General features: G+C 48.5%; 122 protein-coding genes, 1 tRNA gene and 4 pseudogenes (1 of these 127 cut by a window edge). 49 read left to right on the forward strand and 78 right to left on the reverse strand.

The window, feature by feature from the left end; translation table 11 throughout:
- Positions 1-91: 91 nt before the first annotated feature.
- The gene (locus ACTHTG_RS08775) at positions 92-904 is read right to left on the reverse strand and encodes a cytochrome C assembly family protein (protein WP_049336876.1); all 813 of its coding nucleotides are present in this window, start codon (positions 902-904) and stop codon (positions 92-94) included.
- A gap of 182 nt (positions 905-1086) precedes the next feature.
- Here ACTHTG_RS08775 and ffh point away from each other — a divergent pair, with 182 nt between their 5' ends.
- Positions 1087-2457 carry a signal recognition particle protein gene (gene ffh, locus ACTHTG_RS08780; protein ID WP_049336875.1) on the forward strand — a complete coding sequence of 457 codons (1371 nt, stop codon included), beginning with the start codon at positions 1087-1089 and terminating at the stop codon, positions 2455-2457.
- Between the two features lie 102 nt (positions 2458-2559).
- Here ffh and ACTHTG_RS08785 read toward each other — a convergent pair whose 3' ends face one another.
- The 7 genes from ACTHTG_RS08785 to ACTHTG_RS08815 all read right to left on the reverse strand — a co-directional run bounded on the left by ACTHTG_RS08785 (position 2560) and on the right by ACTHTG_RS08815 (position 8225).
- The gene (locus ACTHTG_RS08785) at positions 2560-2859 is read right to left on the reverse strand and encodes a hypothetical protein (RefSeq protein WP_079453711.1); all 300 of its coding nucleotides are present in this window, start codon (positions 2857-2859) and stop codon (positions 2560-2562) included.
- 139 nt (positions 2860-2998) lie between these two features.
- The gene (locus ACTHTG_RS08790) at positions 2999-3694 is read right to left on the reverse strand and encodes a thiol:disulfide interchange protein DsbA/DsbL (RefSeq protein ID WP_003749428.1); all 696 of its coding nucleotides are present in this window, start codon (positions 3692-3694) and stop codon (positions 2999-3001) included.
- 170 nt (positions 3695-3864) lie between these two features.
- A complete protein-coding gene (locus tag ACTHTG_RS08795) occupies positions 3865-5976 on the reverse strand; it encodes a TonB-dependent receptor (RefSeq protein ID WP_070624722.1) in 2112 nt (703 codons plus the stop codon).
- 159 nt (positions 5977-6135) lie between these two features.
- Positions 6136-6669, reverse strand: coding sequence for an alpha/beta hydrolase (locus ACTHTG_RS08800; protein WP_070624720.1), 534 nt, complete (start codon positions 6667-6669; stop codon positions 6136-6138).
- 10 nt (positions 6670-6679) lie between these two features.
- Positions 6680-7024: a hypothetical protein gene (locus ACTHTG_RS08805; RefSeq protein WP_049330844.1), complete on the reverse strand. Its 345-nt coding sequence runs from the start codon at positions 7022-7024 to the stop codon at positions 6680-6682.
- The gene (locus ACTHTG_RS08810) at positions 7011-7790 is read right to left on the reverse strand and encodes an exodeoxyribonuclease III (protein WP_003684015.1); all 780 of its coding nucleotides are present in this window, start codon (positions 7788-7790) and stop codon (positions 7011-7013) included. Before ACTHTG_RS08810 ends, ACTHTG_RS08805 begins: the two co-directional genes overlap by 14 nt.
- A 45-nt stretch (positions 7791-7835) precedes the next feature.
- Positions 7836-8225 carry a helix-turn-helix domain-containing protein gene (locus ACTHTG_RS08815; RefSeq protein WP_049343779.1) on the reverse strand — a complete coding sequence of 130 codons (390 nt, stop codon included), beginning with the start codon at positions 8223-8225 and terminating at the stop codon, positions 7836-7838.
- Between the two features lie 437 nt (positions 8226-8662).
- Here ACTHTG_RS08815 and ACTHTG_RS08820 point away from each other — a divergent pair, with 437 nt between their 5' ends.
- From ACTHTG_RS08820 to ACTHTG_RS08865, 10 genes are read left to right on the forward strand one after another with little or no spacing between them, the layout of a single operon-like run.
- The gene (locus tag ACTHTG_RS08820) at positions 8663-8878 is read left to right on the forward strand and encodes a hypothetical protein (protein ID WP_368664818.1); all 216 of its coding nucleotides are present in this window, start codon (positions 8663-8665) and stop codon (positions 8876-8878) included.
- A gap of 31 nt (positions 8879-8909) precedes the next feature.
- Positions 8910-9941 carry a TerC/Alx family metal homeostasis membrane protein gene (locus ACTHTG_RS08825; RefSeq protein ID WP_440362643.1) on the forward strand — a complete coding sequence of 344 codons (1032 nt, stop codon included), beginning with the start codon at positions 8910-8912 and terminating at the stop codon, positions 9939-9941.
- A 3-nt stretch (positions 9942-9944) separates the two neighbouring features.
- Complete coding sequence (locus ACTHTG_RS08830) at positions 9945-10313, forward strand: hypothetical protein (RefSeq protein ID WP_070649296.1); 369 nt, start codon at positions 9945-9947, stop codon at positions 10311-10313.
- Between the two features lie 10 nt (positions 10314-10323).
- Positions 10324-10962: a vWA domain-containing protein gene (locus ACTHTG_RS08835; protein WP_049343775.1), complete on the forward strand. Its 639-nt coding sequence runs from the start codon at positions 10324-10326 to the stop codon at positions 10960-10962.
- Between the two features lie 18 nt (positions 10963-10980).
- A complete protein-coding gene (locus tag ACTHTG_RS08840) occupies positions 10981-11619 on the forward strand; it encodes a vWA domain-containing protein (RefSeq protein WP_079453969.1) in 639 nt (212 codons plus the stop codon).
- An 8-nt stretch (positions 11620-11627) separates the two neighbouring features.
- Positions 11628-12659: a TerY-C metal binding domain-containing protein gene (locus tag ACTHTG_RS08845; protein ID WP_049343772.1), complete on the forward strand. Its 1032-nt coding sequence runs from the start codon at positions 11628-11630 to the stop codon at positions 12657-12659.
- A gap of 2 nt (positions 12660-12661) precedes the next feature.
- Complete coding sequence (locus ACTHTG_RS08850; protein WP_049343770.1) at positions 12662-14209, forward strand: PP2C family serine/threonine-protein phosphatase; 1548 nt, start codon at positions 12662-12664, stop codon at positions 14207-14209.
- Positions 14209-15708 (forward strand): helix-hairpin-helix domain-containing protein, encoded by a 1500-nt coding sequence (locus ACTHTG_RS08855; RefSeq protein ID WP_070624716.1) that lies wholly within the window; start codon positions 14209-14211, stop codon positions 15706-15708. The genes ACTHTG_RS08850 and ACTHTG_RS08855 overlap by 1 nt, the downstream gene beginning before the upstream one ends.
- Positions 15709-15743: 35 nt before the next feature.
- Positions 15744-16322 carry a TerD family protein gene (locus tag ACTHTG_RS08860; protein ID WP_070624714.1) on the forward strand — a complete coding sequence of 193 codons (579 nt, stop codon included), beginning with the start codon at positions 15744-15746 and terminating at the stop codon, positions 16320-16322.
- 15 nt (positions 16323-16337) lie between these two features.
- A complete protein-coding gene (locus tag ACTHTG_RS08865) occupies positions 16338-16985 on the forward strand; it encodes a TerD family protein (RefSeq protein ID WP_070624712.1) in 648 nt (215 codons plus the stop codon).
- A 92-nt stretch (positions 16986-17077) separates the two neighbouring features.
- On the opposite strand, the gene argA is transcribed toward ACTHTG_RS08865, so the two are convergent.
- From argA to ACTHTG_RS08905, 8 genes are all read right to left on the reverse strand, one after another.
- Positions 17078-18391, reverse strand: a complete 1314-nt coding sequence (gene argA / locus ACTHTG_RS08870) for an amino-acid N-acetyltransferase (RefSeq protein ID WP_070624710.1) — start codon at positions 18389-18391, stop codon at positions 17078-17080.
- Positions 18388-18783, reverse strand: coding sequence for an MJ0042-type zinc finger domain-containing protein (locus ACTHTG_RS08875; protein WP_039862294.1), 396 nt, complete (start codon positions 18781-18783; stop codon positions 18388-18390). The genes argA and ACTHTG_RS08875 overlap by 4 nt, the downstream gene beginning before the upstream one ends.
- A 101-nt stretch (positions 18784-18884) precedes the next feature.
- On the reverse strand, positions 18885-19526 hold the full coding sequence (gene pyrE / locus ACTHTG_RS08880; RefSeq protein WP_003682682.1) for an orotate phosphoribosyltransferase: 642 nt from the start codon (positions 19524-19526) through the stop codon (positions 18885-18887).
- Between the two features lie 145 nt (positions 19527-19671).
- Entirely contained in the window at positions 19672-20142 is a 471-nt protein-coding gene (rlmH, locus tag ACTHTG_RS08885; RefSeq protein WP_036493712.1) for a 23S rRNA (pseudouridine(1915)-N(3))-methyltransferase RlmH, read from the reverse strand.
- Between the two features lie 161 nt (positions 20143-20303).
- On the reverse strand, positions 20304-21023 hold the full coding sequence (gene pyrH / locus ACTHTG_RS08890) for a UMP kinase (RefSeq protein WP_003708812.1): 720 nt from the start codon (positions 21021-21023) through the stop codon (positions 20304-20306).
- A gap of 218 nt (positions 21024-21241) precedes the next feature.
- Positions 21242-22096, reverse strand: coding sequence for a translation elongation factor Ts (gene tsf / locus ACTHTG_RS08895; protein WP_002223203.1), 855 nt, complete (start codon positions 22094-22096; stop codon positions 21242-21244).
- 123 nt (positions 22097-22219) lie between these two features.
- Positions 22220-22948, reverse strand: coding sequence for a 30S ribosomal protein S2 (gene rpsB / locus ACTHTG_RS08900; RefSeq protein WP_002230071.1), 729 nt, complete (start codon positions 22946-22948; stop codon positions 22220-22222).
- Positions 22949-23125: 177 nt separating this feature from the next.
- Positions 23126-23368: a hypothetical protein gene (locus ACTHTG_RS08905; protein ID WP_004520263.1), complete on the reverse strand. Its 243-nt coding sequence runs from the start codon at positions 23366-23368 to the stop codon at positions 23126-23128.
- A gap of 78 nt (positions 23369-23446) precedes the next feature.
- Here ACTHTG_RS08905 and ACTHTG_RS08910 point away from each other — a divergent pair, with 78 nt between their 5' ends.
- Both ACTHTG_RS08910 and ACTHTG_RS08915 read left to right on the forward strand, forming a co-directional pair.
- Positions 23447-24037: a 5-formyltetrahydrofolate cyclo-ligase gene (locus ACTHTG_RS08910; protein ID WP_070588228.1), complete on the forward strand. Its 591-nt coding sequence runs from the start codon at positions 23447-23449 to the stop codon at positions 24035-24037.
- A gap of 95 nt (positions 24038-24132) precedes the next feature.
- Positions 24133-24720: a GNAT family N-acetyltransferase gene (locus ACTHTG_RS08915; RefSeq protein WP_049336865.1), complete on the forward strand. Its 588-nt coding sequence runs from the start codon at positions 24133-24135 to the stop codon at positions 24718-24720.
- 173 nt (positions 24721-24893) lie between these two features.
- Here the strand turns inward: ACTHTG_RS08915 and ACTHTG_RS08920 are convergent, their stop codons facing one another.
- The 5 genes from ACTHTG_RS08920 to amgK all read right to left on the reverse strand — a co-directional run bounded on the left by ACTHTG_RS08920 (position 24894) and on the right by amgK (position 30419).
- Positions 24894-26483: a tannase/feruloyl esterase family alpha/beta hydrolase gene (locus ACTHTG_RS08920; protein ID WP_053088472.1), complete on the reverse strand. Its 1590-nt coding sequence runs from the start codon at positions 26481-26483 to the stop codon at positions 24894-24896.
- A 103-nt stretch (positions 26484-26586) separates the two neighbouring features.
- On the reverse strand, positions 26587-26736 hold the full coding sequence (locus tag ACTHTG_RS08925) for a phenolic acid decarboxylase (RefSeq protein WP_199900443.1): 150 nt from the start codon (positions 26734-26736) through the stop codon (positions 26587-26589).
- 61 nt (positions 26737-26797) lie between these two features.
- Positions 26798-27256 carry a hypothetical protein gene (locus ACTHTG_RS08930; RefSeq protein ID WP_049336864.1) on the reverse strand — a complete coding sequence of 153 codons (459 nt, stop codon included), beginning with the start codon at positions 27254-27256 and terminating at the stop codon, positions 26798-26800.
- A gap of 178 nt (positions 27257-27434) precedes the next feature.
- The gene (gene mnmG, locus ACTHTG_RS08935; protein WP_440360656.1) at positions 27435-29330 is read right to left on the reverse strand and encodes a tRNA uridine-5-carboxymethylaminomethyl(34) synthesis enzyme MnmG; all 1896 of its coding nucleotides are present in this window, start codon (positions 29328-29330) and stop codon (positions 27435-27437) included.
- A gap of 84 nt (positions 29331-29414) precedes the next feature.
- Positions 29415-30419, reverse strand: a complete 1005-nt coding sequence (gene amgK, locus ACTHTG_RS08940) for an N-acetylmuramate/N-acetylglucosamine kinase AmgK (protein ID WP_004520257.1) — start codon at positions 30417-30419, stop codon at positions 29415-29417.
- A 69-nt stretch (positions 30420-30488) separates the two neighbouring features.
- On the opposite strand from amgK, the gene ACTHTG_RS08945 reads away from it, so the two are divergent.
- The 3 genes from ACTHTG_RS08945 to ACTHTG_RS08955 all read left to right on the forward strand — a co-directional run bounded on the left by ACTHTG_RS08945 (position 30489) and on the right by ACTHTG_RS08955 (position 34798).
- Positions 30489-32888 carry an LPS-assembly protein LptD gene (locus ACTHTG_RS08945; protein WP_440360655.1) on the forward strand — a complete coding sequence of 800 codons (2400 nt, stop codon included), beginning with the start codon at positions 30489-30491 and terminating at the stop codon, positions 32886-32888.
- Positions 32885-33874: a peptidylprolyl isomerase gene (locus ACTHTG_RS08950; protein ID WP_440360654.1), complete on the forward strand. Its 990-nt coding sequence runs from the start codon at positions 32885-32887 to the stop codon at positions 33872-33874. Before ACTHTG_RS08945 ends, ACTHTG_RS08950 begins: the two co-directional genes overlap by 4 nt.
- Positions 33875-33988: 114 nt before the next feature.
- The gene (locus ACTHTG_RS08955; RefSeq protein WP_440362644.1) at positions 33989-34798 is read left to right on the forward strand and encodes an alpha/beta hydrolase; all 810 of its coding nucleotides are present in this window, start codon (positions 33989-33991) and stop codon (positions 34796-34798) included.
- A gap of 257 nt (positions 34799-35055) precedes the next feature.
- Here the strand turns inward: ACTHTG_RS08955 and ACTHTG_RS08960 are convergent, their stop codons facing one another.
- Both ACTHTG_RS08960 and rsmI read right to left on the reverse strand, forming a co-directional pair.
- Positions 35056-35676 (reverse strand): DUF1269 domain-containing protein, encoded by a 621-nt coding sequence (locus ACTHTG_RS08960; RefSeq protein WP_440360652.1) that lies wholly within the window; start codon positions 35674-35676, stop codon positions 35056-35058.
- Positions 35677-35895: 219 nt separating this feature from the next.
- Positions 35896-36783 carry a 16S rRNA (cytidine(1402)-2'-O)-methyltransferase gene (gene rsmI / locus ACTHTG_RS08965; RefSeq protein ID WP_070829718.1) on the reverse strand — a complete coding sequence of 296 codons (888 nt, stop codon included), beginning with the start codon at positions 36781-36783 and terminating at the stop codon, positions 35896-35898.
- Positions 36784-36848: 65 nt separating this feature from the next.
- Between rsmI and ACTHTG_RS08970 the strand changes: the two genes are divergently transcribed.
- The 6 genes from ACTHTG_RS08970 to ACTHTG_RS08995 all read left to right on the forward strand — a co-directional run bounded on the left by ACTHTG_RS08970 (position 36849) and on the right by ACTHTG_RS08995 (position 40696).
- Positions 36849-37196: a YraN family protein gene (locus ACTHTG_RS08970; protein WP_440360651.1), complete on the forward strand. Its 348-nt coding sequence runs from the start codon at positions 36849-36851 to the stop codon at positions 37194-37196.
- Positions 37197-37200: 4 nt separating this feature from the next.
- Complete coding sequence (locus ACTHTG_RS08975; RefSeq protein ID WP_003749391.1) at positions 37201-37794, forward strand: phosphoheptose isomerase; 594 nt, start codon at positions 37201-37203, stop codon at positions 37792-37794.
- A 73-nt stretch (positions 37795-37867) separates the two neighbouring features.
- The gene (locus ACTHTG_RS08980; protein WP_150538015.1) at positions 37868-38479 is read left to right on the forward strand and encodes a BON domain-containing protein; all 612 of its coding nucleotides are present in this window, start codon (positions 37868-37870) and stop codon (positions 38477-38479) included.
- A gap of 67 nt (positions 38480-38546) precedes the next feature.
- Complete coding sequence (locus tag ACTHTG_RS08985) at positions 38547-39152, forward strand: hypothetical protein (protein WP_440360650.1); 606 nt, start codon at positions 38547-38549, stop codon at positions 39150-39152.
- Between the two features lie 42 nt (positions 39153-39194).
- A complete protein-coding gene (gene map / locus ACTHTG_RS08990) occupies positions 39195-39995 on the forward strand; it encodes a type I methionyl aminopeptidase (protein ID WP_223168906.1) in 801 nt (266 codons plus the stop codon).
- Positions 39996-40399: 404 nt separating this feature from the next.
- A complete protein-coding gene (locus tag ACTHTG_RS08995) occupies positions 40400-40696 on the forward strand; it encodes a helix-turn-helix domain-containing protein (protein ID WP_003680641.1) in 297 nt (98 codons plus the stop codon).
- Positions 40697-40788: 92 nt separating this feature from the next.
- Here ACTHTG_RS08995 and ACTHTG_RS09000 read toward each other — a convergent pair whose 3' ends face one another.
- Genes ACTHTG_RS09000 through ACTHTG_RS09010 form a run of 3 tightly spaced genes read right to left on the reverse strand, consistent with a single transcriptional unit; the run spans position 40789 to position 43178 of the window.
- A complete protein-coding gene (locus ACTHTG_RS09000; protein ID WP_440360649.1) occupies positions 40789-41739 on the reverse strand; it encodes a YheT family hydrolase in 951 nt (316 codons plus the stop codon).
- 12 nt (positions 41740-41751) lie between these two features.
- Complete coding sequence (locus ACTHTG_RS09005) at positions 41752-42378, reverse strand: phosphatase PAP2 family protein (protein ID WP_107792377.1); 627 nt, start codon at positions 42376-42378, stop codon at positions 41752-41754.
- A complete protein-coding gene (locus ACTHTG_RS09010) occupies positions 42378-43178 on the reverse strand; it encodes a competence/damage-inducible protein A (RefSeq protein ID WP_107792378.1) in 801 nt (266 codons plus the stop codon). Before ACTHTG_RS09010 ends, ACTHTG_RS09005 begins: the two co-directional genes overlap by 1 nt.
- 110 nt (positions 43179-43288) lie before the next feature.
- On the opposite strand from ACTHTG_RS09010, the gene argG reads away from it, so the two are divergent.
- From argG to ACTHTG_RS09035, 5 genes are all read left to right on the forward strand, one after another.
- Positions 43289-44632, forward strand: coding sequence for an argininosuccinate synthase (gene argG, locus ACTHTG_RS09015; protein WP_049322465.1), 1344 nt, complete (start codon positions 43289-43291; stop codon positions 44630-44632).
- Positions 44633-44674: 42 nt separating this feature from the next.
- A complete protein-coding gene (locus tag ACTHTG_RS09020) occupies positions 44675-44890 on the forward strand; it encodes a DUF4177 domain-containing protein (protein ID WP_070825810.1) in 216 nt (71 codons plus the stop codon).
- Positions 44883-45098: a hypothetical protein gene (locus ACTHTG_RS09025; RefSeq protein ID WP_070825809.1), complete on the forward strand. Its 216-nt coding sequence runs from the start codon at positions 44883-44885 to the stop codon at positions 45096-45098. Before ACTHTG_RS09020 ends, ACTHTG_RS09025 begins: the two co-directional genes overlap by 8 nt.
- Positions 45099-45227: 129 nt before the next feature.
- Entirely contained in the window at positions 45228-45677 is a 450-nt protein-coding gene (locus ACTHTG_RS09030) for a DUF3290 domain-containing protein (protein WP_049330865.1), read from the forward strand.
- Between the two features lie 14 nt (positions 45678-45691).
- Positions 45692-46324 carry a DUF421 domain-containing protein gene (locus ACTHTG_RS09035; RefSeq protein ID WP_049336846.1) on the forward strand — a complete coding sequence of 211 codons (633 nt, stop codon included), beginning with the start codon at positions 45692-45694 and terminating at the stop codon, positions 46322-46324.
- Positions 46325-46396: 72 nt separating this feature from the next.
- On the opposite strand, the gene ACTHTG_RS09040 is transcribed toward ACTHTG_RS09035, so the two are convergent.
- The 3 genes from ACTHTG_RS09040 to ACTHTG_RS09050 all read right to left on the reverse strand — a co-directional run bounded on the left by ACTHTG_RS09040 (position 46397) and on the right by ACTHTG_RS09050 (position 49230).
- Entirely contained in the window at positions 46397-46768 is a 372-nt protein-coding gene (locus tag ACTHTG_RS09040) for a DUF488 domain-containing protein (RefSeq protein WP_308538260.1), read from the reverse strand.
- Between the two features lie 63 nt (positions 46769-46831).
- Positions 46832-47614, reverse strand: coding sequence for an indole-3-glycerol phosphate synthase TrpC (gene trpC, locus ACTHTG_RS09045; protein ID WP_308538261.1), 783 nt, complete (start codon positions 47612-47614; stop codon positions 46832-46834).
- Positions 47615-47757: 143 nt separating this feature from the next.
- A complete protein-coding gene (locus ACTHTG_RS09050) occupies positions 47758-49230 on the reverse strand; it encodes a malate:quinone oxidoreductase (RefSeq protein WP_308538262.1) in 1473 nt (490 codons plus the stop codon).
- 434 nt (positions 49231-49664) lie between these two features.
- Here ACTHTG_RS09050 and ACTHTG_RS09055 point away from each other — a divergent pair, with 434 nt between their 5' ends.
- The 6 genes from ACTHTG_RS09055 (at position 49665) to ACTHTG_RS09080 (ending at position 55358) form a co-directional block, all read left to right on the forward strand.
- On the forward strand, positions 49665-50159 hold the full coding sequence (locus tag ACTHTG_RS09055) for a hypothetical protein (RefSeq protein WP_049336842.1): 495 nt from the start codon (positions 49665-49667) through the stop codon (positions 50157-50159).
- Positions 50160-50241: 82 nt separating this feature from the next.
- Positions 50242-50871 carry a 16S rRNA (guanine(527)-N(7))-methyltransferase RsmG gene (rsmG, locus tag ACTHTG_RS09060; protein ID WP_036493627.1) on the forward strand — a complete coding sequence of 210 codons (630 nt, stop codon included), beginning with the start codon at positions 50242-50244 and terminating at the stop codon, positions 50869-50871.
- 67 nt (positions 50872-50938) lie between these two features.
- The gene (locus ACTHTG_RS09065; RefSeq protein WP_308538263.1) at positions 50939-51712 is read left to right on the forward strand and encodes a ParA family protein; all 774 of its coding nucleotides are present in this window, start codon (positions 50939-50941) and stop codon (positions 51710-51712) included.
- 238 nt (positions 51713-51950) lie between these two features.
- Positions 51951-53033: a DNA cytosine methyltransferase gene (locus tag ACTHTG_RS09070; protein WP_308538264.1), complete on the forward strand. Its 1083-nt coding sequence runs from the start codon at positions 51951-51953 to the stop codon at positions 53031-53033.
- A complete protein-coding gene (locus ACTHTG_RS09075) occupies positions 53026-54930 on the forward strand; it encodes an ATP-binding protein (RefSeq protein WP_070631757.1) in 1905 nt (634 codons plus the stop codon). The genes ACTHTG_RS09070 and ACTHTG_RS09075 overlap by 8 nt, the downstream gene beginning before the upstream one ends.
- 5 nt (positions 54931-54935) lie before the next feature.
- Positions 54936-55358, forward strand: coding sequence for a very short patch repair endonuclease (locus tag ACTHTG_RS09080; protein WP_070631759.1), 423 nt, complete (start codon positions 54936-54938; stop codon positions 55356-55358).
- Positions 55359-55380: 22 nt separating this feature from the next.
- On the opposite strand, the gene ACTHTG_RS09085 is transcribed toward ACTHTG_RS09080, so the two are convergent.
- The 6 genes from ACTHTG_RS09085 to ACTHTG_RS09110 all read right to left on the reverse strand — a co-directional run bounded on the left by ACTHTG_RS09085 (position 55381) and on the right by ACTHTG_RS09110 (position 63262).
- Entirely contained in the window at positions 55381-58332 is a 2952-nt protein-coding gene (locus tag ACTHTG_RS09085) for a DUF3418 domain-containing protein (RefSeq protein ID WP_308538265.1), read from the reverse strand.
- Positions 58333-58398: 66 nt separating this feature from the next.
- A complete protein-coding gene (lpt3, locus tag ACTHTG_RS09090) occupies positions 58399-59976 on the reverse strand; it encodes a lipooligosaccharide phosphoethanolamine transferase (protein ID WP_004520229.1) in 1578 nt (525 codons plus the stop codon).
- A 129-nt stretch (positions 59977-60105) separates the two neighbouring features.
- Entirely contained in the window at positions 60106-61500 is a 1395-nt protein-coding gene (gene hrpA, locus ACTHTG_RS09095) for an ATP-dependent RNA helicase HrpA (RefSeq protein ID WP_004520228.1), read from the reverse strand.
- Positions 61501-61608: 108 nt separating this feature from the next.
- Positions 61609-61995, reverse strand: a complete 387-nt coding sequence (gene rsfS / locus ACTHTG_RS09100; protein ID WP_002246503.1) for a ribosome silencing factor — start codon at positions 61993-61995, stop codon at positions 61609-61611.
- 58 nt (positions 61996-62053) lie between these two features.
- A complete protein-coding gene (nadD, locus tag ACTHTG_RS09105; protein ID WP_004520227.1) occupies positions 62054-62659 on the reverse strand; it encodes a nicotinate-nucleotide adenylyltransferase in 606 nt (201 codons plus the stop codon).
- An 18-nt stretch (positions 62660-62677) separates the two neighbouring features.
- Positions 62678-63262, reverse strand: a complete 585-nt coding sequence (locus ACTHTG_RS09110; RefSeq protein WP_049322449.1) for a beta-class carbonic anhydrase — start codon at positions 63260-63262, stop codon at positions 62678-62680.
- A gap of 120 nt (positions 63263-63382) precedes the next feature.
- On the opposite strand from ACTHTG_RS09110, the gene ACTHTG_RS09115 reads away from it, so the two are divergent.
- On the forward strand, positions 63383-64273 hold the full coding sequence (locus ACTHTG_RS09115; RefSeq protein WP_440360648.1) for an NUDIX domain-containing protein: 891 nt from the start codon (positions 63383-63385) through the stop codon (positions 64271-64273).
- Positions 64274-64288: 15 nt separating this feature from the next.
- Entirely contained in the window at positions 64289-65230 is a 942-nt protein-coding gene (locus tag ACTHTG_RS09120) for an ABC transporter ATP-binding protein (RefSeq protein WP_070695185.1), read from the forward strand.
- 107 nt (positions 65231-65337) lie between these two features.
- Here ACTHTG_RS09120 and ACTHTG_RS09125 read toward each other — a convergent pair whose 3' ends face one another.
- The 6 genes from ACTHTG_RS09125 to ACTHTG_RS09150 form a co-directional block, all read right to left on the reverse strand.
- Entirely contained in the window at positions 65338-65802 is a 465-nt protein-coding gene (locus ACTHTG_RS09125; RefSeq protein WP_049336837.1) for a hypothetical protein, read from the reverse strand.
- 69 nt (positions 65803-65871) lie between these two features.
- Positions 65872-68703: a valine--tRNA ligase gene (locus ACTHTG_RS09130; RefSeq protein ID WP_440360647.1), complete on the reverse strand. Its 2832-nt coding sequence runs from the start codon at positions 68701-68703 to the stop codon at positions 65872-65874.
- 96 nt (positions 68704-68799) lie between these two features.
- Positions 68800-69609 (reverse strand): zinc transporter ZupT, encoded by an 810-nt coding sequence (gene zupT, locus ACTHTG_RS09135; protein ID WP_004520220.1) that lies wholly within the window; start codon positions 69607-69609, stop codon positions 68800-68802.
- A gap of 180 nt (positions 69610-69789) precedes the next feature.
- Positions 69790-71046, reverse strand: coding sequence for a D-amino acid dehydrogenase (locus ACTHTG_RS09140; RefSeq protein ID WP_004520219.1), 1257 nt, complete (start codon positions 71044-71046; stop codon positions 69790-69792).
- Positions 71047-71129: 83 nt separating this feature from the next.
- Complete coding sequence (locus ACTHTG_RS09145; protein ID WP_004520217.1) at positions 71130-72521, reverse strand: alanine/glycine:cation symporter family protein; 1392 nt, start codon at positions 72519-72521, stop codon at positions 71130-71132.
- Between the two features lie 369 nt (positions 72522-72890).
- Positions 72891-73748: an ATP-grasp domain-containing protein gene (locus ACTHTG_RS09150; protein ID WP_004520216.1), complete on the reverse strand. Its 858-nt coding sequence runs from the start codon at positions 73746-73748 to the stop codon at positions 72891-72893.
- A 125-nt stretch (positions 73749-73873) separates the two neighbouring features.
- Here ACTHTG_RS09150 and ACTHTG_RS09155 point away from each other — a divergent pair, with 125 nt between their 5' ends.
- The 5 genes from ACTHTG_RS09155 to ACTHTG_RS09175 all read left to right on the forward strand — a co-directional run bounded on the left by ACTHTG_RS09155 (position 73874) and on the right by ACTHTG_RS09175 (position 78009).
- Positions 73874-75109, forward strand: a complete 1236-nt coding sequence (locus tag ACTHTG_RS09155; RefSeq protein WP_308538274.1) for an FAD-binding domain-containing protein — start codon at positions 73874-73876, stop codon at positions 75107-75109.
- A 147-nt stretch (positions 75110-75256) separates the two neighbouring features.
- Positions 75257-75976, forward strand: coding sequence for a septum site-determining protein MinC (gene minC / locus ACTHTG_RS09160; RefSeq protein ID WP_004520214.1), 720 nt, complete (start codon positions 75257-75259; stop codon positions 75974-75976).
- A 26-nt stretch (positions 75977-76002) separates the two neighbouring features.
- Positions 76003-76818 (forward strand): septum site-determining protein MinD, encoded by an 816-nt coding sequence (gene minD, locus ACTHTG_RS09165; RefSeq protein WP_004520213.1) that lies wholly within the window; start codon positions 76003-76005, stop codon positions 76816-76818.
- Positions 76819-76821: 3 nt separating this feature from the next.
- Entirely contained in the window at positions 76822-77085 is a 264-nt protein-coding gene (minE, locus tag ACTHTG_RS09170) for a cell division topological specificity factor MinE (protein WP_003680625.1), read from the forward strand.
- A 3-nt stretch (positions 77086-77088) separates the two neighbouring features.
- Positions 77089-78009: a hydrogen peroxide-inducible genes activator gene (locus tag ACTHTG_RS09175; RefSeq protein WP_049330768.1), complete on the forward strand. Its 921-nt coding sequence runs from the start codon at positions 77089-77091 to the stop codon at positions 78007-78009.
- Positions 78010-78073: 64 nt separating this feature from the next.
- On the opposite strand, the gene ACTHTG_RS09180 is transcribed toward ACTHTG_RS09175, so the two are convergent.
- Positions 78074-78286: a glycine zipper 2TM domain-containing protein gene (locus tag ACTHTG_RS09180; protein WP_003684747.1), complete on the reverse strand. Its 213-nt coding sequence runs from the start codon at positions 78284-78286 to the stop codon at positions 78074-78076.
- Positions 78287-78540: 254 nt separating this feature from the next.
- Between ACTHTG_RS09180 and ACTHTG_RS09185 the strand changes: the two genes are divergently transcribed.
- On the forward strand, positions 78541-78990 hold the full coding sequence (locus tag ACTHTG_RS09185) for a CopD family copper resistance protein (RefSeq protein ID WP_070624655.1): 450 nt from the start codon (positions 78541-78543) through the stop codon (positions 78988-78990).
- 33 nt (positions 78991-79023) lie between these two features.
- Positions 79024-80005: pseudogene (locus tag ACTHTG_RS09190) on the forward strand (TerC family protein).
- A 63-nt stretch (positions 80006-80068) separates the two neighbouring features.
- On the opposite strand, the gene ACTHTG_RS09195 reads toward ACTHTG_RS09190, so the two are convergent.
- Positions 80069-80500 (reverse strand): Ag473 family lipoprotein, encoded by a 432-nt coding sequence (locus tag ACTHTG_RS09195; RefSeq protein ID WP_003749309.1) that lies wholly within the window; start codon positions 80498-80500, stop codon positions 80069-80071.
- Positions 80501-80682: 182 nt separating this feature from the next.
- On the opposite strand from ACTHTG_RS09195, the gene ACTHTG_RS09200 reads away from it, so the two are divergent.
- The 7 genes and pseudogenes from ACTHTG_RS09200 (at position 80683) to cas2 (ending at position 89539) form a co-directional block, all read left to right on the forward strand.
- Positions 80683-80758 (forward strand) — tRNA-Lys (locus ACTHTG_RS09200).
- Positions 80759-81069: 311 nt separating this feature from the next.
- A complete protein-coding gene (aldA, locus tag ACTHTG_RS09205) occupies positions 81070-82512 on the forward strand; it encodes an aldehyde dehydrogenase (protein ID WP_070624653.1) in 1443 nt (480 codons plus the stop codon).
- Positions 82513-82691: 179 nt separating this feature from the next.
- The gene (gene lysS, locus ACTHTG_RS09210; protein ID WP_049336982.1) at positions 82692-84203 is read left to right on the forward strand and encodes a lysine--tRNA ligase; all 1512 of its coding nucleotides are present in this window, start codon (positions 82692-82694) and stop codon (positions 84201-84203) included.
- A gap of 263 nt (positions 84204-84466) precedes the next feature.
- Positions 84467-85891 (forward strand): alanine/glycine:cation symporter family protein, encoded by a 1425-nt coding sequence (locus ACTHTG_RS09215; RefSeq protein ID WP_004520201.1) that lies wholly within the window; start codon positions 84467-84469, stop codon positions 85889-85891.
- A 269-nt stretch (positions 85892-86160) separates the two neighbouring features.
- Positions 86161-88143, forward strand: a pseudogene (gene cas9, locus ACTHTG_RS09220) (type II CRISPR RNA-guided endonuclease Cas9); the annotation flags it as partial.
- A gap of 176 nt (positions 88144-88319) precedes the next feature.
- Positions 88320-89221, forward strand: a pseudogene (cas1, locus tag ACTHTG_RS09225) (type II CRISPR-associated endonuclease Cas1).
- Positions 89214-89539, forward strand: a pseudogene (cas2, locus tag ACTHTG_RS09230) (CRISPR-associated endonuclease Cas2). Before cas1 ends, cas2 begins: the two co-directional pseudogenes overlap by 8 nt.
- Positions 89540-89684: 145 nt before the next feature.
- On the opposite strand, the gene rplQ reads toward cas2, so the two are convergent.
- The 35 genes from rplQ to rpoB all read right to left on the reverse strand — a co-directional run.
- Positions 89685-90059, reverse strand: coding sequence for a 50S ribosomal protein L17 (gene rplQ / locus ACTHTG_RS09235; protein WP_039862272.1), 375 nt, complete (start codon positions 90057-90059; stop codon positions 89685-89687).
- Positions 90060-90083: 24 nt separating this feature from the next.
- Complete coding sequence (locus tag ACTHTG_RS09240; protein ID WP_003684706.1) at positions 90084-91070, reverse strand: DNA-directed RNA polymerase subunit alpha; 987 nt, start codon at positions 91068-91070, stop codon at positions 90084-90086.
- Positions 91071-91095: 25 nt separating this feature from the next.
- A complete protein-coding gene (gene rpsD, locus ACTHTG_RS09245; RefSeq protein ID WP_003749296.1) occupies positions 91096-91716 on the reverse strand; it encodes a 30S ribosomal protein S4 in 621 nt (206 codons plus the stop codon).
- A gap of 19 nt (positions 91717-91735) precedes the next feature.
- Positions 91736-92131: a 30S ribosomal protein S11 gene (gene rpsK / locus ACTHTG_RS09250; protein ID WP_002216249.1), complete on the reverse strand. Its 396-nt coding sequence runs from the start codon at positions 92129-92131 to the stop codon at positions 91736-91738.
- A gap of 19 nt (positions 92132-92150) precedes the next feature.
- On the reverse strand, positions 92151-92513 hold the full coding sequence (gene rpsM, locus ACTHTG_RS09255; protein ID WP_003749295.1) for a 30S ribosomal protein S13: 363 nt from the start codon (positions 92511-92513) through the stop codon (positions 92151-92153).
- A gap of 67 nt (positions 92514-92580) precedes the next feature.
- Positions 92581-92694 (reverse strand): 50S ribosomal protein L36, encoded by a 114-nt coding sequence (gene rpmJ / locus ACTHTG_RS09260; RefSeq protein ID WP_003697674.1) that lies wholly within the window; start codon positions 92692-92694, stop codon positions 92581-92583.
- A gap of 18 nt (positions 92695-92712) precedes the next feature.
- Positions 92713-92931 (reverse strand): translation initiation factor IF-1, encoded by a 219-nt coding sequence (gene infA / locus ACTHTG_RS09265; protein ID WP_003684714.1) that lies wholly within the window; start codon positions 92929-92931, stop codon positions 92713-92715.
- Between the two features lie 4 nt (positions 92932-92935).
- Positions 92936-94249: a preprotein translocase subunit SecY gene (secY, locus tag ACTHTG_RS09270; protein ID WP_440360646.1), complete on the reverse strand. Its 1314-nt coding sequence runs from the start codon at positions 94247-94249 to the stop codon at positions 92936-92938.
- Between the two features lie 13 nt (positions 94250-94262).
- Positions 94263-94697, reverse strand: a complete 435-nt coding sequence (gene rplO / locus ACTHTG_RS09275) for a 50S ribosomal protein L15 (RefSeq protein ID WP_004520192.1) — start codon at positions 94695-94697, stop codon at positions 94263-94265.
- Between the two features lies 1 nt (position 94698).
- Positions 94699-94884, reverse strand: coding sequence for a 50S ribosomal protein L30 (gene rpmD, locus ACTHTG_RS09280; protein ID WP_003684808.1), 186 nt, complete (start codon positions 94882-94884; stop codon positions 94699-94701).
- Positions 94877-95395 (reverse strand): 30S ribosomal protein S5, encoded by a 519-nt coding sequence (gene rpsE, locus ACTHTG_RS09285; RefSeq protein WP_003684704.1) that lies wholly within the window; start codon positions 95393-95395, stop codon positions 94877-94879. The genes rpmD and rpsE overlap by 8 nt, the downstream gene beginning before the upstream one ends.
- Before the next feature lie 17 nt (positions 95396-95412).
- On the reverse strand, positions 95413-95766 hold the full coding sequence (gene rplR, locus ACTHTG_RS09290) for a 50S ribosomal protein L18 (RefSeq protein ID WP_003749287.1): 354 nt from the start codon (positions 95764-95766) through the stop codon (positions 95413-95415).
- 13 nt (positions 95767-95779) lie between these two features.
- Positions 95780-96313, reverse strand: coding sequence for a 50S ribosomal protein L6 (gene rplF / locus ACTHTG_RS09295; protein ID WP_004464590.1), 534 nt, complete (start codon positions 96311-96313; stop codon positions 95780-95782).
- Positions 96314-96326: 13 nt separating this feature from the next.
- Complete coding sequence (rpsH, locus tag ACTHTG_RS09300) at positions 96327-96719, reverse strand: 30S ribosomal protein S8 (RefSeq protein WP_003684738.1); 393 nt, start codon at positions 96717-96719, stop codon at positions 96327-96329.
- 14 nt (positions 96720-96733) lie between these two features.
- Positions 96734-97039, reverse strand: a complete 306-nt coding sequence (rpsN, locus tag ACTHTG_RS09305) for a 30S ribosomal protein S14 (RefSeq protein ID WP_003684736.1) — start codon at positions 97037-97039, stop codon at positions 96734-96736.
- Between the two features lie 2 nt (positions 97040-97041).
- Complete coding sequence (rplE, locus tag ACTHTG_RS09310; RefSeq protein ID WP_003684750.1) at positions 97042-97581, reverse strand: 50S ribosomal protein L5; 540 nt, start codon at positions 97579-97581, stop codon at positions 97042-97044.
- A gap of 9 nt (positions 97582-97590) precedes the next feature.
- Positions 97591-97914, reverse strand: coding sequence for a 50S ribosomal protein L24 (gene rplX, locus ACTHTG_RS09315; protein WP_004520190.1), 324 nt, complete (start codon positions 97912-97914; stop codon positions 97591-97593).
- Between the two features lie 11 nt (positions 97915-97925).
- Entirely contained in the window at positions 97926-98294 is a 369-nt protein-coding gene (gene rplN, locus ACTHTG_RS09320; RefSeq protein WP_002215434.1) for a 50S ribosomal protein L14, read from the reverse strand.
- A gap of 227 nt (positions 98295-98521) precedes the next feature.
- Positions 98522-98785 (reverse strand): 30S ribosomal protein S17, encoded by a 264-nt coding sequence (gene rpsQ / locus ACTHTG_RS09325; RefSeq protein ID WP_003684766.1) that lies wholly within the window; start codon positions 98783-98785, stop codon positions 98522-98524.
- Complete coding sequence (gene rpmC, locus ACTHTG_RS09330; RefSeq protein WP_003684705.1) at positions 98785-98976, reverse strand: 50S ribosomal protein L29; 192 nt, start codon at positions 98974-98976, stop codon at positions 98785-98787. The genes rpsQ and rpmC overlap by 1 nt, the downstream gene beginning before the upstream one ends.
- Positions 98976-99392, reverse strand: a complete 417-nt coding sequence (gene rplP, locus ACTHTG_RS09335) for a 50S ribosomal protein L16 (protein WP_003684741.1) — start codon at positions 99390-99392, stop codon at positions 98976-98978. The genes rpmC and rplP overlap by 1 nt, the downstream gene beginning before the upstream one ends.
- A complete protein-coding gene (gene rpsC / locus ACTHTG_RS09340; RefSeq protein ID WP_004520189.1) occupies positions 99376-100068 on the reverse strand; it encodes a 30S ribosomal protein S3 in 693 nt (230 codons plus the stop codon). Before rpsC ends, rplP begins: the two co-directional genes overlap by 17 nt.
- A gap of 9 nt (positions 100069-100077) precedes the next feature.
- Positions 100078-100407, reverse strand: coding sequence for a 50S ribosomal protein L22 (rplV, locus tag ACTHTG_RS09345; protein ID WP_003749277.1), 330 nt, complete (start codon positions 100405-100407; stop codon positions 100078-100080).
- An 8-nt stretch (positions 100408-100415) separates the two neighbouring features.
- On the reverse strand, positions 100416-100694 hold the full coding sequence (gene rpsS / locus ACTHTG_RS09350) for a 30S ribosomal protein S19 (protein ID WP_002215422.1): 279 nt from the start codon (positions 100692-100694) through the stop codon (positions 100416-100418).
- A gap of 5 nt (positions 100695-100699) precedes the next feature.
- Positions 100700-101533 (reverse strand): 50S ribosomal protein L2, encoded by an 834-nt coding sequence (gene rplB, locus ACTHTG_RS09355; protein WP_003684813.1) that lies wholly within the window; start codon positions 101531-101533, stop codon positions 100700-100702.
- Positions 101534-101538: 5 nt separating this feature from the next.
- On the reverse strand, positions 101539-101853 hold the full coding sequence (gene rplW / locus ACTHTG_RS09360) for a 50S ribosomal protein L23 (protein WP_002243944.1): 315 nt from the start codon (positions 101851-101853) through the stop codon (positions 101539-101541).
- Positions 101850-102470 (reverse strand): 50S ribosomal protein L4, encoded by a 621-nt coding sequence (rplD, locus tag ACTHTG_RS09365; protein WP_003684798.1) that lies wholly within the window; start codon positions 102468-102470, stop codon positions 101850-101852. Before rplD ends, rplW begins: the two co-directional genes overlap by 4 nt.
- Positions 102470-103114, reverse strand: a complete 645-nt coding sequence (gene rplC / locus ACTHTG_RS09370) for a 50S ribosomal protein L3 (RefSeq protein WP_004520188.1) — start codon at positions 103112-103114, stop codon at positions 102470-102472. Before rplC ends, rplD begins: the two co-directional genes overlap by 1 nt.
- A 252-nt stretch (positions 103115-103366) precedes the next feature.
- On the reverse strand, positions 103367-103678 hold the full coding sequence (gene rpsJ / locus ACTHTG_RS09375; RefSeq protein WP_002642322.1) for a 30S ribosomal protein S10: 312 nt from the start codon (positions 103676-103678) through the stop codon (positions 103367-103369).
- A 17-nt stretch (positions 103679-103695) separates the two neighbouring features.
- A complete protein-coding gene (gene tuf, locus ACTHTG_RS09380) occupies positions 103696-104880 on the reverse strand; it encodes an elongation factor Tu (RefSeq protein ID WP_004520187.1) in 1185 nt (394 codons plus the stop codon).
- 88 nt (positions 104881-104968) lie between these two features.
- A complete protein-coding gene (gene fusA / locus ACTHTG_RS09385; RefSeq protein ID WP_003749269.1) occupies positions 104969-107074 on the reverse strand; it encodes an elongation factor G in 2106 nt (701 codons plus the stop codon).
- 18 nt (positions 107075-107092) lie between these two features.
- Positions 107093-107563, reverse strand: a complete 471-nt coding sequence (gene rpsG, locus ACTHTG_RS09390) for a 30S ribosomal protein S7 (RefSeq protein WP_002240962.1) — start codon at positions 107561-107563, stop codon at positions 107093-107095.
- A gap of 117 nt (positions 107564-107680) precedes the next feature.
- Positions 107681-108052: a 30S ribosomal protein S12 gene (gene rpsL / locus ACTHTG_RS09395; protein WP_002218431.1), complete on the reverse strand. Its 372-nt coding sequence runs from the start codon at positions 108050-108052 to the stop codon at positions 107681-107683.
- Between the two features lie 329 nt (positions 108053-108381).
- On the reverse strand, positions 108382-112557 hold the full coding sequence (gene rpoC / locus ACTHTG_RS09400) for a DNA-directed RNA polymerase subunit beta' (protein ID WP_004521093.1): 4176 nt from the start codon (positions 112555-112557) through the stop codon (positions 108382-108384).
- A gap of 156 nt (positions 112558-112713) precedes the next feature.
- On the reverse strand, positions 112714-113011 hold the final stretch of the coding sequence (rpoB, locus tag ACTHTG_RS09405; RefSeq protein ID WP_004521091.1) for a DNA-directed RNA polymerase subunit beta. Its footprint extends 3881 nt past the window's final position; only the last 298 of its 4179 coding nucleotides appear in the window; its start codon lies off the right edge, out of view; the stop codon is at positions 112714-112716.

Genomic DNA, 113011 nt, shown 5'->3' on the forward strand with positions numbered 1-113011 from the left:
CAAACTCCCACACTATCCATACATACAAAAAAATACAAACTAAAGGCCGTCTGAAATGCTCTTTCAGACGGCCTTTTTTTATGGTTTCTATTTATCCAATACGTTGAAGGACAATTTCTAGGACAAATTTACTGCCCACATAGGCAAAAATCAGACTGACAAATCCGACAATAGTCCAAACGGCGGCTTTCTTGCCGCGCCATGCGGTCATGCTGTGTTTCAACAATAATGCGCCATAAATCAGCCACGACATAATACTGAAGATGGTTTTATGCGTGAAGGTCATGGGTTTGCCGAAAATGGCTTCGGCAAAAAACGTCCCGCTGATAACTGAATAGGTCAATAAAACGAATCCTGCCCACATACCTTGGAACATAAGTTTTTCCAAACTCAATAATGGCGGCAAGAAACTAACTAATGCGGAAAAACGGCGTTTGTGCAGATTGCGGTCGAGCAAAAGGATCAGGATGGCAAATAAGGTAACGATGCCAAACAATCCGTATGCGAGCAATGATGATGCAATGTGCGATAGCGGCAATAAGTCTACAATTTGACGACCTGTGAAATCTCCCGGGAAAAGGAAACCCAGCAATAAGGTCAATGCAGCACAGGGATACAATAAGAGTTGCACACCGCGCAGACAATAAAAGAAGCTACCCAAGCAGTACATCATCAGCATCAGCCAGACTATCAGGCTGAGCGAATAGCCAAAACCGGTAATCAATACCCTATCCTGCAATACTGGGAACATCAATGCTGCGCCATGTACCAATAATGCGCCACTCAAAATCAGCAGCTCGGTTTTCAGCGGGTAAGATTTATTATTGTGCTTTTTATGTTGCAACCAGGAAAATGCACCCAATCCGGCATACACCAGCATAAGGCAGATTAAGACAATCGGCATAAATATCTTTCTCAATAGAGGTGTGAACACTAGACGGACAGCCGGCAGGGTTTCAGACGGCCTTGGTGTGCGTATTTGTGTTCTTGAAGCATAACTTCGGACTATCGTGTAAAATAATCCGAATTTTATTTTAACAAAGAATGCCCTATATTGGGCAGCTATTCTCATTATCAAGGATAAGTATGTTAGACAACCTAACCAACCGCTTCAGCAAGGTACTTAAAAATATTCGCGGCCAATCAACGCTGACCGAAGACAATATTAAAGAAGCCTTGCGCGAGGTTCGTCTTGCCCTGCTGGAAGCCGACGTTGCATTGCCCGTCGTTAAAGAATTCGTCAACACAGTCAAAGAACAGGCCCTTGGCCAAGAAGTCGTCGGCAGCCTGACGCCTGACCAAGCCTTTATCGGCGTGGTCAACCAAGCCTTAGTCGAATTGATGGGCAAGGAAAACAAAACGCTGGATTTATCGGTTTCACCGCCTGCCATCGTTTTGATGGCCGGTTTGCAGGGTGTCGGTAAAACAACAACCGTCGGCAAACTCGCCCGCCTGCTGAAAAACGATCAGAAGAAAAAAGTCTTGGTGGTATCCGCCGACGTTTACCGCCCTGCCGCGATTGAACAGCTGCGCCTGTTGGCCGAACAGGTCGGCGTGGACTTTTTCCCATCCAACACCAACCAAAAACCGGTTGAGATTGCAACTACCGCCGTTGATTACGCTAAAAAACATTTTTACGATGTATTGATGGTCGATACCGCTGGCCGTTTGGCAATCGATGAAGAGATGATGAACGAAATCAAAGCGCTTCATGCGGCAGTCAACCCGATTGAAACTTTGTTCGTTATTGATGCCATGTTGGGTCAGGATGCAGTAAACACTGCTCAGGCATTTAATGAAGCCCTACCGCTGACAGGTGTCGTATTGACCAAGATGGACGGCGACTCGCGCGGCGGTGCGGCATTGTCCGTACGCCATGTGACCGGCAAACCAATTAAATTTATTGGTGTCGGCGAGAAAATCAACGGCCTCGAACCTTTCCATCCCGACCGTCTTGCCAGCCGTATCCTCGGCATGGGCGACGTATTGACCCTGATTGAAGACGTTCAAAAAGGTATTGATGAAGAAGCCGCCGCCAAAATGGCGAAAAAGCTGCAAAAAGGCAAAGGCTTCGACCTCAACGACTTTAAAGAGCAAATCCAACAGATGCGCAATATGGGCGGCTTGGAAAACCTAATGTCAAAAATGCCTGGCGAACTGGGTCAAATATCGAAACAAATCCCCGAAGGCACGGCTGAAAAAGCGATGGGCAAAGTAGAAGCCATCATCAACTCGATGACTCCAAAAGAACGCGCTAACCCTGCCCTGCTCAAAGCCAGCCGCAAACGCCGTATTGCAATGGGCGCGGGTACGACCGTGCAGGAAGTGAATAAATTGCTCAAACAGTTTGAACAAATGCAACAAATGATGAAGATGTTCAGTGGCAACGGTTTGGGCAAACTGATGCGTTTGGCCAAAGGCATGAAGGGAATGAAAGGCATGTTCCCAGGTTTGTAAGCAAATTTGACAGAAAACGCCGTCTGAAAAGTTTCAGACGGCGTTTTTATTTTTACTCTAGCAAGAATTACTATTCACATATAACTATGAAATCTATTCCTTTTAAGGATTTTCATAGCGTACTGATGCCTCTTCCAACATTTCCCATTGGCCACCACTACCATGGTAGGTTTCGGCACCAAGCCTGAAAACGGCATTGCAGTGCGTACATTGAAAATAATGTACCACAGAATCGTTCCAACCATATATGTCACGATTACCCTGAGAATCAGTATGGGTAATGTAACCGCTATTAGCGATGGTTTTGGCAACATCAAGGCTGGGACCATAAACTTTGTCGTAGGCTGGAGTAATATCGATAAGCGTGCCGTCTGCTAAACGATCAGAGGCTCGCAGTAACATTTGCGATAATTCTTTCGGAACCCTGATACGAACGGTAGGTCGCAGGTCAGAACAGTAATCACACATGGTTTGGATCTTTCAGCACAGTGAAGGAAAAAGAGATAAGGGACGCGAAACCTTTGCTCATTCAATCCTCAACTTATTGCGGCTTTTTCTGCTCTTCGCGTACTTTGTCCACTAACTGGTCAATCGTGGTCATGCCGGACTGCCAGTCTTTAAATTCGACTTGGTATTTGCCACCAACGATCACAGTCGGTGTGCCGCTGATTTGGAATTTATTGGTCAATTCTTCCATTTGAGCCGCACGTGCTTGGCTTTCGGGCGCTTCAAATGCAGCCAATACTTTTTTGCCGTCAAATGCAGTTTGCTCGGACAACCATTTTTTCAGGGTATCGGTATCGGCCAGATTGATTTTTTGATTAACCATCGCATCGAAAATATGGCTGTTGGCTTTATCTGATTCACCGGCCATTTCCACTGCGGCCGCCAAACGTGCCAAAGGTTTCATTTCATCACCCCACACGACATGCTCCCGGCGCATATAGGTATCGTCTTTAAACGTTTTGATGTGCTCGCTCAAAACCGGTTCAAGATGGGCGCAATGCGGGCAGAAGTAGCCGAAGAATTCCAATACTTCGATTTTGCCGGCCTGCTGTTGCGGAATCGGATTGGACAATACGGTGTAATTGACACCTTCGGTCAATGCGGCAGGGGCTGCCGGAGCGGATGTGTTGCTTTGGGCGCTGTCTGCTGGAACGCTGGTTTCCGCCTGTTTGCCGCAAGCGGCCAATGCCAACAAGGTTAATGAGGTCAAGGCTAAGGTTTTCAGTTTCATAGGTATCTCTTTACATTCAAATCAATGGGCGGATTTTATGGCATTTTGTTGGAGGTGTGTTCAATTTGAGTGAAAAAATGTGTTTAGTTTTATTTCAACCTTTATAAAAGGCCGTCTGAAATATGGCTTAGATCATAGCCTTATTTTCAGACGGCCTTTGCCTGATTTCATCAGAAACGGTAATTTACCCGGGCAGTATAGCCGCGCGGATTACCCGGCATGGCATCCGAACGCCAATATTTTTGATTGAGCAGATTGGCCGCGGCAAAGGTAACGTTGACGTTTTTATGGTTCCAGCCGAGCATGGCATCAACTCGGGCAAAGCCGGGAAGCGTAGTCACTTCTTTATTTCTTGAGTCGTAACCGTAGCGTTTGCCTGTACCGGTTACGCCGATTTCGCCGTAGAGGTTTTCAGTCGGGGTATAACGGAAAAACAGGTTGCCGGTAACGTTACTGGTGTTGTCCAAATGGATGCCCACGCGGTTCGGATTTTCCTTGTCCTCAACCACTTTCGCCTGCATCACGCCCAACGAACCGCGCAGATAGAGTTTTTTGGGGATGATTTGCCCGATGGCGGACAATTCCACGCCGCGCGAACGGTGTTTGCCGCCGACTGCCCAAGTGTAGGGATCATTTTGCGCGTCGGGGCGGTAGCGGATATTGAAGCGTTCGATTTGGTAGGCAGACAACATAGTGCTGAGGCGGTCGTCCAGCCAGCTGCTTTTGACGCCGGTTTCGTATTGGCGGGTGTACTCGGGGTCGGCGTTGAACACGGCGGCAGACGAAGTGTCGATACTCAAATAGCCGCCGCGTCCGCCATAAGGCGCGAAACCTTTGTTATAAGAGGCGTAAAGTGTGTGGACGGGGTTGATGTTCCACACTGCGCCGATGTTGGGGCTGAACGAGTGGCCGCTGTACTGGCGGCGGCTGCCGGTCAGTTTGTTTTCGGAATTAAAGGTGTATTTGTCGTAACGGCCGCCGAGGACGAATTTCAAATCGGGCGTAGCGGAGAAGATATTTTGCACAAAGATGCCGTAGGAGTCGGCTTTGTGGCGGTTTTGGGTCAGAATAGGCTGCAATCTGCCCGAAGACGGCCAGCTTGCTCGGTCGTATGGATCGATGGAGGCTGTAAAGGTGCGGCTGAAACCCAAGGTCGGGTTGCGGTGTTCACGGCTGTAATCCATGCCTACGGTCAGGTGGTTTTCAAAACGGCCAATGTTGTAGTCGCCGTTGAGCGTGAAGTTGGATGACAGGGTTTTGTTGTCGGTCTGTTGCCAAGCGTAGTTGCGTTTGATTCGGCTGCCGTTTTCGCTGCCTGCATAGAAATGGTCGAAATCCTGCTCCGCCGTGCGGTGGGCAAGCTGCCATTGGGCGCGCCATTTGTCGTTGAAGGCATATTCAAGGTCGGAACGCCAAACTTGCAGCTTGTCTTTGACAAAATCGTTCGGGTGGGCAAAACCCATGCTGTAAGGCAGTCCGAAGCGGTCATACACGAACTTGGTCGGGCTGCGGTCGGGCGTGCGCTCCACATTGTCGTAGGTATATTGCCCCGTCCATTTCAAGCCGTTGTCGAGTTTGACGGTAATGCTGGGTGAAACCATGACGTTTTTGCTGTCTATGCCGCTGCGGAACGAATTGGCACGCCCGACTTCGCCGGTGAGGCGGATGGCGACGTTTTTGTTCAGCACTTCGTTGATGTCCATATTCAGGCTGCGGTTTGCCCACGAGCCGTAAACCGCACCGATGTTGCGGCTTTGTTTGAAGTTGGCGTATTTGCTGACCATGTTGATGACGCCGCCGCCGTTGGTGCGGCCGTAAAGCACGGAAGACGGGCCTTTCAGGATTTCCACGCGCTCGATGTTGGCGGTGCTGCGGCGCACTTGTCCGCTTTCGCGCACGCCGTCGCGGTAAATATCGGATGCGTCGGCTTGAAAGCCACGCAGGAAAATGCTTTCGCCGCGCATATCGTAGGCAGCATCAATGCCAGCATTGCCTTCGAGGATGGAACTCAAATCGTTCGTACCGTAATTTTTGTTTTTCTGGATATTGAGCGTATCGACGGTTTGCGGCGTTTCTTTGATGAGCTGTCCGTTGCGGGTAACGGCGGCTTCGTCGTAATTGATGTAGCCTTTGAGTACGCTGGTGTCGGACTGTCCGACCACGGTAACGGTGGGCAGGGTGGCGGTGTAATGTTCACCATTATCCTGCGTATCGGCGGCAGCAACAGGGAAGGAAGCGATAATCAGCGTGGGTAATAAAGCTAAATGAAATGGTATTTGCATTTTTATACTCAATTTAACGGAACAACCGAATTATATTGCTTCACAAAAGAAATGAGAATAGTTTCTTTTAATTATATTTAACATGATATTTGCAAACAAAGGCCGTCTGAAACTCATATCAGCTTCAGACGGCCTCTCTTCTTGATAGACACTTCTAAACTATTTACTTAACAACATTTCCTGCATCAGCTTCATGCCCCATTGCCAGCCGCCGAGTGCGCTGTTTAACTGGCCGGAATGCGGCGATTGAAGCAGACGAGCGTTCCACCGGTTTGCCTGCTCTTGCGCCCAATCGCGTGGCGTGCCGTTTGTTTCGGCGATAACCAACGCTGTACGGCAAGGGCAGCGGACACGTTGAAACGTATGGATTTCGTCCTCGGGAAAAGCTTCTGGACGCGGCGAGACCAAAATAATATTGGTCAGGCGTTTTTGCGTCAGGATGTCGGCTTGGTACAGCCATGCTAAAAATGCGGACACGCCTGCACCATGAGCCACGACGGCAATATTTTTGCTGACGATATGGTCAAAGGCCGTCTGAATGGCGTGTTGCCATTCGGAAATGGTTTGCCGACTATCGGCTTCGGCAGTTTGAACAATCGGATAGCTGACCGCCCAGCGGTCTATCCACATTTCCGCTTCATCTGCATCGCGTATCAGAAACAGTGCCATTTCTTCGAGTTCGAAGCTCTGCATTTCAGACGGCCTATTTGAGCAAGTCGTTGAGTGTAAACGCAATCAGCAATGCGGCAGGCACGCTGAGGATGGCACAAGTCGCCAGGCAAAGTACGATGTTGGCAATCAGCCGCCAGCCCTTCCAAGCAAAGCACTTGGCCGCAATCAGCAGGCAAGGCAGTGAAAACAGCAGCCACACCAACGCCCATGTCGGATTGGCCTTGGTCGGCGCAACCCAGCCGGACATCCGCGCCAGCATAAACACCGCCCACACCAGCATAGGCAGCACAAATGCCGCTACGACCCACGCTGCGCCTACGCCGGTTTTGCCGTTTATATTCCAATCATATTTACCAAAAACCTTATTCGGCAACATAGTCATACTCCACAACTAAAGGGGCGTGATCCGAGAATTTCTCGTCTTTATAAACATGTGCGGAAACGGCTTTGGCGGCCAACTCCGGCGTAACCATCTGATAATCGATGCGCCACCCGACATCTTTCGCATACGCTTGTCCGCGGTTGCTCCACCAGGTATAGCCCGGCACATCGGGATAAAGTGTGCGCCACATATCCGTCCAACCGAGCTTGTGGATGACTTTGCCTATCCATTCGCGCTCTTCAGGCAAGAAGCCCGAATTTTTCTGATTGCCCTTCCAGTTTTTCAAGTCGATGTTTTGGTGGGCAATGTTCCAGTCACCGCAGACGACGATGTCGCGCCCTTCGTTTTTCATGGCTTCGAGCATGGGATAGAACGCGTCCAAAAAGCGGTATTTCACTTGTTGGCGCTCTTCCGCACTGCTGCCGCTGGGCAGATACAGCGAAATTACCGACAACTTGCCGAAATCGCAACGGACAAAACGGCCTTCCCTGTCAAATTCTTCAATGCCCATGCCGATTTGCACATTGTCGGGCTTGCGTTTGCTGTACACCGCCACGCCGCTGTAACCGCGCTTTTCGGCGCAATGCCAGTAGCCGTGCATACCGTGCGGATTTTTCATATCGTCTGACAGATCGGCCTCTTGAGCTTTCAGTTCCTGCACGCAGACGATGTCGGCACCGGAAGCGGCGATATATTCATAAAAACCTTTTTTATAGGCGGAGCGGATGCCGTTGACGTTGGCAGAGATGATTTTCAACATAGATTTTTCTTAATTATTTGAACTATAACAGTTACTTCAGAACCCTTATCTTACTTTCTCCAGTAATCTAAGCATCTTTCTAAGAGATTCCAATTCTTTTTCTTTCTGCTCTAATAACTCATTCTTATGAAGAAGTTGTAATTTTAATTTTTCAATTTCAAAAAGAGTAGTACGGCGATCGCTATGCTCACTTCCTAACGTATTATCCCTATTCTCATTCATAAAAAACATAACACCTTTGTCATCATCGACTAAGTCTGACAAATTCATATTAAAAATCTGAGCAATTCTCACTAACTTATCGTATTGTAAACGAGTTTGACCTCGTTCAATTTTAGCGTAACCACTAGGTGACATATTCATTCTCCCTGCCATATCTTCTTGAGATAATTGAAAAAGTTCTCTCATTACACGAATTTTATCATGCATCCCCATCTAATTTATTCCTTTCAAATTGAATAGTTTTTATCGAAAATAGGTATTACTTTGTCCTATTTGTTACTAGCCCTAACAATTAAATTTGCATAAAATCTAACCTAATTTAATTATTTAGCTGGTAATTTTCACATATTTAAAAATCAATAATTTATGGAACTTATTAGGATAATAAATAATATTAATTGAATAGATCCTTTAAGTTTTAAGCTGCTTGCACTTCGTTTTTAGACTCAAATGATTTGAAGTAGACATAACAATTCTCGGTAGCCCAACAATCGATTACCTGGCAGATTTAGTTGTATGCCCCTTAACTTAGCTTTCTATCTGAGTGCTACCTTAATAATATCTTACAAGAAAGAGTAAGATTTACTCAGAACGCAACAGCGAAAGTCATCGCTGAAGGTAAACCAGCTAACAACGAAGAAGCTCTTGCTTTGACAATGCCTTCAGGTGAAACTCTTGAAGCAGCATACGTATCTGCAACAGCTACAATCGGAGAAAAAATCTCATTCCGTCGTTTTGCTTTGCTTGAAAAAACAGATGTACAACACTTCGGTGCATACCAACACAACGGTGGACGTATTGGTGTTATCTCTGTTGTCGTAAGTATCTTCCTTATCCATTGTTTATTTCAATTATACTTTATTTGAATATTTAAAATCTTCATAAGAACTTCTCTCAATGAAGTTTCATAAACTCAAAGGATTAATTATGCACCATTTTGGTTTCCCACTAGAAGTCATCATCGTATTCTTTTCCGTTATTTTATTTTCGGTTTATATCGATTTAATTTCTCATCGCCATAGCAAAGAAATTACAGTAAAAAATGCTGCACTTTGGTCAATATTTTGGATTTCACTTGCTTTAGCATTTTATATTTACTTGTATATTCGCTTCGAATCTGAGTGGGCTGATCTTTATCTTGCAGGATATGTACTTGAAAAAAGTTTATCTATAGATAATTTAATGGTATTTGTTGCTATCTTTGCTTCTTTTGGAATTAAAGATCATCTCCAACATCGCATTCTCTATTGGGGCATTTTAGGCGCATTAATATTCCGAGCAATCTTCGTTGTTATTGGTACTGGGTTATTTGCTGCCAGTCCTTGGGTAGGGTTTATTTTTGCTGCATTTGTACTTTGGAGTGGTTGGAAAATGCTTCAAAGTGGAAATGATAGCGAAGAAGAAATTGAAGATTATACCCATCACTGGAGCGTTCGATTAATTGGAAAAATGATACCCATTTTTCCTAAATTAGTTCAAGAAAAATTCTTTATTAAACACAGTGAATTAAATACGGAACAAATTACCTTTGTTACTCGCCAAGGTTTCCGATATGCAACCCCCGCATTCTTATGTTTAATGGCAATTGAAACGTCCGATATTGCTTTTGCATTTGACTCTGTCCCTGCAGTTATAGCAGTAACTCAAGAACCGCTGTTAGTTTACGCTGCAATGATTTTTGCGATTCTTGGGTTACGTAGTCTCTATTTTATCCTTGCAGCCCTAACAAAATACCTTGTTCATTTAGAAAAGGCGGTTATTGCATTATTATTTTTTATTGGTGCCAAAATGGGACTTCAATCTTGGAACCACGCTGTATTTGATACAGGAGTCCATATTTCTGCAAATGTAAGCTTATATATTGTGTTAAGTGTATTGCTTTTGGGTGTCATTGCATCATTTGTTTTCCCTAAACAAGGAGAAAATTGATCTATGATCACAAAAAGGCTTATCTTACTAATTGCCTATTTTATTGCAAACAGTGTTGACGCTAATCATTACTATAGTACTCCTCCAGCATCTTCTACTCATGGCTATGTTCCTGTAATTAGTGATGCACTTATGGAAAAATGTGTTAAGACCTACAATCAAGCAAAATGGCTAGGCAATTCACTTCAAAATGCTTATGTTAATCAAAACTCAGTTAAATCTGTAAATGATTATAACCAAAAAGTTACTAAACATTCTCAAATGATAAATTGGTTTAATCAAAATTGTGCAGGAAAACAATCGCGTTCAGCTTGTGAAGCTGCAATGAAATTAAACCGTAAAAATGGTATATCAGCACAAAGTTGCTATTAAGGAAAAAATTATGCGTCGTTTACCCGTTTATTTATTAGTTGATACTTCAGGCTCCATGATGGGAGAAGCTATTGAATCGGTTCGCAATGGTTTACAAATGCTTGTTTCTGCATTACGTCAAGATCCTTATGCGTTAGAAACTGCTTATTTATCCATTATTACCTTCCATAGTAAAGCAGAACAAATTATTCCACTAACGGAACTCATTAGTTTCCAACTTCCAACTATTGAAGCATCAGGTTTAACTTCTATGGGAGAAGCATTAACGTTATTAACAGATTGTATTAATCGTGAGGTTCAAAAAGGATCCATGGAAGTAAAAGGCGACTGGAAGCCTGTTATTTTTCTACTCTCAGATGGTGTACCAACAGATGATTTACAAAAAGGAATTGACACTTTAAAAACCATAAAAACAGGTACGTTTGTTGCTTGTGCTGCAGGAGCTGGAGCAGATACTAATGTATTAAAACAAATTACAGAGAATGTTGTTTCTTTAGATACTGCTGATGCCAATTCGATTAAAGCTTTCTTTAAATGGGTATCCGCATCTATTTCTGTATCAAGTCAAAAAGTTGATCTAAACAAAAAAGATGTGGGCGGGCTGGGCGATTTACCTCCCCCTCCACCAGAATTAAATATTGTTTTATAAGTTATGTGGTGATCTATTATGTCTAGAAGATTACTCACTTATATTTGCATTGACACATCAGGCTCTATGAAAGGAGAGCCAATCGAAGCAGTCAACGTGGGCTTACAATCATTACTTTCAGCTTTAAGGCAAAACCCTTATGCACTGGAAAGCGTATACCTCTCAATTTCGACATTTGATACTCAAATAAAAAATGTACTCCCACTTACCGCCCTTGAAGATGTGGTTTTGCCAACAATTACTTGCCCAGACAGTGGAGCTACCTTTCTAGGGAAAATGCTTGAGGAAATAGTGCTAGAAGTTAAAAAAAATCGTATTCTTGCAACACCTAATCAAAAAGGTGACTGGCGCCCTATTCTAATTCTACTAACAGACGGTAAGCCATCAGATACATTCGCTTATGAACAAGCTATTCCACAACTCAAATCCTTAAACTTTGGCAACATTGTTGCTTGTGCAGCAGGACCCAAGGCAGATCCAAATATACTGAAAAAACTAACAGATACTGTTGTGTCATTAGATACTATGGATGCGAATAGCTTTGCTCAGTTCTTCCAATGGGTTTCAGCATCTGTTGCTCAAACCAGTGTGAGCGTCGGTGCAGTAAGTAATAATGATCTACCTCCACCACCAGATGAAATTAATATCGTATTGTAGGAAAAATTATGCGCCGCTTACCTGTTTATCTTGTCGTTGATATTTCTGAAAGTATGATTGGAGAAAATATTCGTCAAATGCAAGAAGGCATTAGTCGTCTTATTAATCAACTCCGTAGAGATCCCTATGCTTTAGAATCAGTTCATCTTTCTGTTATAGCCTTTGCGGGAGCTGCAGGGACACTTTCCCCATTGACAGAATTAATGAATTTTTATCCTCCTCGCTTACCAATTGGTTCTGGAACATCTATTGGAGCTGCGCTTAACCACCTTATGGATTGTTTAGAAAAAAATATTATTTATAGTACACCGGAGAAAAAAGGTGATTGGAAACCTCTAGTTTATATAATGTCTGATGGTTCACCAACAGATGATCCGACTCAAGCAATTTCTCGCTGGCAACAGCATTTTCGCAATAAAGCAAAGCTTATCAATATTGGTATTGGTAAATTTGCCAATCTTGATACGTTAAATAAGATTAGTGACCTAACTTATCGACTTGATGATGATGATATTGAAAAAGTCTATCGTACCTTATGTGAATCTATTGCTGATTCAATTTTAAGTCAAAGCCGTTCATTAGGTATGGAATCTCCTATTTCCCTTAATAGAGAAATTTTGGAAGATGGTACAATTTCTTTAATTAAAAACAAAGAGCAAGCTGTTGCTTTAGATGAGAACTATGCCATTATCGTTGGTAAATGTAGTAAAGTAAAGTTACCTTATTTAATAAAATATGAGCGAATTGAACATAGCCCATTTGATAACGCAATGTTCCAATATGTTGGTGTTTATCCTGTAGAAAAAGACTATGAAGATTGGTCTGATCATCGCCCAAATTATAGCAAAATTTCGACATCTCAACTTTGGGGATGTGGAGGTTGCCCACATTGTGGTGCTGCCTTTGGATTATGTATGTGTAACTGTGGTCAAATTTTCTGTGCTAATGGGGAAAAAGAAGTCATTTGCCCAGGTTGCAATGAAACGTTGTATTTTGAAACTACAAGCACTGATTTTGATATTACTCGAGCAAGGGGTTAACGATGAATTCAACCGAACAATTAGAAAAATTTAAATCTTGGTTGAATCAAGCAGATGAAAAATATCTTGATGCCTTTGCCAGCCAAAATCAAACGCTTATTTCTCACATTTATGAAATGTGGCAACGCTTTCAAGATTCAAAGAACATAATATTATTGGAAAATAAAATGTTGATAGTACAACCAACAACCGCTACGCCAATACATCAAAAAAGTCTCATAATATCACTTCCAAATGCGAAGCAAGACGAGCTTTATTTTTATCAGAAAGCTGATGAGTTACCACTAATTCAATCTATCAAGCTAGAAGATGAAATTGGATTAGTATGGAATCCGGAAAAACAAATTTTAGAAGGAATACCAACAAAGAGTGGTGAGTTTTTGCTGACTTTTCAACTTGATGATGGAAATACTGTGTACTCAAGTATTTTTATTAACCCAAATCCTAAATATTTATGGAAGAACATCCCCTCAGATAAAAACTGTCGATTTTGGAAACCTGATAGTACCAGTGACAAAATCACGACTGAAAGTGGACAATTAATTGCTGCCCGTATGCGCGGTCGTACTCACGCAATGAAAGGGACTTGTTGCGATGATGATTTTACAATCGCATATCATGAAAAATCAAAAGTACATTTCCTTGCTGTCTCAGATGGTGCTGGAAGTGCCGAATTTTCCCGACAAGGCTCAAAACTAGCAGTTAATGCTGCACAACATAAAGTTTTGGAACTACTGAATATTGAAGGTAAAGACTATCAGAAACTTTCTCAGAAAAATGAACAAGAACTCGCTTATATTACTAAAGCAATGTTTAAAGAAGCTGTTCAAGCCGCTTATTTTGCACAAGAAAAGGAAGCTATAGACGCAGCTATTGAACTTAAATCACTTTCTTGCACATTATTAATTGCATTCACATTGCCTTTAATTGATGGAAAATGGTTTACCGCTTGTTATTGGATTGGAGATGGAGCTGCCGCAATTTTTGACCCAGCTACTAAAAATGTTCGCTTACTCGGTGAAGTCGACTCAGGGTTGTATTCAGGAGAAACCCAATTTTTAACAAGAATAGAAGCCAATGCCGATAATATCCTTGCCAGAATTTATACGGATGTTCGTGATTCTCCTCCTATCTTAATATTAATGACTGATGGTGTTTCTGACCCCAAATTTCATACAGATATTCAGCTAAACTCTTTTGAAACTTGGCAAAAATTTTGGCTAGAATTACATATACCATTGCAATCTGAAAAACCAGAGAAATCCCTTGAAGAATGGCTTGATTTCTTCTCAAAAGGTGAACACGATGACCGAACTTTAGCAATGTTTATTCCTCAGTTAGTATGGCAACGCATTACTCATTCTGCATCAGAAAAAGAAAATTTAGTCAACATTTCATCTGTAATTGATGAGATGAATCTGCAATTGGATGAAAAAGAACAAGGAGAAAATGAAGATATAAAAACAAGCAACATTACACAGAATAATGAAACAAAACCTATCACACTCCATAAAAAAAGTGATGTGCAAGTTCAAGAAGGAGCAAAATAATGAGTAAAATTATTACGCTCACTGCAACAAATGGGGAAACTATTCAATTTATTGATGAAATAAAAGCTCAAGGTGGTATGAAAGATGTAATGTTTTCCCCTAATAAAGATTATGTTGTTGCTTTCTTCCGTGAACCTGCTGATCTATCAACAAAAGAACGTCTTGAAATGATTACAGGGACTTATCGTGAAAAAATATTTAATCAAGAAGGTGGAGAATATCTAAAAAAATTATTCTGCTGGCCAACCGCAGTTGTAGAACATCAAGGTAAGTTAGGTGTTGTTAGCCCTTTTTATCGTGATTGTTTTTTCTTTCAATATGGTAGCCGCAATGATGATATGTTAGGTATCAAAGGCAAAGACAAAGATGGTAAATGGTTCGCCAGTGCGTCTAATCGTAATAAATTTCTTGATCCTAGAGAATTGGGCGACTGGATGCTACACCTTAAAGTCTGCTTGATGCTTGCTCGTGCTGTTCGCCGAATGCATATGGCAGGGTTAAGTCATAGTGATTTAGGTTATAAGAACTGTTTAATTGATCCCACAACAGGACAGGCAAGCTTAATTGATATTGATGGTTTAGTTGTACCAGGCAAACACCCACCAACTGTTGTAGGAACTCCTGATTTCATTGCTCCTGAAGTAGTTGCCACTCAATATTTAGATAAAAACGATCCTAAACGTAAACTACCTAGTCGAACAACGGATCTACACGCCTTAGCTGTTTTAATTTATATGTATTTACTCTATCGCCATCCTTTACGTGGAGATAAAGTATTTGATATGAATGATAGTCAACATGATGAAGAATTGGGAATGGGAGAAAAAGCTTTATTTATTGAGCATCCAACTGATCATAGTAATCGTATAAAAATCAATAGTGTTAAATCCAGTGAACTACCTTGGAAAGACACACAAAAAATACCCTACACTATTACAGGACCTTATTTGAGTGAATTATTTAAACGAGCATTTGTAGATGGCTTACATAATCCATCATCCCGTCCTGCTGCAGATGAATGGGAACAAGCATTAGTCAAAACCGTTGATCTATTACAGCCATGTAGTAATTCAAATTGTGAGCAAAAATGGTATGCTTTCGATAATTCTAAATTACCTAAATGTCCATTTTGTGGTACTGCACATCAAGGTAAATTACCTGTATTAAATTTATATTCTGCTGCTCCTAATGGAAGTTATCGTCCAGATAATCACCGGATTATGGTTTATAGCGGACAATCTCTTTTTAAATGGCATTCAGATAACCGAATATTTCCAAATGAAAAATTAAAAGCAGATGATGCAAAACGTACTGGCTATTTCCTCTTGCATCAAGAGCATTGGTGGCTAATTAATGAAAATCTTCCTGATATGGTAGATGTTAATACTAAGCAATCCATTCCGATAGGAGGAAAAGTAAAACTAGAAGAAGGAACCAAAATTTTACTGAAAAAAGGTGAAGGTGGGCGACTTATTGTCGTTCAAATGGCAGGTATATAAGATTTGTTAACCAACAAAAACTGGAAAATTATAATATGGCAATTTCATTAACTAAAGGTCAAAACGTTTCATTAAGTAAAACAGATCCAAGTCTAAAAAATGTTTTAGTCGGTTTAGGATGGGATGCCCGTTCTACTGACGGACAAGATTTTGACTTAGATGCAAGCGTATTCATGACAACAGAAAATGGTAAAGTACCTTCTGATAGTCATTTTATTTTCTATAACCAACTGGTATCACCTTGTGGTGGCGTAGAACATATGGGGGATAATCTGACAGGCAGTGGCGATGGCGATGATGAAAGCATTAGTGTTTGCTTAGATAAGGTTCAGAACAATATTAAATCTCTTTTTATTACAGTAACTATTCATGATGCAGAAGCTCATCGCCAAAACTTTGGCCAGGTAAGCAATGCATTTGTACGTATTGTCAACAACGATACTAGCGATGAAATTGTACGCTTCGATCTTTCTGAGGACTACAGTACTGAAACCGCAATGGTTTTTGGTGAAATTTATCGTCATAACGGTGAATGGAAATTCCGTGCAATCGGTCAGGGATACACTGGTGGATTACATGCCCTTTGCCAACAATATGGTGTAAATGTGGGCTAATTGGAGGAATTAGAGATGGTTTCATTAAGTAAAATTACCTTAGAAAAAAAAGGGGATTCTCACAAAATTAACCTTTCTAAGGCAACAGATCAACAAATTACAATCAACTTAAATTGGACACAACAAAAACCAACAGGCTTTTTTGGTAGCTTATTTGGCTCCAATAAAGAAATTGACCTGGATTTAGGCTGCTACTGGGAATTGAAAGACGGTACGGCCTCACTCATTGACGGTCTGCAATTCTCCAAAGGTCAAGGTGGTTCCAAAGATCGCCTTACTCGCCAAGGATGCTATACACAAGCCCCTTGGGTATGGCATTGTGGTGACGACAGAAATGGGAGCTCATCAGAAGGAGAAAACATTCTCGTCAATCCTAAGGGAATCAAAGATTTACGGCGTTTGGTTATTTATTGCTTCATTTATGAAGGTGCTGCCAAATGGGCTGAATCCGATGCAATTGTTACAGTCAAAGTTCCTAACCAACCTGAAATTGTAGTTGAAATGGGAAAACAAACTGACTCTCGTACATTCTGTGCTATTGCAACGATCGATTTTGATGAGTTACAAATGTCTGTCCGTAAAGATATTAATTTCTTTAATGGACATGCAGATTGTAGCCAATATTATGGATGGGGATTTGAATTCTCAGCAGGATCTAAATGATATTAAAATATTCGCCATAAAAATTAAATGAATAAAAGGGGCTAGGTAATTAGAGCCCCTTTTTTTTAAACGACTTAGACTATTCAAACTTTTCAGACGGCCTGCAAGTCATAAACGAATACTTTGGAATTGCGGCCGTTGGCATTGTATTCCTGCCGGCGTTCGGCAGGCAGGTCATCGGCTGAGGCCGTCTGAAAGCCCCGTTCGACAAACCATTCGCCCGTGTGCGTGGATAAGGCGAAAAGCGTTTTGATATTTAAGACACGCGCTTTTTGAAACAGATGTTCCAACAGCAATTCGCCATAGCCGCCATCGCGCGCTTCGGGCGACACCACCAGACAGGCCAATTCGCCGCAATCAGGCTCGGAAAAGGTTTTCAGCGCCACGCAGCCGTAAATGTTTTGATCGTGTTCTAATACGGAAAAACTGGAAATATGGTTTTCCAAATACTCGCGGCTGCGGTGTAACAAGATGCCTTGTTCCGCCAGAGGACGGATTAAGGCGATGATGTGCGGAATATCGTCGCTGCGCGCCTGACGGATGGAAACAAACGGCTCGCGCGCAATAGATGTACCGCTGCCCTCGCGGGTAAACAGCTCGCGCAGCAGGCTGCCGTCTTCACGGCCGTTGAGAATCTGCACCCGCGATACGCCGTTTTCCAACGCACCTACCGCCGCATGCAGCAAATCGGCCGGCGCATCGGGATTGTCGTGTATCAGCTCCTGCACTTCGCCGACAGACAAAGTATTGGCCAACGAGCCGTCGGCGCGGCGGATACCGGCTTCTTCGGTCAAGAAAACCAGCTTCTCCGCCTGCAAAGCCATGGCCACTTCCTGAGCGGTTTCACACATGCTCAGGTTGAAGGTTTTGCCGCTGTACGAATGCCCCAAAGGACTGATCAGCACCACCGCACCGCCATCCAAACGCAAACGGATTTCTTCCGCGTCGATTTTGCGGACGGTACCGGTATAGCCCATGTCCACGCCGTCGATAACGCCCAACGGACGGGCGGTAATAAAGTTGCCGCACGCGATAACCGGCGGCTTGCTCCGTTGCGGTGCAGATACGCTGCTGAACAAGGCGGCTTCCACATCACTGCGGATAATCCCCGCCACCTGCTTCACTTCCATCAGGGTCGCTTCATCGGTAATCCGTCGGCTGCCGCTGTATTTCGGAACAAAATTCCGACCCGAAGCCAATTTGTCGAGCAAATGCCGCGAACCGTGTACCAAGACCAAACGCAAGCCCAAGCTGGCCAACAGGTTCAAATCTGCGGCCAAACGAATCAGGGTTTCGCCTTCCAACAAGCTGTCGGTCACGCCGACCACCATGGTTTTGCCGCGCAAATATTGGATATAGGGCGCGGCCTCACGAAAGCTGGCGACAAAATGGGCGATGGCACTCATAGCAGGGCAAGATAAAAGAGTTGCATAATCAAAACCGTCAGCGCAATCAGCGATGCCAACGTCCAGTTGAAACCGTCCTTGCGCGTTTTGACTGCCGCCTGCTCTTCCGCCTTGGGCTCTTCCTTGAGCGCGCTATTGAGCAAATCGGAAATTTCTTTGCGCGAGAGTTTGGAGTGTTTGAGGATTTGCGCACCGATGTTATGTACGAGGCGCACATCCGTTACCGCCACAGGCAGATGGGCCGGATCGGCCGGCAGGTTGCCCGACAGATAATCCTTGGCCTTAAACATCCCCGAACAACGCGTGCAGACCACGAAACCCTGCGCCACGTTCAACTGGGCATCTTTCACCCAATGTGGTGTTTTACAATGAGGACAAGAACAAGCAGGCATGAGTATTTTCCGTAAGTGTATTGAATCAAAAATATATATTTTAGCTAATGTTTCAGGCCGTCTGAAACAGTTTTCAGACGACCTGAGCATGATGTTATGGTTTAAACCGCGCCGTAACGTTCGCGATAGGCTTTGACCGGCTCGAAGAAGCCGCCAAATTCGGCATTGTTTTGCAAGAGCGTGAACAAGTCATTCAGGTTGGCAATCGAAACCACCGGCAGGCCGTATTGTTTTTCGACTTCCTGCACCGCCGACAATTCGCCCGTGCCTTTTTCCATGCGGTCGAGCGCAATAGCCACTGCGGCAGGCGTTGCGCCTTCGGCCTCAATCAGTTTGACCGACTCGCGCACGGATGTACCGGCGGAAATCACATCATCGATAATCAGCACGCGGCCTTTCAAAGGCGCACCCACCAACACGCCGCCCTCGCCGTGGTCTTTGGCTTCTTTGCGGTTGTAGGCAAACGGTACGTTTACGCCTTTTTCCGCCAACATCATCGCTGTTGCCGCCGCCAAAATAATGCCTTTATAGGCTGGGCCGAACAGCATATCGAATTTCACGCCGCTGGCAATAATGGCCTCGGCGTAAAACTTCGCCAGCTGCAAAGTCGATGCGCCGTCATTGAACAAACCGGCATTGAAAAAATAAGGCGACTGACGGCCGGCCTTGGTCGTAAATTCGCCGAATTTCAACACATTTTGTGCCAAAGCGAATTTGAGGAAGTCTTGACGGAAATCGGACATTTGGGTTCTCCCGAAAGATGTTGATTTATCAAAGAAACGATTATAAGGGATTCATGCGGAAAAATCAGGCCGTCTGAAAGCAGGTTCAACCCCGCGTTAAACCGACAAGGCGGCATTGCCTTCTTATCCCTGCACTCAAAGCGGATTATTCCCGATGATACGGATGGTTGTGCAAAATCGAAACGGCGCGATAAAGCTGCTCGGTCAGCAAAACGCGCACCATACCGTGCGGCAAGGTCAGGCTGGAAAGGCGCATCATCATATTTGCCTGCTGTTTCAAACGGTCGGTCATGCCGTCTGCGCCGCCGATAATAAAGCAGACGTGTTCGCCGTTTTGCTGCCAGCTTTTCAAATGTTGCGCCAATTCGACCGAAGTCGGCGCTTTGCCGCGCTCGTCCAATACCACCAAAAACGCGCCCTGCGGTATGGCTTCCAGCAGGCGTTTTTCTTCAGCCGCCATGCCCTGAGCCGCATTCACACCCGCGCCGCGTTTCTCTGGCTTGATTTCTTTCAGCGCATAATTAACATCGCGCCCGAAGCGTTTGGCGTACTCGCCGACGGCTTCATCCACCCAACGCGGCATTTTCGTGCCGACAGCCAAGACGGTGATATTCATGGAGTATCCTTTGTTATCGAATTGTCGGTTGGGCATTATGGTCAAGCAAGTTCTTAACCTTTTCAAACCATGAGCCAATACCCATGCAACCGACTGAAAATAAAAGGCCGTCTGAAAGCCGAATGTATCCCGTTCGACTGTTTCAGACGGCCTTTCAATGATTAGCAGTGAACCAGTGTACCTTCGTTTTCGCCGGTTACCACGCGTTTGAGCGAGCCTTCTTTAGCAATACCGAATACCACGATATTGAGCTTGCGTTCGCGGCAGAGGGCAAAAGCAGTGGCATCCATCACTTTGAGGTTTTTCAACAAGGCTTCGTCAAAAGTAATGGTTTCGTAGCGTGTTGCAGATGGGTCTTTTTTCGGGTCTGCGGTGTACACGCCGTCGACGTTGGTGGCTTTGAGCATCACGTCGCAGTTCATTTCCGCGCCGCGTAATGCAGCGGCAGTGTCGGTCGTGAAGAATGGGTTACCGGTACCGGCAGCGAAAATCACGACTTTGCCTTCTTCCAAATATTGAATGGCTTTAGGACGGGCGTATGTTTCAGCAATTTGCTGCATAGACAGTGCGGATTGTACGCGCGCTTTGATGCCCAAAGTTTCAAATGCGTCTTTGAGTGCCAACGCGTTCATCACGGTTGCCATCATGCCCATGTAGTCGGCAGTGGCGCGGTCCATGCTGCCTGCTTGTGCAGATACGCCGCGGAAAATGTTACCGCCGCCGACAACGATACCGACTTGCACGCCCATTCTCACGATTTCGGCAATTTCGCCGACAGTTTGAACGATGGTATCGTGATTGATGCCGAACGGATCGGAACCCATCAGAGATTCGCCGGAGAGTTTCAGTAATACGCGTTTGTATTTGATTTGCTGTGTCATGGGATACCTTGCTTTCTTGAATGTCGTCGGTCGGAGTTTGGGTCGTCTGAATTTCAAACGGTCGGATTACAATGATATGGTGTGTCGTTCTATTATTGTTTTGGTTTTCAGACGGCCTTTATATTCGGTCGTCTTAAAATAGGTACCGTAAACGGTTTTCTCAAAAAAAAGCACCCTGATTCGTTTGGAATCTAGGTGCTTTCTTTTTCATAAGTGCCTTACACTTTAGCAGCGGCAGCAACTTCGGCTGCGTAGTCAACAACAGCTTTCTCGATACCGTCGCCTACTTTGTAGCGTACGAAGCTGATCACTTCAGTGCCGTTTTCTTTAGCGAATTGGGCAACAGTTTGGTCAGGGTTCATCACGAACGCTTGGCCGTTCAGAGTGATTTCAGCCAAGAATTTGCGGATACGGCCTTCAACCATTTTAGCGGCGATGTCGGCAGGTTTGCCGGAAGCGATAGCTTGTTCAGTGTAGATGTGGCGTTCTTTTTCAACGGTTTCAGCATCTACTTCGGCTTCGCTTACGCATTGTGGTTTAGCGGCAACGATGTGCATACCGATTTTGCGTGCTACGTCTTCAGAGCCTTTGTACTCAACCAATACGCCTTCGGTAGCCAAAGCACCGTGGATGTAGGCAACCAGTTGGTTGGCAGTGTCGATCACTTGGAAGCGGCGAACAGACATGTTCTCGCCCAATTTAGCGATGATGGCTTTGCGTTCTGCTTCAACCAGTTCGCTCAGTTCTTCAACAGAAGCCGGTTTTTTCTCGGCAGCAGTTTTAGCAACGAAGTTGGCAAATTCTACGAAGCCGGCGTCTTTAGCAACGAAGTCGGTTTCGCAGTTTACTTCAACCAATGCGCCGACATTGCCGTTGATCGCGTAAGCCAATACGCCTTCGGCAGCAGTACGGCCAGCCAGTTTACCGGCTTTCGCACCAGATTTAATACGCAGGATTTCTTCGGCTTTGTCGAAGTTGCCTTCAGCTTCAACCAAGGCTTTTTTGCATTCCATCATGCCCAGGCCGGTAGCGGCGCGCAGGTCGGCAACCATTTTTGCAGTAATTTCTGCCATTTTGAATCTCCTAGATTTTTGGGAACACGGCCATTGCCGTGTTTGGAAATAGTGGCCGTCTGAAACGGATTTCAGAACGGGATTTGAGAAAAGGGGCATAACGCCCCTCTTCTGTGTACCGAATTACTCGGCAGCAGCTTCTTGGGCAGCGGCTACAGTTTCTTGCAGCGCTTGGTTTTTGCCTTCCAAAACTGCGTCAGCGATGCCGCGGCAGTACAGGCGGATAGCTTTAGCGGAGTCATCGTTACCAGGGATAACGTATTTCACGCCGTCAGGGCTGTTGTTGGTATCGACTACGGCGATAACAGGGATGCCCAGTTTTTCAGCTTCAACCAGAGTACCTTTTTGGTAGCCGGTATCGATAACGAAAATCGCGTCAGGCAGGCCTTTCATGTTTTTGATACCGCCCAAAGAACGTTCCAGTTTTTCAACGTCGCGTTGCATTTCCAGAATTTCTTTTTTGTTGAAACCGCCTTCAGCAGCGTTTTCCAGGGCAGCAGTTTTTTCTTCCAGGCGTTTGATGGATTGCTTAACGGTTTTGTAGTTAGTCAGCATACCACCCAACCAGCGGTAATCAACGAAAGGCATACCGGCACGGGTAGCTTCTTCGCGGATGATGTCGCGGGCTTGGCGTTTAGTACCTACGAACAATACTGTACCTTTGTTGGCAACCAGACGACGTACGGCTTCTTGCGCCTCTTGGAACATCGGCAGGGTTTTTTCCAAGTTTACGATATGGATTTTGTTGCGCGCACCGAAAATGTATTGAGCCATTTTCGGGTTCCAGAAACGGGTTTGGTGACCGAAGTGAACACCGGCTTCAATCATCTGACGCATAGTAATTTGAGACATGTTATTTCCTTGAAAGGGTTAAAGAGCACACATTCAATCGCATAGAACTTGATAGGCGGCGCCTATTGTCAAGCACCCTTCGGCGAAAGTGGGCATAAGTTTTAAAAAATAAAAGAGTGTTTCCGAAATGGAAAACTGACGGATTATAGCGGATAAGAGGCCGTCTGAAAAGGGATTTTATACCTTTCCGTCCTGTTTTTCATCCGTCTGTACCGCCTTTTGGCGAGCCGCTTCAAACTCCGCCTGCTCCTGCCGTTTCATCAGGCGGTTGCGGCGGCGGATGGTCACGACGAAGACCGTGAACACGGTGGGCAACACTGCCCAAAAAACCAAATAAATCAACGCGCGTGCAATACTCGGCTGCGCGGCGGAAAACATCACGGCAACAAAAAGGTAGCCGATGGCGACAATGTGCCACATTGTGTGCGTCCTGTTTGAATGTTAACAAAATCGTTATAATCGCAACATTCTACCGCAATCCCGAAAGGCCGTCTGAAAATGAGGAATCCCGAAAAATCGGCATTACGCAAACAGTTCCGCCGCGCACGCGCCCAAATGAGCGCAGACGAGCGCAACGCCGCCACCGAAACCATCAACCGCCTGCTCAAGCCCTACATCAAAAAAGGACGGAAAATCGGCGTGTATTGGCCGATGGGCAAGGAATTGCGATTGGACGGCTTTGTCCGTGCCGCACAAAAACGCGGCGCAAAACTCTACCTGCCCTATATCGAACCGAACACGCGGCGGATGTGGTTCACCCCCTACCCTGCCGACGGCGCCAAACAAGAACGCAAACGCGGCCGCGCCAAATTGCATGTCCCCCAATTCACCGGCAAAAAAATCCGCGTCCACCAACTCAGCCTACTGATTGTCCCCATCGTCGGCATCGACAAACGCGGCTACCGCCTCGGACAAGCCGGCGGCTATTACGACGCCACTCTCTCCGCCATGAAATACCGCCTGCAAACCCAAACCCTGGGCGTAGGCTTCGGCTGCCAACTGACCGACACACTGCCGACCGAACCGCACGACCTGCCGCTGGACGGGTTTGTATCGGAGTTGGGCGTGCTGGTGTTCAAACATCATTAATCAATAGCTTTCAGACGACCTCAGAGATGCTGTCCGCTAAGACACTATAAAAGGTCGTCTGAAAACTCAAACTATCAAATACAAAGGAAACCTCCATGACTGATTTCTCATCCACTCCCGTTTTATCCTTTGACCGCGTCCGTCTCGAACCTTTAACAACGGCACACGAAGCCGGTTTGCGCGAAGCAGTTTGCGACGGCGAAGTTTGGAAGCTGAACGTAACCACCGCGCCCGAACCCCACCAAGTAGCTGACTATATCCGCACCGCCATACAAACCCGCCTCGCCTTTGCCGTCATCGACGAAGACACGGGAAAAATTGTCGGCTCAACTTCGCTTTACCACATCGACCCCGCCATCCCACGCCTCTACATCGGTTTCACATGGTATGCCCTGTCGGCACAGCGCACGCACATCAATACCGCCTGCAAAATCATGTTGCTCGACTACGTTTTCGACACTTTAAACTGCCGTTGCGTCTGCTGGCAGACCGACAACCTCAATACCGCCTCCCAACGCGCCATCGAACGCTTGGGTGCACACCAAGACGGCATCTTGCGCTGCCACAAGCTGCGGAAAGACGGCAGCGTGCGCGATACGGTTGAATACAGCCTGCTGCGTGAGGAATGGCCGCAGGCAAGGGTAAAACTGCTCGAAAAAGCGGCAGCTTATGACGCGTCCTGAAAAAACGTTTGCTTCTTCATTTTTTCATCAGAACACACCCATCTTGCTGACAATCTGAACTCTTTAAAAAATTAATGAAATAAGGTGCAATACCGTCAATCCCCTGATAAATAAAGGCCGTCTGAAAGTTTCAGACGGCCTTTATTCTGTTTTATATTTCTCTTTTACATCAATCAGCGGCATTCAAAGCTATCTGCTTTATTTTCATTCCCGCCGGTATAAGTGGCGACTTTCGGATAGGCGCAAATCGGCATTTGTTTATTCGGGAAGGATTTCCCTTGTGCAATCATGCGCTCGGGGGCTTGGTTTTTGCCATGCCAATTTTCCAAAAGTGTGAGCGGATCTACATCATTGAAGGCTTGGCCACCGCCGCAGTGGTTCATGCCGGGTATCATAAACAGGCGGCTGAAGCTTTGGGCGCTTGGCGTGTCGGCATTCATTTGGCGGAACCATGCCACTTGGTCTTTGGCGGAAAACACGGGGTCGGACACGCCGGTGATCACAATCAGTTTGCCGCCGCGTGCGCGGAAGCTGCTCAAATCGGTGGACACCGCATCGTTAATTGCGCCGGTTTGGTATGTTTTGGGCGTATCGCGGTCAAAATCGAATTTGCTCAAATCAAAGTTCGGCATGGCGGGAGTCATGAAATACCAAGTAAGCGAACCTGCGCCGAGCGTTACGCCGCGTGAATCAGGCTTGGCGGTTTGCGAGCTGCCGAGCTTCCATTTACGCCAGTCGGGCTGATTCATACCCACATCGTAATACCAGCCGCTGTAAATCTGGTTGCCGCGTGAGTCGCGTGCGCCGTCCATCACGGCTTTAAGGGCTGCGGTTTTGGCGGGGGAGAGACCGGCGTGTTCGGCTTTGAAATCGCAGCTTTCCCATGCGTTAATCACGCCGTCTTTCAGACCGTCGCGTGCGTCGCAGCGGTTTTTCACCGCTTCGCTCACTTTGTCCAAATCAGCTTGGGTCAGGGCATTAGCCAGGATTTTGTTGCCCTGCGCGTCTTTGGGGGCAATTTTCATGAACTGTTGATAATCCCACTGTTGGGCGACGGCAGCACGCGACAGACGGAAGCCGGGATTGGCGGCAATCACACCGTCAAATTCTAAAGGATAGCGTTGTGCGGCCATCATCGCTTCACGTCCGCCGTTGGAGCAGCCCATGAAATAGCTGTGTTTCGGCGCAACGGCATACATCTTTTGAATCAAATGCTTGGCAACGACGGTTACTTTTCCTGTGGACTGGTAAGCGAAGTCTAAACGCGCCTGCTGGTCTGCGCCGAAGTTGGGCGTGGGCGTGGGGTGGCCGCCGTCCATAGAAACTACGGCATAACCGCGCATCAGCGCTGGCGTAGCGGTAGAGGTGCGTACGGGGATACTACCCACGGCGGGCGCAACAAAGCCGTCCACCCCGCCACCGCCTTGAAACAGGAAACCTCCGTTCCAATTTTCAGGTAGCCTGAGTTGGAATTTCGTGCCGTAATGCTTGCCGTCTGCACCGGTGCGCGCGCCAATTTCGCCTTCCACCACGCAATGCGGTTTGGACTGTAAGACATTGGTTGAACCACCAGTGAGGGAAGACATTCTGTCGGCACTGATTTCGCCGTTCGACCATTCGGCTTTAGTGATGACAGTATCGGTGATAGAGATATTTTTCAGGGTAATGCACTGCTTTTGTGCATTTTGAGCGGGTGCTGCATGAACAGCAGAAATTCCGGCCAAAAATAGCACGGCAGCAAATGGGGAAAGTCGGGGTTTCATTGATACAGCTCCAATTTGAAGGTGGGCTTAAGGAATTTAAAAATTCCCGTAACTGAAAAATAAATTGATAAAACTGTCTGGAATGATATTTTTAGACTGCCTTTCAAGGGCGAGTATGGTAATCCATATGTTCGGCATTTTTTACATAAATTTCATAATTCCAGCCGTTATCATAGGGATAAATCAGATGTTTACCGACTAAACCTCTTGAATCTTGTGTATCAAATGTTGCAATTTTACTCCTTTTTACTATTTATCGAGTATTAGTGCCGTAGCAACTGTATTTTTTACCCCGTCGGGCAAAAATACAGTTGCTACAGAATACGGCTTTTCCAAGCTTGAAACTGATGAAATCCGTTTAAAAGCAGCATTTGCAACTCTTCTCCAGAAGATATGACGGTATAGTTATCACTATATTCTTCCGGCAAATGTTGTGCAGTGTCTTGTTCTAATAAGATCAATAAGGGTTCAGTATCGCTAAATTGCGGATTAACAATCACCCAATCCGCAGCATGGCACAACTCATAGATGAAACTACACTCCTCATCCGTTAAATATGCATGGCCAATATTTCCTTCAAACTGGCATTCCCTATCATTGAAATCCGTTATTTCCAAATCTGTGGAACAGTTATCAAACTCTAAATAGTTGCCGTCCTTATCACGAAGGCAGCTATCTAGTCCCCTGCTGTTTAAAAATGATTTTGCACCTTCACGGTTGCCGTCTACCTGTTCGCCATTTTCAAAGCGGTAAAAATATAGGGAAAAGCCCATTGTTACTCCTTATTTAATTTTCAGGTTGGGTTTTACACATCAATTTTAATGTGTAGGCTGCTTTTGTAGACTTTGAAAACCTACCGCAAGTCAGATTCTTGAATCTGACATCTTGTAGTAACAGATGTGTCGAAACACAAGAATTATCCGACCTGCGGCTGCTCCGCGTTCAGGTAACTTACTTCGCATCTTTAAACCCGCGCTTCAAATGCACCATCAGCAAAGCCACTGCTGCGGGGGTTACGCCGGAAATGCGGCTGGCTTGGCCGACGGTTTCGGGTTTGTGCTGGTTGAGCTTTTGCTGCACTTCTGCCGACAAACCTTTAACCTTGCTGTAATCAATATCCTCGGGCAGCTTTAAGGTTTCGATGTCGCGGCGGCTGTCGATTTCTTCGTTTTGGCGGTCGATATAGCCTTGGTATTTGACTTGGATTTCGACTTGTTCGACCACGCTGTCGGCAAGTGCGGTTTCAGGTTGTGCGTCGGGCAGGGTCATCAGCGCGGCGTAGTCGAGGTTCGGACGGCGCAGGAGGTCGTGCAGGTTGGCTTCGCGGCTGAGTTTTTGGCCGAATACGCGCAGCTGCTCTTCTTCGGCGAGTTTTTGCGGCGTGTACCACGTTGTTTTCAAACGTTGGATTTCGCGTTCGATGGCTTCGCGTTTTTCGTTGAACATGCGCCATTGTTCTTCACCCACCAAGCCGATTTTGTAGCCGTCTTCGGTCAGGCGCATATCGGCGTTGTCTTCCCTGAGTTGCAGGCGGTATTCGGCGCGGCTGGTGAACATGCGGTAGGGCTCGTTCACGCCTTTGGTGATGAGGTCGTCCACCAATACGCCGAGATAGGCTTGTTCGCGGCGCAGCAGGAGCGGGTCTTGTTCACGGACGTATTGCACGGCGTTTGCGCCTGCGAGCAGGCCTTGCGCGGCGGCTTCTTCGTAACCGGTGGTGCCGTTGATTTGTCCGGCGAAGAAGAGGCCTTGGATGGTTTTGGTTTCGAGGCTGGCTTTGAGGTTGCGCGGATCGAAGTAGTCGTATTCGATGGCGTAGCCAGGGCGCAGGATATGGGCGTTTTCGAGACCTTTCATGCTGCGCACGAGGGCGATTTGGATGTCGAACGGCAGGCTGGTGGAGATACCGTTTGGATAGTATTCATGCGTGGTTAGGCCTTCGGGTTCGAGGAAAATCTGGTGGCTGTCTTTGTCGGCGAAGCGGTTGATTTTGTCTTCGATAGACGGACAATAACGCGGACCCACGCCTTCGATTTTGCCGGTAAACATCGGGCTGCGGTCGAAGCCTGAGCGGATGATGTCGTGGGTTTGCATGTTGGTATGCGTAATCCAGCAGGACACTTGGCTCGGGTGCATATCGGCGCTGCCGCGTACGGACATTACAGGAACGGGTGTGTCGCCGGGCTGTTCGGTCAGTTGGGAGAAATCAATCGTGCGTCCGTCAATACGCGGCGGCGTGCCGGTTTTCAGACGGCCTTGCGGCAGGTTCAATTCGCGCAAACGGCCGCCCAAGGATTTGGCGGCTGGGTCACCGGCGCGGCCACCTTCGTAGTTTTCCAAACCGATATGGATTTTGCCGGACAAAAACGTGCCGGCGGTCAACACGACGGCGCGTGCTTTAAACTCCACGCCCATCGCGGTAACCACGCCGCTGATGCGTTCGCCGTCAAGCGTGACGTCTTCGACGGCTTGTTGGAAAAGGTCGAGGTTTTCTTGGTTTTCCAACATTTCGCGGATGGCGGCTTTATATAGGATACGGTCTGCCTGCGCGCGCGTGGCTCGCACCGCCGCGCCTTTGCTGGCGTTCAAGCGGCGGAACTGGATACCGGATTTGTCGGTTGCCAACGCCATTGCGCCGCCTAATGCGTCGAGTTCGCGCACGAGGTGGCCTTTGCCGATACCGCCGATGGAGGGATTGCACGACATTTGGCCGAGGGTTTCGATGTTGTGTGAAAGCAGCAGGGTTTGCGCACCCATGCGTGCGGCGGCAAGCGCGGCTTCGGTACCTGCATGGCCGCCACCGACAACAATCACGTCGTAGGTTTTGGGGTAAATCATGTAAGTCATGTTTATGTGTTCTGTAAAGGTTTCAGACGGCCTTTTGTTGATCAGGCCGTCTGAAAAGTGGAATCAAATCTTAAAAAACCAAGCTTAGAAGGTATAGCCTGTTTCCAATTCGTCATCGCCGACCAATTCGACCAGCAACGCATACAGCGGCGCCAAATCGTTGTAACGGCGGGATACGCGGCGCAAATAGTTCAAGAAGCGCGGAATTTCAGGACGGTATTTGTCTTTGCCGTCGCGGTAGTACAGGCGGGCAAAAATACCGGCCACTTTCAAATGGCGTTGTACACCCATCCATTCAAACCAGCGGTAGAACTCGTCAAACTCGGCAGGTACAGGCAGCTGGGCAGCGCGTGCTTTTTCCCAGTAACGGATGACCAAGTCCAATACAAATTCTTCTTCCCATTCGATAAATGCATCGCGCAGCAGCGACACCAAATCATAGGAAATCGGGCCGTAAAGCGCGTCTTGGAAGTCCAACACGCCCGGGCGGCCTTTTGCCAGCATCAGATTGCGGACGATAAAGTCGCGGTGAACGTAAACTTTAGGTTGTGCCAACAGGGGCGGCAGCAAAGTATCGACGGTTTGCTGCCACAACTGGCGTTGCTTGAAGGTCAACTCGCGGCCCAATTCTTTGGCCACAAACCATTCGGGGAACAGGTTAATCTCGCGCAGCATGACTTCGCGGTCGTATTCCGGCAGTTTGCCGGGTTGGCTGGCTTTTTGCAGTTCGATCAGTTCGTCGATGGCTTCGAGCAGCAGGGCTTTGTGGGCGGTTTCGCTGTTTTCCTGATTCATGGCGGTCAGGAATGTGGTATTGCCCAAATCGTTCAACACCATAAAGCCCAACGCTTCATCCACATGAAGCACTTGCGGCACATTGACCATGTTAAACAGTTTTTGTACTTTCAAATAAGGTGCAACACTCATCTTCTCAGGAGGCGCATCCATACAGATAACGGTCTGGCCGTCTGAAAACGTCGCACGGAAATAGCGGCGGAAGTCGGCATCGGCTGCCGCAAAGCTCAATTCGAACGGCTGGTTCGGGTAAACAGACTCCAGCCAGTTTTGTAATTCGGTTTGTCGTTGCATAGCGGTATCGCAGAATTTCAGGTTACAATAACCGCTATTCTAACTGGCAAACCGATTTAAGGGGCGATTTTGGCTCGTTTATTTTCACTCAAACCCTTGGTACTCGCCTTAATTATGGGCTTTGGCGCAACAGCCGTGCGTGCGGAAGATGCTTCTGTTCCACAGGCGGAAGACTATACCCCTGCCCCCGTCACTGCATCCAAACCAGCACAAACCAGCCAAAGCGAAGCCGATCCGCTTTCTTTGGGCAGCACTTGCCTGTTTTGCGACCACGAAGATGCCAAGCCTGCCGAAACCGCTGAAATCAAACGCAGCGGCGAGCCTGCCCTGCCTGCCGATTACACCCGCGTCAACGCCGATAAAATAGAAGGCCAAACCCAAGTCGGCGTCCGTGCCGAAGGCGACGTCATTGTCGAGCGCAATGCCGATGTTCTCAACGCCGATTGGGCGCAATACGACCAAGCCGCCGATACCGTTACCGCCGGCGACCGCTTTACCCTGTATCAAAACGGTTCGACCGTATCCGGCGACCAATTGGTTTACAACCTCAAAAACCAAACCGGTTCCGGAACTGCCGTGCGCCTCAATACCGAACAAGGCGGCCGCCGCCTTCAAAGTGTCAGCGAAAAAGCCGAACTCAAAGGCAAAGGCCTCTACAAACTCATCAATACCAAATTCAACACCTGTTCGCCCGGCGATGCCAGCTGGTATATCCAAGCGCAAAGCATCGAAGCCGATGAATCGACAGGCATCGGCGTGGCCAAACACGCTTCGCTGGTATTCGGCGGTGTCCCCGTCCTCTACACGCCTTGGGCGGACTTTCCCATCAACGGCAACCGCAAAAGCGGCCTGCTCGTTCCGACTATTGCCACCGGTTCAGACGGCCTTGAGCTGAGCCTGCCCTACTATTTCAATCTTGCACCGAATTTGGATGCCACCATCCGCCCGGGCATTATCAGCAAACGCGGCGTGCAACTGGGCGGCCAAGTCCGTTACCTGCAACCGAATTACAGCGGCGAAGTCGATGGCGACTGGATGCCGAACGACCAAAAAAGCGTCCACAACAACCGCTACCAGTTCAAATGGAAACACCAGCAGCAGCTGAACAGCAAAATCAGCGGCGGCATCAACTACAACCAAGTTTCCGACGACGATTACTACCGCGACTTCTACGGCCGCGAAGACATCGCACGCAACGTTAACCTTGACCGTCAGGCATGGCTCAATTACAGCGACAAACTGTTGGGCGGCAGCTTCGACGGCTCGTTGCGCGTACAAAAATACCAAACGCTGGCCAACCAAGACGGCTATAAAGACGAGCCTTATGCCATCATGCCCCGCCTGACCGGCCGTTGGCAAAGCCATCTCGGCAAAGCGCAACTCAACGTGTTCGGCCAATTCACCCGTTTTGACCACGATACCAAGCAAGACGGCAGCCGCGTGGTGCTCTACCCGAGCGTCAAATGGGACTTCCACAACCAATGGGGCTACATCCGGCCTAAAGTCGGCGTACACGCCACTTATTACAGCCTCAACAGCTTCAACGGCCAAAGCAGCCGCAATGTCAGCCGCGTCCTGCCAATCATCAACGTCGACAGCGGCCTGACCTTCGAGCGCAGGGCCCGTCTCTTCGGCGGAGAATACCTGCAAACGCTCGAACCGCGCCTGTTTTACAACTACATTCCGACCAAGTCCCAAAACGACCTGCCCAATTTCGACAGCTCCGAAAACAGCTTTACCTATTCGCAGCTGTTCCGCGAAAACCTGTATTCCGGCAACGACCGCATCAATTCGGCCAACAGCCTGACGCTGGCCACACAAAGCCGCATCCTCAACCCCAATACCGGTGCGGAACTCTTCCGTGCAGGTATCGGCCAGAAGTTTTACTTCAAAAACGACAACGTCCTGCCTGACGGCAGCGTCAGCCGTTATCCGCGCAGCCAGTCCGACTGGGTAGCCTTTGCACACGGCAACATTACCCCGAGCATCCGCATCGACTTGGACATCCACTACAACCAAAACCAAAGCCGTGCCGAAAGCTACGCCGCAGGGGTCGCCTACAACCCCGAACCCGGCAAAGTCTTAAGCGCGCGCTACAAATACGGACGCAACGAGCGCATCTATCTGCAAGCCAACGGCAACTATTTCTACGACAAACTCAGCCAAGTCGACCTTGCCGCCCAATGGCCGTTGAGCAAAAACTTGTACGCCGTCGCCCGTTATAACTACGAAATCGAAGCCAAAAAACCGCTGGAAATGCTCATCGGTGCAGAATACAAAAGCAACTGCGGCTGCTGGAGCGCGAGCTTGGTCGGCCAACGCTATGTTACCGGCGAAAACAGCCACAAAAACGCCGTATTCTTCAACCTCCAACTCAAAGACTTGAGCAATATCGGCAACAACCCATTCGAAAAACTCCGCTTAGCCATCCCCGGTTACAGCAAAACCAACGAGGTAGTCAAACAATGAACTTCAAACCCCTGATTCTCGTCGCCGCACTCACTCTCGCAGTAGGCGCACACGCCGCCCCTAAAGCCAAAGCAGGCAAAGCGCGCGCAGCCAAAGCCCCTGCCGTCAGCGCCACCGCCATGCCCGCCGTACAAAGCGGCGTACATCTTTCAGACGGCATTGCCGCGGTTGTCGACAACGAAGTCATTACCCACCGCCAAGTAGAACAAGCCGTAGCACAAGCACGTCAAACCATGCCGAAAGGCACACAAATGGACGCCAACGAGCTGCGCCAACAGGTTCTGGCACAAATGATCAACCAATCCCTAATCCTCCAAGCCGGCAAACGCCGCAACATCCAAGCGACCGATAGCGAAATCGAAGCCGTCATCGCGCACAACCCCAACATCAAAAACCCGTCTGCCGCCGTCCGTCAAGACATCGCCGACAGCATTATTGTTGAAAAAGTGCGCCAACAGGCCATCATGCAAAACAGCCGCGTCAGCGACTCCGAAGTGGCACGCTACATCGAGCAGGCCAAACAACAAGGCATCACCCTGCCCGAAGCCGACCCCGTGCGCCAATATCATGCCCAACACATCCTCATTAAAGCCGACAACGACAATGCCGCCGTCGGCGCAGAAAGCACCATCAGCAAAATCTACTCACAAGCCCGCAGCGGCGCAGATTTCGGCGGTTTGGCACGCCAATACTCGCAAGACAGCAGCGCCGGCAACGGCGGCGACTTGGGCTGGTTTGCCGACGGCATGATGGTTGCCCCATTTGAAGAAGCCGTCCACAAACTCAAACCCGGCCAAATCAGCGCCCCTGTCCGCACCCAATTCGGCTGGCACATCATCAAGCTGAACGACGTCCGCGAAGCAGGTACGCCTGAAGAGCGCCAACAAAACGCCGTCCGCCAATACCTGTCCCAACAAAAAGCGCAACAGGCGACCACCAACCTCCTGCGCGAACTGCACAGCAGCTCCTACGTTGACGTACGCTAATCACGCGTATTGTTAAAAAGACAAGAATCGGTACAATAAGGCCGTCTGAAATCCATTGTTCAGACGGCCTTTTCTCCTTTTACTTAAACAACCCATTGATTAAAGCACCCCATCATGCCCATCCGTCCCAACTGGCAAGCCGCCACCCTGCTGCAAGCCGAAGAAACTTCCATTACCTCCGCACACACCGGCCGCACCTACCGCATTCAAGCCGCGGCACTCGGCGAACGTCCGGCAGGCGGCTATCCCGTACTGTATATTCTTGACGGAGATGCCTTTTTCCCCGCCATCCTCAATATGGCACAATCCCTGCTCATCAACCCCATCACCAAAAGCCATGCCGCCTGCCTGATTGTCGGCATCGGCTACACCGGCGGCACCATCCGCGACTTAAGCCAACGCGCCCTCGACTACACGCCGCCGCTGCCCGACAACGCGCCCGAATCCGAACGCAAACAATACGGCCAAGCCGACCGCTTCAGCCGCTTTCTTGATGACGAACTCTCCGCCCTGCTCGACAGCAAATACCGCATCGATACACAAAACCAAGCCGTCTTCGGCCATTCGTTCGGCGCCTTGTACGGTCTCTATTCCCTGTTCACCCACCCCGAACGATTCCGCCATTATTTGCTGGTGTCACCGTCTATCTGGTGGCAAGACCGCCGCGTACTCGATTGGCTGCCCGACACTTTACCGCAAAGAATCGGCATCCGCCTTGGCGCAGGCGAACATGAAGGCAGAAACAACCGCCCCGACCAAACCAGCCGCGGCATGGTTGCACAAGCCAAAATTCTTGCCGGCACTTTGCACCACCTCGGCGCGGATGTCCGCTTTACCCTCTACCCCAACGCCAATCACGGCAACGCCCCGTTTTACGCCCTGACCGACTGCATCGAATATTTGCGCAACGTATGGCAGCGTTAAAGCAGGTTTGCCAAACATTGAGGCCGTCTGAAACGCAAACTTAGAAGCGTATTGAACCTATTGGATCGATCTAAAATCCAATTATAAAAAGGCCGAGACCTTTGCAATAACATAGGTTGAGACCTTTGCAAAGGTCTCGGGGCATGAAAAAGGGAGAGGCTACCTGAAAAATAGATTTTCAGGTAGCCTCAAACCGGTTTGGCATGCATCCGAAACGGAAAATTTGAGCGGTTACATACCTTGGGTTGGTGGCAGTGTTATTTCAACTTGGCTGCCAATTCGTCGAATTTTTGTTTGATGTCGGCCTTGAAGGCTTCCACTTTCTCTTTGCGTTCGGCTTTGCGCTGTTTTTTCCAAGCTTCGTGTGCCTGACGTGCCACTTCTTCCTGCGCTTCTATTGCTGCCAATACGTCCTGTTGGGCAACGACTGCATCTTGCCGGAGAATAACGGTTTTGAAACGGTGGAAGAAAGCATCCAATACAGCCTCGTCGGATTCTTGCGCCAAAATAATGATTGCAGTACTGCCGTTATCCAGTTTTTTGGCTGTATTTTCCAGCAACGCCCCCTCTTCCAATGTTTGGGCAGTACCTGCATCACTGCCGATGAGTGCGCCAGTAGCTCCACCCAACAGAACACCGATAGGACCGCCGAGAATGCCGACCAGTGAACCAATGAGGCTGCCCGTCCATGTGCCTTCGACCGTATTGGCGGTAAAGTCGGTGCTTTCTGCTGGGATAATCAGGTCATTTTCCTTTTTAACCAAAACGGCTTGTGCCACCAAAGCATCTGTTGTCTGCGAGTAAGCTTTCAATTCAGAAAAGGCTTGATAAGCTTCGCTGGAGATGTTGAATAAGGCAACGATGATGTTTTGTTTCATAAGTCCACTCCTGTAGATTGAAAGATTTAAGAACATACTAGTTGTATGCAGTGTCATTATAAATTGCAAGGGGGGGGGGGAAGCAATGCGGCAAACAAAACTTTGCCTATATAAAGCCTGTAGAACCGGCAAACGGATAACGAACAATACCCAGCCTTGCCTGTAGGAAATCGTCGCATCGTTCACACCACAGGTTGAGAGAAATAAGCCTGCAAGACCTCAAGCGTCGTCTGAAATCCGTTTCCACTCCAACGCTAAATCGTACAAGGCTTTTTTGCTTTCGCCGGTAATCTTGGCGGCAAGCTCGGCGGCCTGTTTGGTCGGCAACTCGGCCGCAAGGATTTTCATCGTGTTTTGCGCCGCCTCGGGCAAATCGCTGTGTTTCTCTTTCACCGCAGGGTGCAACACCAGCACCATCTCGCCACGCGTTTGGTTGCTGTCGTTTTTAAGGGCGGCTTGGATTTCGGCAACCGTGCCGCTGAGGAAGGTTTCAAACGTTTTGGTGATTTCGCGTGCCAAAGTCAAACGGCGTTCGGGGAACTGCGCGGCCATATCCGCAAGGCTTGCCTCGATGCGGTGCGGCGTTTCAAACATCACAATCGGAAAATCGGCTTCCGCCCATTTGGCCAGCAGCTTTTGGCGTTCGCCGGCCTTAGGCGGCAGGAAACCGTTGAAATAAAAATCGGATTCCGTCACCCCGGCCACGCTCAACGCCCCCATGACCGCGCTTGCGCCGACCACAGGCACCACTTTAAATCCGGCTTCACGCACGCGGGCGGCAAGTTTCGCACCGGGATCGCAAACCGCAGGCGTACCCGCATCCGAAACTTGGGCAACACTCAGGCCGTCTGAAAGATGGGCGATGATTTTATCGGCCATTTGCTGCTCGTTGTGTTCGCGCACGCTCACGAGTTTGCCCTGAATGCCGTACGCACTCAAAAGCTGGGCGGTAACACGAGTATCCTCGGCGCAGATAATGTCGGCCTTTTGCAGAACGGCCAGCGCGCGCAGCGTTATGTCGGCTAAATTGCCGATGGGTGTGGCGACAACGTATAATGTCTGTTTTTCGATGCTGTCGACGGCTTTTTGCAGGTGTTTTGTGTACATAGATTCAAGGCCATCTGAAACGGCGTCTCTTTAAAAACAATGATTATATAACGGGTAAACTTTTCATGCGCTTAAACCACAAACAGGGGGCGGCGGCCGAAGATGCGGCACTGGCGTTCCTACAGGCCAAAGGCTGCTCGCTGCTGGCACGGAACTGGCATTGCGCCTACGGCGAAATCGATTTAATTGTCAAAAACGGCAGTACGATTGTGTTTGTTGAAGTAAAATACCGCAAAAACCAAGATTTCGGTGGTGTCGCATACAGCATCTCGCCGTCCAAATTATTGAAATTGCAACGAAGTGTAGAGTATTATCTGCAAAAGCACGGGTTAAACCATGCGCCCTGCCGCCTGGATGCGGTACTGATCGAGGGCGACGGCCCGCCCGAATGGATTCAAAATATTACAGGTTAACCTCATGACAACATTACAAGAACGAGTTTCCGCACATTTTGCCGAGAGCATCCGCGCCAAGCAGGAAGCTGAAAAAGTACTGGTCGAGCCGACCGCACAGGCCGCCGAGCTGATGCTGCAATGCCTGATGAACGACGGCAAAATCCTGGCCTGCGGCAACGGCGGTTCGGCTGCCGACGCGCAGCACTTCGCCGCCGAAATGACCGGCCGTTTTGAAAAAGAGCGCATGGAATTGGCCGCTGTCGCGCTAACGACGGACACTTCCGCCCTGACCGCCATCGGCAACGACTACGGTTTCGACCATGTGTTCAGCAAACAAGTGCGCGCGCTCGGACGTGCCGGCGACGTATTGGTCGGCATCTCCACCTCCGGCAATTCCGCCAACGTCATCGAAGCCATCAAAGCGGCACACGAACGCGATATGCACGTCATCGCCATGACCGGCCGCGACGGCGGCAAAATCGCCGCCATGCTCAAAGATACCGACGTTTTGCTCAACGTCCCTTATCCGCGCACTGCCCGCATTCAGGAAAACCATATTTTGCTGATTCACGCCATGTGCGACTGCATCGACTCCGTCCTGCTTGAAGGCATGTAACCCTTTCTTTTCAGACGGCCTATCCCTTAAAGGCCGTCTGAACGCCCACCCGTCCATACCCAAGGAAAAGGATATGAAGAACATCAAACGCTACGCCCTCCCCGTTCTGACTGCGACCCTCTTGAGCCTGAGTCTGAGCGGCTGCGTCGGCGCACTGATCGGCGGTGCAGCCGTCGGCACCAAATCCGCCGTCGACCGCCGCACCACCGGCGCGCAAACCGACGACAACGTTATGGCACTGCGCGTCGAAACCACCGCACGCTCCTACCTGCGCCAAAACAACCAAGTTCAAGGCTACAAGCCCAAACTGAACGTTGTCGGCTACAACCGCCACCTGCTCCTGCTCGGCCAAGTGGCTACCGAAGGCGAAAAACAATTTGTTGAACGCATCGCCCGCTCCGAACAAGCCGCAGAAGGCGTGTACAACTACATCACTGTTGCCTCACAAGCGCGTTCGCTCGGTGATGTGACCAACGATACCTGGGGTACATCCAAAGTCCGCGCTACCCTGTTGGGCCTCAGCCCAGCCACCCAAGCACGCGTCAAAATCGTGACTTACGGCAACGTGACCTATGTGATGGGCATCCTTACGCCTGAAGAACAAGCCCGCGTGACCCAAAAAGTCAGCACGACCGTCGGCGTACAAAAAGTCGTGACCCTCTATCAAAACTACGTTGCCAACTGATTCACAGGCAACCCGGGGCCGTCTGAACATTCAGACGGCCATTCCTCCAACGATTACCCGCCCCATCATGTCCAAGAATAATAAAACCCCTTTCCAACTTAAGCCCAAACACCTAATCCGCGCTTTATTCCTTGTCAGCTTTATCGCCGTCGCAGCCCTTGTTGCCGGCGTATTCAGCACCCTAAACTCCGGTAAAACCGACGTACCCGAAAAAAGCCCTGCCGAACAAACCGACACACGCATTGAAGTTTGGCGCCCCAACGGCACAGTCGAACTTGAAACCGTCCAACCCGCCCAAGAAGGCGACGAAAAAACTGCTTCCGGCAACCCGGTTGTTCCCCAAACCGAAAAAAGCGACAAAGCCGAAGAAGGTGCAAAAAACGACCGTCCTGCCGCACACCGCGGCAAACGCACAGAAAACAAACGCGCCGAAACCGACAAATCAGAAAAAACACAATCCGACAACAACAGCCCTACCGCTCAAAACACACCTCAAGCAGACAGCCAGCCGGTAGCAAACAAAGCCGCAGACAGCAAACCGGCCGCACAAGCAGCAGAAAACAAACCGGCAAAAGCCAAAGCCCCCGAGTCCAAACCGACTCCCAAAGCCGAGCCTGAGGCCAAACCACAAACCAAACCGCGCAATAAAGACAATCTCGACAACCTGTTTTAAACAGACGGCACACCCGTCCCGTTCAGACGGCCCCCATGCCGTCTGAAACAAGAAGGAAACCTCATGGACAAAGTCATCATCAAAACCCCCGAAGAAATCGAAAAAATGCGCGAACTCGGCCGCTTGGTCGCCGAAGCCCTCGACTACATCGGCCAATTCGTCAAACCCGGCGTCACCACCAACGAAATCGACAAACTCGTTTACGACTACCACGTCAACGTCCAAGGCGGTTATCCCGCCCCCCTCAACTACGGCAACCCGCCCTACCCGAAATCCTGCTGCACCTCCGTCAACCACGTCATCTGCCACGGTATTCCCGATGACAAGCCGCTGAAAGAAGGCGACATCGTCAACATCGACCTGACCATCAAAAAAGACGGCTTCCACGGCGACTCCAGCCGTATGTTTACCGTCGGCAAAGTCTCCCCAATTGCCCAACGCCTGATCGACGTGACCCATGCCTCCATGATGGCGGGTATCGAAGCAGTCAAACCCGGCGCCACCCTCGGCGATGTTGGCTATGCCTGCCAACAGGTTGCCGAAAATGCCGGCTACTCCGTAGTTCAAGAATTCTGCGGCCACGGCATCGGCCGCGGTTTCCACGAAGCGCCGCAAGTGGTCCACTACGGCCGCAAAGGTCAGGGCCTCGTCCTCAAACCGGGCATGATTTTTACCATCGAGCCGATGATCAACCAAGGCAAACGCCACCTGCGCATCCTGAACGACGGTTGGACAGTGGTCACCAAAGACCGCTCCCTTTCCGCCCAATGGGAACACGAAGTCTTGGTTACCGAAACCGGCTACGAAATCCTCACTATCAGCCCTGCCACCGGCAAGCCTTAAACTTGAGAAATTTTCAGGCCGTCTAAAAATACAGATTCAGACGGCCTGAAATTTATCCGTTTTCCCGACCCGTCAAACCGAATAAAAGCTCAAAATTAAGTTTTTACCCATAATGAATTGTTTAGTTATGTAAAAATTTGCCCACGCCATATTTAAGATAATCGCATAATTTAATGATTTATATGCCAAAAATTATACGAAATAATGAATTAAGAAATATTTACACAAATTATGGCAAACAGCGGCAAACTTCTTTCGAATATACTGTCTAATTATCTAGATCAGTCATTTGCAATACGCCCACATATCACCCCAAAAGCCTACAGGAAAAGGGATGCCGGCATTCTTGCAGACCCATTTTTATGCCTAGAGGCATGCAACAAATACCACAATAAGGAAGATTCATGAAATCGTTCGAAAAAATTGAAAACATCCGTGATATCCGTAAAAAACTCGGCCTGAACCAAATGGACTTCTGGAGCCGCATCGGTGTGACTCAATCCGGTGGTTCCCGTTACGAATCCGGCCGCAATATGCCTAAACCTGTACGCGAATTGCTGCGTTTGGTACACATCGAGCGCGTCGATTTGGCTAAAGTAAACCGTGACGACTTGGCCGTTGCGTCCTTGCTGAAAAACCGCGACCCTGAGTTGTACGCTTCTCTGAAAAAAGAAGCCAAAGCCGACAACAAAGGCAAATAATCAAGCTATTCAAAAGGCCGTCTGAAACTCTTTCAGACGGCCTTTTTCCTTTCTACACCCTAAGGGCATGTCGCATACATGCCCTTTTTCATTTACGGCTGATACTGTTTGAAATAGTCCAACACCGTTTGCGGCAGCCATTGCAGATTCAGACGACCTTGATCGCGGCTGACGAAGCCGACATGCCCGCCGTATGCCGGTTGCAACAACGTAACGGCCGAGGACACGTCCCGCCCGGTCGGCAGGGCTTCCGGCGGTAGGAAAGGGTCGTTGACGGCATTGAGCAGCAGCAACGGCGTATCCACGCCTTTCAAAAACGGTTTGCAGGAGTTGCGGCGGTAGTAATCGTGGCGGTCGGCAAAACCGTGTAGCGGCGCGGTAAAGCGGTCGTCAAAATCGCCAAGCGTTTTGCAGTTTTGCTGGCTTAAGGCCGTCTGAAACCGGGGAATCGCCTGGGCTTTCGGCAACAGCGAATTTAAAAAATAGCGCGTGTAAATCAGTCGCGTCATGCCATGATCGAAACGCGTACCTGCCGCCACGGCATCAACCGGCGCGGAAACGACGGCAGAAGCACGCGGAACGGCATTGCTGCCCTGCTCGCCCAAATATTTGGCCAGGGCATTACCCCCCAAAGAAACGCCGACGGCGTAGATGGTTGAATAGCGTTGTGCCAGCGTGTTGAGCATATAAGCGATTTCGGGCGTATCGCCGAGATGGTAGAACACGGGCGCGGTGTTTTCTATGCCGCCGCAACTGCGGAAATGGGCAACCACGCCGTTCCAACCGCGCTGCTGTACGGCTTTCATCAATTCGACCGCGTAATGGCTCTCGCTGCTACCTTCCAGTCCGTGGAACAAAACCACCAACGGCGCATCGGGGTCGGCGCTGTCGACAAAATCGTAGGCAACTTGGGTTTTGCCGGTACTGTCGGGCAGAAGCTCGCGGCGGTAGTCGGGCGCTTTGCCTTGCAGCAACTTGGCAAACAGGGTGTCGGCATGGCCGTTTCTGAGCCAATAAGGCGTGTTGGGTGAACGTGTATTCATGATTCGTTTCTTCTATTTTTCAGACGGCCTGAAGATGAGCATATACACCAGCAAGGCAGTCAGCGTGCCGTTTGTCCAGCCTGCCCAAACGTCGGTGGGATAATGCACGCCCAAATAAATGCGTGAAAACCCGGTCAGCAGGGCAAAGGAAATACCGCCTATCCAAGCGGCGCGGCGGTAGCGCGTGCGGCGGCAAAGCAATATCAGCATGACGGCAATGGCGGCGGAAAACGTACTGTGGCCGCTGGGGAAGGAAAAATTGCTCTCTTCAATCAGACGCGGCCAAAGCAGCGGACGTTCGCGGGCAAACCAAACCTTCACAATCAGCATATTCAAAGTCGGTACCAATGCCGCCAACACGCAAAACAGTGCCTCGCGCTTCTTATCGGCAAAATACAGGGCTGCGGCGACTGCGCCGATCAGCGGCACGGCAATCGCGGTTTTGCCCAGATAGTGCAACACGGTGGCAATCGGATCAAACCATGTGCCTGCGTGAGCATGGACGGCGTGCATCAGCGGCGGCTCAAAAGCAAAGCCGCCATATTGCGCCAGCCAAATGCCGATGATGAGGGTCGGCGGCAAAAACAGCAAAGAAGCAAAAGTCAGTACGCGTTTGGATTGGGCCGGGGATAAGTGCATTATTCCACCGTTTCTTTCAAAGTCGCGCCAATCGCCTGCAAACCCTGCAACGCATCTTCCCACGCAGCATCCAGCAAACGGCAAGCCTCGCCTTCCGCTTTGATGCCGAACTCGATATGCGGCGGAGTATAACGGCCGTCTGAATCGGTACGGCCCACGGTGGGCAGGCTGTACGAACGGACACCGGCGTAGGTACGCTCAAGATGTTCCATAATCGGCGTAATGCGCGACTCGGGTTGGTCGAACACATACACGCTGCGGCTGCCTCGTTCGGTTTGGTTGAAGCGGTCGGCGTAATAAGTTTCCAATACCCATTCGGCCATCGGGTGTGCCATCACGGGGAAACCGGGGAAGAAATAATGCTCGCGGATGGAAAATCCGGCGATGTTGTTAAACGGATTGGGCACCAATTCCGCGCCCTCGGGAAAATCCGCCATCTTCAGGCGTTGGGCGTGTTCCGGCGAATCGAGCGGTTCGCCGCGTTTCTGGGTTACACCTTCGATAAACTTGGCGGCTTCAGGATGGCGGACGACAGGCAAATCCAAAGCAGCCGCTGCGGCTTGGCGCGTGTGGTCGTCAGGCGTAGAACCGATACCGCCGGTAACAAAAGTCGGCAGGCCGTCTGAAAAGCTGCGGCGCAGTTGTTTGACCAGCAAATCGGGTTCGTCAGGCAGATATTGCACCTGATTGAGCTTCAGCCCGTGCGATTCCAATAAAGATTTAAAAAAGGCGAAATGCTTGTCTTGACGGCTGCCATGCAGGATTTCATCGCCGATGATAATGAGGTTAAAAGCGTTCATGATGAGGTTTCTTTAATACGGCCCTTCGAACATTCAGACGGCCTAATTGCTGACAATGTATTCCATTTATAAGATAATGGTTTCAACTTTTCAAGTCTGGAGAAATCCCAATGAGCCAAAACCATACCATTTTACAAAATCTCCCCATCGGTCAAAAAGTCGGCATCGCCTTCTCCGGCGGTCTTGATACCTCTGCCGCGCTGTTGTGGATGAAACTCAAAGGCGCGCTGCCTTATGCCTACACCGCCAACCTCGGCCAACCTGACGAAGACGATTACAACGCCATTCCTAAAAAAGCGATGGAATACGGCGCAGAAAACGCCCGCCTGATCGACTGCCGCGCACAACTGGCACACGAAGGCATCGCCGCCATCCAATGCGGCGCGTTCCACGTTTCCACCGGCGGCATCGCCTACTTCAACACTACGCCTCTGGGCCGCGCCGTTACCGGCACCATGCTCGTTTCCGCCATGAAAGAAGACGATGTGAATATCTGGGGCGACGGCAGCACCTACAAAGGCAACGACATCGAGCGTTTCTACCGCTACGGCCTATTGACCAATCCGGCGTTGAAAATCTACAAACCTTGGCTCGACCAACAATTTATCGACGAACTCGGCGGCCGTCACGAAATGAGCGAATTTCTGATTGCCAACGGCTTCAACTACAAAATGTCGGTTGAAAAAGCCTACTCTACCGACTCCAACATGCTGGGTGCCACCCACGAAGCCAAAGACTTGGAATTTCTCAACAGCGGCATCAAAATCGTTAAGCCCATCATGGGCGTTGCCTTCTGGGACGAAAACGTCGAAGTCAAACCCGAAGAAGTCAGCGTACGCTTTGAAGAAGGCGTGCCGGTTGCACTAAACGGCAAAGAATACGCCGACCCTGTCGAACTCTTCCTCGAAGCCAACCGCATCGGCGGGCGCCACGGCTTGGGCATGAGCGACCAAATCGAAAACCGCATCATCGAAGCCAAATCACGCGGCATTTACGAAGCCCCGGGCATGGCGTTGTTCCACATCGCCTACGAGCGTTTAGTGACCGGCATCCACAACGAAGACACCATCGAACAATACCGCATCAACGGCCTGCGCCTCGGCCGCCTGCTCTACCAAGGCCGCTGGTTTGACAGCCAAGCCCTCATGTTGCGCGAAACCGCACAACGCTGGGTTGCCAAAGCCATTACCGGTGAAGTTACCCTCGAGCTGCGCCGCGGCAACGACTACTCGATTCTGAACACCGAATCGCCTAACCTGACCTACCAACCGGAACGCCTGAGTATGGAAAAAGTCGAAGACGCAGCGTTCACACCGCTCGACCGCATCGGCCAACTGACCATGCGCAACCTCGACATCACCGACACCCGCGCCAAACTGGGTATTTACTCGCAAAGCGGTTTGTTGGCATTGGGCGAAGGCTCAGTATTACCGCAGTTGAATAATAAGGAGTAGAATGAGGGGGCTTTAAAGCCCCCTTATTTTTAAAGGAATAAAATGAAAGAATATAAAGCCGTCATTTATCAAGAGAACCTGCTTTCCAGTTTGGTTTTCGGCAGCGCCAAAATCAATCCGGTCAAATTCAGCGATTTCCTCAACAGCCACGCTTCGCAAGGATGGAAGGTCGTTACCATGGAAAAAGACCAACGCCGCATGCTGCTGTTTTTCGTGCGTGAAGCCTACGTCGTCATTTTGGAAAAAGAACATGTTTAAACTCGGCGTCTATGCCTGTCTCGGATTGTTCGTCAGCTGGGTGTTGCTCTTGATTTTGCAACTTTGGTTTTCCTTCATCGATGCCGATATGTTTCTCAAAATCACCCTGACCATGGCAGGTCTTTTCATTATTATTCTGGCCAGCTTACTGGTCATCAGCCAGTATTTTTCCGAAAAGAAAATGAAGGACGACGGATTTATCAACTGATACTACTTCGGGAAGCGCCATGTATGCTTTATCCGAAACCTTGACGCAACATCCTTGTTTAATAGACAAGGCCGTCTGAAATTTAAGTTTCAGACGGCCTGATTACCCTTCCCAAATTTATCAAATACCATGAAATTCTTTTCTCACTTTTATCTTGAAAACCATATGTATTTCAACGACTACTTGAAATACGTCCTGATTTTCGCCGCCCTCGTCATCCTCCTGCTCGCCGTATCGCAATACCTGCGCCACCGCATGGACACCAAATACCGCGACCTGAGCATTATTGCGCTGTTGTTGCTCATCCTCATCTGCGGCACGCAATATCTTTCATACAGCGAGCGTCAAAACTTTGCCGCCGATACTTCGCGCATGGTGGGTTTTCTCAATGCCTTGATTGAAAACCAAAAAGTTGAAAAACAAGACATCATCGTCAACAGCACGCGCCTGTTCAACGGCATGATTATCGGCATCAAAAACCAATACTACGAAGTCCATTTCAATCAAGACTTCTCCGCCTACACGCTGACACCCATCAATTTGGTCAACAACAATATCGAACTCATCGATAAAGAATAACAGGATACACACACATGGAAGCATACTCCCTGCTCGCCCTCAAACTACTGATGGGTATTTTAGGTTTGATTTTGCAAATCAACCTCTTAGGTAAAGGCAACCTCGCGCCGACCTCCGCCATGGACCAAGTGCAAAACTATGTACTCGGCGGCATCATCGGTGGCGTGATTTACAGCGACAGCGTCGGCCTGTTGCAATTTTTCCTCGTGCTGATTTTGTGGACGCTGTTGGTCTTGAGCCTGAAATTCATCAAAAACCACAACCGCTGGGTCAAATCCATCATTGACGGCAAATCCGTCTGGGTTATCGTCAACGGCAAAATCCAAACCGATGAATGCATGAAAAACGGCATCAGCGCACACGACCTCATGTTCAAACTCCGCGCCGCCGGCATCTACGAAATCTCTGCCGTCAAACGTGCCGTGATGGAACAAAACGGCCAGCTCGCCGTCATTAAGTACGGCGACGAAAGCCTGCGCTATCCACTGATTACAGACGGCCAAGTCGACCCCGACATCCTCGAAATCATTAAGCGTGATGAAGAGTGGCTGCAACAAGAGCTTGACCGCCTCCACCTTGAAGCCTCGCAAGTCTATATCGGCGAATACATAGACGGAAAATTGGTAGCACACCGTTATCCTTCTTGATTTGAAAATAGCAGGCCGTCTGAAATGCAAGTTTCAGACGGCCTTTTTGTATTCAGCTCAAACACTGATTTTTTAATCGCGATATTCAAACGTTGCGCCCAAAAATTGAGCCAGTGCGGAGACGTGGGAATGTCGAGGGTCTTTGATGGCGGTCAGCAACAAGATATTGCCGTGTTGTTTTTCCAAATCCAGCAGCCGCTTGATGGCGGCTTGCTCCGTATCGCCATGCAGCTCTTCATGATAACGGCTGACAAAACCGTCGAAATTTTGAGCCGGATTTTCGTGATACCAGCGACGCAGGTTTGCACTGGGCGTAATGTCTTTCAGCCAAAGCGCCGTAGCGAAAACTTCTTTATGGACGCCGCGCGGATAGAGGCGGTCGATAAAGACGGCGGTTTGTTTAGAATCGGGTTGATAGGCGTAAATGCGCTGTACGGTAAACATTTTTTCTCGTCTCCAATGGATTCAGGCCGTCTGAAAATTCAGACGGCCTGATGTTTTTTAGGTTTAGAACAGTTTTTTGACTTCTGCTTCTATGTCGTCGGCACGCATAAAGGTTTCGCCGATCAGGAAAGTATGCACGCCGTGGCCGCGCATGAAATCGACGTCTTCTTTGTTGCGGATGCCGCTTTCGGTTACAACGGTTTTGCCGTTTAATTCAGGCAAGAGGTCGAGGGTTTGTTGCAGGGTCACTTCAAACGTACGCAGGTTGCGGTTGTTGACGCCCCACAACGGCGTGGTCATGTTGCGGCATTTTTCCAGCTCGGACGCATCGTGCAATTCCAACAAGACAGTCATGCCCAATTCGTGGGCAACGGCTTCAAAACGCTCAAGTTGCCCGGCTTCCAATGCAGCGGCAATCAAAAGAACCGCATCCGCACCCCACGCGCGCGCCTGATAGATTTGGTATTCGTCGATGATGAAATCTTTACGCAAGACCGGCAGCGCCACGGCCGCACGCGCCTGTTTCAAATACTCGGGCGAGCCTTGGAAATAAGGTTCGTCCGTCAACACGGACAAACAGGCCGCGCCGGCTTTTTCATAGGCAACGGCGATTTCGGCAGGATGAAAATCAGGACGGATCAGGCCTTTGCTCGGGCTGGCTTTTTTGACTTCGGCAATAATAGCAGGCAGATTCTGCGCGTGTTTTTCACGGATTGAGCCGATAAAGCTGCGAACCGGCGCGGCTGCCTGCGCTTGGGCTTTGATGTCTTCCAAGGAAACGGCGGCTTTTTGGGCGGCCACTTCTTCTGCTTTGGTGGCAAGGATTTTGTTGAGAATATCGGTCATGGCGTTTTTCTATTGGGGCTGATTTTCGGGTTTGAGTCGTGCAACATGCTGCTGCAGATTAGATTTCAGACGGCCTGAATGCCGCTATTTTAATGGTTTGAAAAAAGGCGGGCAAGAATGCCCGCCTTTGTGTCTGCTTCAATTTAGTGATGAATGCCCAAAACGGACGCGTTGTGACTGATGATTTCGTCCGCCAAAGACGGATTGTCGTTCAGCTTGATGCCGTAGCCGGGCACCAATTCTTTCAGACGGCCTGACCATGATTCGGCATGATCTGGGAAGCATTGGTGGACGAGTTTGATCATCAGCGGAACTGCTGTCGATGCACCTGGGGACGCGCCCAGCAATGCGGCCAGCGAGCCGTCGGCATGGGCGACGATTTCGGTACCAAATTGGAGTACGCCGCCTTTTTTCGGGTCTTTTTTGATGATTTGCACACGCTGACCGGCGGTAATCAGTTCCCAATCGTCAGGGTTGGCTTCCGGATAATACTCTAAGAGCGAAGTGAAGCGTTCTTCTTTGGTTTTACGCAATTCGCCCAAGAGGTATTTGGTCAGCGGCATATTAGCCCAACCGGCGCGGAGCATAGGATAGAGGTTGTCCATGTGGATGGACATCGGCAAATCCATGAGCGAGCCTTGTTTGAGGAAGTTAGGGCGGAAGCCTGCATACGGGCCGAACATCAAATGGCGTTGGCCGTCGACGTTGCGGGTATCCAGGTGCGGAACGGACATAGGGGGCGCGCCGACGGAGGCTTGGCCGTACACTTTGGCGTTGTGTTGCGCAGCCGTTTCGGGATTGCTGTTGCGGAAGAAGAGGCCGGAAACCGGAAAGCCGCCGTAGCCTTTGCCTTCGGGGATACCGGATTTTTGCAGCAGGGTCAGTGCGCCGCCGCCTGCGCCGAGGAAGACGAAACGGGTGCGGAGTGTCAACGGGTCGTCATCGTCTTTGGTGCTGCTGGTTTTCAGCACCCATGCGCCGTCCGATTCGCGGTTGAGGTCGTCGACATGGCGGTTGAATTTGATTTTTACGCCTTTGTCGCTCAAGTATTTGACCATCTGGCGGGTCAGGCTTCCGAAATCGACGTCTGTGCCTTCGGCGGAGTAGTTGGCGGCGATGGATTGGTTTTCATCGCGGCCGTTGATAACCAGCGGCGCCCATTCGGCAATTTTGGCACGGTCGGTAGAAAACTCCATTTTTTCGAAGAGTTTTTGGTTTTTGAATACGTCGAAACGTTTTTGCAGATAATCGCAATGATCGGCGTTCATCACCAGCGACATATGGGGGACGGAATTGATGAAAGAGCGGTCGGCCAGTTTGCCTTCTTCAACCAAACTCGCCCAAAACTGGCGGCTGATGTGGAATTGTTCGGCAATATTGAGGGCGCGGGTCGGATCGATCGTACCGTCGGCAGTCAGGGGGGCATAGTTCAATTCGCACAGGGCAGAGTGTCCCGTACCGGCGTTGTTCCATGCATTTGATGATTCCAACGCTACATCTTCCAGGCGTTCGATCAGGGTAATTTCCCAAGATGGTTCGAGCTCCTTGAGCAATACGCCCAAAGTGGCGCTCATAATGCCGCCGCCTACTAATACGACATCGGTTGCTTCAGCCATGGTTTTACTCCTACTAAAGTCAGGCATGGTTTGCCTTGTGGTTATCTATCATTATAAACAACTGATTTCAGAGGAATTATTTTGTATTTTTGTTGTGTGTGAAACTTTTGTTGCCTGCTGAGTTTCCGAGCGTAAATGGCGGAAGGCAGTTTCGGTTTGGGTTCCAGATTTCAGGTCTTTATAATATGTTATTGAGAATTTAGTAGATTTTACGGAGAAATGCAAAGATTTTCTGTTCGGTTCATATAAAAATAAGAGATTAGGTCGTCTGAAAACGTTTTCTTAACCTTTATCCGCCAACGTTTGCCAAGAAAAAAGAATTTTTCATTTCTTTTTTAATTGACCGTTTTTGTCAGCAATTTCAGCGCTAACAAACGTGAATCAACCGCCAATCTGCTATCATTTCGACTTATCCCACAACAAGGCAAGCCGCCATGTATCTGACACAAGAAAAACCCTACCGCCCCCTATTGGTCGCACTGATGTTCCTCACCCTGCCGCTGGCGATGATATTGCACAATATCGTGCAAATCGCCTTTTCAGACGGCCAAGGACTGCTGGTCACAGTCAAAAACGGCACATGGGCATGGCAAAGCGGCTGGCAGGATTCCGTCGCATGGTTTGTCTGCGGCATGTTTGCCTTCCTCAACTTGCCGATTGCCGGCGGACTGACCAAGCTGGCGTATAAAAAAATGATGCGCCGGCATTCGCGTTACGCCATCTTCCTTGCCGGTGTCGCAGCGTGTGCCTCAGCGGTGGCAGGCTTGATTTTTGAAGCCATCTTAGGCAATGCCGCATTGGCAGGCATGCGTGGGCAAGGCGTGTTCTACTACACCCTCTCCGTATGGATCATCGCCATGCTGACCCTGCCCAAACAGCTCACGCGCGCGCCGGAGCAGCCCATCGTCTTTCACAAGATGAAACGTTGATTCAACAGGCGCAAACATTTTCAGACGGTATGCTTTCCGTTACCATTACATCCAACGCGTTTTAACCAATAAGGAATAACAAATGAATCAGGCGCAACAGCTCCGCGACGGCATACAGGCACTGGGTTTGGACATCGACGAAGCCAAACAGGCCAAACTGCTAGACTATGCCGCCCTGCTGCAAAAGTGGAACAAAACCTACAACCTGACCGCCCTGCGCGATCCCGCCCAAACCGTCAGCCATCACCTGCTCGACAGCCTGACCCTCTTGCCCTATATCGAACACGCCCAAACCATGCTCGACGTCGGCTCCGGCGGCGGACAGCCCGGCATCCCCACCGCCATCTGCCGCCCCGACCTCGACATCACCCTCCTCGATGCCAACACCAAAAAAACCGCCTTTCTTCAACAAGCCGTCATCGAACTCGGCCTTAAAAACGTCCGCGTCATCAGCGGCCGCGTAGAAGCCGCCGCCGACTGCCGTGCCGACGTCATCACCAGCCGCGCCTTTGCCGAACTCGCCGACTTCGTCAACTGGACCGAGCACCTCCTCAAAGACGGCGGCTACTGGGCGGCCATGAAAGGCGTATATCCACAAGAAGAAATCGACAAACTGCCCGAAAGCGTCGCCGTCGAAAAAGTCGAAGCATTGCACGTCCCCCAACTCAATGCCGAACGCCATATCGTCATCATCCGCAAAAAGGCCGTCTGAAAACAACCCAAGCATACCGAATAACGGTACAATCCAGCCATCCACACTTAACACGACAGCAAAGCACATGAGCGCACAAATCCTCGCCGTCGCCAACCAAAAAGGCGGAGTCGGCAAAACCACCACCACCGTCAACCTCGCCGCCTCCCTAGCCTCCAAAGGCCGCCGCGTCCTCGTCGTCGACCTCGACCCACAAGGCAACGCCACCACAGGCAGCGGCATCAACAAAGCCACCATCGAAAACGGCGTTTACCAAGTTGTCCTCGGCGAAACCGACATCCCCAACGCCGTCGTCCGCAGCAAAGAAGGCGGCTACGACGTATTGGGCGCCAACCGCACACTGGCCGGCGCAGAAGTCGAACTCGTCCAAGAAATCGCACGCGAAATCCGCCTCAAAAACGCCCTGCAGCTCGTTGCCGACGACTACGACTACGTCCTTATCGACTGCCCCCCGTCCCTGACCCTGCTCACCCTCAACGGCCTGGTCGCCGCCAACGGAGTCATCGTCCCCATGCTTTGCGAATACTACGCCCTCGAAGGCATCTCCGACTTAGTGGCCACCGTCCGCAAAATCCGCCAAGCCATCAACCCCGACCTCGACGTAACCGGCATCGTCCGCACCATGTATGACAGCCGCAGCCGCCTCGTCGTCGAAGTCAGCGAACAGCTCAAACAACACTTCGGCAACCTGCTCTTCGATACCGTCATCCCCCGCAACATCCGCCTCGCCGAAGCCCCCAGCCACGGCCTCCCCGCCCTCGCCTACGACGCCCACGCCAAAGGCACCCAAGCTTATTTGGACTTGGCCGATGAACTGATTGCGCGTTCAGAAAATAAATAGGGATATGAATATAAAAAGGCCGTCTGAAAGTTGGGAAATACTTTCAGACGGCCTTTGGTTTGATTGGAAAGAACATTTTTAAAAGACCGCGTGCGTGCCTTGGGGTGCACACGCGGTTTGATGCAAGCTACGGTTTACTATACAGGCTACGCTAGCTAAAAAATTAATTTTTCTTGATAAACAATAAATTATATGTTATACAAAACAAATTTTTACTAATGTGGTTATTTAAATAAAAATGAAGAATGGTACTTTTTTAAAAGCAATTGATTTTTTCTGTGGTGGCGGAGGAATGAGCTATGGAATGCAATCTGCTGGCATCAAAGTTCTAGCTGGAATAGATTACGAACCTAGTTGCAAAGAAACATATGAAGCCAATATAAATGCCAAATTTATACAGGCTGATGTTTTTGAATTGCAGCCTGAAACATTGGAAAAGGAACTAGGCTTAAAAAAGAATGATGATGATTTGATTCTTATAGGTTGTAGTCCTTGTCAATATTGGAGTGTTATCCAAACAGATAAAAGCAAATCGGAAAAATCCAAGAGTTTGCTTTTGGAATTTCAGCGGTTTGTAGAATATTTCAATCCCGGATATGTTGTTGTAGAGAATGTTCCGGGAATCCTGAGCAGGATGAAAGAAAGCGGTCTTGATAATTTCATAAAATTATTGGAAGAAAAAGGATTTACCGTCCATTTCGGTATTCACAATACGGCTGATTACGGAATTCCCCAAAGCCGTAAAAGATTTACGTTAATTGCAAACAGAATAACCAAAAAAAAGCTAGAACCAATCAAGTATTCGGGCAAACGGCTTACGGTACGCGATGTTTTGGGAATGGAAAACGGCTTTCCCCAAATTATTGCAGGACATCAAGATGAAACGGATTTTATGCATAGTTGTGCGGGATTATCTGATATAAATCTGAGGCGATTGGCTCTGGTCCCTAAAAACGGAGGAAACCGCTCGGCTTTTGCACATATTCCCGAATTACAGCTGAAATGTTTTATCGGAAAAGACAATAGTTTTAAGGACACGTTCGGTAGGTTATGGTGGGATAAGCCCGCACCTACCATAACGACCAAATTTTTTAGTATTTCCAACGGACGGTTTGCCCATCCTGAAGAAGACCGGGCGTTATCCCTGCGCGAAGGAGCAACATTGCAATCGTTTCCTCGTAACTATGTCTTTAAAGCGGGTAGTAGGGACAAGATAGCCCGTTTGATTGGTAATGCCGTTCCTCCGATGTATGCGGAAAAAATAGGTAGGGCAATTGTTGATAGTCTTAAATACCTTAAAAAAGGAAATGGAAATGTCTAAAACTTCCAATAACTCATCTCATATCTTAGAAATGAGATTTGATCCAAATGTAATTACACATTTAGGAATACAAATGTATTCGACTTTACCGCCAGTTATTTCAGAGTTAGTTTCAAATGCTTATGATGCAGATGCTACTCGTGTTGTTGTCAGATTGAATGATAATTTAGAAGAAAAAAGTATTGTTATTGAAGATGACGGTCATGGAATGAGTTTTAATGAAATTAATGAGAAATTTCTTATTATTGGGAGGAATAGGAGAAAGTCAGAAGGAGAAAAGAGTCGTAGCGGAAAACGTTTTGTTGTAGGTAAAAAAGGGATTGGGAAATTGGCTTTTTTCGGAATTGCCAATACTATCGAAATTTCTACAATTCAAAATTACCGGAAAACAACATTTATTTTAGATTGGGAGGAAATTCAATCTCAAAAAAATACTCAAGAGCCTTATCATCCAAAAATTATAGAAGATCAGGTCAAAGTATCCAAACAATCTGGAACAGAAATTAAGCTAATGAAAATAAAAAGAAAAACTGGATTTCAAGCAAGAAACTTGGCAACTTCATTAGCAAAATCATTCCAGATTTTTGATGAGCCGGATTTTAAAACGGAGATTTTTCATAATAATGAGGCTGAACCAATAGTCGTGAATAACGATTTGCGTTATGAAGGTTTTGATAAATTTATTGAATGGAACTCCCCATGGAGCGAAATTTCTTTTAACCAAGATGAAGAGAATAAATACAAAAACTATCTTGAAAAAATAAAAGGAAGTTTAATTGCAAGTAAAGAGCAAACTGTTCCAGAAAAAATGCGAGGGGTCGCTTTATTTTCGAGAGGAAAACTGGTTAACGAATATTCATTTTATGGTTTAGGTGCTACAAGTTTTGGATATTCATATATCACAGGTTGCTTAGATGTTGGATTTATTGAAGATTTTTCAGAGGATGTAATTTCAACTAACCGAAGATCATTAAATTGGGAAACTGATGAGACTAAATTTTTAGAGGAGGTGTTACAATTTTTAATTAAAAAATTTTATAATTTCCATAAAACAAAAAAAGAAAATGATAAAAAGAAAAAAGTTGAGGAAACAACAGGTATTTGTCTTGACAAATGGTATGAAAATCTCCCGAGACATGAACGTAGATTAGCTAAGAAAATCATGGATCAAATTATTCATGCAGAAGGACTAGAGCCCAAAAAAGCAATAAACTTGATTAAATACGTACAGGATTCTTACCAATTTACTTCATTTAAGGAATTGGCAGAAGAAATTAGTGAAGAAGGGTTTGGAGATCCCCATCAAATTCTTCAATTGATGAAAGAGTGGCAGTTAATTGAAGCACGGGAGTTTTATAAATTAGCAGAAGTTCGATTGGAAACAATTAAAAAGTTTGAGCAATATATTGCAGAAAATGCAAAAGAAGTTCCCATTATGCATGATTTTTTAAAACAATTTCCATGGCTGCTAGATCCGAGAATTATGTCCTTCGAAGATGAAGTAACATTTTCCAAGCTATTAAAAGATAAATACCCTGATAACGATCTGGAAATAGAAAACCGTAGAATTGATTTTCTCTGCCAACGATTTGCAAATAGTGTTTTTATTATTGAATTAAAAAGGCCAAAAGGAAAAATTAGTCATAAAGAATTAGATCAGGCATTAGATTACGTTGATTTCATAAGAACAAATTTAGGCAATGAGAACGGAGCTCAAATATACTGCTATTTAATAGGAGAGCGATTGGTAGATACGAGAGCTGTTCAATTAAAAGCCCAAGCATACCAAAAGGACGGCCTTGTTTATATTAAAACATATCAGGAGCTTTTAGCTAATGCAAAAATGTATCATACTGAATTTATTGAAAAGTATGAGAATTTGAAGAAATTAAGATAGAATAAATGTCTGATATCTTTACACCGTCCAAGCGTTCTTTGGTCATGTCAAAAATCCATAGCAAAGAAACCAAACCGGAAGTATTGGTAAGGAAATTTCTTTTTTCCCAAGGTTTCCGTTATCGGAAAAATGATAAGCGTTATACAGGCAAACCGGATATCGTTTTGCCAAAATATAAAACAGTCGTGTTTATACACGGCTGTTTTTGGCACGGGCACTCTTGCAGTAAAGGGCATATCCCGAAAAGCAATACGGATTTTTGGTTGGAAAAAATCACAAAAAATCGCGAACGTGATATTAAAAATGAAACCGAGCTGGAAAAGATTGGTTTTAAAGTGATTGTCGTTTGGGAGTGCGAATTAAAAAATAAAGCTATTTGTAGGGAGCGATTAAATCGGTTGGCCGAGGAAATAAAAGATGCCGTCTGAAAAAATCAGACGGCATTTTCCTTTAATTAAGACCCTCCCACTCCTTCATCAACCTCTTCACCGACACCGGATACGGTGTCTTCAATTCCTGTGCAAACAGCGACACCCTCAATTCTTCAATCATCCATTTAAACGCGGCAAGGCCGTCTGAAACGGGGAGGCCTTGTTTGATCAGGCTGTCTGTTTTTTCCTGCCACATTTGTTCCAGCTCTTGAATATCGGCTTCGCGGGCTGCGTCACGTGATGGGTTGCTGCTGTATTTTTCGAGGCGCAGGGTCATGGCTTTGAGGTAGATAGGGAGGCGTGGCCATTGTGCCCATGGGGTATGGCTGGCGAAGCCGGGGGCAAGCAGGGTTTGCAGGCGTAGTCTTAGGAGATGGGTCAATGGATGCTTGCCGAGTTTGCTATTCAGTTCGGCGTAGGCGGCGGCGGTTTCCTGCAGGTAGCGACTGAGGGCTTCTTTGACGGCGGGCAGCCGGCTGCGGGCGCGTTTGATTTGTTCTTTGAAGGCTTTTTCGTTGCGCGGCAGCTCGTCTTCGCCGATAAAGGCGCGGTCGCAGACGGCCTGTGTGAGGTCGTCGCGCAGGGTGTCGGCGTTGATGTGTTTGAGCAGCATGGCGGCTTGGGTAAAGCCTTGGATGCCTTTGTTCAGATCTTTTACCTGCTCTTTTAATTGCAGCTTCATCAATTCGATCACGCCTTGACGGTGTGCCTGTTCGGCGGCTTCGGTGGTGTCGAACAGGCGTAGGGCGATGCGGCCGTCTTTTTCTTTTTGCAGGCCGAGATAGCCGGTGAGCTGTTGCTTGCCGCGTGCGAATTTGATGGATTCGGGCAGGGTGCCGATGTCCCATGTGGTCACGTTGTCGCGCTCAAATTCTTGGGTGTTGTCGCGGAAAGTGACGGCGGCGGCTTGGCCGAGTTGTTGTTGCAATTCATGCAGTTTGCGGCCGCCGGCAAGCTCTTGTCCGCCGTCGTCGATAATGCGCAGATTCAGATAGCAGTGTTCGGGCAATTCTTGCGCCGCCCATGCGTCTTGGTCGATTTGCTCGAGAATCCGCATATCGCCGGCACTTTTGGCGATAAAGTGCGCCAACTGGGGAATGATGGCCGCTTGGCGGTCGGGATTGCTTTCGAGAAATTTGGTGATGAAATCGGGTACGGGCACGCAAATGCGGCGGATTTGCTTCGGCAGGGCTTTAATCAGCAGCTGGATTTTTTCGCGCAACATACCGGGCACCAGCCATTCGAGCGACGGCGCGTGCAGGCGGTTGAGGACGGTCAGCGGCACGGTCATGGTCACGCCGTCGAGCGGATGGTGCGGCTCGAAGCGGTAGGAAAGTTTGAACTTGCCGTCTGCGGTTTGCCAGAATTTGGGGAATTGCTCTTCGGTAATGTGTGCGGCGGCGTGTTGCATCAGATCGTCGCGGCTGAGGAACAGCAGGCGCGGATTGTCGCGCTCGGCGGTTTTGAGCCAGGCTTCAAAGGTGCGGATATCGGCAAGGGGCAAAGGTTTCAGACGGCCTTTTTGAGATGCAGGCTGCTTTTTGGGTTTGGGGTCGTCTGAAACATTTTGTAGGGTGTGTGAACTCGGTTCACGCTCGCGGCTGGACGCATCTTTGGAATCCGCGTGCGCAGCTTGCACCACACGCCCTGCGTTGCGCTGGTTTGCTTGTCCGTTTTGATCGGCCATTTTGTCCGACTGGGTTTGTCCGCCCTCTTCGCTTCCCCAAACGCCGCCTTTCGCGTCTTTCCACACCAGCTCGGGCAGGCGTTCGTTATAAAACGCAAACAGGGCTTCGTCATCGACCAATACGTCTTGCTTGCGCGATTTGTGTTCGAGTTCGGTAATTTCTTTAATCAGCTTTTTATTGTGTGCAAAAAAGGCCGTCTGAAGATTGCTTTCCTGCGCCACCAATGCGCCGCGGATAAAGATTTCGCGCGCTTCTTCGGGCGCAACTTTGCCGTAAGACACGGGGCGGCGCGGCAATACGGTCAGGCCGTAAAGCGTCACGCGTTCGCTGGCAACAACTTCGCCGCGTTTTTGTTCCCAGTGCGGCTCGAAATAATGATAGCGGACGAGGTGCGGCGCTTCCTGCTCGATCCATTCGGGCTGGATAACGGCGACGTCGCGCGCGTAAAGGCGCGTGGTTTCAACCAATTCTGCCGCCATCACCCATTTGGGTTTGGCTTTGAACAGGGCTGATGCCGGGAAAAGATGGAAACGGCTGCCGCGTGCGCCGGTATAGTCGTTGCCGTCAGGCGATTTCATGCCGACGTTGGCGATAAGGCCGGTCAGCAGGGCGCGATGGATTTGTTCGTAGCCGGCTTCTTTGGCGGCACGGATTTGGGCGCGGTGTTGTTTCTTATCCAGTTGTTTTTGTTTGAGTTTGGCCGCCAAATCTTGGTCGCCTTGGCTTTCAGACGGTCTTAATTGTTCTTGGGAAGGAGGTTGTCGAAACGCTGCTTCTTTAGTGGTCAAACCCATTTCAATCGCAGTTTGGGCAAGCTGGTGGTGCAGCTCGCGCCATTCGCGCATACGCAGGTGCGACAGGAAATATTGACGGCACCATTGCACCAGCTGCTTGTTAGACAAACCTTTGTCGCGCTCGCGCTGGAAGCTGTCCCAAATATTCAGATAGGCAAGAAAGTCAGATTGCTTATCGGTAAAGCGTTCATGCGCCTTGGCCGCGGCATCGCGCGCTTCCAACGGCCGCTCGCGCGGGTCTTGAATCGACAGTGCGGACGCGATCACCAATATTTCCGCCATGCAGTCGTGTTTCTTCGCCGCCAGTAAAATACGCGCGATTTTCGGGTCGATGGGCAGGCGCGCCATTTGTTCGCCGAGCTTGGTCAGACGGTAGCGCGTGTTGGCACCGATATGGCCTGAACTGTTTTGCAGGCCGTCTGAAATATTGGCTGGGTTGAATCGGGCATCAATGCCTGATCCGCGTACTTGGTTTTTCATATTTTGCATAGTCTTGTCAATCGGGCATCTATCCCCGACATCATCTAAATTTGTCTTTATTGGTTTTCACGCCGCTTATTGTGGATAAACATATTCCGCCTTGCCATCGCGAATGTTCAAGCTGCCTGCATCGCCTGTAATCAGGTTGCCCGTTACCGAGCCTTCACTACAACCTGAAACCGGCATATCGTAGCCCAGTGTGTGAATCAAAAACGTTGAAAGCTGCTGATGGAAGGCAATCTCGCAAGGTGTAAAAGCTTGGTTGGCAGCCTGTTGCACGGCCTTATCCGGGCTGTACAACACCAGCGGCACAAGATAGCTGTCGGGCTGTACCGTGCCTTGATTGTAGGTATCTTGGCGTACATACTGACCATGATCGGAGGTATAGGCAAACAGCCAGTTGCCGTCAGGCTGCTTTTGCAGCTGCTCGAATACGGTTTGAATCATTTGGTCGGTTTTATGGATGGTGTTGTCGTACTTGTCCACAATATTGGCCTCGCCGAATACTTTATCTTGAGGCTGCAACAATGCACCGTATGGGACGTGCGAACCGCGTTGGTGCAACACGATAAAATGCTTGCCCTGCTGCAAATTGATTTTGTCAAACAGCGGCAGCAGTTTCTCATCGGGCATATTGTCGCCGTTGCCGTAGCCAAGCTGCGTCGGCTGAATCAGATGGTCTATCCATTTCTTACCGATTAAGTTCAAAATCGCCATCTCGTTTTCCGCCTGCGCGCTGTAAAAATACGTTTCATAGCCCTGCTCTTTAGCGAGGCGGAACATATTGGTATCGCCGCTGCTGATTTGCTCGTAGCCGTTGGCATGCGGTATCGCATTAAAAAAGCTGGGCAGGGACACAGCCGTCATCAAAGCGGCGGAATAGCTTTGTTTCACAATCGGCTTAAATTCGGCTTGCGACAGCTGGGTCAAAAATGGCGAAGTTTCGCGTCCGTAACCAAACAGTTTCAAATGCGTCGCGCTTTCACTTTCGCCCATAATCAGGACGATATTTTGAACACTGCCCTGCCCGATTTTGCTTGGCGCAGACTGTTTGAACACAGGAATCTTGCTTAAATCAAACAACTGATACGGCAACACGCGTCCGATAAAATAGCCAAAGCTGAAATAATTGGCTTTGATGCGGCTGTATGTTGGTTTGGGCGAAATACCGTGTTCCTGCGTCGTACTGAATGAACGTCCAAAAATCAGCAACATCGCCGCAATAAACAAAATATCGGCAGCAAAATGCGTCTTACGGCGGAACTTGGCAAGGCTGCAAAACAGCACGACTTCCAACACGCCCCACAACACAGGCAGCCACAACTTATCCAACATCGACGCGCCCGCGCTGCCAACTTCGGTAACCTCTTTCAGCATCAGCCAATAATTAATGCCCGTTATCCAACTTTGATAAACCGCGTAATGCACATTGTTGGCAATGATGCTGAGCGCAAAAAACAACGCAATCAGCAACCGTGAAGCCTTATAACGCGCAAACAGATACAGCGCAGCAATCACAAATGTCAGCGCAAACGTTTCTGCAATTTTTGCCGCCGGCAGAGTTTCAATTCCGAATACAAAGCGATAGGCAATTTCGCTGGCAGTAAGTAAAGACGAATACAGAACAAGCGTGAGGAAAGATTTTTTCATCATTAATATTTCACAATAAAAAATTTACCGATTGAGTTTTAAAACCCAATATTCCCTTTTCAATAGTTTTTAGTTTCTCAATGATTTAGGCCGTCTGAAAATGAAACATAATCTACCATTTTCTTTTACTTTTCAGATGGCCTCCACCGCACCCAACTCCAGTAATACCTGAAAACCGTCATTGATATACCGCGAATCGGGCATTTCTAAAAATGGGAATGCTGCTACGTCGCCCAAGTTCAGCGATGCCATGCGTAGGATGACGGCGGCTAGGTTGCTGCGGACGATTTCGGGGGCGGTAAATTCGGGGCGGCTGTTGAAATCTTCTTCTGAAAACAGTCGGATACACACGCCTGCGGAGACGCGTCCGCAGCGACCGGAGCGTTGGCAGGCGGCAGCTTGGGAGATTTTTTCGACATGAAGCTGCTCCACTTTCGCCCGTGCGGAATAGCGTTTGACGCGCGCGAGGCCGGTGTCGATGACGTATTTAATGCCCGGTACGGTGAGCGAGGTTTCGGCGACGTTGGTTGCCAGCACGATGCGGCGTTTTGCGCCTGATGGGTGGAAGATTTTGTGCTGCTCGGCGTGCGACAGGCGTGCGAATAGGGGCAGGATTTCGTCGTTGCGGCGCAGCGTGGATTTGCGCAGGGCTTCGGCGGCTTCGCGGATTTCGCGCTCGCCCGGCAGGAACACCAAAATATCGCCTTCGCCATAGCGTACCAATTCGTCGGCTGCATCGACAATTGCGTCGGTCAGCTCGACTTCTGCGTCGTCTTCGTCTTTGCTGGTCAGCGGTCGGTAGAGGATTTCGACGGGATACGTCCGTCCGCTCACTTCTAAAACAGGGGCACCGTTGAAGTGTTGGGAGAAGCGTTCTGCATCTATCGTTGCCGAGGTGATGATGACTTTCAAATCAGGGCGGCGCGGCAGCAGCTGTTTCAAATAGCCCAAGAGGAAGTCGATGTTCAGGCTGCGTTCGTGCGCTTCGTCGATGATAATCGTGTCGTATGCGGCGAGATAATGGTCGGTCTGGGTTTCTGCCAGCAGGATGCCGTCGGTCATCAACTTGACGCAGGCATCGCGCGAGGTGTGGTCGGTAAAGCGCACTTTATAGCCGACCGCGTTGCCGATTTCGGATTTCAGCTCTTCGGCAATCCGCTCTGCTACGGAACGCGCAGCCAAACGGCGCGGCTGGGTATGCCCGATCAATCCTGCCGCCCCACGCCCGAGTTCCAAACAAATCTTGGGCAACTGCGTGGTTTTGCCCGAACCGGTTTCGCCGCAAATAATCGTTACCTGATTTTCGGCAATGGCTTTTTTGATTTCGTCGAGCTTTTCGTGAACGGGCAGCGTGTTGTCGAATTCGGGCTTGGGCAGTTTGGACAGGCGTTGCAGATAGAGGTCGTGCGATTTTTTGTATTTTTCCTCAACCTTGGCCAGGCCGCCGTATTTATTGGGGTTCTTAAAGGCAGATCGCAGAAAATGGCGGTCTTTGGAGAGGGTTTGGGCGAAATCGGGTTGCGGCATGATGGTGCAATGAATTAAATAATGTGAAAAGAATGGAATTATAGCAAAAGGCCGTCTGAAACTTGCTTGCTTTCAAGTTTCAGACGGCCTTTGTATGGATAAACCGTTTTAGTCGGCGGCGTGCCAAGGTTTTTGCATACCGGCGTGGAAACTCGGTTTTTCTCCGCCCCACAAGGTGTCGATGTCGTAGAAGTCGCGCACGGCAGGGAGCATGACGTGGACAACGAGGTCGCCTGCGTCGACAAGCGTCCATTCGCCGCTGTCGCCTTCGGTGCTGAGGATTTCAAAACCGGCTTCTTTCAAATCGACGGCAACGTTATTTGCCAGTGCTTTGACTTGGCGTGTGCTGTCGCCGCTGGCAATAATCATGCGGGCGAACAGGGAGGTTTTGTCTTGGGTTTCCAAAACAGAGATGTCTTTGGCTTTAATGTCTTCGAGGGCGTTTACGGCCACTTCGACCATTTTTTGCAGGTCTTGCAATTCTTGTTCGTTCATTATTTTCCTAGTTGAAATGTTTTCAGACGGCATTATAGCTTATCTGCCTGAATAAACGCTATTTTCCATAGAGTTTGTGTTGGCGGATGTATTGGGCGACCGGTTGCGGCAGGCCGTCTGAATGGTGGGTTTTGGCGAGATCGGCACGGATTTGGGTGGAGCTGGTGTTGTGCAGCGGCGCGTTGAGGATGCGGACGCTGCCGTTTTGCAGGGCTTCGCCGAGCCATGCGTGCAATTCGCGCGGGGTTTTGTTGAGGTTGTCGCCTTGGCGCATGGCGATGGCGATATGGGTCTGGCGCACGAGGGTTTGCCATTTTTTCCATGTGTGCAGCTGCATCAGGCTGTCGCTGCCCATCAGCCACCACAGTTGCGCGCCAGGAAACTGCTGGCGGAAGATTTGGACGGTGTCAAACGTATAAGTCGCGCCGTCGCGGACGATGTCGCAGTCACTGGCGGCGAATTTCGGCTCGTCGGCGATGGCGAGTTCGACCATATTGAGGCGCTCTTGTGCCGGCGTGCGCGTGCTGTCTTTGTGGTACGGGTCGCCTGCCGGCAGGAAGACGACAAGGTCCAAACTGATTTCGTCGGCGAAGGCGCGGGCGATGTGGAGGTGGCCGTTGTGGATGGGGTCAAACGTGCCGCCGAATAATCCGATGTTTTTCATTTCGTGGTGGTGTCTGCGTTAGATGTTTTGGCCGTCTGAAGCAGGCAGGCTGCCGTCAACAATCAGGTTGAGCTTGCCTGTGGTCGGGTGGATGACCAGGCCGTGGATGGCGATGTTGTCGGGCATCAGCGGATGTTTGCGAATCAGCTCGACGGTATGGCGCACGCTGTCTTCGACGTTGTCAAAACCGGTCAGCCAGCCGTCCAAATCGATACCAGCATTACGCAGGGTTTCGATGCGGTCGTCGGGGATATTGCTGTCGTGTACGCGTTGGAGGAACTCTTCGGCATGCAATCCGCGCATACCGCAGTCGTGGTGGGCAATGACCATGATTTCTTTGACTTTGAGTTCAAATACGGCGACCAACAAACTGCGCATCACCGAACCCCAAGGGTGGGTCACCAACGCGCCGGCGTTTTTGATGAGCTTGGCGTCACCGTTTTTCAAGCCCAACGCATTGGGCAGCAGCTCGATAATGCGTGCGTCCATGCAGGAAAGAATGGCCAGCTCGCGGCCGGGGTATTTGTTGGTAAAGTATTTTTCGTATTCGCCCGTTTCGACGAAATGTTGGTTATAGGCGAGGATTTCGCTCAATTCGCTCATGATGTGCTCGTTTCGGATGGTTTACTCTATTATAGCGGTTTTCGGGTAGTGCGGTTGTTTTGCAAATTCGCCGTAAACGGCTAAAATCGACGTATCTTTAGTTCTTTTGGAGGATGCGCCATGTCTCAGTCTTTCCGTTTTGAACAAGTATTCACACCCGATGTCCACGACGCATTGTGGGATTGGGCGCAGACAAGCTATGGCGCATCCGACGATTGGTGCATTCTGTATCTCAACGGCCTGCCTTTAGGCCGTCTGAACCCATTATGGCGCGAACGCCTCGGGCAAGATTGGACAGGCAGGCAGTCAACCCTTTCAGACGGCCTGAATTTGGAAACAGACAGCTGGGCTCAGATGGGCGACAGTTTACAAACGCTGGCGCAACAATGGCGCGAGTGCGGTTGGCTCAAAGGTTGGCGCGGTGAAAAGTTCGACATCTGCGACCAGTCGGGCAAGCCTTTATGCGCACTCGAACGCGCAGCCTTCCGTCCGTTCGGCCTGATGAGTCAGGCAGTGCATTTGAACGGATTGGTCGAAACAGAAGACGGTTTGCGCTTTTGGATAGGCCGCCGCAGTCCGCACAAAGCCGTCGATCCAAACAAACACGACAATCTGACCGGCGGCGGCATCAGCAGCGGCGAGAGGCCGTCTGAAGCCGTCTGCCGCGAAGGCGAAGAAGAAGCCGGCATTCCCGCTTCGTTAACACCCCATATCCGACCGACCGCCCAAATATATAGTTTGCGCCCCGTTAATCGCGGTGTCCACAACGAAATCCTGTATATCTTCGACATCGTCCTGCCCGAAGGCTTCCAACCCGCCAACCAAGACGGCGAAGTCGCCGGTTTTGAACTGATGGACATCCCTACTCTGCTCGATGCCATGTTGGGCGGACACATGATGCACGATGCCCAGCTGGTCACGATCGAAGCCTGCCGTCGATACGGCCTGATCGACCCCAAACATCCGCTGTCCGCATGGCTCGACAGCATCCGTTGCCGACCCCATTTTTAAAGGCCGTCTGAAACCATGTTGCAACTCAAAAACATCAACAAACGCTTCGGCAGCAAAACCGTTGCCCAAGACATTAATCTAAACGTCGAAGCAGGCGAAATCCTCGCCGTACTCGGCCGCTCCGGCTGCGGCAAATCCACCCTGCTCAAAACCATCGTCGGCCTGGTGCGTCCCGACAGCGGCGAAGTCTGGCTCAACGGCGACAACATCACCGACATGCCGTCTGAAAAGCGCAATATCTCGCTGATGTTTCAAGACTACGCCCTTTTGCCGCATTTAACCGCCCTCGACAACGTCGGTTTCGGCCTCAAAATGCGCCGCCTGCCCAAAGCCGAAATCGAAGAACAATCCATGCAGGCCTTGCGCGACATCGGTTTGGAACACGAAGCGCAACGCAAACCCGAAAGCCTCTCCGGCGGCGAACAGCAACGCCTCGCCCTCGCACGCGCCCTCATCACGCGCCCGTCGCTGTTGCTCTTGGACGAAGCCTTCTCCAGCCTCGACACCCACCTGCGCCGCCACCTGCGCACCCTGACCGCCGAACGCATCCGCAGTCAAAACATCCCCGCCATCCTCGTGACCCACTCCGCCGAGGAAGCCTGCACCATGGCCGACACCATCGCCATCATGCACGAAGGCCGCATCCTCCAACACGGCACGCCGGAAACCCTTATCCACCGCCCCGTCAACGCCCAAGCCGCCCTACTGCTCGGTTTGGCCAACACCGGCGACACACGCTACATTCCCCAACACGCCATTCGATTCGACCCAGACGGCACGGCCGTCCGCATCAGCGAAGCCGTTCCCCTCGCCGAAGGCACACGCCTCACCCTCGCCCATCCGCAATACGGCGATTTGATTTGGTATCCCCACGCTGACCACGATACGGACAAACCGCAAACCGGACAGGAAATCCGCATCAGCGTGGATGAAAGTCAGATCGTTTGGTTTGATTGAATTTGATGGATTAAGAAAAAGAAAAAGGCCGTCTGAAAATTAAGTTTCAGACAGCCTTTGTTATCTAGCCATCAATCAAACAAACCTATCTGACCTATGGTCGCTTTTTACTTCACTTTCGTACATACCTCACGGGCAGTCCCGTCTTCAAACACCAATTTGCCTGTTTTATCCAGTTGATAAACCTCGTCTTCACCGGGCTTGTCCATCTGCGCGACCAATCCGGTGTATATCATACTTTCCAAGAATTGGCCGTCTTCTGATTCTTCCAACCATGCCAATGTTTCAGGGCTGTGGAGTCGTGAAACTTCACTGTACTTGATTTGGCTTTGAGTTAAGGCATTGTTCGCAAAACGCCATTTACCCCCACCAACAACATGGTATGCCAAAACATTGCCGTCATCGTCCACTTTGAGCTTAGCGTCGCCACGGAAACTGTCGTCCTGAAGATATTCGACTTTTGTATCACTCTGAATGTTTTCATCAGAGCCAACGCAATGCCATGTACCGACAATTGGAGAAGCCAGAGCAGTTGTTGCGGATAAAAGCACCGGCAGAATAAAGAGTTTCATCTATTTCCTTTTTTTAAAGAGGCCGTCTGAAAAAACATTTTTCAGACGGCCTTGTCTATTCAATCAAAATCAGTCTTTCAACTTCGCCAACTGAGTTTGAACTTTCGCCATTTTGTCTTCCAATTCCGCCAAATCGGCTTTGTCTTTTTCCACCAAATGCGCCGGGGCTTTTTCGGTGTAGCCGGGTTTGGAGAGTTTGGCATTGAGTTTGTCCAAGGCTTTTTGCAGCTTCTCGGCTTCTTTGCTCAAACGGGCGGTTTCGGCGGCTTTATCGATTTCGACTTTCAGCATCAGGCGCGCACCGTTGCAGACAGCGACAGGTGCATCTTCTGCTTCGGGCAGGCTGTCCACCAGCTTGGCTTCGGTCAGTCGGGTCAGCGACGGCAGGTATTTGAGCAGGCCTTCGAGTTCTGCGCTGCCTTCGACAAAGAGCGGTGCTTTGACGTTTGGCGCAACACCCATTTCGCCGCGGAGTTTGCGCACTTCTTCCACCAAGTCTTTCAATGCGGCCATTTTGTCGAAGGCCGTCTGAACGATTTGTTCTTTATCGGCTTGCGGATAGGCGGCCAACATGATGCTGTCGGCGGTTTTGGCATTCGCCAGAGGCGCAACGACCTGCCACAGCTCTTCGGTAATGAACGGCATGATTGGGTGCAGCAGGCGCAGGATGGTTTCGAGTACGCGCACGAGGGTGCGGCGTGTGGTGCGCTGGGTTGTCGGGCAGCCGGTTTGGATTTGCACTTTTGCCAGCTCGATGTACCAGTCGCAATATTCGTTCCACACGAATTCGTACAGCGTTTGCGCGGCAAGGTCGAAGCGGTAGGTTTCAAAGGCTTCGGCAACGGCGGCTTCGGCTTGTTGCAGTTTGCCGATAATCCATTGGTCGGCAAAGGTAAACGCCAACGGCTGCATTTCGTCTTGACCGCAGTCTTTGTCTTCGGTGTTCATCAACACGAAGTTGGTAGCGTTCCACAATTTATTGCAGAAATTGCGGTAGCCTTCGGCGCGTTTGAAGTCGAAGTTGACGCTGCGGCCGAGGCTGGCGTAGCTCGCCATGGTGAAGCGCAATGCGTCCGCGCCCATGCTCGGAATGCCTTCGGGGAAAAGTTTTTTCGTGGCTTCTTCCACTTTCGGCGCGGTTTCGGGTTTGCGCAAGCCGGTGGTACGTTTCACCAGCAGTTTTTCCAAGTCGATACCGTCGATCAAATCCACAGGGTCGATGACGTTGCCTTCGGATTTGGACATTTTTTTGCCTTCGTGGTCGCGCACGATGCCATGGATGTACACGTCTTTAAACGGTACTTTGCCGGTGAAGTGGGTGGTCATCATAATCATGCGCGCGACCCAGAAGAAGATAATTTCATAGCCGGTGACCAAGACATTGGACGGCAGGAAGGCTTTGAGTTCGTCGGTTTCAGACGGCCAGCCCAGTGTAGAGAACGGCACGAGCGCGGAGGAAAACCATGTATCCAATACGTCTTCTTCGCGGGTCAAACCGGTTTTGCCGGCTTGTTTTTCGGCTTCTTCCTGATTGCGGGCGACGTAAACATTGCCTTCGTTGTCGTACCATGCAGGAATTTGATGCCCCCACCAAAGTTGGCGCGAGATACACCAGTCTTGGATGTTGTTCATCCATTGGTTGTAGGTGTTGACCCAGTTTTTAGGGATAAAGCGTACTGCGCCGCTGTCGACGGCTTTTTTGGCTTTGTCGGCAAGGCTCAAGCCTTTGAATTCGCTGTCAGGCTCGCCGCCGTTTGGCGTGGCGGACATGGCGACAAACCATTGGCTGGTCAGCATCGGCTCAATGACCGAACCTGTACGGTCGCCTTTCGGCGTCATCAGCGTGTGCGGTTTGATTTCGACCAAGAAGCCTTGTTCCTGCAAATCGGCAACCATTTGTTTGCGCGCGACAAAGCGGTCCAAGCCTGCGTATTTTTCAGGCAGGGCAAAGCCTGGTTGCGCTTCGCCTTTGAAGTTAAACACTTCGGCGTTTGCCAGCACTTTGGCTTCCAAATCGAACACATTAACCAAACGCGTGTCGTGGCGTTTGCCGACTTCGTAGTCGTTGAAGTCGTGCGCAGGCGTAATTTTCACGCAGCCTGTGCCGAAATCTTTTTCAACGTATTCGTCGGCAATCACGGGGATGGTGCGGCCGGTCAGCGGCAGGATTAATTCTTTGCCGATTAAGTGGGTATAACGTTCGTCTTCGGGATTGACGGCAACGGCAACGTCGCCCAGCAGCGTTTCGGGGCGGGTGGTCGCCACGATAACGGCTTCGGCGGGATTGTCCGCCAGCGGATAGCGGATGTGCCACATAGAGCCTTGTTCTTCCACGCTTTCCACTTCCAAATCCGATACCGCCGTGCCAAGCACGGGATCCCAGTTCACCAAGCGTTTGCCGCGGTAAATCAAGCCCTGTTCATACAGGCGCACAAACACTTCGGTCACGGTTTCGGCACGCACGTCGTCCATCGTGAAATATTCGCGCGTCCAGTCGGCAGAGCAGCCCACGCGGCGCATTTGCTGGGTAATCGTACCGCCGGAAACTTCTTTCCATTCCCACACTTTTTCCAAGAATTTTTTGCGACCCAAGTCATGACGGGACACGTTTTGCGCGGCAAGCTGACGCTCGACCACGATTTGCGTGGCGATGCCCGCGTGGTCGGTGCCGGGAATCCAGGCGGTGTTACAGCCTTTCATACGGTAGTAGCGGGTCAGACCGTCCATGATGGTTTGGTTGAAGGCATGGCCCATGTGCAGCGTGCCGGTTACATTGGGCGGCGGCAGTTGGATGGAGAAAGACGGTTTCGTCAAATCCATATCAGGCTGGAAATAGCCTTGCTCTTCCCAGTTTTGATAATGTTTGGATTCGATTTCGGCTGGATTGTATTTGTCTAACATGATGGAACTTTGTGAAATTAAGGTTATTTTTGATGTGCGGATTATAACGCAAAAAGGCCGTCTGAATCATTTCAGACGGCCTTTGGCATACGGGTTTTAAAAATGGAACAATACCAGGCTGACGGCAATCACCGCCATGCCCGTTGTCAGGCCGTAAACGGTTTCGTGGCCGTCTGAATAACGTTTGGCGGCCGGCAGCAGCTCGTCCAACGCCAAAAACACCATCACGCCGGCTATCACGCCGAACACCGAACCAAACACGGCAGGCGACAAAAACGGCTGTAAAATCAAATAGCCCAAAGCCGCACCCAAAGGCTCGGCCAAGCCGGATAGCAGGCACGCCCATACCGTTTTCTTACGGCTTCGGGTGGCAAAATAAACCGGCGCGGCAATGGAAATGCCCTCCGGAATATTATGGATGGCAATCGCCAAGGCCAAAGGCATCCCGACCGCCGGATTTTCCAAGGTGGCAAAAAATGTCGCCAAGCCTTCGGGGAAATTGTGCGCCGTAATCGCAAACGCCGCCATCATGCCGACTCGCGCAATATGGCGGCGTTTGCTTTCTTGAAACGATGGGTCTTGCGCGTCCAAGGTTTCATGCGGGTTCGGCACCAGGCGGTCAATCAGCGCGATGCCGCCCATCCCAGCCAAAAATGCCATGGTCGCCGCCGCAAACGCGTGGTCTTTATCATAAATTTCAGCGAACGCCTCACTGGATTTACTGAAAATTTCCGTCAGGGAAACATACACCATCGCACCGCCGGCAAATGCCAAACCAAACGACAACACACGCGGATTGGGCGTTTTGGAAAACATCACCAAGCCGCTGCCTAATACGGTAAACAAACCGGCAGCCAACGTGATGGAAAAGGCAACGGCCAAATTGGACATCGAAAAATCGGGCATGAGAAAACCTGCGCTAAAAGCTGGGACAGGTTCAGACTAACACTTTTTAATGCGCATGATAATAGTTATTATTTATTTTATTGATTAAATACCCGGATTTTGAAACAAAAGGCCGTCTGAAAAATAATTTTCAGACGGCCTTTAAATTTGAAATGCCGCTAAACCTTATCGCTTTTCAGCTTAAGCCTGATAGCGTGACAGGCTCAAATCGTCGCTTCGGATTTCGGTATCTTTGCCGCTCACGATATCGGCGGTTAATTTTGCCGAACCCAGCGACATGGTCCAGCCTAAAGTGCCGTGGCCGGTATTCAGGAAGAGATTATCAAAGCGGGTGCGCCCGATTAACGGTGTGCTGTCGGGCGTCATCGGTCTGAGGCCGCTCCAGAACAATGCCTGACTCAAATCGCCGCCTTCTGGGAACAAGTCGTTGACGACCAAAGCCAAGGTTTCGCGGCGTTTTTCGGGCAGTTTGATTTCGTAGCCCGACAATTCCGCCATGCCGCCGACGCGGATTCTGTTGTCAAAGCGCGTGATGGCGACTTTGTAGCTCTCATCTAAAACGGTGGACACCGGCGCGCCGTCTGAATTGGTGACCGGCAGGGTCAAGGAATAGCCTTTGACGGGATAAATCGGCAGATTGAGATCCAACTGCGCCAACACAGTCCTGCTAAAGCAGCCGAGCGCGCAGACAACGGCATCTGCTTCAAACCGCCCTGTTTCGGTTTCAACGGCTTTGATGCGCAGCCCATTGTGGTCGATGCGGCTGATGGTTTGGTTGAAGTGGAACTGTATGCCCTTTTCTTGACACAATTTGTATAGGTTTTCAGTGAAGAGGTGGCAGTCGCCGGTCGCGTCCGCAGGTAGGTGCAGGCCGCCGGCAATTTTGGTGGTAACGCGCGCCAGCGCAGGCTCAAACTCTGCGCATTCTTCGGGTTTCAGACGGCGGTACGGTACGCCGTAGCGTTCCAAAACGGCAATGTCTTGTTCTGCCGCTTCGACTTCTTTGGCTTGGCGGAAAATCTGCAACGTCCCTTTTTTGCGCCCTTCAAAATTCATGCCGGTTTGCGCTTCAAAACGGCGGAACATTTCACGGCTGTATTCGGAAATCCTGACCATGCGCTCTTTATTGATTTGATAGCGCGCTGCCGTGCAGTTTTGCAGCATTTGCCACAGCCATTCGATTTGATACAGGCTGCCGTCAGGGCGAAACAGCAAAGGCGGATGGCTTTTAAACAGCCATTTCAGCGCTTTGGTCGGGATACCGGGTGCAGCCCAAGGCGTGGTATAGCCGTAGGAAAGCTGGCCGGCATTGGCAAAACTGGTTTCCATCGCCACGCCCTCGGCGCGGTCGATGACCGTTACTTCATGTCCTGCCTCTGCCAGATACCACGCGGAAGATACGCCGGCAACACCAGCACCTAAAACAAGCACTTTCATTTTTCTCCTCCTCTGACTTTTTTCAAAACAAACTTAATATACATCGGGCCGTCTGAATGTTCATATTCAGACGGCCTTGGATATTAATGCGGCAATTCGCCGTTTTTGATTTTTTGTTTGAAGTCGCGCGTTTCATTGACGATGACTTTCGCCATCAACAGAAGCGCAATCAGGTTGGGCAATGCCATCAAGCCGTTAAATGTGTCCGAAGCCAGCCACACCAAATCAAGGCTCAATACGGTACCCAGCATGACGGAAGAGACGTAACCCACGCGGTACAAACCGGCAAACTTCTCGCCGAAGACGTAAACCGCGCATTTCTCGCCGTAATAACACCAGCCGAGAATGGTTGAGTAGGCAAAGAAAATCAGGCCGATGGTGACAATCCAGCCGCCGATGCCGGGCAGCATTTTTTGGAAAGTAACGGTTGTCAGCGCCGCGCCGCTCAATTCAGGTTTCACAAACTCGCCGCCTGCGCCGAGCAGACCCATGACCAACACGATACCGGTAATCGAGCAGACAACGATGGTGTCCAAAAAAGTACCGGTCATGGAAACCAAAGCCTGACGGACGGGGTGGTCGGTTTTCGCGGCGGCGGCGGCAATCGGCGCAGAACCCATACCCGCCTCATTGGAGAACACTCCGCGTGCCACGCCGTAGCGGATGACCGTACCGATAGCGCCGCCGGCCACGGCTTGCGCACTAAACGCATCGGAGAAAATCAGTTTGACGGCAGGCATCAGCACATCGGAATTAATCGCGATAATGGCAATACCGCCTACTACATAAAACACTGCCATGGCAGGCACGATAAAGGACGCGGCTTTGGCGATGCCCTTAATGCCGCCCAAAAGCACGATGGCCGTTAATACAGTCAATATCACACCGGTGTAGGCAGGTTCGACGCCGAAGCTGGTTTGCACTGCCTGCGCAACCGAGTTGGACTGCACCGAGCTGCCGATACCGAAGGAAGCGAATGTGCCGAACAGCGCAAACGCGACGGCCATCCATTTCCAGTTTTTGCCCAAGCCTTTTTCGATGTAATACATCGGGCCGCCGGACATTTCGCCTTTGGAATTGGTGACGCGGTATTTCACCGCCAACACGCCCTCGCCGTATTTGGTGGCCATACCGAAAATGGCGGTCATCCACATCCAAAATACTGCGCCCGGACCGCCGGTTACCACCGCAGTCGCCACACCGGCAATGTTACCCGTACCGATGGTGGCAGACAGCGCGGTCATCAACGCCGCAAAATGGGAAATATCGCCTTCGTGGTCTTCGCCGTCTTCATGCTTCTTTGACGGCATAAACGCCTGTTTCAGCGCATAACCCAACATGGTGAACTGCAAGCCTTTCAGCAAAACGGTCAGCAAAATGCCCGTACCGACCAGCAGCATCAACATAATAGGTCCCCAGACCCAGCCGCTGATGGTTTCGAAAAAGGCTTTGAGATTGTCTAAAAACAATTGCATGGCTTTCTCCTTTGTCTGTTTTATTTTTTATGCACTACTTTTTGTAGTGTCATGTAATTTCAGCACAGAATATTCAATAAGACAATATCTTTCTTTTTAAAAAGATTTTTGAGGTTTTACCCTAAAAAGATATCTATTTAGACCGATCAGATTGTTTACAATCCGCTAAAAATAAAGGCTGCGGCCGAGATAAAATGCCAAATGAAAGTTAATCAACCATCAATTAAGACTGCAACAATTAAAATGACACAATCGACAAATGGCACATTATTGAAAAATACAAACATGCAAATCTTGTTTTAAAAAGCTTCAGGCCGTCTGAAAGATGGTTTTCAGACGGCCTGAGGCTTGTTAATTATATTGATAAAATCAGGTTGATGAATGTTGCCCAAGCAACTGCGCCAGCACTCGGGCAAAGCGTTCCGTTGCGCCTTCGCTGGTGTGCAAATACAGGGCTGGCTCGATGAGTTCCAACTCATTGAGCAGGAAGGTGTCACCGACCAATGTACCATCCACTCGGGCGTAAACCGGCATTTGCGGCAAAGCGGCCAGTACATCTTGTGCGGCACTGATGGCAAACTCGGGTGGCTCAATACCGAACACCGACACACCATAGGCCGAGTTGGCGCGCCATTCGCCTTGCGGCGGCTGACGGCGCACGGCATGGCTGAATGCGCCGTTGAAAAACACCAGCGATGTTTCGCCTGCTGTTTCGATTTCGCGGATATATGGTTGAACAATCATACCTTGCGGATAATCCGCCATGTTCACGTCCAATGCCTCCGCACAAACTTTAACCACGCCTTTGCCGCTCTGCCCAAATGCCGGCTTGATGACCGCTTCCGTCCAGCCCTGTTGGTTCAGGATGTCGGCCAATTCGGCTTTTTGCGGCGGAACGAACACACTGGGAATCACTTGCGCTCCGCGCGCCGCCAAATCGCATAAATAAGTCTTTTCCATATTCCAAGCCATCAATTCGGGCGGATTGATAAAACGCTGCCCCGCCTGCCCGGCATGTTCCAGCCATTGGCGGAAGGCTTCGGGTTCGGCGGCATAATCCCATGCGCACAAAGGCAGTAAAAACGTCGCAGACGGATGGTTTTGCCACGCATCAAATACGGTTTTCACGCCCATGCTTTCCAAGCATGCCGCCAATGTTTTCAGGTTGTCCGATGGTTCGGGATAAGTTTGGCAGGTAATGAGTGCCAAAACGGTTTGCTCGGTCATTGTTGCCGCCTCATTGCTAAAACCAAAATTATATAGCGAAATCAAACCAAAAGATTTTTCAGACGGCCTGATACATGAGGCCGATTCTGATAAAATGGTTTCCCCTTTTTCGTCGGAACATGCTCATGAAATCTGCTCACGTCCTTGTCTGGTTCCGCCGCAACCTCCGCCTGCATGACAATGCCGCGCTTAATGCCGCCGTTGCAAGCGGTTTGCCCATCACCTGCGTCTGGGTCAGCCAAAGACCGTCTGAAAACCACAATCCGCGTCAAAGCCTGTTCCATTATCAAGCCGCACAAGAACTGCATACCCGTCTGGCGGCACACCATATTCCCTTATATGTCGTCGCTTCCGACGAAGACCTCCTCCCCTTGGCTGCTGCGCTTAATGCCCATACCGTCATCACAGACGAAGCCTACACCGAAGCCGAAATCCGCCAAGACAACCACCTCTGGCACAATTTCGACCAAGCAGGCATTGCCCTGCAACACGCCAACGACCGCGGCATTTTGGCCAAATCCCCCCTCATGGATGCCAACGGCCTGCCCTACACCGATTTTGCCGCCTATAAACAAGCATGGTTGCAGGCTTATTCAGGACAAAGGCCGTCTGAAACCAAATTGCCTGTTCAAATCGGACAAAACGTTCCACTGTTTCCAGCCCATACCGGCGCAGTATTGCCTGCCTATCAGCAGAGCGGCGAAACCGCAGCCTTAACGCAATGGCACGCGTTCAAACAGAATTTGGTTCACTACCCGATTACCCAAAATTATCCGGCACGAAAAAACACCAGCCTCCTCAATGCCTACCTGTCCGCAGGCTGCATTTCCCCGCGCCTGCTGGCTGCCGAAAGCTTGGCAAACCGACATTTCGAGTGGCTGGACAAGCTCATTTTCCGCGACTACTGCTACCAGCTCGCCTACCACCGCCGCCTGCCCGAAACAACCGATGCCGCCCCGGTACGCGAATACTGGCGACACGGCCAAACCGGCGTGCCCATCATCGACGCCTCCATCCGCGGCCTCGAAGCCACCGGCCACTTACACCCCGTTCTCCAGCAGCTGTGCGCCCACTATTTCTGCCATGCCCTCAACTTCGACCCCAACCAAGGCATCGCGTGGACAGCCTCCGTCCAAACTGGCACCGACCCTGCGCTCAACCAAGCCAACTGGCACCTTGCCGCCCAAGACACGGCCACCGTCCGCTATGCCCACCGTTCGCACCAAATCGACCCCGACGGCAGCTACATCCGCAGTTACCTCCCCGAATTGGCGCACCTGCCGTCCACCCTCATCCACACGCCGTGGGCCGCCGCCGACGACATCGACACACACGGCTATCCCTTTCCCAAGGCCGTCTGAAACCTACGTTCACACCAAAAAACCACACTAAATACAGCTAAAAAACGTTCAAACAAAATATTTTGGTTTCAGACGGCCAAACAGATTGAATAGCCAAGATTTACACGGTAAACTTACGTCATTAAAAAATTTTATTATTTCATTACAATGAAACCCGCATTCGACATAAAAACGTCACGTTTGGACGTCTTATCCATCCATCTGCACACCGCAGATCTAACCGAATTGGAAGAATTCCTGCGCCAACTGGCAGGCCAATCCCAAGACGAATTCGTTCCCTTCATTTTAGACGTACAAGATTTCGACCATCCCGAATCCATCGATTTGGGCGGCATGATTTCCCTGTTTGCCCGTTACGGCATGCAAATTTTAGGGCTGCACCACACCAGCGACACATGGGCAGCGGCGGCGGCGCGTTACCACTTGGTATTCAAACAAGGCAACTCCACCCAAGCAGCCGACACACAGGCAGCGCCTACCCCGCGCCAAGCACCGCAGCCGCAAGACGTACAAGCCACCGTTATCAATAATCCGACCGTATTGGTCAGCACGCCCGTACGTACCGGCCAGCAGGTTTACGCTGAAAACGGCGACCTCATCGTTACCGGCATCGTCAGCCAAGGTGCGGAGCTTATCGCCGACGGCAACATCCATATTTACGCCCCCATGCGCGGCAGAGCGTTGGCCGGTGCAAAAGGCAACACCAACGCGCGCATCTTTATTCATTCCATGCAGGCCGAATTAGTCTCCGTTGCCGGCATCTACCGCAACTTCGAGCAAGACCTGCCCGAGCATCTGCACAAAAAACCCGTACAAGTATCATTGCAAGACAACCGACTGGTTATCAGCGCAATCGACGCCGAATAAACATCAGTACTTAAAAAGGAAATATCGTGTCCAAAATCATCGTAGTAACTTCAGGTAAAGGCGGCGTAGGCAAGACCACTACCAGCGCCAGCATCGCAACCGGCCTGGCCCTGCGCGGCCACAAAACCGCCGTAATCGACTTCGACGTCGGTTTGCGCAACCTCGACCTGATTATGGGTTGCGAACGCCGCGTCGTGTATGACCTCATCAACGTCATCCAAGGCGAAGCCACACTCAACCAAGCCCTGATTAAAGACAAAAACTGCGAAAACCTCTACATCCTGCCCGCTTCGCAAACCCGCGATAAAGACGCACTGACCCGCGAAGGCGTGGACAACGTGATGAAAGAGCTGGCCAGCGAAAAAATGGGCTTCGAATTCATTATCTGCGATTCCCCTGCCGGTATCGAACAAGGTGCACTGATGGCACTCTACTTTGCCGACGAAGCCATCATTACCACCAATCCGGAAGTATCCAGCGTCCGCGACTCCGACCGTATCTTGGGCATTTTGCAAAGCAAATCCCGCAAAGCCGAACAAGGCGGTACTGTTAAAGAGCACTTGCTGATTACCCGCTACTCCCCTGAGCGCGTGGCTAAAGGCGAAATGCTGTCTGTACAAGACATCTGCGATATCTTGCGTATTCCGTTGATCGGTGTGATTCCTGAATCACAAAACGTCCTGCAAGCTTCCAACGCCGGCGAACCTGTCATCCACCAAGACAATGCCGCAGCAGCAGAAGCCTACAAGGACGTTATCGCCCGCCTCTTGGGTGAAAACCGCGAAATGCGTTTCCTCGAAGCTGAGAAGAAAAGCTTCTTAAAACGACTGTTCGGAGGTTAATACATGTCACTGCTCGATATGCTGTTCGGCAGAAAGCCGAAAACCGCCACAGTCGCGCGCGACCGCCTGCAAATCATCATCGCGCAAGAACGCGCACAAGAAGGCCAAGCTCCGGACTATCTGCCGACCCTGCGTAAAGAGTTGTTGGAGGTCCTGTCCAAATACGTCAACGTATCATTGGACGACATCCGCATCTCCCAAGAGAAACAAGACGGCTTGGACGTTCTTGAGCTGAACATCACCCTGCCGGAACAAAAAAAGGCTTAACACATGACCTTGACCGAATTGCGTTACATCGTAGCCGTCGCACAAGAACGTCACTTCGGACGTGCCGCACGACGCTGCTTTGTCAGCCAGCCCACCCTCTCCATCGCCATCAAAAAGCTGGAGGAAGAGCTGTCGGTATCCCTGTTCGACCGTAGCAGCAACGACATCATCACAACCGAAGCGGGCGAGCGCATTGTCGCCCAAGCCCGACGGGTTTTGGAAGAAGCCGAACTCATCAAGCACCTTGCCAATGAAGAGCAAAACGAATTGGAAGGTGCGTTCAAACTCGGCCTGATTTTCACCGTTGCCCCCTACCTTCTGCCCAAGCTCATTACCGCGCTGCGTGAAACCGCGCCGAAAATGCCGCTGATGCTGGAAGAGAACTATACCCACATCCTGACCGAGTCGCTCAAACGCGGCGATGTCGATGCAATCGTCGTTGCCGAACCGTTCCAAGAGCCGGGCATCGTAACCGAGCCTCTGTATGACGAACCTTTCTTCGTCATCGTTCCCAAAGGACATCACTTTGAAGAACTCGATGCCGTTACGCCTCAGCTTTTGGGCGAAGAACAAGTGTTGCTGCTGTCCGAAGGCAACTGTATGCGCGACCAAGTATTGGCAAGCTGTTCCGAATTGGCTTCCAAACAGAAAATCCAAGGTTTGACCAATACCCTGCAAGGCAGCTCCATCAACACCATCCGCCACATGGTTGCCAGCGGTTTGGCTATCAGCGTCATGCCGGCTACCGCCTTGACCGAAAACGACCATATGCTTTTCAGCATTATCCCGTTTGAAGGCACTGCACCACACCGCCGTGTCGTTTTGGCCTATCGCCGCAACTTTGTCCGACCGAAAGCACTGACTGCCTTGCGCACGGCTATTTTGCAATCGCAACTGACCGGTGTAACGTTCGTCAACGAATAAACCGTAAAACAAAAGGCCGTCTGAATATTCAGACGGCCTTTTTTATTTTTAACCGAATAAAGGATTAGTAGCGGGTATGAACCTGGCTGCCGATAACGCCACCCAAAGCCGCGCCACCCAAGGTAGAGCCGGTATCGCCACCAATCAAGTTACCTGCCACGCCACCCAATACCGCACCAGCAGCAGTGTTGCGTTGGGTTTGAGTCATATTGGCACATGCACCCAAAGAGGCAGCCAGCATGATCAAGGTCACAGTTTTTGCAAAAGTTTTCTTCATGGTTTGATTCTCCATCAGGGGTTAAGCTTTATATGGAACAGTATGGCACAACCTTTCATTAATATATTTTCTAATAAGTAAAGACAGATTAAACTAAGATAACGCTCTTGATGAACGGTTAACTTCAAAAATAAACGGCAATTCCAATAGAATATTTATAAAATTTAATATATTTGGCATAAAATTGCGCATGCATCAACCGCATTCGGTAGTGATACAATGACGACTTGTCTGAATTACCGGAAACACCCGTCATGAGTATCTACGCACTGGCACACATCATCCACGTTTATTGCGCGATTGCCTTTGTCGGCGGCGTATTTTTCGAAATGCTGGTCCTCTCCGTTTTACACACCGGCCGCGTTTCACGCGAATCGCGCCGCGAAGTCGAACATGCCATGTCCTATCGTGCCGTCCGCGTAATGCCGCCTGTCGTCATTACCCTGTTCATCAGCGGCATCGTGATGGTGTACAACCGCTACCTGCCGATACTGCACCACCCATTCGACAGCTCTTTCGGCATCATGCTGAGCATCAAAATCCTGTTGGCAATAAGCGTTTTGGTACATTTTGCCATCGCCGTCGTCAAAATGGCACGGCACACCCTCACCGTCGGCTGGTCGAAATACATACACGCCGTTGTATTCAGCCATATGCTGTTTATCGTCTTTTTTGCCAAGGCGATGTTCTACCTGTCTTGGTAAACCTTACCCATACCCCACACACAAGGATTGTTTATGACCCAATACCCGTCCGTCGGCTCGCCGATGTTTTACGGCATCTTCTTTATTGCCGTCTTAATCATGATCGCCATCGATATGGTATCGCTGAAAAAAAAACGGCGCCCACAAAGTCAGCATAAAAGAAGCCCTCGCCTGGAGCGGCATTTGGGTGGCCGTATCCTGCACGTTTGCAGGCTGGCTCTATTTTGAACTGGCGGGCAACCCGACTTACGGGGCCGTTGTCGCCAAAGAAAAAGTCCTCGAATTCTTCACCGGCTATGTGCTTGAAAAATCCCTTGCCGTCGATAACATCTTCGTTTTCCTGATGATTTTCGGCTACTTCAAAGTAGAACCCAAATTCCAACACCGCGTCTTACTCTATGGCGTATTCGGCGCCATCGTCCTGCGCGCCATCATGATCTTCATCGGCGCAGCCTTGGTACAACAATTTGAATGGATTTTGTACCTCTTCGGCGCATTCCTCTTATACACCGGCATTCACATGATGAAGCCCGAAGCCGAAGCTGAAGAAGACCTTTCCCAAAACAAGATCCTGACTCTGCTCAAAAAAGTCATCCCGACCAGCCAACAGTTTGACGATGAAAAATTCTTTACCATCGAAAACGGCAAACGTATCGCTACGCCGCTTTTGCTGGTATTGATTATGATCGAATTGAGCGACGTCATCTTCGCCGTGGACAGCATCCCCGCTATTTTTGCCGTAACCACCGACCCTTTCATCGTCCTCACTTCCAACATTTTTGCCATCTTGGGCCTGCGTGCCATGTACTTCTACTTCTTACTGGCAGACTTTGCCGAACGCTTTATTTTCCTCAAATACGGCTTGGCTTTCGTATTGAGCTTTATCGGCATCAAGATGCTGATTATGCACTGGGTGCATATCCCGATTTCCATTTCCCTGTCCGTCGTCTTCGGCGCACTGGGCGCGTCCATCCTGACTTCTTTGGTGTACACGCGTCAGCAAGAGAAAAAATAATCTGCCAATATAAAAAGGCCGTCTGAACATTTCAGACGGCCTTTTCAAATATCAAACACCAGCTTATTTAGCAGCGTCTTTCAATTTGTCGGCAGCTTCTTGAGTCGCATCGGCTGCTTTACCCAAAGCATCTTTAGCCGCATCTTTGGCAGCATCTTTAGCTTCACCCACAGCAGCTTTTGCATCGTCCAAGGCTTTGTCGCTGGCTTCTTTAGCACCATCGATGGCTTTACCGGTAGTTTCTTTAGCATCGGAAATTGCTTTCTCCGCAGTTTCCTTCGCATCGGCACCGGCTTCTTTAGCGTCAGAAACAGCCTGTTCAGCAGCGCCTTTAGCTTCGGAAGCAGCAGCATCGGCAGCAGAAGCCGCGTGTTCGGCAGCAGCGTTCACATCAGAAGCAACGGCAGAAGCCGCTTCTTGAGTTTCCTGTTTCGCCTCTTGAGAACAAGCAGCCAAACCAGCCACCATCATCGCAGCAATCAATAATTTTTTCATGTTGTATATCCTTTGGTCTAAAAAATATCCATCAGAACTGACAGATTAGAAAATCATAACATAATTAATACTCGAAAAAGGGAGAATTAACGCCAAATAACAGCTGGTTTACGTTTTTTGAAAAAAATTTCAAAAAAACAGTTGACGAAAAGAAACAATCTCCCTATAATGCACAGCTTATCGGGTCGTTAGCTCAGTCGGTAGAGCAGCGGACTTTTAATCCGTTGGTCGAGCGTTCGAATCGCTCACGACCCACCAAATATGAAAACCTGCTTTGAAAAAAGCAGGTTTTTTTTATATTCTCCATCAAGCCTTTCTTCACTTGATACCTTTCTCATCATCAAAATCAAGCAATATCCGAGCTTTGTCACAATGCTGTTATGGATGCAACTCAAGGCATCACACCAGCACCAACCTCTTGAATCAATCAAACCCAACTCCCCCACCCAACATCTTTTTCTAAAAACTTCCAAATACCTACCATCAACCCATGCCAAATCCTCTTGTATGCCAGACAATTTAGGCATAGACTAAAACTACATCCAACTACAACAACAGGAGAAGGTTTGATGAAACAACTGTCTATGTATATCAACGGCCGCTTTGAAACCGACTTTAACGGTACATGGCGTGATGTATTGAATCCGGCAACCGAAGAAGTCATCGCGCGTGAGCCTAAAGGTGGAAAAGCCGATGTTGATCGTGCCGTTGCCGCGGCCAGAGATGCGCAAACTACATGGGAGCGTTTGCCTGCCGTTGAGCGCGGCGCATACCTGCGCAAAATTGCCCAAGGCATCCGCGAACGTGCCGACGAGCTGACGGATACCATTGTTGCCGAAGGCGGAAAAACCAAAGATTTGGCACGCATAGAAGTCATGTTCACTGCCGATTATCTCGATTACCAAGCCGAATGGGCGCGCCGTTATGAAGGCGAAATCATCCAAAGCGACCGTCCGCGCGAAAACATTTTATTGTTCAAACGTCCTTTGGGCGTAATCGCCGGCATTTTGCCGTGGAACTTCCCATTCTTCCTGATCGCCCGCAAAATGGGCCCGGCTTTGGTAACAGGCAATACCATCGTCGTCAAACCAAGCAGCGTTACCCCGATTAACTGCCACATCTTTGCTGAAATCGTTCATGCTTCAGGCTTACCTGCCGGCGTATTCAACGTCGTCAACGGCCCAGGCGCAGAAATCGGCAATGCCTTAGCATCGCATCCGCAAGTCGATATGGTCAGCCTGACCGGTTCTGTAGAAGCAGGCCGTCAAGTAATGGAAGCTGCCGCCGCCAACATTACCAAAGTCTCACTGGAACTGGGCGGCAAAGCCCCTGCCATCGTTTTGAAAGATGCCGACCTGGATCTGGCCGTCAAATCCATCTTGGCTTCACGCGTGGGCAATACTGGTCAAATCTGTAACTGCGCCGAACGCGTGTATGTCCACAACAGCCTGAAAGACGCATTTATTGAAAAAATGACCGCCGCCATGAAAGGCGTGCGCTACGGCAATCCAGCTAAGGCCGAACCTGGCGCACTGGAAATGGGCCCATTGATTGAAGAGCGCGCCGTCAAAGCCGTTGCCGAGAAAGTCGAACGTGCAGTTCGACAAGGCGCAACTTTGGTTTGCGGCGGCAAACGTGCCGACGGCAAAGGCTACTTCTTCGAACCTACCCTGCTGACCAATACCGACAACAGCATGGACATCATGAAGGAAGAAACCTTCGGCCCCGTCCTGCCTGTTGCCACTTTCGACACGCTCGATCAAGTCATTGCTTTGGCAAACGACAGCGAATTCGGCCTGACCAGCTCCGTCTATACCACCAATCTGAATGAAGCGTTTTATGTAACCCGCCGTCTGCGTTTCGGCGAAACCTACATCAACCGCGAAAACTTTGAAGCCATGCAGGGCTTCCATGCCGGTTGGAAAAAATCAGGTATCGGCGGCGCCGACGGCAAACACGGCTTGGAAGAATATCTGCAAACCCAAGTTGTTTATTTAGAAACCGATATCTAACTGCCGATACTGCCCTTCATAAAACAAAAGGCCGTCTGAAACCGATTTTTCAGGTTTCAGACGGCCTTTCTGGCTTTATAGAAAAAAATACCGACATCGCGTAAAATAGAGCCAATTTTTCACTTTATTCAGGCCGTCTGAACACTCCGGCAGCCTGACTTATTTTTCCGGAAAACACCATGAGCGAACAAAACAATCCTCAAATCGAGCCGCAGTTGGACGAAAACCAAATCATCGCCCTGCGCCGCGAGAAACTGCACAACATCCGCAAAGAACGCAACGCCTACCCTAACGATTTCAAACGCGACAGCTTCGCCGCCGACCTGCATACCCAATACGGTGAAATCAGCAAAGAAGAACTCGACCCGCAAGGCATTCCCGTCAAAGTAGCCGGCCGCATGATGCTCAAACGTCAAATGGGCAAAGCCAGCTTCGCCACCATTCAAGACGTTACCGGTCAAATCCAGCTTTATCTGAACAACAAAGGTGTGAGCCAAGAAGTTTTGGACGACTTCAACCACTGGGACTTGGGCGACATCGTCGGCGCGGAAGGTACTTTGTTCAAAACCAACCACGGCGAATTGACCGTGCGCGTGTCCAACATCCGCCTGCTATCCAAATCCCTGCGCCCTCTGCCGGACAAACACAAAGGTTTGAGCGATCAGGAAACCAAATACCGTCAACGCTACGTCGATTTGATTGCCAACGAAGAATCACGCAATACCTTCATCAAACGCAGCCAAATCATCCAATCCGTGCGCAATTTCATGGTCAACGAGCATTATTTGGAAGTTGAAACCCCAATGATGCACCCGATTCCGGGCGGTGCGACGGCAAAACCGTTCGTTACCCACCACAATGCCTTGGACATTCCGCTCTATCTGCGCATCGCTCCCGAGCTGTATCTGAAACGCTTGGTTGTCGGCGGCTTGGAACGCGTGTTTGAAATCAACCGCAGCTTCCGTAACGAGGGCATGTCCGTACGCCACAACCCTGAATTCACCATGATCGAATTCTACGAAGCCTTCTCCGACTACGAACGCATGATGCAAATGGCGGAAGACATCATCCGCAACGCTTCCCGCGCGGTAAACGGCACGGCAAAAATCAGCTACAACGGCAAAGAAGTCGATTTGGAAAGCCCGTTTGAACGCCTGACCATTCTCGAAGCCATCAAGAAATACAATCCGCACTACACCGACGAGCAGTTGAACGATGAAGAATGGCTGAAAAAAGAAATCGTCAAACACGGCGAAAGCCTGCCTCCGTCTCCGGGCATCGGCAGCCTGCAACTTGCCCTGTTTGAAGGTTGTGCAGAAAGCAAACTGTGGAACCCGACTTTCATCATCGACTACCCTGTCGAAGTATCGCCATTGGCACGCGCATCCGACAGCAAACCGGGTTTGACCGAACGCTTCGAGCTTTTCGTTGTCGGCCGCGAACTGGCAAACGGCTACTCCGAGTTGAACGATCCGGAAGATCAAGCCGAACGCTTCAAGGCACAAGTGGCGCAAAAAGACGCTGGCGACGACGAAGCCATGCACTACGATGCCGACTACATCCGTGCCATGGAATTCGGCCTGCCGCCGACCGGCGGCTGCGGCATCGGCATCGACCGCTTGGTAATGTTGCTGACCGATTCGCAAACCATCCGCGACGTGATTCTGTTCCCGCAAATGCGTCCCGAATAACACATTGAAATAAAATCAAGGCCGTCTGAAAACAAGATTCTGTTTTCAGACGGCCTTTTTGTTCAAATATGTAAAACGGAAAAATTAAAATCGACAATTCCTTTACATTATAATAATAAAATTCCATGATAATCAAAAGCATAATATAAAAAAGAATATGTAAACGTTTTTCAGTTTGTTGACAGTCTGCTAGAATACATCCAATTACAGGACAGCCCACACACACAGGCTGTCTGAAAATGCAAAAACTCTGAAAGGTTTGTATGGATCAATTTTTCGAACAGCTTCACGGCTGGGTAAACGCCATCAACGACCCAATGTGGTCGGGGTTGGTATATATGCTTTTAGGCGCAGGCCTCTTTTTCACCGTTACCACCGGTTTTGTACAATTCCGCCTCTTCGGCCGCAGTATCAAAGAAATGCTGGGCGGCCGCAAACAAGGTGATGATCCGCACGGAATCACACCGTTCCAAGCATTCGTTACCGGCTTGGCCAGCCGCGTAGGCGTGGGCAACATCGCCGGCGTGGCGATTGCCATCAAACTCGGCGGGCCGGGCGCGGTATTCTGGATGTGGGTAACCGCCTTAATCGGCATGAGTTCGGCGTTTGTCGAATCTTCACTGGCCCAACTCTTTAAAGTCCGGGACTACGACAACCACCACTTCCGCGGCGGTCCTGCCTACTACATAACTCAAGGCCTGGGACAAAAATGGCTGGGCGTTTTGTTCGCCCTGAGCCTGATTTTCTGTTTCGGCTTTGTATTTGAAGCCGTACAGACCAATACCATCGCCGATACCACCAAAGCGGCATGGGGCTGGGATCAACACTATGTCGGTGTCGCCCTGGTCATTCTGACTGCCCCTATTATCTTCGGCGGTATCCGTCGCGTATCTAAAGCCGCGGAAATTATCGTTCCGCTGATGGCGGTTTTATATCTCGTCATAGCACTCTTCATCATTGCTACCAATATTTCCCTGATTCCTGATGTGTTCGATCAGATTTTCTCCAACGCGTTCAACTTCGATTCGGCTGCAGGCGGTTTCCTCGGCGGTCTGATTTCGACCACCATGATGCAGGGTATCAAACGCGGCCTGTATTCCAATGAGGCGGGTATGGGTTCTGCGCCGAACGCCGCAGCCGCAGCCGAAGTGAAACACCCCGTCTCCCAAGGCATGATTCAAATGCTGGGCGTTTTCGTCGATACCATCATCGTCTGCTCATGCACTGCCTTTATCGTCTTGACCTATCAACAGCCTTACGGCGACCTGAGTGGTGCGGCGCTGACCCAAGCGGCAATCGTCAGCCAGGTAGGCGAATGGGGCGCGGGCTTCCTTGCCGCCATCCTGTTTATGTTTGCCTTTTCAACCGTTATCGGCAACTATGCCTATGCTGAGTCCAACGTCCAATTCATCAAGAGCCATTGGCTGGTTACCGCCGTTTTCCGTATGCTGGTTTTGGCATGGGTCTACTTCGGCGCAGTTGCCAACGTACCCTTGGTATGGGATATGGCAGACATGGCCATGGGCATCATGGCATGGATTAACCTCGTTGCCATCCTGCTCCTGTCACCACTTGCCTTCCTGCTGTTGAAAGACTACACAGCCAAGCTGAAAATGGGTAAAGACCCAGAGTTCAAACTCTCTGAACACCCAGGCTTGAAACGCAAAATCAAATCCGATATCTGGTAATACCAAAGGCCGTCTGAAATTTCAGACGGCCTTTTTAATCCCTGCCATCTAGATAAAACGATGCCCCTTAAAGCAGAAGCCTTAAGGGGCAGAGCGTTGCGGCACATCTTTTCAGACGGCCTTATTGTAGCAACGTTTCTCATTTCGCAGTGCAACAATATGGACGGATTCTAATTCCAAATCGGCACCCAGTCAAGCATTTCATTTGCATAGTAATACTTACCTAGGATATATTTATACTTACCAAACATCACATTACGGAGAAACTGATGGCTGCATTCAAACCCAATCCAATCAACTACATCCTCGGTCTCGATATCGGCATTGCATCCGTCGGCTGGGCGATGGTAGAAATTAACGAAGAAGAAAACCCCATCCGCCTGATTGATTTGGGCGTGCGCGTATTTGAGCGTGCAGAAGTACCGAAAACAGGCGACTCTCTCGCAGCGGCAAGACGCTTGGCACGCAGTGTTCGCCGCCTGACCCGCCGTCGCGCCCACCGTCTGCTTCGGGCCCGCCGTCTATTGAAACGCGAAGGCGTATTACAAGCCGCCGATTTTGATGAAAACGGCTTGATTAAATCCTTACCGAATACACCATGGCAACTTCGCGCAGCCGCATTAGATCGCAAACTGACGCCTTTGGAGTGGTCGGCAGTCTTGTTGCATTTAATCAAACATCGCGGCTATTTGTCGCAAAGAAAAAACGAGGGCGAAACTGCCGATAAGGAGCTTGGCGCTTTGCTTAAAGGCGTAGCCGACAATGCCCATGCCTTACAAACAGGCAATTTCCGCACACCAGCCGAATTAGCTTTAAATAAATTTGAGAAAGAAAGCGGCCATATCCGCAACCAACGCGGCGATTATTCGCATACGTTCAACCGCAAAGATTTACAAGCAGAGCTGAATTTACTGTTTGAAAAACAAAAAGAATTCGGCAATCCGCATGTTTCAGACGGCCTTAAAGAAGGTATTGAAACCCTGCTGATGGCGCAACGCCCTGCCCTGTCTGGCGATGCTGTTCAAAAAATGTTGGGGTATTGCACCTTTGAGCCGACAGAGCCGAAAGCCGCTAAAAACACCTACACCGCCGGACGTTTCATCTGGCTGACCAAGCTGAACAACCTGCGTATTTTAGAGCAAGGCAGCGAGCGGCCATTGACCACTACCGAACGCGCCACGCTTATGGACGAGCCATACAGAAAATCCAAACTGACTTACGCACAAGCCCGTAAGCTGCTGGGTTTAGAAGATACCGCCTTTTTCAAAGGCTTGCGCTATGGTAAAGACAATGCCGAAGCCTCAACATTGATGGAAATGAAGGCCTACCATGCCATCAGCCGTGCGCTGGAAAAAGAAGGATTGAAAGACAAAAAATCCCCATTAAACCTTTCTCCCGAATTACAAGACGAAATCGGCACGGCATTCTCCCTGTTCAAAACCGATGAAGACATTACAGGCCGTCTGAAAGACCGTGTTCAGCCCGAAATTTTAGAAGCGCTGTTAAAACACATCAGCTTCGACAAGTTCGTCCAAATTTCCTTGAAAGCATTGCGCCGAATTGTGCCTCTAATGGAGCAAGGCAAACGTTACGATGAAGCCTGCGCCGAAATCTACGGAGACCATTACGGCAAGAAAAATGCGGAAGAAAAGATTTATCTGCCGCCGATTCCCGCCGACGAAATCCGCAACCCCGTCGTCTTGCGCGCCTTATCTCAAGCCAGAAAAGTCATAAATGCCGTTGTACGCCGGTACGGCTCCCCTGCACGTATCCATATTGAAACGGCAAGGGAAGTAGGCAAATCGTTTAAAGACCGCAAAGAAATCGAAAAACGCCAAGAAGAAAACCGTAAAGACCGGGAAAAAGCCGCCGCTAAGTTCCGAGAGTATTTCCCCAATTTTGTCGGCGAACCCAAATCCAAAGATATTCTGAAACTGCGCCTGTACGAGCAACAACACGGCAAATGCCTGTATTCGGGCAAAGAAATCAACCTAGGCCGTCTGAACGAAAAAGGCTATATCGAAATCGACCATGCCCTGCCGTTCTCGCGCACATGGGACGACAGTTTCAACAATAAAGTGCTGGTATTGGGCAGCGAAAACCAAAACAAAGGTAATCAAACCCCTTACGAATACTTCAACGGCAAAGACAACAGCCGCGAATGGCAGGAATTTAAAGCGCGTGTTGAAACCAGCCGTTTTCCTCGCAGTAAAAAACAACGGATTCTGCTGCAAAAATTCGACGAAGACGGCATATATCGAATCGGTGTCAAAACCGCCCTTTCATTCCCAAAATACCAAATCGACGAACTCGGCAAAGAAATCAGACCATGCCGTCTGAAAAAACGCCCACCTGTCCGTTAAATTAATCTATCCCTGTTTCAGACGGCCTGAAGCAGGGATTTTTTATAAAAAATAAGGGGAAAAACATGACTTGGCGCAGCCTGCTCATTCAAAACGGCGGTAAATTATCCTTACAACGCCGGCAACTGCTGATTCAACAAAACGGCGAGTCCCATACCGTACCATTAGAAGACATCGCCGTTATCATCATCGAAAACCGCGAAACCCTAATTACCGCCCCGCTCTTATCAGCCTTAGCCGATCATAGTGCAACCCTGCTGACATGTGATGAGCAATTCCTACCCTACGGACAATGGCTGCCTTATGCCCAATATCACCGCCAACTTAAAATCCTCAAGCTGCAACTGAATATAAGCGAACCCTTAAAAAAGCAACTCTGGCAACATATCGTCCGCCAAAAAATCCTAAATCAAGCATTTGTCGCAGACGAAACAGGCAATGATCTTGCAACCAAACGGCTGCGCACTTTGGCAGTCGAAGTCCGTTCAGGCGATACAGGAAACCGTGAAGCCCAAGCTGCCGCCCTCTACTTCCAAGCCCTCTTTGGGGAAAAGTTTACCCGTACGTCAATGCCGCATTGAACTACACCTACGCCGTACTCCGTGCAGCAGTAGCACGCGCCCTGACCTTATATGGTTGGTTGCCTGCATTAGGCTTGTTTCATAGGAGCGAACTAAATCCATTCAACCTCGCCGATGACTTTCTCGAACCCTTACGCCCATTGGCCGACCTGGTCGTTATACATTTGCATAAACAAGGCCGTCTGAAAACTGAACTGACACCCAACCTCAAACAAAACCTTATCAAGATCCTTCACTATCAAATCTGCATCGAACGGCAACATTTCAGCACCTTGGCTGCCATCGACAAAATGATTTCTTCATTTCAAGCCAGCGTAACTAACAAAAACGCTAAACAGCTGAAACTGCCCGAAATCTTGCCATTGAAAGAATACCAATATGAGTGAGGCTAAATTTATGAGGATTATCGTCTTCTTCGACCTACCTGTTACCACGGCGGCCAAGCGCAAAGCCGCCAATCAATTCCGCCAGTTCCTTTAAAAGATGGATACCAAATGCTCCAACTTTCCGTATACAGCCGTATTGTCAAAGGTCGAGATTCGTTGCAAAAACACCACAATAGGCTATGTGCAAACCTACCGCAAGAAGGCTCAATCCGCTGTTTGGAAGTAACAGAAAAGCAATATACCACCATGAAACTGCTGTTGGGAGAGCTGAAAATCCAAGAAAAAAGGGTAAATTCCGACCAACTATTATTATTTTAAGGCTGCTTTTTTAGACAAAATAAAACGGGAAACCCTTATAGAATAAGGGTTTCCCGTTGAAGTATTGTAGCACTGCGAAATGAGAAAGGGTCTATCCAAATAAAAAAGCACCACCTAAACAGGTAGTGCTTTCATATTAATTTGCTTATTCAGCAGAATCAGCTGCTTTATCAACCAATTCAACCAATGCCAAAGGAGCATTGTCGCCTTTACGGAAACCGTATTTCAGTACACGAATATAGCCGCCGTTACGAGCAGCAAAGCGTGGACCCAATTCGTCAAACAATTTAACTACAACATCACGATCGCGAGTGCGGTCAAAAGCCAAACGACGGTTTGCCAAAGAAGGTTTTTTACCCAAGGTAATCAAGGGCTCAACTACGCGGCGCAATTCTTTTGCTTTAGGCAAAGTTGTCACGATGGTTTCGTGAGTCAACAAGGAATTCGCCATATTGCGCAGCATCGCAGCACGGTGGCTGCTAGTACGGTTTAATTTGCGGTTGCCATTACGATGACGCATGTCATTATCCTTTAATCTTCAAACTTACGGCTTTTCTAAGCCTACAGGCGGCCAAGCTTCTAATTTGGAACCTAATGTCAGACCTTTAGAGGCCAACACTTCTTTGATCTCATTCAAAGATTTACGACCCAAATTAGGGGTCTTGAGAAGCTCGGTTTCAGTACGTTGAATCAAATCGCCAATATAGTAAATATCTTCAGCTTTCAGACAATTAGCTGAACGTACGGTTAATTCCAAATCATCTACAGGACGCAGCAAGATAGGATCGATAGGAGGTGCTTTTTCTTCAACCTCTTCAACCGGAGTACCTTGCAGATCTGCAAAAATAGACATTTGGTCAATTAAGATACGTGCGGCACTACGTACAGCTTCTTCTGGATCAATAGAACCATTGGTTTCAATATCCAAAACCAATTTATCCAAATCCGTGCGTTGCTCTACGCGTGCAGGTTCAACTTCAAAGCTAACACGACTGATGGGCGAAAAGCTCGCATCCAACTGAATCGCACCAATCTGTTTGTTCTCATCACGCAATACGCGACGGCCTGAAACAGACTGATAACCACGACCTTGCTCTACTTTAATTTCCATGTCGATTTGGCCATTGTCAGCCAAGTGGCAAATAACATGTTCAGGATTGATGATTTCCACATCGTGTGGCAAATCAATATCACCGGCTACAACTGCACCGGCACCTGTTTTCTTCAAAGTCAACTGAACTTGGTTACGACCGTGAAGCTTGAATACGATACCTTTAATGTTCAAGAGAACGTCAACAACATCCTCCTGAACACCATCAATAGTAGAGTATTCGTGCAATACGCCAGAAATAACTACTTCAGTTGGGGCAAAGCCATTCATGGATGACAGTAAGATACGACGCAAAGCATTACCTAAAGTATGACCAAAACCACGCTCAAATGGCTGCATAGACACCTTAGCTCGAGTAGAAGACAAGGTATCTACATCGATTTGACGAGGTTTCAAAAATTCGGTTGTGCTATTTTGCATTTAACTGTCCCTCATTGAGCTAGCATTATTTAGAGTAGAACTCTACCACCAGCTGTTCATTAATATCGCCAGACAATTCTGAGCGATCCGGCATATTTTTGAATACACCTTCCAATTTGTCGGCATCAACAGATACCCAGCTTGGCAAGCCAATTTGAGTAGCCAAGCTCAATGCCTCTTGGATACGTACTTGTTTCTTAGCTTTTTCACGAACAGCTACAACATCGCCTGCTTTAACTTGGAAAGAAGGGATATTAACAACCTGACCGTTTACAACGATAGCTTTATGAGAAACCAATTGACGTGCTTCAGCGCGGGTAGAGCCAAAACCCATACGATAAACGACATTATCCAAACGGGACTCCAGCAATTGCAACAGCAATTCACCGGTAGAACCTTTACGACGATCAGCTTCCGCAAAGTAACGACGGAATTGGCGTTCTAACACACCATAAATACGACGGATTTTTTGTTTTTCACGCAATTGCAAACCGTAGTCTGACAAACGTGGTTTTTTCGCACCGTGCTGACCAGGTGCAGAATCCATTTTACATTTTGAATCCAAAGAGCGACGTGCACTCTTCAAAAACAGATCCGTACCTTCGCGACGTGCTAATTTACATTTAGGGCCAATATAACGTGCCATGTTTTAAATCACTCCAATATTAAATACGACGTTTTTTAGGCGGACGGCAACCGTTATGAGGCAACGGGGTAACGTCAGTAATGCTGGTAATCTTGAAACCAAGAGCGTTTAAAGCACGTACAGAAGATTCGCGACCAGGGCCAGGGCCTTTAATGCGGACTTCTAAATTTTTAACGCCATACTCTTGGGCAACTTTACCAGCTGCTTCTGCTGCAACTTGTGCTGCAAATGGTGTACTTTTACGAGAACCTTTAAAACCAGCGCCGCCAGAGGTAGCCCAAGACAATGCATTGCCTTGACGGTCAGTGATTGTAATGATGGTATTGTTGAAAGATGCATGAACGTGCACAATACCTTCGCTTACGGTTTTACGTACTTTTTTACGTACACGCGAAGCTGTGTTTGCTTTAGCCATTAATCAAATTCCTTAAAATTTATTTCTTACCGGCAATCGCTTTGCGCGGACCTTTACGGGTACGAGCATTTGTGCGAGTGCGTTGACCACGACAAGGCAAGCCACGACGATGACGGAAGCCGCGATAGCAACCCATATCCATCAGTCGTTTAATGCTCATCGTTACTTCACGACGCAAATCGCCTTCAACTTCATATTTAGCAACTTGCTCACGCAAAGCGTCTAATTGAGCCTCGTCCAAATCTTTTGCTTTAGTAGTAGGAGCAATATTTGCTGCCTCACAAATCAATTTAGCACGAGTCGCACCAATACCATAAATAGCCTGAAGGCCAATTACGATATGGGCATTATTAGGGATATTTACCCCTGCAATACGAGCCATATTTTTTCCTTTTTAGGGCAAAGTATGTCACTATACCACAAAATCAATAGTTAAGAAAACTAGCTTCTTAACCTTGACGTTGTTTGTGACGTGGGTCAGTACAAATTACGCGAACTACACGATTACGACGAATAATCTTGCAATTGCGACAAATTTTCTTTACAGAAGGTTGTACACGCATTTTATTTCCTTTTATCGTTTATCTTGCTCGGAAAACAATCCGAGCACGGGTTAAATCATAAGGAGTTAATTCAACTGTTACCTTATCACCTGGAGAAATACGGATATAGTGCATTCGCATTTTTCCAGAGATATGACCAAGTACTACATGATCATTTTCCAGTTTTACTTTAAACGTTGCATTGGGCAAAGTCTCAAGGATTTCACCCTGCATCTGTATGGTATCTTCTTTAGCCATAAGCCTACTTACGTGATAAAGATTTCATATCTGGACGACTCATCAAATCTTCATACTGACTGCTCATTACGTAGGAATTGATTTGCGTCCTAAAATCCATTGTAACGACAACCAAGATAAGCAAAGATGTTCCGCCTAAATAGAAAGGTACATTCAATGCTGTCGTTAAAAATTCAGGTATCAGACAGATTGTAGTGATATACAAAGCACCAAATAATGTTAGTCTCAGTACAACTTTTTCCAAATATCTAGAAGTTTGCTCACCTGGGCGAATACCAGGTACAAATGCACCACTTTTCTTCAAATTCTCAGCCATTTCTTTAGGGCTAAATACTAAAGCAGTATAGAAATAGCAGAAGAAGATAATAGTTGTTGCAAACAATCCAATATACAAAGGCTGTCCGTGTTGCAGCATTGCAGCAACCTTATGAAGAACAGAATTCGTACTATTTGAACCAAACCAACCTAAAAGTGTAGATGGAAATAAAATAATACTGGAAGCAAAAATAGGAGGAATAACACCTGCCATATTTAGCTTGAACGGCATATGAATGCTTTGTCCCGGCATTATTCCAGAGCCAAACTGTCTTTTAGCATAATGCACAGGAACTTTACGCTGAGCACTCTCAAAATAAACTACAGCATAGATCAACAGCAAAATACCAATCACAATTGATACCGCCATCAACATACTCATAGAGCCTTGTTCAGTCAAAGTTAATAACCGAACAATACCGGATGGGATACCCGATACAATGCCTGCTGTAATAATTAAAGAAATACCATTACCAATACCACGCTCGGTAATTTGCTCCCCTAACCACATCAGAAACATAGTACCTGTAACCAAACAGACCACTGTAGAAATATGAAACTCAAGCGAACTCGTTACAACAACACCTTGTTGATAAACAAATGTTGCAACACCAAAGCTTTGCAATACAGCCAATAATACCGTCCCATACCTAGTATATTTCGTAATTATTTTCCTACCAGTCTCACCTTCCTTCTTTAAAGCTTTTAAAGAAGGAACAATTTCAGAAGCAAGCTGAACAATAATCGACGATGAAATATAAGGCATGATACCAATTGCAAATATACTAAAGCGCTCCAACGAACCACCCGAGAACATATTTAACATTCCGAATATGCCGTTTGCAGCGCCTTCGTATAACTTAGCTAATGCAACAGCATCTACGCCCGGTACCGGTATATGAGCACCAATACGGAAAACGACTAAAGCACCTAAAAGGAACACCAGACGTTTTTTCAGATCACCAAATTTGGATAATCCTGATAAAGATTGTTGATTAGCCACTGTAGTGCAAGCCTTATTCTTCTACTTTACCACCGGCAGCTTCAATAGCAGCTTTAGCACCTTTAGTAGCTTTTACACCTTTCAAGGTAACTGCTTTTGAGATTTCACCAGAAGCAATAACTTTTACATTAGAAGCAGTTGCAGGAATCAGACCAGCTTGTTTAAGAACCAAGACATCAATCTCGTTCACAGCAATCAGATTCAATTCACTCAAACGAACTTCAGCATTAGCGGCCGCAGTCAAAGATTTGAAACCACGTTTCGGCAGACGACGTTGCAAAGGCATTTGACCGCCTTCAAAACCTACCTTGTGGAAGCCACCAGAACGGCTTTTTTGACCTTTATGACCACGACCACCTGTCTTACCCAAGCCGCTACCAATACCACGGCCTACACGACGACTAGCGTGAGTAGCACCCTCAGCAGGTTGAATAGTATTCAAAAACATATTAAGACTCCACTTTCAACAAGTAGCTGATTTTATTGATCATGCCACGGTTTTCAGGGGTATCCAAAACCTCTACAGTATGTTCACGACGGCGCAAACCTAAACCGCGAGCACATGCACGATGAGATTCAATTGTACCGATCAGGCTCTTAACCAATGTAACTTTAATCTTTTTTTGCTCAGTCATGGTTAGCTCCCAAAATATCTTCTACTGTCAAGCCACGTTTAGCAGCAATATCAGCAGGGGTATACAATTTAGACAAACCGTCTAATGTAGCGCGTACAATATTGTAAGGATTAGTAGAACCATGTACTTTAGCTGAAATGTTATGAATACCCATAGCATCAAATACTAAACGCATTGGACCACCAGCTTTCACACCGCTACCTTCTTTAGCAGGTTGCATAAATACCTTAGTAGCACCATGACGACCAATAACTTCATGATGAATAGTACCGTTTTTCAAAGGTACTTTAATCATAGAGCGTCGAGCTTGATCCATTGCTTTTTGAACAGCAACTGGTACTTCTTTTGATTTACCTTTGCCCATACCGATGCGACCATCACCATCACCAACAACAGTCAGTGCAGAGAAAGCCATGATACGGCCACCTTTAACTACTTTAGTCACGCGATTAACTGCGACCATCTTTTCAATCAGGCCGTCACCGCGTTCTTCAATTTCATGTTTTGCCATCTGAAAGTCTCCAAATATTAGAAGCTTAAACCATTTTCACGTGCAGCTTCAGCCAAAGCTTTCACACGACCGTGATATTGGAAACCTGAACGGTCAAAAGCAACTTTTTCAACACCCACTGCTTTAGCTTTTTCAGCAATACGCTTACCAACTACAGCTGCTGCTTCAACGTTACTACCTGATTTCAGGCTACTACGTACTTCAGCTTCCAATGTAGAGGCTTGAGCCAATACTTTATCACCTTCAGCACTAATTACTTGAGCATAAATATGATTATTGCTGCGGAACACACATAATCTTACCATTTTCAAGTCCGCAATACGCGCACGGGTTTTGCGTGCACGACGGAGTCGGGTTGTATGTTTATCCATTAGTGAACCTCAATTATTTTTTCTTGGCTTCTTTCATCACTACTACTTCACCCACATAACGAACACCTTTACCTTTATAAGGCTCAGGAGAACGGAATGCACGAATTTCAGCAGCGACTTGGCCAACCACTTGTTTATCTGCACCAGTCAAAACGATTTCTGTTTGGCTAGGAGTTTGAACAGAAACACCTTCAGGCATTTCGTATACGATTGGATGAGAGAAACCCAAAGACAAGTTCAAAACTTTGCCCTGAGCTTGGGCACGATAACCCACACCAATCAATTGAAGTTTTTTCTCAAAACCTTCAGAAACACCCTTAACCATGTTATTAACCAATGCACGAGCAGTACCAGACATAGCATTAGCCTGTTTACTGTCATTTTTTGCAGCAAAAGTCAATTTACCATCGTTCAGTTCAATAGCAACATCGGAATGCAAAGGAAAAGACAATTCGCCGTTTTTACCTTTGATAACCAATGCATCTGTTCCGAATTTTACTTCTACACCAGCAGGAACAGTCACTGGGTTTTTTGCGACGCGTGACATTTACTTTTCTCCACTAGGCTACGATGCACAACAACTCACCACCAACACCCTCAGAACGGGCTTTGCGATCAGTCATTACACCTTTAGAAGTACTAACAATAGCGACACCCAGGCCATTCATTACGCTAGGGATCTCACTTGATGCTTTGTAAATACGCAAACCTGGACGTGAAACACGTTTAATTTGCTCAATCACAGGACGACCTGCATAGTATTTCAATTGAATTTCCAATACCGGTTTTGCATCAGCAGAAACCGCAAAATCCTCGATATAACCTTCTTCTTTCAGAACTTTTGCAATTGCACATTTCAGTTTAGAAGAAGGCATGGCAACTGCTGCTTTATTAGCACGTTGCGCATTGCGAATACGAGTCAACATATCGGAAATAGGATCATGCATACTCATTATTTATACTCCTATTACCAGCTAGCTTTAACAACACCAGGGATCTCGCCACGCATAGCGATTTCACGGATTTTAATACGGCCCAAACCAAATTTACGGAAAGTGCCACGAGGACGACCTGTTAAAGCACAACGACGACGTTGACGTACAGGTGCTGCATTACGAGGAATGGATTGAAATTTCAAACGTGCCTCAAAACGTTCTTCTTCAGTCGCATTAGCATCATTAATAACAGCGAAAATTGCCTCACGTTTAGCTGCAAACTTTTTCGCCAATGCTTGACGTTTCAGCTCACGATTAATAAGTGCTTTCTTAGCCATGATTATCCTTTAAACGGAAACTTGAACAGTGACAACAAAGCTTTCGCTTCTTCATCAGTTTTTGCAGTAGTTGTAATAGTAATATTCAAACCACGCAAAGCATCGATTTTATCGTATTCAATTTCCGGGAAAATAATTTGCTCACGAACGCCCATATTGTAATTGCCACGACCATCAAATGATTTACCGCTTACACCGCGGAAGTCACGTACGCGAGGCAATGCAATAGTAATCAAACGATCTAAGAATTCAAACATTTGATCACGACGCAATGTTACTTTGCAACCAACTGGATAGTTATCACGGATTTTAAAACCTGCGATAGATTTACGAGCAACAGTAACAACTGGTTTTTGACCAGCAATTTTCTCTAAATCAGAAACAGCATGCTCCATTACTTTTTTATCAGCAACAGCTTCACCTACACCCATATTTAAGGTGATTTTTTCAATACGTGGAACTTCCATTACTGATTTGTAACCAAATTGTTTAACCAATTCAGGAACAACTGTATCTTTATAAAACTCTCTCAAACGAGCCATGTTATCTCCTTATGCTCCAATGATAGAGCCATTTGATTTGAAGAAACGAACGCGTTTAACTTTGCCTTCATTTTCAATCAGCTTAATACCAACACGGTCTGCTTTATTAGTTTCCGGATTCAGGATTGCAATATTAGAAATATCTAAAGGCATTTCTTTAGCAATAATGCCACCCTCAATACCACGCATTGGATTAGGTTTTTGATGGCGTTTTACAACATTAACACCCTCAACAACAACTTTATCACCCAATACTCGAACTACTTGACCTTGCTTACCTTTATCTTTACCGGTAATCACTACAACCTGATCGCCTTTAATGATTTTATTCATCGCGCTATTCCTTATAATACTTCAGGCGCCAATGAAACGATTTTCATAAATCGCTCAGTACGCAATTCACGGGTTACCGGACCAAAAATACGGGTACCCAGAGGTTCAAGTTTATTATTCAACAACACAGCAGCATTGTTATCGAATTTAATTAACGCACCATCAGGACGACGCACACCTTTAGCAGTACGAACAACTACCGCATTGTATACATCACCTTTTTTGACACGACCACGCGGGGCTGCATCTTTAACTGCAACTTTAATAATGTCGCCAACAGAAGCGTAGCGACGCTTAGATCCGCCTAATACTTTGATGCACATTACGCGACGCGCACCAGAGTTATCAGCCACATCTAAGATGGTCTGCATTTGAATCATATTAGTACCTTTAAATTAACCAACTTAATTTACCACTTTCATATAACTCGCACCTTACTTTAAGCTGCTTATTAAATGAAACCATCACGGTTCTAGTAAACCAGTCTTGGATCCCGAAGGGAGAGAAACTTCCATAAGAAGCTGGAAGATAAGAAACGAAGTTTACACGCAAATTAACTTTGCTGCAAGACTTCGTTTCTTATTAAGCTGCATTACTGTGTTTTAAATCAAACAGTACGGGCTTTCTCAACCAATTCCTTTACAACCCAAGACTTGGTTTTTGACAAAGGACGAGATTCCTCGATTACCACTACATCACCAATGCCATATTGATTGTTTTCATCATGGGCATGGATTTTAGTTGATAAACGAATAATTTTACCGTACAGAGGGTGTTTAACCTTACGTTCAACCAATACTGTAACAGTTTTGTCCATTTTGTCGCTTACCACTTTGCCTTGCAAAGTACGAACATTTTTAGCTTCGCTCATTACTTAGCACCTTTTTCAGTTAAAATGGTTTTAATACGAGCAATATCGCGACGTACACGTTTCAACTCGCTAGATTTACCCAACTGACCGGTTGCATTTTGCATGCGTAAGCCAAACTGAGCTTTCAACAAGTCCAACAAATCAGAGTTTAATTGCTCAATAGATTTGTCTTTCAATTCATTTGCTTTCATTATTGACCCACCTGTCTTACTACAAAGGTTGTAGGAATAGGCAATTTGGCAGCGGCCAATTCAAATGCTTCACGAGCCAAAGACTCAGGAACACCGTCCATTTCGTACAATACTTTGCCTGGTTTAACTTCAGCAATGTAATATTCCACATTACCTTTACCGCCACCCATACGAACTTGGATAGGTTTTTCAGTAATTGGTTTATCAGGGAATACACGAATCCAAATACGACCGCCACGTTTAATATGACGAGTCATAGTACGACGAGCAGCTTCGATTTGGCGGGCAGTCAAACGACCACGACCTACGGCTTTCAAACCGAACTCACCGAAACTTACTTTGTTACCGCGAGTAGCAATACCGGTATTACGACCTTTTTGTTGCTTGCGATATTTCAGTCTAGTTGGCTGCAGCATTACGTCCACCTGCCTTTCTTTGTTTCTTCTCATGCTCAGGTTTAGAAGATTTAATATTACCTTCTGTATAAACCCAAACTTTCAGACCCAGTACACCATAAGTAGTGTGCGCTTCGCTAGTTGCATAATCTACGTTCGCACGCAAAGTATGCAAAGGCACACGACCTTCACGGTACCATTCGCTACGAGCGATATCAGCACCATTCAGACGACCTGAAGTCATGATCTTGATGCCTTTAGCACCAGAACGCATTGCATTTTGCATTGCACGTTTCATAGCGCGACGGAATTGAACACGTTTTTCAAGCTGCTGGGCAATACCATCAGCAATGATTTGTGCATCCAATTCAGGACGACGAATCTCTTCAATATTTACATGAACAGGCACACCCATCAGAGTTTGCAAGTCACGCTTCAAGATTTCAATATCCTCACCTTTTTTACCAATAACCACACCTGGACGAGCAGAGTGAATAGTAATACGTGCAGATTTAGCAGGACGCTCGATCACTACGCGACCAACTGAAGCATTAGCCAGTTTTTTACGCAAGTAGTTACGAACATCAATATCTTGTTTCAAAACAGTAGAAAAGTCGGTGCTTTTAGCAAACCATTTTGAAGACCAGTCTTTAGTTACCGCCAGGCGAAAGCCTGTAGGGTTAATCTTTTGTCCCATAGCTTTTCCTTAGTTGCCCACTGTCACGTTAATATGACAAGTTTGTTTCTCGATGCGGTTACCGCGACCTTTGGCACGAGCTTGAAAACGTTTCAAGCTTGGACCTTTGTCAACAAAGATAGTTACCACTTTCAGTTCGTCAATGTCTGCACCATTGTTGTGTTCGGCATTGGCGATTGCTGATTCCAATACTTTTTTAATCAGCTCAGCACCTTTTTTAGGGCTGAATGCCAAGATATTCAAAGCTTGGGCAACGTCTTTACCACGAATCAAATCAGCTACCAAACGAGCTTTTTGAGCTGAAATACGGGCGTTTTTATGTTGTGCACTTACTCTCATGATTCACCTTATTTCTTTTTAGCCTTTTTATCGGCCAAGTGGCCTTTAAAGGTACGGGTCAATGAGAACTCACCTAATTTATGACCAACCATGTTGTCACTGATAAACACAGGCACGTGAGTGCGACCGTTGTGTACAGCGATAGTCAGACCAATGAAATCAGGCAAAATGGTAGAACGACGTGACCAAGTTTTAATTGGGCGTTTGTCGTTGCTTGCACGAGCAGCATCTACTTTTTTCAGCAAATGCAGGTCTACATATGGGCCTTTTTTTAATGAACGAGCCATACTAATTAACCTTTATTTGAGTAACGACGACGAACAATCATGTTATCCGTGCGTTTGTTATTACGAGTGCGGTAGCCCTTAGCAGGAGTACCCCATGGGCTAACCGGTTCGCGAGCTTCACCAGTACGGCCTTCACCACCACCATGCGGGTGATCAACAGGGTTCATTACAACACCACGAACGGTCGGACGAATACCACGCCAGCGGTTAGCACCAGCTTTACCGATTTTTTTGAGGCTTTGTTCTTCGTTACCAACTTCACCGATAGTTGCACGGCAATTTACGCTAATTTTGCGTACTTCACCAGAACGCAAACGAACTTGAGCGTAAGCACCTTCTTTTGCAAGCAATACCGCAGAAGCACCAGCAGAACGCGCAATTTGCGCACCTTTACCTGGTTTCATTTCGATACAGTGAATAGTTGTACCAACAGGAATATTGCGGATCGGCAAAGTGTTACCTACTTTGATAGCAGCCTCAGCACCGGAAACCAATACTGCACCGGCTTGAATACCACGAGGAGCAATGATGTAGCGACGCTCACCATCTGCATAGCACAACAGTGCGATAAATGCAGTACGGTTAGGGTCATATTCGATACGCTCTACTTTTGCAGGGATACCGTCTTTGTTACGTTTAAAATCTACAACGCGGTAATGATGTTTATGGCCACCACCTTTATGACGGGTAGTGATATGACCATTGTTGTTACGACCGGCAGTAGAATTTTTCTTTTCTAGCAGAGGTGCATAAGGTGCACCTTTGTGCAAACCTTCTGTTACCACGCGAACCATGCCGCGACGGCCTGCAGAGGTCGGCTTCATTTTAACGATTGCCATTTTGTTTATTCCTTATCTGCAGCTGCAGCAGCGGCTTCCAAATCCAACTCTTGACCGGCAGCCAAGCTTACATAAGCCTTTTTAACATCGCTGCGACGACCTAAAGTGCGACCAAAACGTTTAACTTTACCTTTAATGGTAACAGTAGTAACGTCTGCAACTTGAACGCCGAACAGCAGCTCAACAGCCGCTTTAATTTCAGGTTTTGTTGCATTTGCCAAAACTTTAAACGTCATTTGGTTACGTTTTTCAGCCAATACGTTGCTTTTTTCAGAAACGATAGGTGCCAAGATTACTTGAGTCAAACGTTGTTGATTCATACCCATTGCTCCTCTAATTGTGCAACTGCATCTTTAGTGATAACGACTTTTTTGTAACGCAGCAAGCTGTAAGGATCAACTTGTTGAGCTTCCAAAACCAATACGTTAGGCAAGTTGCGTGAAGCCAAGTAAACATTCTCGTCGAGCTGTTTAGTTACAAACAGAACTTGCTCCAAACCCAAATTTTTCACTTGTTCAGCAAAAACTTTGGTTTTAGGAGTTTCAGCAGTCAATGCTTCGATTGCAAACAAACGTTCATCACGAGCCAATTGGGACAAAATAGTCGCCATACCGGCACGGTACATTTTACGGTTCACTTTTTGAGTGAAGTTTTCGTCAGGTTTGTTTGGGAATGCACGACCACCTTTACGCCACAGCGGAGAAGAAGTCATACCGGAACGAGCACGACCGGTACCTTTTTGGCGCCATGGTTTTTTAGTAGAGTGGTTTACTTCGGCACGAGTCTTTTGAGCACGATTACCAGAACGGGCATTTGCCAAGTAAGCAGTAACCAGTTGGTGAACCAGAGCTTCATTGTATTCACGAGCAAACAAAGCATCAGAAACAGCCAAGCTGCCAGATACTTGTCCTTTAGCGTCAATTACTTTCAATTCCATTACGCACCTACTTTCACGCTAGGACGAACCACGACGTCGCTGTTAACCGAACCCGGAACAGCACCTTTAACCAACAAGAGTTGGCGTTCAGCATCAACACGCACAACTTCCAATTTTTGAACAGTTGCTTTAGTGTTACCGTATTGACCTGCCATACGTTTACCAGGGAACACGCGACCAGGGTCTTGTGCCATACCGATAGAACCAGGAACACGGTGAGAACGGGAGTTACCGTGGGAAGTACGTTGAGCACCGAAGTTATGACGTTTGATCGTACCAGAGAAACCTTTACCTTTAGAGGTACCGGTTACATCTACCAATTGACCAACTTCAAACATAGAAACGGTAATTTCATCACCGACTTTTAATTCAGCCAGCTTTTCTTCAGTCAAAGCAAACTCAACCAAACCGCGACCAGCTTCAACACTCGCTTTAGCAAAGTGACCGGCTTCAGTTTTGTTGACACGATTAGCTTTTTTCTGACCAAAGGTAACTTGTACAGCAGTGTAGCCGTCAGTATCTTTGGATTTCACTTGTGTAACGCGGTTGGCAGACATATCCAAAACAGTTACCGGAACAGAAACACCCTGTTCGTCGAACACGCGAGTCATACCAACTTTGCGTCCAACCAGACCTAAAGTCATGATTATTTTCCTTTTAAGTAAAGGGGCGGGCTACGATTGGCCTGCCTTTCAGACAAAGTTAAACTTGATACGGATGTACCAAGTCCACCATTATAATTGACAAATCAAAGAAATATCAACAAAAATTTCAATTTAACTTCTTAAAACCATCATTTTTTTCGGATGAAGCGTTGCCAAATGTCTGACAATTTTCAGACGGCCTAAGAATTCTATAAAAAAACCGAACAGCCAAGCTGTTCGGTTTTTCAGTTCTTATTGAACTTTAATTTCTACATCCACACCCGCTGGAAGATCCAGTTTCATCAGTGCATCAGTAGTTTTGTCAGTCCAGTCCACGATGTCCATCAGACGCAAGTGGGTACGGATTTCCAATTGTTCACGAGAAGTTTTATTCACGTGAGGAGAACGCAAGATGTTGAAACGTTCGATTTTAGTTGGCAAAGGAATCGGACCTTTAACAACAGCGCCAGTACGTTTGGCAGTTTCAACGATTTCTTGCGCAGAACGGTCAATCAGACTGTAATCATAAGCTTTCAGGCGGATACGGATTTTTTGGTTTGCCATTTATCAATATCCCTCAATTAAGCAATTACAGAAGAAACCACACCCGCACCTACGGTACGACCACCTTCGCGAATCGCAAAGCGCAGACCTTCTTCCATAGCGATAGGCGCAATCAGTTCTACAGTAATGGTTACGTTCTCACCTGGCATTACCATTTCTACACCTTCTTCCAAAGTAACTGCACCAGTTACGTCAGTAGTACGGAAGTAGAATTGTGGACGGTAGTTAGCGAAGAATGGAGTGTGACGACCACCCTCTTCTTTGCTCAGTACGTATACTTCTGCTTTGAATTTGGTGTGAGGAGTGATAGTACCTGGTTTAGCCAATACTTGACCACGCTCTACATCTTCACGTTTAGTACCACGCAGCAATACGCCTACGTTGTCACCTGCTTGACCTTCGTCCAGCAGTTTGCGGAACATTTCAACACCGGTACAAGTGGTTTTTTGAGTTTCTTTCAGACCTACGATTTCGATCTCGTCACCAACGTGGATGATACCGCGCTCTACACGACCGGTTACTACTGTACCACGACCGGAGATAGAGAATACGTCTTCGATAGGCAACAAGAAAGGTTTGTCCACAGCACGCTCAGGTGTTGGGATGTAGCTGTCCAGAGCAGCAGCCAATTCGAAGATTTTTTCTTCGTAACCAGCGTCACCTTCCAAGGCTTTCAGTGCAGAACCTTGTACGATTGGGCAGTCATCACCTGGGAAGTCGTAGCTTGACAACAAGTCACGGATTTCCATTTCAACCAGTTCCAACAACTCGGCATCGTCAACCATGTCGCATTTGTTCATGAATACGATGATGTAAGGTACACCTACTTGGCGGGCCAACAGGATGTGTTCGCGAGTTTGTGGCATAGGACCGTCAGCTGCGGAACATACCAAGATCGCGCCGTCCATTTGGGCAGCACCGGTAATCATGTTTTTAACGTAGTCGGCGTGGCCTGGGCAGTCTACGTGTGCGTAGTGACGGGTTTCAGTTTCGTATTCTACGTGTGAGGTATTAATGGTAATACCGCGGGCTTTTTCTTCAGGAGCGTTGTCGATTTGGTCGTAAGCTTTTGCAGCACCACCAAATTTTTTAGCCAAAATAGTAGTCAAAGCAGCAGTCAGAGTGGTTTTACCATGGTCAACGTGACCGATGGTGCCAACGTTTACGTGCGGTTTGCTACGTTCAAATTTTTCCTTAGCCATGAGCTAATTCCTTTACATTAAAGATCGATTAAAGAACAGAGGCCGTCTGAAAAATCATTTCAGCCTTTCAGACGACCTATTTGCCTGATTAGCCTTTACGGGCTTCAGTTACAGCAGCAGCTATGTGGGCAGGAGCTTCAGAATATTTCTTGAACTCCATAGAGTAAGTAGCGCGGCCTTGGGTTGCAGAACGCAGGTCGGTAGAATAACCGAACATTTCTGCCAGAGGCACTTCGGCACGGACCTTTTTACCGCCGATGCCGTCATCATCCATACCCAATACAACACCACGACGACGGTTCAAGTCGCCCATTACGTCACCCATGTATTCTTCAGGTGTTTCCACCTCAACTGCCATGATTGGTTCCAACAGAGCTGGATTGGCTTTACGCATACCTTCTTTGAAGGCTTGAGACGCAGCCAATTCGAAGGCCAGTTGAGAGGAGTCAACATCGTGTGAAGAACCGAAGATCAGACGCACACGTACGTCAACTACTGGGTAACCGGCAACGATACCGTTAGGCAAAGTATCGCGAATACCTTTATCGACAGACGGAATAAATTCGCGAGGAATCACACCACCTTTAATTTCATCGATAAATTCGTAGCCCGCACCACCTGGTTCCATAGGTTCCATTTTGATCACAACGTGACCGTATTGACCTTTACCACCAGATTGTTTGGCATGTTTGTATTCAGCTTCAACTTCTTTGCGGATGGTTTCACGGTAAGCCACTTGAGGCGCACCGATGTTTGCTTCCACGCCGAATTCGCGTTTCATACGGTCAACAATAATTTCCAAGTGCAGCTCACCCATACCAGAAATAATGGTTTGACCGGACTCTTCGTCTGTACGAACGCGGAAAGAAGGGTCTTCTTTCGCCAGACGGTTCAGGGCGATACCCATTTTCTCTTGGTCGGCTTTGGTTTTCGGCTCAACGGCAATATGGATTACCGGCTCAGGGAATTCCATGCGTTCCAAGATGATAGGTGCGCTTTCTGCACACAAGGTCTCACCAGTAGTAACGTCTTTAAGACCGATCGCAGCTGCAATATCACCAGCGCGTACTTCTTCAATTTCAGTACGGTCTGCAGCAGTCATTTGCACCAAGCGACCGATACGTTCGCGAGTACCTTTTACAGAGTTCAATACGGTATCACCGGATTTCACCACACCAGAGTAAACGCGGATGAAAGTCAGCTGACCAACGTATTTATCATTCAACATTTTGAACGCCAATGCAGAGAATTTCTCTTCATCGCTGGCTTGACGGCTGTCGGCTTCTTCAGTGTTAGGGTTAACACCTTGAACTGGAGGAATGTCGGTAGGAGCAGGCAGCAATTCTACAACTGCATCCAACATACGTTGAACACCTTTGTTTTTAAATGCTGAACCGCACAACATTGGTTGAATTTCACCGGCCAAAGTACGTTGACGCAATGCGCCTACGATTTCTTCTTCAGTCAGCTCATCACCGCCCAAGTATTTGTCCATCAATTCTTCGCTGGCTTCTGCTGCAGCTTCAATCATGTTTTGACGCCATTCTTCGGCAGTCTCAACCAATTCAGCAGGAATGTCGCCATAGGTAAAGGTTGTACCTTTATCGGCTTCATTCCAAATAATGGATTTCATTTTCAACAGGTCAACGACACCGCTGAAGCTGTCTTCCGCACCAACCGGAATCACGATAGGTACTGGGTTTGCGCGCAAACGGGTTTTCATTTGCTCAACAACGCGGAAGAAGTTGGCACCTTGACGGTCCATTTTGTTTACAAATGCCAAGCGAGGTACTTGGTATTTGTTAGCTTGACGCCATACGGTTTCAGATTGAGGTTGAACACCGCCTACTGCACAGTAAACCATTACCGCGCCGTCCAATACACGCATAGAACGCTCTACCTCTACAGTAAAGTCAACGTGTCCCGGAGTGTCGATGATGTTGAAACGGTGCTCAGGGAACTGTTTCGCCATACCAGACCAATAAGAAGTCACAGCAGCAGAAGTAATGGTAATACCACGCTCTTGCTCTTGTTCCATGTAGTCGGTAGTAGCCGCGCCGTCATGCACTTCGCCCAATTTATGAGTCAAACCTGTATAGAACAAAATACGTTCTGTTGTGGTTGTTTTACCCGCGTCAATATGGGCAGAAATACCGATATTGCGATACAGGCTGATAGGGGTCTTACGAGCCATTTTGTTAGCCTTTCGATATTAGAAACGGAAGTGAGAGAATGCTTTGTTAGCTTCAGCCATGCGGTGTACTTCTTCACGTTTTTTCAACGCACCGCCACGACCTTCAGCCGCATCAATCAATTCGCCTGCCAAACGCAGGTCCATAGATTTCTCACCACGTTTACGGGCCGCATCGCGAACCCAGCGCATTGCCAAGGCCAGACGACGTGAAGGACGAACTTCAACAGGAACTTGGTAGTTTGCACCACCTACACGGCGGCTTTTCACTTCCACGATAGGTTTGGCGTTTGCAATGGCTTCGTTAAATACTTCAATTGCTACTTTGCCGGTTTTTTTCTCAATTTGCTCCAACGCACCGTAAACGATACGTTCTGCAACAGATTTTTTACCGTCAATCATCAATACGTTCATGAATTTAGTCAGCTCAACGCTGCCGAATTTAGGATCTGGCAGTACGTCGCGCTTAGGGACTTCTCTACGTCTTGGCATTTTAATTTCCTTTAATCTATTCAGTTGGGGCAATTCCCATGAATACCCAATTGAGTATTCACTTACTCGGCCGTTGTTCAGCTTAGGCGGCCGACGTGCCTATTTGAGTCCCGATAATTATTTAGGACGCTTAGCACCGTATTTAGAACGGGCTTGTTTACGGTCTTTAACACCTGCAGTATCCAAAGAACCGCGTACAGTGTGGTAACGTACACCTGGCAAGTCTTTTACACGACCGCCGCGAATCAATACGACGCTGTGCTCTTGCAGGTTGTGGCCTTCACCGCCGATATATGAAATTACTTCAAAACCGTTGGTCAGGCGAACTTTACATACTTTACGCAATGCAGAGTTAGGTTTTTTAGGGGTAGTTGTGTATACACGGGTGCAGACGCCACGTTTTTGCGGGCAAGCTTCCAGTGCAGGCACTTTGTTTACGTACACAGGCTTTTGACGGCCTTTGCGTACCAATTGGTTAATAGTTGGCATATTTTCTCGTCCTGTTGAGTTAAATACTTGCCGACACCATGTCGACAAGATTGGAATTATATTTTTATTGCAAGGGTTTAGTCAAGCAAATGACTGATAAAGTTTGGTGTTTTCCAATTTATGTCTAAATTTTGGAAACAAAGGCCGTCTGAAATATTCAGACGGCCTTTGTCATTTTAAATAAGTCCGCAATTTAGTTCTCTACTTATTTTCTCCATTGCTTTCCTTATTTATTCAGACGGCCTTAAACTCTACCCTCTTTTAAGTCCTCTAAAAAATAAAACCGCAAGACTGGCTTGCGGTTTTATTTTCACAATAATCCCTCGGGATTATTCGTCTAAAGCTTCGGTTTCAGAAGTTACTTGATCGGCTTGCTGCCATTGTTGATGACGGCTGCGGTGGTAGGTCAAACCTGTACCGGCAGGAATCAATCGACCGACAATCACGTTCTCTTTTAAACCGCGCAGCTCGTCTTGTTTGCCCATGATAGCGGCCTCGGTCAAGACGCGGGTTGTTTCTTGGAACGATGCTGCAGAAATGAAGCTGTCGGTAGACAAGGAAGCTTTGGTAATACCCAACAACACATTTTCATAACGTGCCGGCTCTTTGCCTTCAGCGATGGCTTTCTCATTGGCAAGCATCACATCGCTACGCTCAACTTGTTCGCCGGTAATAAACTCTGTATCACCAGCATCCACAATGTTCACACGGCGCAGCATTTGGCGGATGATGACTTCGATGTGTTTATCGGAAATCTTCACACCTTGCAAGCGGTAAACCTCTTGTACCTCTTGAACAATGTAGCGAGCCAATGCTTCGATACCTTGCAGACGCAGAATGTCATGCGGATCTACGGCACCATCCACGATGGTTTCACCGCGGTTTACCACTTGACCGTCGTGTACCAAAATCTGTTTCTCTTTAGAAATCAGCGTTTCGTATGCTACACCGTCTACATCGGTAATAATCAGACGCTGTTTACCTTTGGTTTCTTTACCGAAGGAAACGGTACCGGTAATTTCAGCCAACATGCCGGCATCTTTCGGCACGCGTGCTTCAAACAACTCAGCAACGCGCGGCAAACCACCGGTAATATCGCGGGTTTTAGAAGACGCTTGTGGAATACGCGCCAACACATCACCCTTACCGACTTCCTGACCTTCACGGATAGTAATCACCGCACCGACCGGGAATGCCATAGAAACTGGGGTAGTCGTACCAGGAATGCAAATTTCCAGACCATTTTCATCCAACAGTTTGACAGTCGGACGCAACAGTTTAGAAGCACTAGAAGAACGACGTTTGCCGTCAATCACTACCAAAGTAGACAAACCGGTTACATCGTCAGTTTGTTTCGCAACGGTAACACCCTCTTCCACGTTTTCGAATTTCACCATACCTGCGTGTTCGGTGATCATCGGACGGGTATGCGGATCCCAAGTTGCCAAAGTTTGACCGGCTTTAATGGCTTCGCCGTCTTGTACCAGCAGGATTGCACCGTAAGGTACTTTGTGACGTTCACGTTCGCGACCGATATCGTCGTGAATCACTACTTCACAAGAGCGGCCAATGACAACCAATTCGCCTTTGTTGTTGGCAACGTAACGCATTTGGCTGCTGAAACGAGCTGTACCATTGGATTTGGCTTCCACTTGACTGGCAGCAGCCGCACGAGATGCCGCACCACCGATGTGGAACGTACGCATGGTCAGCTGAGTACCTGGCTCACCAATAGATTGTGCAGCAATTACACCTACAGCTTCACCAGCGTTAACCAGTTTACCGCGCGCCAAGTCGCGGCCATAACAGTGTGCACACAAGCCATGACGGGTTTTACAAGTAATTGGCGTACGGACTTTAACCTCGTCAACACCAGATTGGTCAATGATATCAACTAATTTCTCAGTCAGCAGTGTACCTGCCTCAACCAAAGTCTCGCCAGTTGAAGGATCAACAACATCTGATGCTGTAACACGGCCTAAAATACGATCGCGCAACGCTTCAATTACGTCACCGCCTTGTACTACTGCTTTCATGACAAAGCCGTCTGAAGTACCGCAATCGTCTTCAACAACGACCAAGTCTTGAGTTACGTCTACCAGACGACGGGTCAGGTAACCAGAGTTTGCCGTTTTCAACGCGGTATCCGCCAAACCTTTACGCGCACCGTGGGTCGCAATAAAGTATTGCAATACAGTCAAACCTTCGCGGAAGTTAGAGGTAATTGGCGTTTCGATAATAGAGCCGTCAGGTTTGGCCATCAAACCACGCATACCGGACAACTGTTTAATCTGAGCTGCAGAACCACGGGCACCAGAGTCGGCCATCATGTAAATAGAGTTGAAGGACTCTTGATCAACTTCGTTGCCGTCACGGTCGATAACTTTTTGTTTGGACAGATTGTCCATCATCGCTTTAGCGATCTTATCGCCGGCACGACCCCAAATATCGACCACTTTGTTGTAACGTTCGCCGTTGGTCACCAAACCTTGACGGTATTGGTCTTCGATTTCTTTAACTTCGGCATTAGCCTCAGCCAGCAAGGCTGCTTTTTCTTTCGGAATTTCCATATCGTCAACCGCAATGGAAATACCGCCTTTAGCCGCAAAACCGAAACCGGTATACATCAAGTGGTCGGCAAAAATAACTGTGTCACGCAAACCGCACAGACGGAATGATGCGTTAATCAGTTTAGAAATTTCTTTTTTCTTCAGCGCTTTGTTGATGTACTCGAACGGCAGGCCTTTAGGCAAGATTTCGCTCAACAATGCACGGCCGACAGTCGTTTCGTAACGGTTAACGACAGGCTCAAACTCACCTGCTTCGTTTTTTACCCATTCGCGCAGACGTACGGTAATTTTCGTACCCAGTTCAACCTGTTTGGTATGGTATGCACGATGCACTTCTTTCACATCGGCAAACAGGCTGCCTTCGCCTTTGGCATTGATACGGTCGCGGGTCATGTAGTACAGACCCAATACGATATCTTGAGAAGGTACGATGATTGGTTCGCCGTTGGCTGGAGACAATACGTTGTTTGAAGCCAGCATCAGCGTGCGTGCTTCCATTTGTGCTTCCAAGCTCAATGGAACGTGTACAGCCATTTGGTCACCGTCAAAGTCGGCGTTAAATGCGGCACACACCAATGGGTGCAACTGAATCGCTTTACCTTCGATCAGGATAGGTTCGAACGCTTGAATACCCAAACGGTGCAGGGTTGGCGCACGGTTCAGCATAATCGGATGTTCGCGGATCACTTCTTCCAAGATATCCCATACTTCAGGTACTTCTTGTTCTACCAATTTTTTCGCAGCTTTAACGGTAGACGCCAAACCTTGTTTTTCCAATTTGTGGAAAATGAATGGTTTGAACAGTTCCAACGCCATTTTTTTCGGCAGACCACATTGGTGCAGACGCAGGTATGGACCTACGGTAATCACGGAACGACCAGAGTAGTCCACACGTTTACCCAGCAGGTTTTGACGGAAGCGGCCGCCTTTACCTTTAATCATGTCAGCCAATGATTTCAGCGGACGTTTGTTGGCGCCGGTCATGGCTTTACCGCGACGGCCGTTATCCAACAGAGAGTCAACTGCTTCTTGCAACATACGTTTTTCGTTACGAACGATGATGTCAGGCGCATGCAGTTCCAACAGACGTTTCAGACGGTTGTTACGGTTAATAACGCGGCGGTACAAATCGTTCAAATCGGAAGTGGCAAAACGACCACCATCCAATGGAACCAACGGACGCAAATCAGGCGGCAATACCGGCAGCACGTCCATAATCATCCATTCCAGTTTCATACCGGAACGGTGGAAAGCTTCCAATACTTTCAAACGTTTGGCAATTTTTTTAATTTTGGTGTCAGAACCGGTAGATTCCAGCTCTTGACGCAGGATTTCGATTTCGCCGGTAATATCCAAGGTGCGCAACAATTCACGGATACCTTCTGCACCCATTTTGGCATCGAAGTCGTCGCCGTATTCGTCCAGTTTGTTGTAGTAATCGTCTTCAGTCAGTAATTGACGACGTTGCAACGGAGTCATGCCGGGATCGGTTACCACAAATGCTTCAAAGTACAATACGCGTTCGATATCGCGCAAAGTCATGTCCAGTACCATACCCAAGCGGGAAGGCAGGGATTTCAAGAACCAAATATGGGCAACTGGTGCTGCCAATTCAATGTGGCCCATGCGTTCGCGGCGTACTTTAGACAGGGTCACTTCTACGCCACATTTTTCACAGGTTACGCCTTTAAATTTCAAGCGTTTGTATTTACCGCACAAACATTCATAGTCTTTGACCGGGCCAAAGATTTTGGCACAGAATAAACCGTCACGCTCAGGTTTGAACGTGCGGTAGTTGATGGTTTCAGGTTTTTTAACTTCGCCATAAGACCATGAGCGGATGGTTTCGGGAGAGGCAATACCGATTTTGATGGCATCAAACTCTTCTTCCATGCCGGCAGTTTGCAACGGATTAAATAAGTTCAACAAATTCATTTTTGCTCCTTGAAGGAAGTATTTTTACCGCATGGCGGATTTTCGATATTGGGAAACGGTACTTTTGATTTCAGATGGCCTAAATGCCGATTGCTTCATTCTTATTCTGAAACCGCTTTTTCAGACGACCTTAAAAGGCCGTCTGAAAACTTCTGTTTAGTAGCGTTCCAAATCGATATCCAAGCCCAGTGAGCGAATCTCTTTAACCAATACGTTGAAGGATTCAGGCATACCGGCATCGATTTTGTGTTCACCTTTGACGATATTTTCGTACATTTTGGTACGGCCGTTCACGTCGTCAGACTTCACAGTCAGCATCTCTTGCAGCGTGTATGCCGCGCCGTATGCTTCCAATGCCCAAACCTCCATCTCGCCGAAACGTTGGCCACCGAACTGAGCTTTACCGCCCAAAGGCTGCTGGGTAACCAAACTGTATGGACCGGTAGAACGGGCG

Origin of the sequence: Neisseria sp. P0017.S009 (genome assembly GCF_051957375.1) — a bacterium.
Taxonomy (GTDB): Bacteria; Pseudomonadota; Gammaproteobacteria; order Burkholderiales; family Neisseriaceae; genus Neisseria; species Neisseria perflava.

Bases quoted from the DNA above. Each gene is read 5' to 3' on its own strand.
- ACTHTG_RS08775 (WP_049336876.1), bottom strand. From the start codon at position 904: ATGCCGATTGTCTTAATCTGCCTTATGCTGGTGTATGCCGGATTGGGT.
- ffh (WP_049336875.1), top strand. From the start codon at position 1,087: ATGTTAGACAACCTAACCAACCGCTTCAGCAAGGTACTTAAAAATATT.
- ACTHTG_RS08785 (WP_079453711.1), bottom strand. From the start codon at position 2,859: ATGTTACTGCGAGCCTCTGATCGTTTAGCAGACGGCACGCTTATCGAT.
- ACTHTG_RS08790 (WP_003749428.1), bottom strand. From the start codon at position 3,694: ATGAAACTGAAAACCTTAGCCTTGACCTCATTAACCTTGTTGGCATTG.
- ACTHTG_RS08795 (WP_070624722.1), bottom strand. From the start codon at position 5,976: ATGCAAATACCATTTCATTTAGCTTTATTACCCACGCTGATTATCGCT.
- ACTHTG_RS08800 (WP_070624720.1), bottom strand. From the start codon at position 6,669: ATGCAGAGCTTCGAACTCGAAGAAATGGCACTGTTTCTGATACGCGAT.
- ACTHTG_RS08805 (WP_049330844.1), bottom strand. From the start codon at position 7,024: ATGTTGCCGAATAAGGTTTTTGGTAAATATGATTGGAATATAAACGGC.
- ACTHTG_RS08810 (WP_003684015.1), bottom strand. From the start codon at position 7,790: ATGTTGAAAATCATCTCTGCCAACGTCAACGGCATCCGCTCCGCCTAT.
- ACTHTG_RS08815 (WP_049343779.1), bottom strand. From the start codon at position 8,225: ATGGGGATGCATGATAAAATTCGTGTAATGAGAGAACTTTTTCAATTA.
- ACTHTG_RS08825 (WP_440362643.1), top strand. From the start codon at position 8,910: ATGAAGTTTCATAAACTCAAAGGATTAATTATGCACCATTTTGGTTTC.
- ACTHTG_RS08830 (WP_070649296.1), top strand. From the start codon at position 9,945: ATGATCACAAAAAGGCTTATCTTACTAATTGCCTATTTTATTGCAAAC.
- ACTHTG_RS08835 (WP_049343775.1), top strand. From the start codon at position 10,324: ATGCGTCGTTTACCCGTTTATTTATTAGTTGATACTTCAGGCTCCATG.
- ACTHTG_RS08840 (WP_079453969.1), top strand. From the start codon at position 10,981: ATGTCTAGAAGATTACTCACTTATATTTGCATTGACACATCAGGCTCT.
- ACTHTG_RS08845 (WP_049343772.1), top strand. From the start codon at position 11,628: ATGCGCCGCTTACCTGTTTATCTTGTCGTTGATATTTCTGAAAGTATG.
- ACTHTG_RS08850 (WP_049343770.1), top strand. From the start codon at position 12,662: ATGAATTCAACCGAACAATTAGAAAAATTTAAATCTTGGTTGAATCAA.
- ACTHTG_RS08855 (WP_070624716.1), top strand. From the start codon at position 14,209: ATGAGTAAAATTATTACGCTCACTGCAACAAATGGGGAAACTATTCAA.
- ACTHTG_RS08860 (WP_070624714.1), top strand. From the start codon at position 15,744: ATGGCAATTTCATTAACTAAAGGTCAAAACGTTTCATTAAGTAAAACA.
- ACTHTG_RS08865 (WP_070624712.1), top strand. From the start codon at position 16,338: ATGGTTTCATTAAGTAAAATTACCTTAGAAAAAAAAGGGGATTCTCAC.
- argA (WP_070624710.1), bottom strand. From the start codon at position 18,391: ATGAGTGCCATCGCCCATTTTGTCGCCAGCTTTCGTGAGGCCGCGCCC.
- ACTHTG_RS08875 (WP_039862294.1), bottom strand. From the start codon at position 18,783: ATGCCTGCTTGTTCTTGTCCTCATTGTAAAACACCACATTGGGTGAAA.
- pyrE (WP_003682682.1), bottom strand. From the start codon at position 19,526: ATGTCCGATTTCCGTCAAGACTTCCTCAAATTCGCTTTGGCACAAAAT.
- rlmH (WP_036493712.1), bottom strand. From the start codon at position 20,142: ATGAATATCACCGTCTTGGCTGTCGGCACGAAAATGCCGCGTTGGGTG.
- pyrH (WP_003708812.1), bottom strand. From the start codon at position 21,023: ATGACACAGCAAATCAAATACAAACGCGTATTACTGAAACTCTCCGGC.
- tsf (WP_002223203.1), bottom strand. From the start codon at position 22,096: ATGGCAGAAATTACTGCAAAAATGGTTGCCGACCTGCGCGCCGCTACC.
- rpsB (WP_002230071.1), bottom strand. From the start codon at position 22,948: ATGTCTCAAATTACTATGCGTCAGATGATTGAAGCCGGTGTTCACTTC.
- ACTHTG_RS08905 (WP_004520263.1), bottom strand. From the start codon at position 23,368: ATGTGGCACATTGTCGCCATCGGCTACCTTTTTGTTGCCGTGATGTTT.
- ACTHTG_RS08910 (WP_070588228.1), top strand. From the start codon at position 23,447: ATGAGGAATCCCGAAAAATCGGCATTACGCAAACAGTTCCGCCGCGCA.
- ACTHTG_RS08915 (WP_049336865.1), top strand. From the start codon at position 24,133: ATGACTGATTTCTCATCCACTCCCGTTTTATCCTTTGACCGCGTCCGT.
- ACTHTG_RS08920 (WP_053088472.1), bottom strand. From the start codon at position 26,483: ATGAAACCCCGACTTTCCCCATTTGCTGCCGTGCTATTTTTGGCCGGA.
- ACTHTG_RS08930 (WP_049336864.1), bottom strand. From the start codon at position 27,256: ATGGGCTTTTCCCTATATTTTTACCGCTTTGAAAATGGCGAACAGGTA.
- mnmG (WP_440360656.1), bottom strand. From the start codon at position 29,330: ATGACTTACATGATTTACCCCAAAACCTACGACGTGATTGTTGTCGGT.
- amgK (WP_004520257.1), bottom strand. From the start codon at position 30,419: ATGCAACGACAAACCGAATTACAAAACTGGCTGGAGTCTGTTTACCCG.
- ACTHTG_RS08950 (WP_440360654.1), top strand. From the start codon at position 32,885: ATGAACTTCAAACCCCTGATTCTCGTCGCCGCACTCACTCTCGCAGTA.
- ACTHTG_RS08955 (WP_440362644.1), top strand. From the start codon at position 33,989: ATGCCCATCCGTCCCAACTGGCAAGCCGCCACCCTGCTGCAAGCCGAA.
- ACTHTG_RS08960 (WP_440360652.1), bottom strand. From the start codon at position 35,676: ATGAAACAAAACATCATCGTTGCCTTATTCAACATCTCCAGCGAAGCT.
- rsmI (WP_070829718.1), bottom strand. From the start codon at position 36,783: ATGTACACAAAACACCTGCAAAAAGCCGTCGACAGCATCGAAAAACAG.
- ACTHTG_RS08970 (WP_440360651.1), top strand. From the start codon at position 36,849: ATGCGCTTAAACCACAAACAGGGGGCGGCGGCCGAAGATGCGGCACTG.
- ACTHTG_RS08975 (WP_003749391.1), top strand. From the start codon at position 37,201: ATGACAACATTACAAGAACGAGTTTCCGCACATTTTGCCGAGAGCATC.
- ACTHTG_RS08980 (WP_150538015.1), top strand. From the start codon at position 37,868: ATGAAGAACATCAAACGCTACGCCCTCCCCGTTCTGACTGCGACCCTC.
- ACTHTG_RS08985 (WP_440360650.1), top strand. From the start codon at position 38,547: ATGTCCAAGAATAATAAAACCCCTTTCCAACTTAAGCCCAAACACCTA.
- ACTHTG_RS08995 (WP_003680641.1), top strand. From the start codon at position 40,400: ATGAAATCGTTCGAAAAAATTGAAAACATCCGTGATATCCGTAAAAAA.
- ACTHTG_RS09000 (WP_440360649.1), bottom strand. From the start codon at position 41,739: ATGAATACACGTTCACCCAACACGCCTTATTGGCTCAGAAACGGCCAT.
- ACTHTG_RS09005 (WP_107792377.1), bottom strand. From the start codon at position 42,378: ATGCACTTATCCCCGGCCCAATCCAAACGCGTACTGACTTTTGCTTCT.
- ACTHTG_RS09010 (WP_107792378.1), bottom strand. From the start codon at position 43,178: ATGAACGCTTTTAACCTCATTATCATCGGCGATGAAATCCTGCATGGC.
- argG (WP_049322465.1), top strand. From the start codon at position 43,289: ATGAGCCAAAACCATACCATTTTACAAAATCTCCCCATCGGTCAAAAA.
- ACTHTG_RS09020 (WP_070825810.1), top strand. From the start codon at position 44,675: ATGAAAGAATATAAAGCCGTCATTTATCAAGAGAACCTGCTTTCCAGT.
- ACTHTG_RS09025 (WP_070825809.1), top strand. From the start codon at position 44,883: ATGTTTAAACTCGGCGTCTATGCCTGTCTCGGATTGTTCGTCAGCTGG.
- ACTHTG_RS09030 (WP_049330865.1), top strand. From the start codon at position 45,228: ATGAAATTCTTTTCTCACTTTTATCTTGAAAACCATATGTATTTCAAC.
- ACTHTG_RS09035 (WP_049336846.1), top strand. From the start codon at position 45,692: ATGGAAGCATACTCCCTGCTCGCCCTCAAACTACTGATGGGTATTTTA.
- ACTHTG_RS09040 (WP_308538260.1), bottom strand. From the start codon at position 46,768: ATGTTTACCGTACAGCGCATTTACGCCTATCAACCCGATTCTAAACAA.
- trpC (WP_308538261.1), bottom strand. From the start codon at position 47,614: ATGACCGATATTCTCAACAAAATCCTTGCCACCAAAGCAGAAGAAGTG.
- ACTHTG_RS09050 (WP_308538262.1), bottom strand. From the start codon at position 49,230: ATGGCTGAAGCAACCGATGTCGTATTAGTAGGCGGCGGCATTATGAGC.
- ACTHTG_RS09055 (WP_049336842.1), top strand. From the start codon at position 49,665: ATGTATCTGACACAAGAAAAACCCTACCGCCCCCTATTGGTCGCACTG.
- rsmG (WP_036493627.1), top strand. From the start codon at position 50,242: ATGAATCAGGCGCAACAGCTCCGCGACGGCATACAGGCACTGGGTTTG.
- ACTHTG_RS09065 (WP_308538263.1), top strand. From the start codon at position 50,939: ATGAGCGCACAAATCCTCGCCGTCGCCAACCAAAAAGGCGGAGTCGGC.
- ACTHTG_RS09070 (WP_308538264.1), top strand. From the start codon at position 51,951: ATGAAGAATGGTACTTTTTTAAAAGCAATTGATTTTTTCTGTGGTGGC.
- ACTHTG_RS09075 (WP_070631757.1), top strand. From the start codon at position 53,026: ATGTCTAAAACTTCCAATAACTCATCTCATATCTTAGAAATGAGATTT.
- ACTHTG_RS09080 (WP_070631759.1), top strand. From the start codon at position 54,936: ATGTCTGATATCTTTACACCGTCCAAGCGTTCTTTGGTCATGTCAAAA.
- ACTHTG_RS09085 (WP_308538265.1), bottom strand. From the start codon at position 58,332: ATGCAAAATATGAAAAACCAAGTACGCGGATCAGGCATTGATGCCCGA.
- lpt3 (WP_004520229.1), bottom strand. From the start codon at position 59,976: ATGATGAAAAAATCTTTCCTCACGCTTGTTCTGTATTCGTCTTTACTT.
- hrpA (WP_004520228.1), bottom strand. From the start codon at position 61,500: ATGCCGCAACCCGATTTCGCCCAAACCCTCTCCAAAGACCGCCATTTT.
- rsfS (WP_002246503.1), bottom strand. From the start codon at position 61,995: ATGAACGAACAAGAATTGCAAGACCTGCAAAAAATGGTCGAAGTGGCC.
- nadD (WP_004520227.1), bottom strand. From the start codon at position 62,659: ATGAAAAACATCGGATTATTCGGCGGCACGTTTGACCCCATCCACAAC.
- ACTHTG_RS09110 (WP_049322449.1), bottom strand. From the start codon at position 63,262: ATGAGCGAATTGAGCGAAATCCTCGCCTATAACCAACATTTCGTCGAA.
- ACTHTG_RS09115 (WP_440360648.1), top strand. From the start codon at position 63,383: ATGTCTCAGTCTTTCCGTTTTGAACAAGTATTCACACCCGATGTCCAC.
- ACTHTG_RS09120 (WP_070695185.1), top strand. From the start codon at position 64,289: ATGTTGCAACTCAAAAACATCAACAAACGCTTCGGCAGCAAAACCGTT.
- ACTHTG_RS09125 (WP_049336837.1), bottom strand. From the start codon at position 65,802: ATGAAACTCTTTATTCTGCCGGTGCTTTTATCCGCAACAACTGCTCTG.
- ACTHTG_RS09130 (WP_440360647.1), bottom strand. From the start codon at position 68,703: ATGTTAGACAAATACAATCCAGCCGAAATCGAATCCAAACATTATCAA.
- zupT (WP_004520220.1), bottom strand. From the start codon at position 69,609: ATGCCCGATTTTTCGATGTCCAATTTGGCCGTTGCCTTTTCCATCACG.
- ACTHTG_RS09140 (WP_004520219.1), bottom strand. From the start codon at position 71,046: ATGAAAGTGCTTGTTTTAGGTGCTGGTGTTGCCGGCGTATCTTCCGCG.
- ACTHTG_RS09145 (WP_004520217.1), bottom strand. From the start codon at position 72,521: ATGCAATTGTTTTTAGACAATCTCAAAGCCTTTTTCGAAACCATCAGC.
- ACTHTG_RS09150 (WP_004520216.1), bottom strand. From the start codon at position 73,748: ATGACCGAGCAAACCGTTTTGGCACTCATTACCTGCCAAACTTATCCC.
- ACTHTG_RS09155 (WP_308538274.1), top strand. From the start codon at position 73,874: ATGAAATCTGCTCACGTCCTTGTCTGGTTCCGCCGCAACCTCCGCCTG.
- minC (WP_004520214.1), top strand. From the start codon at position 75,257: ATGAAACCCGCATTCGACATAAAAACGTCACGTTTGGACGTCTTATCC.
- minE (WP_003680625.1), top strand. From the start codon at position 76,822: ATGTCACTGCTCGATATGCTGTTCGGCAGAAAGCCGAAAACCGCCACA.
- ACTHTG_RS09175 (WP_049330768.1), top strand. From the start codon at position 77,089: ATGACCTTGACCGAATTGCGTTACATCGTAGCCGTCGCACAAGAACGT.
- ACTHTG_RS09180 (WP_003684747.1), bottom strand. From the start codon at position 78,286: ATGAAGAAAACTTTTGCAAAAACTGTGACCTTGATCATGCTGGCTGCC.
- ACTHTG_RS09185 (WP_070624655.1), top strand. From the start codon at position 78,541: ATGAGTATCTACGCACTGGCACACATCATCCACGTTTATTGCGCGATT.
- ACTHTG_RS09195 (WP_003749309.1), bottom strand. From the start codon at position 80,500: ATGAAAAAATTATTGATTGCTGCGATGATGGTGGCTGGTTTGGCTGCT.
- aldA (WP_070624653.1), top strand. From the start codon at position 81,070: ATGAAACAACTGTCTATGTATATCAACGGCCGCTTTGAAACCGACTTT.
- lysS (WP_049336982.1), top strand. From the start codon at position 82,692: ATGAGCGAACAAAACAATCCTCAAATCGAGCCGCAGTTGGACGAAAAC.
- ACTHTG_RS09215 (WP_004520201.1), top strand. From the start codon at position 84,467: ATGGATCAATTTTTCGAACAGCTTCACGGCTGGGTAAACGCCATCAAC.
- rplQ (WP_039862272.1), bottom strand. From the start codon at position 90,059: ATGCGTCATCGTAATGGCAACCGCAAATTAAACCGTACTAGCAGCCAC.
- ACTHTG_RS09240 (WP_003684706.1), bottom strand. From the start codon at position 91,070: ATGCAAAATAGCACAACCGAATTTTTGAAACCTCGTCAAATCGATGTA.
- rpsD (WP_003749296.1), bottom strand. From the start codon at position 91,716: ATGGCACGTTATATTGGCCCTAAATGTAAATTAGCACGTCGCGAAGGT.
- rpsK (WP_002216249.1), bottom strand. From the start codon at position 92,131: ATGGCTAAAGCAAACACAGCTTCGCGTGTACGTAAAAAAGTACGTAAA.
- rpsM (WP_003749295.1), bottom strand. From the start codon at position 92,513: ATGGCTCGTATTGCAGGGGTAAATATCCCTAATAATGCCCATATCGTA.
- rpmJ (WP_003697674.1), bottom strand. From the start codon at position 92,694: ATGCGTGTACAACCTTCTGTAAAGAAAATTTGTCGCAATTGCAAGATT.
- infA (WP_003684714.1), bottom strand. From the start codon at position 92,931: ATGGCTAAAGAAGATACCATACAGATGCAGGGTGAAATCCTTGAGACT.
- rplO (WP_004520192.1), bottom strand. From the start codon at position 94,697: ATGTTTTTGAATACTATTCAACCTGCTGAGGGTGCTACTCACGCTAGT.
- rpmD (WP_003684808.1), bottom strand. From the start codon at position 94,884: ATGACTGAGCAAAAAAAGATTAAAGTTACATTGGTTAAGAGCCTGATC.
- rpsE (WP_003684704.1), bottom strand. From the start codon at position 95,395: ATGGCAAAACATGAAATTGAAGAACGCGGTGACGGCCTGATTGAAAAG.
- rplR (WP_003749287.1), bottom strand. From the start codon at position 95,766: ATGGATAAACATACAACCCGACTCCGTCGTGCACGCAAAACCCGTGCG.
- rplF (WP_004464590.1), bottom strand. From the start codon at position 96,313: ATGTCACGCGTCGCAAAAAACCCAGTGACTGTTCCTGCTGGTGTAGAA.
- rpsH (WP_003684738.1), bottom strand. From the start codon at position 96,719: ATGAGTATGCATGATCCTATTTCCGATATGTTGACTCGTATTCGCAAT.
- rpsN (WP_003684736.1), bottom strand. From the start codon at position 97,039: ATGGCTAAGAAAGCACTTATTAATCGTGAGCTGAAACGTCAAGCATTG.
- rplE (WP_003684750.1), bottom strand. From the start codon at position 97,581: ATGGCTCGTTTGAGAGAGTTTTATAAAGATACAGTTGTTCCTGAATTG.
- rplX (WP_004520190.1), bottom strand. From the start codon at position 97,914: ATGAATAAAATCATTAAAGGCGATCAGGTTGTAGTGATTACCGGTAAA.
- rplN (WP_002215434.1), bottom strand. From the start codon at position 98,294: ATGATTCAAATGCAGACCATCTTAGATGTGGCTGATAACTCTGGTGCG.
- rpsQ (WP_003684766.1), bottom strand. From the start codon at position 98,785: ATGAGCGAAGCTAAAAATGTTCGTACTTTGCAAGGCAAAGTGGTAAGC.
- rpmC (WP_003684705.1), bottom strand. From the start codon at position 98,976: ATGAAAGCAAATGAATTGAAAGACAAATCTATTGAGCAATTAAACTCT.
- rplP (WP_003684741.1), bottom strand. From the start codon at position 99,392: ATGCTGCAGCCAACTAGACTGAAATATCGCAAGCAACAAAAAGGTCGT.
- rpsC (WP_004520189.1), bottom strand. From the start codon at position 100,068: ATGGGACAAAAGATTAACCCTACAGGCTTTCGCCTGGCGGTAACTAAA.
- rplV (WP_003749277.1), bottom strand. From the start codon at position 100,407: ATGAGAGTAAGTGCACAACATAAAAACGCCCGTATTTCAGCTCAAAAA.
- rpsS (WP_002215422.1), bottom strand. From the start codon at position 100,694: ATGGCTCGTTCATTAAAAAAAGGCCCATATGTAGACCTGCATTTGCTG.
- rplB (WP_003684813.1), bottom strand. From the start codon at position 101,533: ATGGCAATCGTTAAAATGAAGCCGACCTCTGCAGGCCGTCGCGGCATG.
- rplW (WP_002243944.1), bottom strand. From the start codon at position 101,853: ATGAATCAACAACGTTTGACTCAAGTAATCTTGGCACCTATCGTTTCT.
- rplD (WP_003684798.1), bottom strand. From the start codon at position 102,470: ATGGAATTGAAAGTAATTGACGCTAAAGGACAAGTATCTGGCAGCTTG.
- rplC (WP_004520188.1), bottom strand. From the start codon at position 103,114: ATGACTTTAGGTCTGGTTGGACGCAAAGTTGGTATGACTCGCGTGTTC.
- rpsJ (WP_002642322.1), bottom strand. From the start codon at position 103,678: ATGGCAAACCAAAAAATCCGTATCCGCCTGAAAGCTTATGATTACAGT.
- tuf (WP_004520187.1), bottom strand. From the start codon at position 104,880: ATGGCTAAGGAAAAATTTGAACGTAGCAAACCGCACGTAAACGTTGGC.
- fusA (WP_003749269.1), bottom strand. From the start codon at position 107,074: ATGGCTCGTAAGACCCCTATCAGCCTGTATCGCAATATCGGTATTTCT.
- rpsG (WP_002240962.1), bottom strand. From the start codon at position 107,563: ATGCCAAGACGTAGAGAAGTCCCTAAGCGCGACGTACTGCCAGATCCT.
- rpsL (WP_002218431.1), bottom strand. From the start codon at position 108,052: ATGCCAACTATTAACCAATTGGTACGCAAAGGCCGTCAAAAGCCTGTG.
- rpoC (WP_004521093.1), bottom strand. From the start codon at position 112,557: ATGAATTTGTTGAACTTATTTAATCCGTTGCAAACTGCCGGCATGGAA.